The organism is Catenuloplanes japonicus, from assembly GCF_000717135.1.
GTDB lineage: Bacteria > Actinomycetota > Actinomycetes > Mycobacteriales > Micromonosporaceae > Catenuloplanes > Catenuloplanes japonicus.
Genome location: NZ_JNXY01000003.1, coordinates 1 through 115,343, shown reverse-complemented (window position 1 = coordinate 115,343; position 115,343 = coordinate 1). Strand labels below are relative to the sequence as shown.

The window sequence follows — 115,343 nt, the reverse complement described above, 5'->3', positions numbered from 1 at the left end:
GCAGCTGCTCGGCGGCGAGCGTGCGGGCCGCCTTCTTCAGCGCGGTGAACCGGGCGTCGGCGAGCGTCTTGCGAGCCTTGCCGCTCTCGTCGCGCACGAACGGCTGAAGCTTCTCGTCGAAGCCGACCGTGTACCGGTCCAGCCGCATCGTGCCGTCCGCGTCCAGACCCAGGTCCGGGACCAGCCGGTCGGCCAGCCGCTCGGAGTCCAGGCCCATCGCGGCGGCCAGCTCCGCCAGGTCCGAGGCCGCGCGTTCCCGCAGCGCCTTGTACTTCACGGTGGTGGCGATCCGGTGCAGCTCGGCCAGCGCCACGTCGGTGCCGAACTCGGCCAGCACGGTCAGGCCGGTCACCGCGCGCGCGTGCCCGCTGCTGCCGGGCCACACCCGGATCAGCGGTGCCAGGCGGCGCACGGTGTCGCCGTCGCCGCAGATCGGCAGCGTGGTGAGCGGCCAGTCCTCCCGGCCGGGCGCGCCCGCGCCCAGCCACTTCTGGAACAGCGCCCAGGAGAACGCGGCCAGGTCGTCCGGGTCCAGCAGGTCCCGCACGACCGCCACGCGCGGGTGCGGCAGCTGCGCGGGCGTGTTGATGCTGCCGGGCCGCCGTTCCAGCGCCAGAATCGTGAGCAGGTGCCGGACCGAGGCGAGCGGCAGCGCGCCGGACCGGTCCCGGAGCCGGACGCGCGGCAGCGACTCCGGATCCGTCCACCGGGGCAGGCTCGGGACGTGCGCCGGGAGCACCGTGAGCGGGTCCGTGCCGAGCAGCGCGACGATCGCGGCCTCCACGCCGGACTCCCGCGCGGTCTCGATGATCACGTCCCGGTGGTCGGCGCTCTCCAGCGTCGTCAGCGCGCGCCAGGCACCGAGGCTGCCGTACCGGTGCTCGTGCAGCGCCTCCACGATCAGGTCACGGGCCGCGGCTTGCGGGTGCCGGTTCAGCCAGCGCCGGCCCAGCGCACGGAACTCGGGGTCGCGGGCGCTGATCAGGCGTCGCATGACCCGGGTCGTCTCCGGGCCGGTGAACGGGAGCAGCGCCGCGGCCGTCGCCGGGTTGCGGGTGACGAGCGCGGTGGCGGGCCGGATCGCGTCCGTGCCGTACCGGGCCAGCAGCGACCGCAGCCAGACCTCCGCGCCCTCCGCACCCCGCGCGTTCCAGCCCGGCAGCAGCGGCCGGACCAGCTCCTCCGGGCCGAGCACGAAGAACCGGGCGTCCTCGTCCTGGTGGCGGTACCGGCCGCTGGACTCGGTGATCCGCGTGGCCATCGCGGCGAAGTCCAGATCCGCCCCGGGCACCGTGAACGAGGCCGCGAACTCCTCCCGCTCACCGGGCCGCCAGAACACCTCGGCCGGCGCCGTGTTCTCCAGGCCGGGCACGGTCACCGGGCGGGCCGCCCGGTCCGGCGCGCTCCACGGTGGACTGACGAGAATCGGGGGCAGGCGGTGCGCGGGCGCATCCGGGATCGTGTTCAGCAGCGCGTCGACGCGCAGCCGGGCCTCGGCGAGCAGGTCCATGCCGGCCAGCTCCGGATGGCGGGCGAGGTGGCCGCGCAGCAGGTCCGTGGCGATCGGGCTGCCGGACTCCGCGGCCAGGCGCAGCGCGCGGCGCGGGAAGCGTTCGGCCGTGGTGAGCAGCGTGGGGCGCACGGTCTTGCGGAGCCCGGCGTCGAGCAGCGCGGTGAACGTCTCGTCCGCGGGCATCCAGGACATCGCCGCGAGCAGCCGTCGCTCCCGATCGGCCGGGTGCCGCCACCGGTAGGACTCCAGCCAGCCGGCCAGGACCGGCGCGATGGCCACGCCGACCCCTTCGATCATGGTCGGCAGCAGCGGGGACAGGTCGATCGAGGTGCGGTCCAGCGTCGGGGCGATCGCCTCGACCTGCTCCGGCCGGCTCACCGAGGCCAGCACGATCACGGCGCTCCCGATCGGCGCCGCCGCCAGCGCGGCCACGTCCCGCTCCACCCAGTCCGCACGCGCCGGCATCAGGAACGTGGCCACGAGATCCCGCATCACCGGACCGGTCCCGCGGCCGGCCGCGAGCAGCGCCTCCGTCTCCGCATGGTCCGCGTCCGGCGCGACCGCGAGCCGGTTGCGCACCCTGGCCGTGAACGGCATGTCCGGGGCATCGGCCCAGTCCTGGAAGATCGAGCCGTCGTCGCCGGTCAGCGGCCGGATCCCGGCGGCCGCGCTCAGCCCCGCCAGCTCGACCGCCACCTGCGCCGCGAACGGCAGCCCCCGCCGCGCCGCCCAGTGGTCGGCGGCGTCGCCGAGCCGCGGGTCCGCCTGCCAGCCGTGCAGGGCCCGTGCCACGCCCGCGACCAGCGCCGCGACCACGAGCGGGCCGGCGTCGTCCGGTGCGTCGATCGCGACCAGCGCCCGCTCGCCGAGCGCGGTGTCCGCGCCCTCGCCGATCAGGCGTCTCTCCAGCGTGGCCCGGTCGGCCGCGAGCATCCCGGCGAACGTCAGCGCGGCCCGATCCGGGTCCGGTGTGGCCGCGCGGCCCCGGGTGAACCATCCGCCGCGGCGCAGCAGGAGGGTGCGGCGCCAGGACTCCGGCGGGCGCAGGGAGTTCTCGGGCGTACCCTCGATGCCGTTCGTGCTCTTGATCTTTGACACCACGTGCGGTCGCTCCCCGTCAGCCGATCACGATCGGTGCCGACTGTAACGGGCCGAGCCGGTCTTCAGGGCCGGCGGGCGGTGGCGTAGCAGGCGGCGCCGATCAACTCCATCGAGACCTGGAGGCGCTCCAGGCTGATGTTGCGGGCGATCGTGTCCAGCGGGCTGTGGTAGGGCGGTTCCAGGTGCCACGGGCCGTCCTCACCGCGCCAGGAGAAGTTCGCCGCCGCGATTCCCGCCTCCTGGAACGACTGGTGGTCGCTGGAGCCGCGCGCGGTCACCGGCGAGATCCGGGGCGCGTACCCGAGGCGCTGCGCCGCCGCGGCGACCTCGTCCGTGGCCCGGTTCGGCTCACCGTCCAGCGACAGCAGCCAGTACCGGGTGGCCGGCGCGGAGCTGGTCGCGACCATGTCATTCTGAAAAACCGCGACGATCCGTTCCCGCTCCGCCTGCGGCAACTGCTCCACGTAGTGCCGCGAGCCGATCAGGCCCTCCTCCTCCGCACCCCAGAGCGCGAACCGCAGCGTCGCGTCGACCGGCAGGTGCCGCAGCACGCGCGCCAGCTCCAGCGTGAGCACGGTGCCGGAGCCGTCGTCGTTCGCGCCCGGCGCGCCGAGCACGGTGTCGTAGTGCGCGCTGACCATGACCACCGGGCCAAGATTCTCGGCGGGGCGCTCGGCGATCACGTTGTGCGAGGTCAGGCCGCGGTGCCAGGCCGTGCTGACGATCAGCTCAGGCAGCGCACCGGCCGCCAGCAGCTCGCGCAGCGCATACTTCTGCGACTGCCCGGTGCCCACCACCGGAATCGGCAGCGTCTCCTCCAGCCACGGCCCGTACGCCGGGGACTGCGTCCCGTCGAGGTGATCCTTCCCCAGGAACACCACCGCGACCGCACCGCCCGCGATCGCCGCGCGAACCGCAACGGTCGGGTCGTCCAGCCACGACTGATCGATCAGCACGACCCTGCCGGCAACATCCTTGGAGAAGTCCCCCTCGCCGACGTCCACCACCCCACCGCGGGCCGAGACGTCCAGCCCCGCCTGCCAGGACGCCCCGACCTGCCAGCCGACATCTGCAGGGAGGCCGCCCGGCGCGTGCAGAGTGCCGACACGCTGGTCCTGGACCGGGAACGACTGGTGGGTCACCCGGTAGCCGAGGCCGTCCAGCACGCCGGACAGGTAGTCGGCGGCCTGCCGCTCGCCCGGCGTCCCGGCGACGCGGGCACCGATGCCGTCGGCGAGCACGCGCAGGTGCTGGAGGGCGCGGTCGGCCTCGACCTGGCCGGCGATCTCGCGATCGTCCGGGGTCAGCGACGGGAGGCGCACCGAGCCGGGGCGGCGGTCACCGACCGCCCAGGCAGGCGCGGGAAGCGCCACGCCCGCGGCGCCTCCGGCGGCGAGCGTGAACAGCGTGCGGCGGCTGATCGGTGCCATGTCGTCCTCCCTGGCCGATGAAGCTCCACATCGGAGGAGGAAAGACTAGAAGCGAGGTTCGACGCAGGTCTATCGCCGGTGATATGTCGGACAGGCAGGCAACCTAATGCGCGCGAGAGCCCTCTACGGGGTTTCAGCATCCTTCATACGCCGCTCAGGCCCTCATGCCGGCCCCGGGCGCGCAGCAAGTGCCGCCCGGGGCAGCGCGCTCGGAGGGTGAGGTCTGGACCTCAACGGCAAGAACTCAGTGGTCGAGCGCGGTCCGCTTCGTCGCGCCCATGAACGCCGACCAGGCTGCGGTGCCGATTGTCAGCGTGCCGCCCTCGCGATCCTTTGAGTCGCGGACCGGAACGACACCGGGAACGTTCGTGGCCAGTTCGACGCAGTTGCCCTGAGAGTTGCTGCGGCTGGACGTCCGCCAGGCCGCGGCGGTCAAGTCGATCATGGCTGATACTCCTGTCCGAGGGTGGCGACCACGTGCGTGGCACCCTCCCAGTCTTTCCTGAAATCCGCACCCGGGAAAGCGTGGCAGGATGATCGGGTGACCTGGCAGCTGGGTGATCGGACGGTCGGCAGGGTGGGCTTCGGGTCGATGCGGATTACCCGGGATCCGGACACCGAGGCGGCGAAAGCACTGCTCAGGCAAGCCGTCGAGCTCGGGGTGGACCACATCGACACGGCGGCGTTCTACTTCTCGCCGGGCGGGGTGATCGGCGGCGGGAGCGGGCCGGTCCGATATGCCACGGAGCTGATCCGGGACGCGCTCTCGCCGTACCCCCGGAGTCTGCTTGTCGCCACCAAGGTCGGGCCCGGCATCGACGCGGACGGCCGGTGGGTGACGGCGGCGACTCCGCGGCACCTGCGCGCGCAGGTGGAGGAGAACCTGAGGCGGCTCGGCGTGGAGCGGCTGGACCTGGTGAATCTGCGGCTCACCGGGCTCGGGCGAGAGGAGTCGGCCGCGCAGTTCGCGGCGCTGGCGGCCATGCGTGACGAGGGGCTGATCGGTCAGCTCGGCCTGTCGAACGCGCGGATCGCGCACCTCGACGACGCGTCCGCGATCGCGCCGGTCGTCTGCGTGCAGAACAGTTACGCGCTGGATCTGCGGCGCAACGACGACATGCTGCGCGTCTGCGGGGAGCGGGGCATCGCGTTCGTGCCGTTCTTCGCGCTGGCCGGCCCCGGCCGGGAGTCAGGGGCGCAGATCCAGAGCGATCCCACGGTACGGAGGATCGCGCGCGATCATGGGGCCACGCCGCAGCAGATCCGTCTCGCGTGGACGCTGCACCAAGGGCCGCACGTGCTCGCCATCCCCGGCACCGGCAGCGACGTCCACCTGCGGGAGAACATGGCGGCGGCCGGGATCCGGCTCACCGCCGACGACCTCGCACAACTCGGGTAGGAGAGGGTCATGCGCATTCTGATCTCGGCCGACATGGAAGGCGTCTCCGGCGTCGTGCACACCACGGAGACGAATCCGGACAAGTATGACTACGCGCGTGGCCGCGCGCTGATGACCGCCGAGGTCAACGCCGTGATCGACGGCGTCCTGGAAGCACAGCCGGACGCGGACGTACTGGTCGCGGACGCGCACGGGCCGTTCCGGAACATCATTACCGAAGACCTTGACCGGAGGGTACGACTCGTCCGCGGCCGCCCCCGCCCGCTCGGCATGCTGGGCGGCCTCGACGAGAGCACGGACGCGGTGATGTTCGTCGGCTACCACGCGCGGGCGGGGGCCGGACCGGCCGTGCTGGCCCACACGATGAGCGACGGCGTGCTGTCCGCGCGGATGAACGGGCGGACGTTCGGCGAGATCGGCTTCAACGCGGCGATGGCCGGCCACCACGGCGCACCGGTCGCGCTGATCGCCGGCGACGACGCGGCCTGCGCCGAACTGGCCGAACTGTCGCCGGACACGGTCGCGGTGCCGGTCAAGGAGGCGCTCGGCCAGGCCGCGGCCGTCACCCTGCACCCGGCCGTGGCCCGCGAGCGGTTGCGCGCGGGCGCGATCGAGGCGACCCGGCGCGCGGCCGAGATCACGCCGTTCCGGATCTGGGGGCCGGTGACGCTGGAGATGGACGTCTGGGGTGCCACCGTCGATCTGGCGACGCTGGTCCCGGGCGTGGAGCGGCTGCCGGGCGGGCGGACGATCTCGTTCACGGCGCGGGACCTGCCGGAGGCGTACCGTGTGATGCTCCTGATCGTGACCTTGGGTCAGGTGCCGCACCGGTAGGACTTGACCTCAAGCGCTTGAGGGCTGGTGAGCTGGGTGCATGGAACACATGGAAACCCTGGTCACCGGCGGGTCCGGCTATCTCGCGACGCACCTGGTCGCGGCGCTGCTGCGCGAGGGCAAGGCGGTGCGGGCCACGGTCCGGTCGGCGGCCCGTGAGGCGGACGTGCGCGACGCGGTCCGGCGTGGCGGCGCGGACGACGCGCGACTCTCCGTGGTCGTCGCGGACCTGCTGCACGACGACGGGTGGGCCGCCGCGATGGACGGCGTCGCGGAGGTCCACCACGTCGCCTCGCCGATCCCCGCCGCGCAGCCGGACAACCCGGACGACCTGATCGTCCCGGCCCGCGAGGGCACGCTGCGGGTGCTGCGGGCCGCGCGCGACGCCGGCGTCCGCCGGACCGTGCTGACCTCGTCGTTCGCGGCGGTCGGCTACTCGCCCAAGCCGGTCCCGGACTTCACCGAGGACGACTGGACCGATCCGGACACGCCGGGCCTGGCGCCCTACCCGCGGTCGAAGACGATCGCGGAGCGGGCCGCGTGGGAGGTCGACGGCGTGGAGCTGGCCGTGGTCAATCCGACGTTCATGCTCGGGCCGGCGCTGACCACCACGGCCGGCTCGTCCTTGCAGCTCATCAAGGCCCTGCTCGACGGCACGATGCCGGTCGTGCCCCGGGCCCGGTTCGGCATCGTGGACGTGCGCGACGTCGCGGACCTGCATCTGCGCGTGATGGCCGCGCCCGAGGCCGCCGGGCGGCGATTCCTGGCCGTCAGCGACGACCCGGCGACCAGCTACGTGGACGTCGCGGCCGTGCTGGGCCGGCAGGTCACCGAGGCCCCCGGCGACGAGCCGCGGCGGCCGGTCATCCACAACGACCGGGCGAAGGCGCTCGGCTGGCGCCCCCGTGACGCGCGCACCACCATCCTGGACAGCGTGATCACACCGGCAGGTGCGCCCGGATCTCACCCTGCGTGACCGTGACGTCCGCGCCGAGACGCTGGAACATGCGCATCGCCCGCTCGTTGCGCGCGCCCGCATAGGCGACCAGCGTCCCGGCGCCGTCCCGGACCGCGAGCCGCGTCAGGTGGGCCACCAGCGCCGTGCCCACGCCGACCTCCTGCCACAGATCCTCGACCAGCACGGCCACCTCCCGCTCGCCCGGCTCGGCGGTGCGGGACAGCGTGGCGTACCCGATCGGATCGCCCATCGCCCACGGCGCGAACGCCAGCAGGCAGTGACCGCGCGCCGGATCCGTCAGCCGCTGCCACTCCCGCAGCGTCAGCCTGGTGCGGCTGGCCAGGTACCGCGCGCGTCGGGTCGCGGCCGAGCAGCGGGCATGCAACGCGTTCACGCCCTCAAGGTCGTCAAGTCCCGCGTCGCGCACCCTGATCTGGAATCCGGACCGGGTCGGCAGCGGGCCGGCGGTGATGGTCATGGCGATCATGGTGGTACGCGGGTGTTGACAGCCGCTTGAAGCCTGCGCCGCCGGGCAGATTGTCTCCGGAGTTCCCGCAGGGCTCACCGGCAGCGGTAGCGCAGGCCGAGCTGCGGCCCCGGACGCATCCGGGGCCGGAGAACGGTCAGCTCGGGCAGGGTGTGTCGAACGTGGACCGGCGCCAGGACTCGTAGTCGGCGTCGGGGAGGCGGCGGCTCGTGGCGGCGCCGAACGCGTCCTGACCGACGCGGAAGCGCAGCCGGCCCGTGGTGTCGGTGGCCGCCTCGAACACCGCGGCCGCGGCCTGGACCTCGGTGGCGACGTAGCCGGCCGGGATCTCCGCGTCGAACACGGCGATCCGCTGCTGGAGGTAGGACGCGTACTCCGGCGGGGTCTGGACCTTCGCGAAGCGCGTGTAGTTCTGGGCGACGAAGTTGGTGCTGGGTACGAAGCCGGGGACCACGATCTTCACGTCGACGTTGCGGGTGCGCAGCTCGTGGTCGACCGCCTCGGAGAAGCCGTCCAGCGCGCTCTTGGTCGCGGTGTAGACGGCCTGGAGCGACTGCGGGACGGTCGCGCTCGTGGACGTGACGTTGACGATCCGGCCCCCGCCCTGACGGTGGAAGTGGGGCAGCGCGGCGCGGATGACGCGCATCGGGCCGTACACGTTGGTCTCGAAGAGGTCTTCGACCACCGCCTGCGGGGTGCCCTCGAAGACGGCGAACAGGCCCGCGCCCGCGTTGTTGACCACGCAGTCGAGGCGGCCGAAGCGCTCCACGCCCGCGGCCACGGCCGCCTCGACGGACGCCTCGTCGCGCACGTCGAGCGCGTGGATCAGCAGGCGGCCGTCGGGGATGCCGTCCCAGGCGGACGGGTCGCGCAGCGTGGCCACGACGTTCCAGCCCTCGGCGAGGAACCGTTCGGCCGCGCGCCGGCCGATGCCGGACGAGCTTCCGGTGATGAGCACAGTCTGTGCCATGACGCGTACCTCCACAGCGTTAACTGTACGGCGTAAATTTACGCCGTACAGTTCAGCACCATAGACCCGCCCCCTGTACGGTGTAAAGTGTGAGTCCTCGCCCACCCGCCTCCGCGCGGCTCGACCGCGGCCAGATCCTGACCCTCGCGCTCGCGCTGTCCGACCGCGAGGGCCTCGACGCGCTCTCGCTCCGGAAGATCGCCGCGGAGCTGAACGTCACGCCGATGGCGCTCTACTGGCACTTCAAGGACAAGGAAGCGCTGCTCGACGCGCTGGTCGAGCACATGTTCACCGAGATCGACCCGCGCCTGGCGGAGAGCGGCGACCTGCGCTCGATCGTCGCCGCGGTGCTGGCCGTGCTGCGCGCGCACCCGTCGCTCGCCGGGATCACGCCGGTCCGGTTCATGCGCACGGACATCGGCCTCGAGATCGGCGAGCGCATCCTCGGGCTGCTGCGCGCGGCCGGCCACTCCGGCGTCGCCGCGGCGCAGTTCAGCTCCATCATGATCAACGCGGTCACCAGCCTGGTGCTCAACCGTCCCGGCGACGTCGAGGTCCACAACACCGCGATTCGCGAGAAGCTCGTTGCGGCGAAGCGCGCCCGGCTGAAGTCGCTGCCGCCGGAGACGTTTCCGCACCTGACCGAAACCGCGGACTACTTCCTGTACCTGCCGGACGAGGACGAGTACTACGAGCGCGGTCTCGCTTTCGTGCTGGCGTTCGCCTGAACCTAGCGGTTGGACAGTCCGGCCGCGGAGTCGTGCAGCAGGTGCAGGAACGTGTCGGTGAGCGGCGCCAGCCGGGTGTCCGCGAGCGTCACCGCGTACAGCGTGCGCTGCAGATCCGACGCCTCCAGCTCACGGTGCGTGATGCCGGCCGTGTTGGTCAGCGCGAGCCTCGGCACCAGCGTCACACCCGCGCCGGTGGCCACGAAGGCCTGGGCGACGTCGTAGGACGCGGCCTGGAACCGGATGTCCGGACGATAGCCGGCCGCGGCCGTGGCCCGATCGAAGTGCTCGCGCGCGTCCGCACCCGGCGAGATCGCCACCCACGGCTCCGCGTGCAGCTGCTCCAGGCCGATCGCGCTGTCCGTGGCCGCGAGCGGGTGCGACTCCGGCAGCACGACCACCAGCGGGTCCGTGATCAGCGGGTGCAGCGTGATGTGGTCCGACGCCTTCGGCGGCCCGTCCCAGGTGGCGATGACGGCGAGGTCCAGCTCGCCGTCGTCGACCATCGGCACGGCCTGGTCGGTGGTGAGGTCCACGACGGACAGGTCCGCGTCCGGGTGGTGGTGGCGCAGGCCGTGGAGCGCGGGCGGCAGCAGGTGCATGGCCGCGGTCTGGGACGCGCCGAGGCGCAGGCGCATCGACATCCTGCCCAGCAGCTCTTCCAGCCCGGCGGTGGCCTGGGCGGTGTGGCGGTCGATCTCGCTGCCGTGGCGGGCCAGCAAGTGGCCGGCCGCGGTCAGGGACTCACCGCGCGGACCGCGCCTGACCAGGGGAACGCCGCAGTCCCGCTCGGCGCGGGCGAGCTGCTGCGCGACCTCGGTCGGGGTGATCCGCAGTTCGCTCGCGGCGGCCGATGTGGAGCTGTGCCGGCTGATGAGGGACAGCAGGCGCAGTTGTCCGGGCTCCAGATGCATTGAGAAATCTTAGTCCGTCCATCGGATCTTCTTCACACCGCGTCACGGTTTTCCGCCCGCGAGATCCACCCAGCGTGATCAGGCGACGACCGGCAGGTCCGGTGTGGTGAAGGCCTGGCCGTCCTCGGTGACGGCGGCGGACTCGTACCCCTCGGCGGTCAGCTTCTCCAGATAGGACAGTGCCTCGGACTCCATCGCCAGCGCGGTCGTGGCATGGACGTCCGCGAGCGTGAGATCCGGGCCGACCACGGTCACCGAGCGCAGGAACGTCGCGGGCCGCCCGGTCCTCGGGTTGATGACGTGGCCGCCGCGCTCGTACGTGCCGGAGGTGGCCACCGCGCCGTCCGTCACCGCCAGCTTCCAGGCGACCTTGTCCGCCTGCCACGGGTGCCGGACGCCGACGCGCCACACCCGGTCGCCGCGCGCGCGGATGTCGCCGCCCGCGCCGATGTAGTGCGTGTGACAGCCCGCGGCCGCCAGCCTCGCGGAGGCGACCTCCACCGACCACCCCTTGACGTACCCGGAAGGATCGATCGTGCCGCCGGCGTAGGCGTCGAAGTAGCCGTCCGTGGCGCGCCACAGATCGGCGCACGCGCCGAGCACGTGCTGCAGATCCGGGTGGCTGTCGGCATAGGTCAGCTCGCCGCGGCGCAGGCGGCTGACCTCACTGTCCTCTTTGTACGTGCTGAAGCGCGCGTCGACCTCGTGCAGCCACCCGCACACGTCCGCCACCAGAGCGCGCAGCTCCTCGTCCGGACGGTCGTCGGCCAGCTCGATGCTGACCGCGGTGCCCATCACCTGCTCGACGTGGCGCATCCGAACTCAGACCTTCGCCTTGTCCAGCGCGGACTGCAGCGATTCGCGGTAGGAGCCGGTGGTGAACGTGGCGCCGGAGACCGCGTCGACGTCGTCGCCGTTCTCCGCCTTGAGCGCGGACGCGTTGAGCTTCTTGATCGCGGCCGGGTTGATCGTGGCGCTGTTGCCGGCCGTCGGGTAGGTCGCGTCCGCGGCCGTGATCTTGCCGCCCTTGACCGTGATCGTGACCTGGATCGTGCCGTAGGCGTTCTTCGCACCCGTGCCCTTGAACGTGCCGTCGGTCAGGCCGGTGTCCGATGCGGCGCCGCCGCCGTCGCCACCCTCGTCCTCGTCACCGGCCGGGGCGGCGCCGCCCTGGTCGGCCGGCGCGGCGTCGTCATCGGCCGGGGCGTCGGCGGGCGCATCGGCGGGGGCGTCCTCCGCCACCGGCACGATCTGCGTGGGCACGGTCATCCGGACGCCGGCGATCATCGCAACGCCGGTCAGGGTGCCGAGGACTGCTGCGGTACTGCGTCGCACCGGACGATCTCCTTAACGTCAAAAACAAGGTCATCAGGGGGTACGGGCGTGAGCTCCCGGAGGTTCAGAACTCGAACGGGTCGAGGTGAATCTGGCTCTTCGGGACCTCCAGCTGCCGCAGCGTGTCCACGGCCGCGTCGACCAGTCCGGGCGGCCCGCACAGGTAGACGTCACGCCGTGCCACGTCCGGCACCAGCTCCTGCATGCCGTCCGTGGTGAACAGCCGTCGCGGGCCGGGCTCGTTGCGCGAGCCGACCACGTAGAACACCTGCGCGCCGCGCTTGCGGGCCAGGTCCTCCAGCTCGTCGCGGAACACCACCTCGTCCTGGCGCCCGGCCCGGTAGATGACGATCGTCCCGGCCGGCATCTCCTCCAGCAGCGCGCGGATCGGCGCGATGCCGCTGCCGCCCGCGATGAGCAGCCCGCGCTTCTGGGTACGCCGCTCCGCCGTGAACGTGCCGTACGGCCCCTGCAGCCACACCCGTGTGCCGGGCTGCAGCTCCTTCAGGTTCTCCGTGTAGCGCCCGACCGCGGTGACGGTGAGGCGCAGCCACTGCGCGTTCGGCGCGGCGGAGAGCGAGAACGGGTGCGACTGCCACCACGCGCCGCCGGCCAGGAAGCGCCAGCGCATGAACTGGCCGCCCTGCGCGCCGAGCTTCTCCAGGCCGCGCCCGTCGACGTACACGGAGAAGCTGTTGCGGCCCTCGCTGACCACCTCGACGACCTCGAACCGGTGCCGGAGGTTCATCCAGAGCGGCTCGATGATCCGGCCCCAGACCACGGCGGAGATGACCAGCGCGGTCAGTCCGGGCCAGAAGTACGAGGCGAACTTCCCGCTGAGGTCCGCGCCGGTGGCGACCTGGTGGCCGTAGCCGAGCAGCAGGATCAGGTACGCGCTGAGGTGGATGCCGTGCCAGATCTCGTACGGCAGCAGCCGTCGCAGGCCACGGATCGAGATCAGGCTGATGAAGATCATGATGCCGGTGGCGGCCAGCGCCTCGATCATCTTCGGGAACGTGGTGATGATCGTGAGGGTCTGACTGACCACGTCCGTCTCGGCCGTCAGCGCGTAGCCGTAGACGATGAAGACGATGTGCGCGACCACGAACACGCACAGCGACGTGCCGAGCCAGCGGTGCCAGCGCAGCAGGTCGCGGGCGCCGACCCAGTCCTCCAGCCAGGAGGCGCGGCTCATCATCAGCAGCTGGATGAAGAGCAGGTAGCCGCCGATCAGGCCGGTGATCCGCCCGATCGCCAGCATCAGCGTCGGCAGGTCGTTGATCGCGCCCGGCTGCGTGTCGAAGATCCAGAGCGACACGCTGGCGCCCAGCCCGGACAGGAACAGCAGGACGGTGAAGAGCCGGTTGCCACTGAAGGGGTTGGCAGGCTCGTCACCGGGCGCGTCCACGGTCCGGGTGTCGTTGCGGTAGCGGCCGGCGGCGGGCGCGTCGTCGTAGCCGTCCTGCGGCTGACGGCGCCACGACTGGTCACCGCCGGACCGCTGGTCACCGCCGGACCGCTCCCGGCCGCGCACCTGCTGGTAGCCACCGGTCTGGTAGCCGCCGGCCTGCTGGTACGCGCCGGAGCCGGCCTCCCAGGCGGCAGCGGGCTGGTCGTACCGGCGGGCCTCGTACGCGCCGCGCTCGTCGTAGCCGCCACGCTCCTCGTAGCCCGCGCGGTCGTCGTAGCCGCCCCGGCCGCCGCGATCGTCGTTGTCGTTGCCGCGGGAGGATCGGCGTGCGCCGCCCCCGGTGTCGTCGTACCGTACCCATGAGGTCGTCGGCGGTCCCTGCGCCACTGTTCTCTCTACCCCCAACAGTCGTCCGCGCCCGCTTTTCAGGGGCCGTCTGCTGGAGGTACGCAGCCCGGGGCCGCTCCGATCAACAAGATCCAGAAAATCACCGGTGAGTGGTTGACTTAACCACTATTGGGCGATTTTCCCGTCTCACCAGATGATCTCCTCGTCCCGCGCGACAAACCGGCCCGACCGGTGACCCGGACCCTCCGTGGCCAGCGCCACGACCGCGTCCGTGCCCTCGGTGACGGTCTGGTGGCCGCTGTGCCCGTTCAGGTCCGTCGCGGTGTAGCCCGGGTCGGCCGCGTTGATCCGGATGCCGGGCAGCGCCTTCGCGTAGATCGCGGTCAGCATGGTCAGCGCCGCCTTGGACGCGGAGTAGACCGGCGTGATCGCGCCGGACTCCGGCCGGGCCGGGTCGTGCGTGGCCCCGAGATCACCCATCGCGCTGCTGACGTTGATGATCACCGGGTCCGCCGAGCGCTTGAGCAGCGGCAGGAACGCGGTGGAGACGCGCACCGCGCCGGCCACGTTGACGTCCAGCACGGCCAGCACCTGCGCGCCGGTCAGCGTGCTCGGGTCGCCGAACGGCCCGTGGATCCCGGCGTTGTTGATCAAGACGTCGAGCGCGCCCTCGTGCGCCTCGACGTCGGCCGCGGCCGCCCGGACCGACTCCTCGTCCGTGACGTCGATCCGGACGAACCGGGCACCGAGCGCCTCCGCGGCTGCGGTGCCGGCCTCCTGGTCACGGGCGCCGAGCAGCACGGTGTGTCCCGCCTCCACGAGCCGGCGGGCGGTCTCCCGGCCGAGGCCCTTGTTGGCCCCGGTGATGAACGTGATGGTCATGCCCCGAACACTCGCCCCGCCGGCCCGCGACGACCAGGGAAGATCCTTACCACCATGGGTACGCCGCCGCGCGGCACAATCGATCGCATGAGCGCACCAGGGCCGGTACCGGCGTGGGACCTGGACCGCGGCGCGGCCGTGCCGCCGCAGGACCGGCCTCCGCAGGACGGCACGGCGCAGGACCGGCCGCCTCAGGACCGAGCGGCGCAGGACCGAGCGGCGCAGGACCGGCCGGCGCGGTCGTCGGCCGGCGACACGCCCGTGCCGCGCGTCCAGGCGGCACCCGGACTGGACCCGGCTCCGATACCGACGCTTGGTGTGACGCTCCGGTCGTGGCGTGACCGCCTCTCCCCCGCCGCGGCCGGCCTGCCGCGCGGGCTCGCGCGACGTGCGCCCGGTCTGCGCCGCGAGGAGCTGGCCCAGCTGGCCGGCGTCTCGATCGACTACGTGGTGCGGCTGGAGCAGGGGCGGTTCACCACGCCGTCCGCGCAGGTCGTGGGCGCGCTGGCCCGTGCGCTGCAGCTCACCGACGCGGAGCGCGACCACCTGCACCGGCTGGCCGGCCTGGTCCCGCCGTCGCGCGCGGAGGTCTCCGACCGGGTCCCGGCCGGCCTCGCGCGCATGGCCGACCGGCTCGGCGGCGCCGCCGTGGCGATCTTCGCGGCGGACTGGCAGCTGATCCGATGGAACCGGACCTGGGCCGAACTGCTCGGCGACCCGGCCGCCGCGCCACCCGAACTGCGCAACTTCGCCCGCGAGGTGTTCCCGATCGGCGACCCGCTCACCGGCCCGATCCCGGCCGACGCGCTCCCGGCCGACGCCGGTCCGGGCGACACGCCCCCGGCCTGCGCTGGTCCGGGCGACACGCCCCCGGCCTGCGCCGGTCCGGGCGACACGCCCCCGGCCGAGGCGACCCGGGCCCGCACCGTCCCGGACGCCGCTGCCGCGGCCGGCACCGCCGGGCCGTGGCTGTCGCGGCGGCGGGTGACGTCGCTGAGCGGTGGGTCGGTGGAGGCGGCGATCGTGTCGGACCTGCGGCGGGCCACCGGGCGGTTTCCGCGGAGCCGGCGGCTGGCCGTGCTGGTCCGGGCGCTGTCCGAGGGGAATGCCCGGTTCGCGGCGCTGTGGGCCGAGGGGGCGGTCGGCGCGCACCGGGAGGAACACAAGATCATCGATCATCCGGACGGGCCGATCACGGTCGACTGCGACGTGGTCACGGACGGCGACGCGGAGCTGAAGATCGTGATCCTGACCGCAGCGCCCGGCTCGGACGACGAGGCACGCCTGCGGCGGCTGACCGAATCCGCGCGATGGTGAGCCGGGCCGGCGGCTCCGAACCCGGCCGGCGGTGGTGAGCCAGGCCGGCGGTTTGTGAGCCAGGCCACAACACCTCCGGCGAGGGCCGGGCGCACCGATTGACCGGCACTCGTGTTGGTCGGCCGCAGGCGCTCCGCGCCCGGCACTTCGGTGGGAGGGGTTCCGGTGGCATCGCAGACCTGGCTGCTGTCGGACGCCGACCGCACGATCGTGTCCGGCCGGTCCGTGGCCGTGCCGGGCGGGCGGCGTACCCGCCGGGGCTGGCTCGTCGAGGTCTCCCCGCCCGCCGGCAACCGGCTCGGGCGGCACGGCAACCTGCTGACCGCGCGGGTCGTCACCGTGCTCGGCCTCGGGCTGCTCTGCGCCGTGTTCACGGTCGCCGACCTGCTGGTCCCGGCGCGGATCGCCTGCCTGGCGCTGCTGGCCGCGTTCGCCTGGACCGGCGTCGCCTACCACCGGACGAACCGCCTGGCCGCCCTGATCCACGCCGGCTCCGCCCGCGAGCCGGCCGCCGATGACGTGATCGTGCTGACCTCGGCCGAGGAGCGGGACGATCTGGATCGTGGGCTGCGGCTGACGGAGCGGATCTGGGCGGATCGGGCCGCGCTGAACCTGGGGGACGGGACCGGGGTGCTGCTCGGGAACGCGGTGCGGGACCTGGCGGCGGTGCTGGTGCAGCGGCAGCGACTGCGGGAGATCTGGAACGGCATCGACCGGCACGACGACGCCGGACTGCCGCAGGACTCGCCGGCGGTGCTGGCGGCGCGGCAGCAGGGCGAGCGGGCGGACGCGCTCTGGGCGGAGCTGGACCGCGACGTGAAGCGGCACCTCGGGTCGCTGCACGCGGCGGCGGAGACCGGCGCGAGCCTGCTGCGGGAGATCGCGCTGGGCGACGCGGCCCGGCGCACCCGGGTGGCACTGGACGCGCTCGGCGCGCCGGACTCGCCGGCCCCCTCGACCGGCCTGGGCGCGGAGGCCTATGCGACCGCGTACCGGGACCTGGCCACGCGGTACGGCCGCGACCTCTACAGCTGATCGGCGGACCGGACATGGCACGAGCAAGCGGTGGCGGTATCGGCGCGATCGGCGCCGTGGTGGCGGCGCTCTGTCTGGGCATCGTCGTGCTGGGGTGGCCCTACCTGCTGGGCGGCTGGCTCGCGGACTCCTTCGGGGCGGCTACGGGGACCCGTACCCTCGCGGCCTGGGGTCTTGAATTGTCCTACCTGGTGGGTCTGCCGCTGGTGGTGCTGCTGTCGCGCCGCCGTGAGCTGGGCGTCGATCTGGTGACGCGGTTCGTGCTGCCCGTGGTCTACGGCGTGTTCGGCGCCGCGATCCTGGGCGTGGCCGTGGTGCTCTTCACCGCATGAGCACGCGGCACGACGAAATCATGAAACAGGACTAGCTAGATCATCAAAAATGCGAAAACGCCACACGCTCGCTATTTAGATCACGCTCGAATGCCCATTGACAATGGCACGTCAATAATAAATTCCACGCCCCGTAATGCCGGGTTTTCGGATAGTGCAAACGTCTTGAATGGACGACGGGAATGCGTTTAGTGTCCTTCCCGGCGCGCCAAATGATTGACCTGAGCCACTGAAAATCCGGTAATCATCTACGGGGAACGGGGAAAGATCGATCATGAACACGGGAACCCGCAAGGCCGCTGGGCGCGGTGCCGCCCTTCTCGTCGCCGGACTCGCCACCTTCGCCCTGAGCGGCGTCGTGGCCACGCCGGCCCAGGCGGCCATCATCAGCGGCCGCTGTGAGTACACGAGCAGCCAGCCGGAGGTCTACCGCGGCAGCGCCGGCACCGCGGTCCGGCAGGTGCAGTGCGAGCTCAACTACGCGATGCGGAACACGAACCTCGACGAGGACGGCGACTTCGGCGGCCTCACGGACGCCGCGGTGCGCAAGTTCCAGCGCTGCGTCGGAATCGGTGTCGACGGCCGCGTCGGCCCGATCACCTGGAGCCACCTGAACCGCTGGGCGGCGGAGCCGACCGCGTACGCGTGCTGACGCATTAACCTGCAATGACGGAGGGCCCGGCCGACAATTGTCGGCCGGGCTTTTCCCGTTCCTGAAAGCAGCCTGACAATAGAATGTGAATTGTCGCTGAACCTGGAAGCCGTTCCGCTCGTCTCCACTGTGCACGATCGACGGTCGAGAGGATTTTCCATGTTCGCGATCACCCCCGAGTTCAAGGCCGATTCCCCCAATCGGTACGCGGAGCTGCGTAAACACGGCCCGGTGCACCGGGCGCGGCTGACCAGCGGGGTCGAGGCCTGGATCGTGGTCGGCCACGAGGCGGCCCGCACCGCGCTGACCCACCCCGCACTGCGCAAGGACCCGGCGCCGGCGCAGGCGTCGCTGGCCGCGCTCGGGTTCACCGTGCACCAGGCCGGCGTCGGGCTCGGCGGCAACATGCTCGAGTCGGACCCGCCCGCGCACACCCGCCTGCGCCGCCTGGTCGCGGGCGCGTTCAGCCCGCGCCGCAGCCAGGATCTCGCGCCGCGCGTGCAGCAGATCACGGACGAGTTGCTGGACGCGATGGCGCCGCTTCCGACCGTCGACCTGGTCCAGGCGTTCACCGAGCCGCTGCCGGTCACCGTGATCTGCGAGCTGCTGGGCGTGCCCGAGGGCGCGGAGCGCGGCGAGTTCCGCGCGTGGACCAGCCTCGCACTGAGCCCGCCGTCCGAGGAGCAGCGCGCCGCCACCGCCAGCCTGACCGGATATCTGGCGGCGCTCGTCGACCGCAAGCGGGAGACGCCCGGCGACGACCTGCTCTCCGCGCTGGCCCAGCAGTCCAACGAGGAGGACGGCCGGCTGACCCGCGAGGAGCTGATCGGCACGGCCGCACTGCTGGTGGTGGCCGGGCACGACACCACCGTCAACCTGATCGGCAACGCGGTGGTGGCGCTGCTGCGCGCGCCGGAGCAGGCCGCGGTGCTGCGCGAGCACCCGGAGCTGATCCAGAACGCGGTCGAGGAGTTCCTGCGGTACGACCCGTCCGTGGAACAGTCCACGTTCCGCTACGCCCACGAGGACATCGACCTCGACGGTGTCACGATCGCGCGCGGCGACGTGCTGGTGGTCGCGCTCGGCTCGGCCAGCCGGGACACGCCGCAGCAGGACGGCGCGCCCACGGACACGCTCGACGTCGCGCGCGCGACGCCGCGGCACCTCGCGTTCGGCCACGGCATCCACCACTGCCTGGGCGCGCCACTGGCCCGGATCGAGGCCGCGACCGCGATCGGCTCGCTGCTGCGCCGCTTCCCGGACCTGCGCGCGACCGGCCCGCTGGACGAGATCCCGTGGATCCCGGGCGGCATGATGCGCGGCCCGAGCAGCCTGAAGGTCCACCTGTAGCGGTTCGCCTAGGATCGTCCCCGCAGCGATCGGCGATCACGGGTGGGGCGGCATGGCGAGACCAAGAGGACCGCACGGCGGTGACGGTGGTGACGGCGGCGACGGGTCGTCGTCACCACGGCGTCGCGGGTCCGGTGGCGGCCGTGCGGAAAGCATCGCCGGTGGTCAGCGCCTTGCCCGTGCCGAGGCGGACGTCGGCCGCGCACCCGCGGGGAGCAGCGGTCCGGGCGCCGGGCGGAACAGGCCCGGCGGACGGCAGCCGGGCCGGGGCGAGGATGCGAACCCGGCCGGCGAGGCCCGCAACGATCCGGACGGGTACGGGCGGGAGACCGACCGCAACACCACCGCCGGCGACCCGGTGGACGTGGTCACCGGCCGGGTGATCATGACGGAGACCGACGTCGAGCTGCCCGGCGTGCTGCCGCTGGTGCTGCGCCGCACCCACCAGTCCGTCTACGCGGCCGGGCGCGCGTTCGGCCACAGCTGGGCCTCGACGCTGGACGTGCGGCTGGAGATCGACGCGCACGGTGTGCTGTTCGTGGCGCAGGACGGCATGATCCTGATCTACCCGGGCGTACCCGCCGGGGATCTTCCCGTGCATCCGGCGACCGGGCCGCGCTGGCCGCTGACCGCGGAGCCGGGCGCGCTGGTGGTGACGGACCCGCAGAACGGCACCCGGTGGCGTTTCCGGGCCGGTGACGGACGGCTGCCGTTGTCCGAGATCGTGCACGCCGGCGGTGACCGGATCGTCGCGGACGCCGGCAACGACGGGCTGATCCGCGCGCTGACGCACAGCGGCGGCTACCGGGTCGAGGTCGGCTGGGCCGAGGACCGGGTCACCGCGCTGTCCGTGGGCGGGCAGGTCGTCGCGCGGTACCGGTACGACCAGGACCGTCAGGTCAGCGCGCACGTCAACGGCTCCGGCCGCGCGATGCGGTACACCTACGACAACGACGGCCGCCTCGCGCGGTGGACCGACCGGAACGCGCACTCGTACGGCTACCGCTACGACGCGCGCGGCCGGTGTGTCAGCTCCGACGGGTCCGCCGGGTTCCTCGCCACCCGCTTCGCCTACGACGACGAGGCGCGCACCACCACGGTCACGGACGCGCTCGGGCACGACACGGTCTACGCCTACGACGCGCGGTACCGGATCGTGCGGGTGACCGACGCGCGCGGCGGCACCACGCTGCGCGAGTGGGACGACGACGGCCGTCTGGTCGCCGAGTCGTCACCGGCCGGTCGGCGCACCCGCATGGCCTACGACGCGCGCGGCAACCTGGTCGAGGTCGTCTCGCCGGACGGCGCGACCGCGACCGCGGAGTACGGCCCGGACGGCCTGATCACGGCGTTGACCGGCGCGGACGGCGCCACCCGCCGGTTCGGCTACGACGAGCGCGGCCGCCGCAGCACCGTGACCGACGTGCTCGGCGGCACCACCCGGTACGGCTACGACGGCGCCGGCCACCTCGCGTCCGTCACGGATCCGGCGGGCACCACGGTCCGCGTGGTCAGCGACGGCGCGGGCCTGCCGGTGCGGATCGGCGGCGTGACCTACGACCGGGATGCGGCCGGGCGGGTGATCCGGGTGACCGAGGCGGACGGCGCGGTCACCACCACGACCTACACCCGCGACGGGCAGCCGGCGTCCCGGACCAGGCCGGACGGTTCGGTGGAGACCTGGCGGTACGACGCCGAGGGCAACCTGCGCGAGCACACCGGCCCGGCCGGCGCGGTCACCCGGCTGGAGTACACCGGATTCGACCTGCTGGCGGCGCGGACCGATCCGGACGGGGCCAGGATCACGTTCGCCTACGACGCGCAGCTGCGGCTGACCGAGGTGCGCAACCCGCTCGGCCAGACCTGGCGCTACGCCTACGATCCGGGCGGCAACCTGGTCTCCGAGACCGACTTCGACGGCCGGACCGTGACCTACGGCTACGACCTGGACGGGCGGCTCATCGCACGCGACGACCTGCGCGTGGAACGGGACGCCGGCGGGCGCGTGACCAGCAGGATCCGGCCGGACGGGCGCGCCGACTACACGTACGACGCGGCCGGCCGGCTGCTCACCGCGGAGTCGGGCACGGCCCGGCTGGCCCGCTCCTACGACGCGGCCGGGCGGCTGCTGTCCGAGACCGCGGACGGGCGCACGATCACGTTCACCTACGACGCCGCGGGCCGCCGCCTCACCCGGACCACGCCGAGCGGCGTGGTGTCGCAGTGGCGGTACGCGGACGGGCCGCTGCCGGTGGGTCTGACCGTCGACGGCCGCGAGCTGGCGTTCACGCACGACGCGGCCGGGCGGCAGATCGAGAGCGTGCTCGGCGCGAACACGCTGCGCACCGCGCACGACCCGGCCGGGCGGATCATCGCGCGGACCCTGTGGGCCGGCACGGACCTGGTGACGCACGCCGGGTACGCGTACCGCCCGGACGGGCTGGTCACCGCGATAGCGGACGAGACCGGTGCCACCCGCGCGATGAGCCTGGACCGGGCCGGCCGGATCGTCGGAGTGGCCACGGCCGAGACCTGGACCGAGCGGTACGCCTACGACGTCACCGGCAACGTCACCAGCGCGGACTGGGAAGACCCGGAGGACGACGCTCGGGGCGACCGTGAGTATGCCGGGACCCGGGTGCTGCGCGCGGGCCGCTACCGTTACGAGCACGACGCCGCGGGCCGGGTGATCCTGCGCCAGCGGGCCCGCCACTCGGAGAAGCCCGCGACCTGGCACTACACCTGGAACAGCGAGGACCGGCTGGCCGGCGTCCGCACGCCGGACGGCACGATCTGGTCCTACCGGTACGACCCGATGGGCCGGCGGACCGCCAAGTACCGCCTGGCCGAGGACGGTTCGGTCGCGGAACAGACCGACTTCGTGTGGGACGGCAACCGGACGGCCGAGGAGATCCACCACGGCCCGGCCGGGAGTACGGCGACGACCTGGGAGTATCAGCCGGGGACGTACACGCCGATCGTCCAGACCGCACGGCACTGGCTGGCCGGCGCGTCCCAGACGGAGATCGACCGCCGCTTCCACCTCATCGTGGCGAACCTGGCCGGCGCGCCCACCCACCTGGTCACGCCGGACGGCGAGGTCGCCTGGCGCATGACCAGCACCATCTGGGGCACGACCACGTCGGTGAGCACGGACGGCGCGGACTGCCGGCTGCGGCTCGCCGGCCAGTACCACGACCCGGAGACCGGCCACCACTACAACCACCAGCGCTACTACGACCCGGCCACGGCCCGCTACCTGTCCCGGGACCCGCTGGGCCTGGCGCCGTCGCCGAACCCGGTCGCCTACGTCGGCAACCCCACGGTCGAGATCGACCCGCTCGGCCTGGCGAAGGCCGACTGCATCGACAACCGGCCGTTCACCAGCCGGGCCGAGGCCGAGGCCGCGATCTTCGAGCGGGCCGGCATCGACCCGGACACCGAGCCGGACCTGTCTTGGGAGGTGGGCGACGACCGGGACCGGCGGGGCACGGACGGGTACCGGTACTCCGACGACCCCGGCGGGCACGGCTACTACCGCCAGTACGAGACCGACAACGGCTCCCGGGTGATCGTCGAGCACACCAACGACCCGAACGCGGCCAGCCCGCACTTCCACGCGGGCCGGCCGAAGAGCAGCGCGGACGAGACCGGCGTCGACTTCGGCTGGTCCGGGCGCCCGTTCGAACCGGGCGGCGCGCAGCGCTACCGTCAACTCGACGGCAAGCACCACTACTTCTACCCGAGCGGAGACTGAGCATCGTGCCCGTGGACCCGGCCCTGATCAGGGACGCGGCGGCCGACGCCGGCCTCGTCGTCGGTGAGTTCTCCGCACCGGCCGGGCTTCCCGGACCGAGAGAGATGTGGAAGCGCTTCGGCGAACCGTTGATCCGCATTCCCGACGAGCGTTTCGACGAGGTGGGCGAGGCCTGGCTGCGGCTCGCGACCGCGAACGGCACGATCGGCGCGGGCGGCCGCTTCCTGCTCTCGATCGACGGCGGCCTGCCCTGGCTGGAGGTCCGCACCGGCGACGTCCCCTTCCGGATCGACCGGTTGTGCGACGACGGCGCCGGGGATCCCGAGTTCGTGGCGATGGCGGTGGACGGGAGCGCGTGGTGTGCGGTCACCACGGAGGAGTACGACACCTGGCTCTTCGCCGAGCCGGTGGTCCCCGTGGCCGGCTGACCACGGGGATCACGCACGTGCGAGGTCAGGCCGGCTTGCGGCTCACCCGGTAGCTCGCGTCCCGGTCGTCCGGCGCCAGCACCACGGTCGCGGCGCCGGCCGGCAGCGCACAGGACAGCTCGCCGAAGGCGGACGCGGTCTTGGTCTGGCACACCTGCTCGCCGGCCGCGTCGAACACCCGGACGGTCGTGTCGCCCGCGTTGCTCAGCCGCCGCCACTGGATCTTCTCGGTCGCCGCGTGCGCGCCGGCCGGGACGGTCACGCAACCCAGGTTCCGGCTCCTGGTCGCCGCGACCGTCAGGCCCGGATCGCCGGACGGGAGCGGCTCGCAGGCGTTCGCACCGCCGTCCACCCGGATGAACGAGATCGCGTAGGTGTCGGCGGGCTGCTGATACGTCCAGTTGAGCAGGAGGCGGAACGGCGCCGGCCCGTAGGGCAGGCAGGACGAGGTGCGCAGCGTCTCGAGGTCACACTGGACCGCGCCGGACGCGTCGACCAGCAGGCCGTCCAGGTGCGACCGGGCCATGAGCGCGTCGTCCGGCAGCGCGGCCGCGATCGCGGCGCCCTCCGGGGTGGGCAGGCGCAGGCAGTCGTACTCGCCGACCTGGGTGAAGCTACCGCGGTACGTCGACGTGCCCTGGTCCGGGACGTCCACGCAGCCCGCGGCGGACGCCCGCGACAGCAGCACGGTGACCCATTCGTACTCCGTCTCCAGGTAGCGCTCGGGTGTGACGACCGCCGTGTAGGTGCCGGCCGCCGGGTAGTAGCAGTCCAGCTTGCCGAGCGCGCAGACGACGTTGCCGGCCGCGTCGTAGATCGAGCCGGTGGTGTAGACGTTGTACGGGGTGAACATCCTGGTCTTGTAGAAGCCGGTGGCCGGGATCCGCAGCGTGCGGCAGTACCCGTCGGCGGCCTTTCCCGCCGTGCCGTAGGCGCCCGGCACCACCTCGCGGCATCCGGTGGCGCCGTTGACCCGGGACACCCGCACGTCGTACCAGTGACCGGCCGACCAGGTCAGCGGCGTGGCGATCACCCGGTACGGACCGGATCCGGTGAACACGCACGGGTCGGCGGCGGGCACGCACTGCGCGGTCCCGGCGCCGTCGACGATCTCGATCCGGGTCTGGTGGTCGATCCCGGTGTAGCCGGTCCCGGTGGAGGTCGTGAGGACCCGGTCTCCGGGCCTCGCGTCGATCACGTGGCAGTTCACCTGCGGCGCCGAGGCGAGTATGCCGCGGGTCGCGGGCACGTCGAAGCCGGGCGGGACCGGGGCCGCACAGCCCGTGACACCGTCGAGGCTGGTCACCCCGGCCTGATAGGCGGCGGGTGCCGAGCCGAGGTCCGTCACCAGCAGCGTGTAGGTGCCGTCGGCGGGGAGCGTGCAGGTCCGGATCTTCCACTCCCGGCAGATCTCCGTGCCGGCCAGGTCGTGCAGCACCCAGCGGGGGTTACCGGCGCTGAGGACGCGGATCAGGTGGTTGCCGGCCCGCGCGGTGACCGTGTGGCAGTTGGCCAGATCACCGTCCGCGACACCGTCCCGGGTCTGCAGGCCCTGCTCGCCGAATCCGCCGACCGGAAGCTCCGCGCAACCGACCGGGTTCGACAGTCGAGGAAGTCGCAGGGTGTACGCGATCGGCTCGTTGAAGAACTGATCCACGACCGCGAAGTACGGTCCGGGCCCGGCCAGCGTGCAGATTCTGTCGGGATAGTTCTGGCCGGCCCCCACCGAGCAGATCTTGTGGTGATCGGCGGCCCACACGGTCATCGGCACGGCCGGGTTCCCGTTGCCGCCGTCGGCGGACAGCAGACGGCTCCCCTCCGGCTGGGTGATCGTGAAGCAGTCACCGATGGTCCGGTAGTCGAGCACGCCGGTGACGCCGGGCGCGCCGAAGGCGTGGAAGCCCTCGTCAAGGGTTCGGCAGGGCCGCACCGGGTCGAACGCGTAGTCGACCATGATGGAGTACTTCCCGGTGCCGCTTCCCGAGTAGACCTTCACCGTCAGCGTGTACGTCCCGGCGGGACCTGGATCGCAGGTCGTGATCGACGTGTTGCTCGGCCCGCACACGGACTGGCCCGCCGCGTTCGTGATCAACGCGCTCAGCACGGCGTCCCGGACGCCGCGCCCCTCCACGTACCGGTAGGAGATCGGCCCCGGCTTCGTGGTGGTCAGCGTGTAGACGTGCCGTTCGGCGCCGGTGATCGCATCGCAGGAGATCAGCGTCCCGAACTCCACGAGGCCGCCGTTGCAACCGCTCTCGGCGACGACCGAGGACTGCCGTCCGGCCGGGACGGCGTCGGCGACCGGCGCGCCGCCGGGCAGTTCGACCGCGGCGGCGCCGGGTGGAGCGACCGCGGCGGCGCCGGACGAGGTGGCCGGGACGCCCTTGGCCTGCGGGGCCGGCGCCGGAACCGTGGCACGGGAGTCGGTGACCGCGCTCCCTGTCCGTACCGGCGAGGAGGTGGTGGGTTGTTCTTGAGAGGCGGCGGTGGTCAGCAGCACCGTGGCGAGCGCGAACGCGACCGCACCGGTCAAACGAGACATGTCGGGATCCCCCATGATCGACCTTGCGACCGGCCGATTATGGGGGAACGCTCAGAGCGCCGCCAGTTCCTTTGCGAAGCGTGCCCGCAGTGCCGCCTTCTCCGCCGCCGGCAACCAGCACGCGTCCACACCGGACAGTGCCATCGCGTGCAGCCGCTCACGCGGCACGCCCAGCTCCTGGTGCAGGATCCGGTACTCCTCGGTGAGGCTGGTGGGGAACATGCCGGGGTCGTCCGCGCACGGGATCACGTTCAGCCCGGCCTCGATCATCGCCGCGATCGACGCGCGCCGCCACGGCCGCCAGGACCGGCGGGACGTGGTCGATGCGACAAGGAACGGCGTGTTCTCCTGTCGCAACCGGGACACCACCGCGTCGTCCTCCAGCACGAAGTAGCCGTGGTCGATCCGGTCACAGCCGAGCTCGTCGAGACAGGTGATGGTGTTGGCCGCGATCGGCGCGTGCTCGGACGAGTGCGCGGTGCGCCGCAGACCGGCCTCGCCGGCCAGCCGGTAGGCCTCGGCGAAACGCTCCGGCGGACCCGCGGTCTCCAGGTTGTCCAGCCCGACGCCCACCACGTAGTCGTGCGGGTCGTTCACGACCGTCCGCACCCGGGCCAGCGCTTCGTCGCCGGAACGGGACCGGTCGATCGCGGCCAGCAGCCGCCCGGACATGCCGAAGTCACGCTCGGCCATCCGGATGCCCTCGGCATAGGCCTCGACCGAACCGCGGTAGCCCAGGGCCGAGAGGTGTGACGGGACCTCGTCGAAGGACATTTCGAGGTGGCGTACGCCGTTGGCGTGCGCGTCCTCGAACGCCTCGTACACGATCCGGGTCAGGTCGTCCGCGTCCCGCAACGCCTCGATCACCCACGCGGAGACGCGGAACAGCGAGTAGGACACGTCCGGCTCGTCCGCGGACCGGGTCAGCGGCACCGGGATGCGCGTGTTCGCGTAGAGCGCCGGGTCGGGCGGCAGCGAGTTGATGTCCGCGTAGATGCGCTCCGGCGTGTCCGGAAGGTCGAGCTTGGCGCGGCGGGCCAGCTCCGCGAAGGTCGAGGACCGGACCGTGCCGATCAGGTGGCAGTGCAACTCCACCTTGGGAATCGCCCGCAAATAGTCGATGTCAGACATGTCCATCCGAAGTTCAGGAGAAGGCCGGGCCCTTCGAGAAGGAGCCCGGCCGAAAACATCAGGCGCCGGTGACTTCGCGGGCGAAGCGGTCGACCCAGTCCTTGCGCGTCGGCACGAGCTGGGTCGGGTCGAGCGCGGTGTAGCCGGCCGCGACCGGGTCCTTGGCGATGTCGCCGACGACCGCGGTGAGCGTGGCCGGCACGGTCGCGCCCGGGTTGACCGGCAGGTCGCCGACCAGCTCGGCGGACTTCGTCTGCGCCTCGACGGAGAGCAGGTAGTCGATGAACGCGTACGCGTTGTCCGCGTTGCCCGCGTGCGTGGAGACCATCGCGCGGTTCGTGGCCATGTAACGGCCGGTGGCCGGCGGCGTCCAGGCGATCTTCTCGCCGTCCGCGATCAGGTTCGTGGCGAAGCCGTTGAGCGTGTCGGCCGCGACGATCTCGCCCTGGGTGAGCAGGTTCGTGACCTCCGTCGAGGAGCTGTAGAACTGCAGCACGCCGGGCTTCCAGCCGCCGAGCTTCGTGAACGCGGTGTCCACGTCGTACGGCCCGGAGCCGTAGCTGGCGGCCACACCGGAGATCATCAGCTGGCCCGCGGTGACGGAGATGTCCGGCAGCGCGACCTTGCCCTTGTGCGCGCCCGCGAACACGTCCCACGTCGAGGCCGCCTCCGCGTTCATCGCCTCGGTGCTGTAGACGATGCCGTTGAGCTGGTAGCTGTAGGCCGGCCCCCAGTAGGCGCCGTCCTTGGCGAACGCGGCGATCTGGCCGAGGTTCGGCACCCTGTCCGCGGGCACCCGCTGGAACAGGTTGTCCTTCTGGCCCAGCGCCGCGTAGTAGTCGGAGATCAGCACGACGTCCGCGCCGGCCTTGTCGCCGGCGACCTGGAGCTGGGAGAGCCGGTCCGCGTTGGAGCCGGTCTCGACCTCGACCTCGATGCCGGTCTTCGCGGTGAACGGGTCCAGCACGGCCTCGGTGAACTCCTCCACGCCGAACGGGAAGGTGCTCAGGACGAGCTTTCCGGCGTCGCCGGCGGCGGTGCCGGAGTCGCCGCCGGAGCAGCCGGCCGTGGCCGCGACGACCGCGGCGGTGCCGACCGCCAGCAGGGCGTGGCGTATGGAGCGCATGATGTTTCCTTCCAGGGGTTTCACAATGTGTTTCTCAGGGTCAAAAGCAAGATCAAGTGCTATGCCGCGATGGGTACGAGGTGCGCCGCGGCCGCCGAGACCGTGGTGCGCGTGCCCGGCGTCAGGCCGGCGCCGTCACCGGCGCGCACGTCGGCGAGCAGCCGGACCGTCTCCCCCGCGCCGTCGACCGCGTCGAGCGTGACGAGCAGGTCCACGCCCCGGTAGGCGGTGGAGACCACGGTGGCGTCCAGGCGCAGCGCCGCGCTCCCGTCGGAAGCCGCACCGAGAATCAGGTGCTCCGGCCGTACCGTGGAGAAGGTGTGTGTTTGATCGGTCAGGAAGTTCTCGTAGCCGAGGAAGTCGGCGACGAATCGGTTGGCAGGCCGGGAGAAGACCTCGCGCGGCGTGCCGGTCTGCATGATCTTCCCCCCGCGCATCAGCACCATCAGGTCGGACATCTCCAGCGCCTCGTCCTGATCGTGCGTGACCAGCACGACGGTCAGTCCGGTCTCCGCCTGGATGCGGCGCAGCTCCGTGCGCATCTGCACCCGCAGCCGGGCGTCCAGGTTGGACAGTGGCTCGTCGAGCAGCAGCAGGCGTGGGCGGATCGCGATCGCGCGGGCCAGCGCGACGCGTTGCTGCTGCCCGCCGGAGAGCTTCTTCGGCTTGCTCTTGTGCAGGTGCGCCAGTCCGACGAGTTCGAGCGTCTCCTCGACTTTCTGCTGTACGGCGGCCCTGGGGAGCTTGCGCAGCTTGAGGCCGTATCCCACGTTCTCGGCCACGGTCAGGTGCGGGAACAGCGCGTAGGACTGGAAGACCATGCCCAGCCCGCGCTTCTCCGGCGGCAGCGTCGTGCTGTCCACGCCGTGGATCCGGATCGTGCCGGACGTGGGACGGCTGTATCCGGCCAGCATCCGCAGCGACGTGGTCTTGCCGCAGCCGGACGGCCCGAGCAGCGTGGTGAGCTTCCCTTCCGGGATCTCCAGGTCGATCGCGTCCACGGCCGTGAAGTCACCGAACCGCTGGGTGACACCGATGAACTCGGCAGCGGGGCTCATTGAACCTCTTTCAACCTGGCGAGGGCCCGCCACACCGCCGCCGGGCGACGGCCCGGCACTCTCTGGCCCACGGCCAGGTTGAAAATGGTTCACTGGTTGATTCCTCCGAAGATCCGGGCGAAGCCGACGGTGCGCTCCGCGATGACGGCGACCACCACGGTCGCGGCGAGGATGAGCGTGGCCATCGCGGCGATCCGCGGGTTGTAGCTCTGCTGGACGTAGTCGAGCATCGTCACCGGCAGCGTGCGGAACTCCCGGTCCTGCAGCAGCAGTGACAGCGGCACGTTGTTGAAGCTCGTGACGAAGCCGAGCAGCGCGGCGGAGAAGAGGCCGGGGCGCAGCAGCGGCAGCGTCACCGTGAGGAACGCGCGCACCGGGCCCGCGCCGAGCCCGCGCGCTGCCTCCTCCACGGCCGGGTCCGCGAGCGCGAGCGACGCGCCGGTGACACGGACCGCGTAGGGCAGCAGCAGCGCGGTGTGGCCGAGCAGCAGCGTGCTCAGGTTGTCCAGCCCGAGCCCGATCATCAGCTGCTGGTAGAGCGCGAGGCCGACCACCAGCTCCGGCACGATCAGCGGGCTCAGGAACAGCCCCTCGATCAGCCCCTTGCCGGGGATCTTCCCGCGGTGGATCGCGATCGTGGCCGGCACGCCGAGCAGCAGCGCCAGCACGGTCGCGCCGGCCGCCAGGTAGAGGCTGGAGACCAGCGACTCCATGAACGGGTCGTAGGTGACCGCGGCCTCGAACCACGTCAGCGAGAAGCCCTGCGGCGGGAATCGCAGCGTGCGCCCGGCGCTGAACGCGGTCACCACCACGAACAGGATCGGCACGATCATGATGATGTAGCCGAGGACGGCCAGGCTCGCCGCGACCGGACGCGCCCTCACGCGGTCGCTCCCCTGCGGCCGGCCAGCGCGGAGAGCCCGGACACGCCGAAGACCAGGATCGTCATGATCAGCGCGGTGGCGGACGCGGCCGCCCAGTCGACCGACACGGACGCGTAGCTGAACAGCTGGGTGGCGAGCATCCGCTGGCTGGAGCCGCCGAGCAGGTACGGCGTGGTGTACGCGGTGACCGATCCGGCGAAGACCAGCGTGGCCGCGACCACGATGCCGGGCCCGGACAGCGGCACCACCACGCTCCAGAACGCCCGCGTGCGGCCGGCGCCGAGCCCGCGCGCCGCGTCGTCCAGCCCCGGGTCGACCTGGGCCACGGCGGAGTAGCAGGAGATGATCGCCAGCGGCAGGAACAGCTGGGTGAGACCGAGCACGACGGCCAGCGGCGTGTAGAGCATCTGCGGCGGGTCGTCGGTCAGACCGGTCGCGGTGAGCAGCTTGCCGATCGCGCCGTTCGCGCCGAGCAGCACCAGCCAGCCGAACGTGCGGACCACGTTGCTGAGCAGCAGCGGGAAGATCGCGAGCGCGAGCAGGATGCCGCCCCACCTGCCCTGGCTACGTGCCAGCAGATACGCGATCGGGAAGCCGAGGCCGACGCAGAGCGCGGTGACGATCAGGCCGAGCGTGACGGTCCGGCCGATGATGCGCAGCTCGTACGGATCGGTGATCATCTCGCCGAACCGGCTGAGGACCGCCGTGGGCTCCTCGCCGGGCGGCGCGATCAGCATCGCCACCGCGGGCACGAGAAATCCGGCGGCGAGGAACGCGAACCCCGGCAGCAGGAGGAGGGCGGTTTTCCTGGACATTCTTCCGTCTCTGGCGTGATAGTCGGCGGTGCAACCGGTTGCACAACCGGTTGCACGCAGAGTACGACGCCGACGATGATGTAACCGCACCGGATTCGGTTAACTCTGTGTAACGAGCCCTGGAGGACACCCGACGTGGCGACTCTTGCCGACGTAGCGGCACTGGCCGGTTACAACAAGTCGACAGTCTCGCGTGCGCTGACCCGCCCCGAGATGGTCGCGCCGGACACGCTGGCCCGCATCCACGACGCCGCGAAGCAGCTCGGATACGTGCTCAACCGCACCGCCAGCCACCTCGCCCGGGGCCGAACCGGCCTGGTCGCGTTCGTCGTCCCCACGCTGGAGAACGCGTTCTTCGCCCCGATCATCGGCGGTGCCCAGGCCCGCGCCGCCGCCTCCGACCTGCACCTCACCGTCGCGGTCGCGACCCTGGAGACGCCCGCCCAGGTCGCCGCGCTCACCCGGCTCGCGGGACAGGTCGACGGCCTGATCCTGGCCGCACCGCGCGGCGAGGACGCGCACGTCGCCGCGATCGGCGCCACCAAGCCGATCGTGCTGGTCGACCGCGAGATCCCCGGCCTGCCCTCGGTCGTCGCGGACACCGCCACCGCCATCGGCCAGGTCGTCTCCGGCCTCGCCGCCCGCGGCCACCACCGCATCGCCTACCTGGGCGGCCCGTCCGGCTCCTGGCAGGACCCCGGCCGGGCCGCCGCCGCCCGCGCCGCCGCGCTCGACGCCGGCGTCACGCTCTCCGTGCACGGCCCGTTCCCCGCCACGTTCGCCGCCGGCGTCAGCGCCGCCGAGGAGGTGCTCGCGTCCGGCGCCACCGCGGTCGTGCCGTACGCCACCGCGCTCGCGCTCGGCCTGATGCTCGCGCTCCGCGGCCGCGGCCTCCACGTCCCCGACGACATCGTGGTCAGCGCCGAAACCCAGGTCACGGACGCGCTAGGCGCCCCTGGCATCCCCGCCATCGACGTCGACGGCGAGTCCCTCGGCCGCGCCGCCATGGACCTCCTCACCTCCCCGTCGGCCGGCACGCTCCGCCTCCCGGTCCGCGTCTCCTGGTCCTGAGACGCCGCCCGTCCCGGGCAGATGGAAAAATGCCGACGGCGGTGAACTCAGGCGTGTGCGTCGCCGTTGTGGGAACGGACCGAAGCCCTGCTGATGGAGTGCACACGTGCGATTCAGGCTCCCGACCGATCTCGGCTCCCGCGCGCTGCGGGCCACCACGGCGACCCGTGGACGGCGTGTGACCGCGCTCGTCGCGGTGCTGGCACTGGCCGGCGCCGGTGGAGCGCTGGCCGCGTCGAGTTTCGGGCTGGCCACGGCCGACTCGCTGGAGGGTCTGCCGGTCCCTGCCGACCAGGTGCCGGCGATCGCACGGGCCTCGCTCTCCTGCCCGCAGCTGACCGCGCCGCGGCTGGCCGGCCAGCTGATGGCCACGTCCGGGTTCAACCCGAACGCGCGGACCGAGAACGGCGGCGTCGGCGTCGCCGGGCTCGACGACACGCTGTGGGAGACCTGGGCGCCGGGCCCGACCGCGCAGCGGATGGACCCGTCCGCGAACATCACCGCGCTCGCCCACCTCATGTGCGACCTGGTCGGGCAGTTGCGCGACGCGGACCTGGGCGGCGACCTGTGGCAGCTGGCGCTGGCCGCACGGCACGCGGGCGCGCCGGCCGTGCGCGAGTCCGCCGGCGTGCCGCACACGTCCGCCGACTACGTGCGCACCGTCGCCCGCTACGCGGAGTGGTACGCGGACCAGCCTGAGTTCCGGGTCAGCCCGCCGGAGACGGCGCCGGCCCCGACCGGTGCGCCGCCGCCCGCCGGTGGTGCGCCGAAGCCGGTCCCGGACGAGTACGTGCCGCTGGTCGTCTCCGCCGGCAAGGTCTGCCCTGCGGTGACCGCGCCACTGGTCGCCGCGCAGCTGATGGCCGCGTCCGAGTTCAACCCGAACCTGCTGGGCGCGTCCGGCGGACAGGGCATCGCGCAGTTCCTGCCGCAGGTCTGGACCGCGTACGGCGTGCCCGGCCAGTCACCGTGGGACCCGGGCGCCGCGATTCCCGCGCTGGGCAAGGCGATGTGCGCGCTGAGCACGGACCTGCGAGGCCTGGGCAAGGAGCCGTACCCGGTGGCGCTCGCCGCGTTCCAATGGGGACCGACCGCGGTGCAGCAGGCCGGCGGCGTCCCGGACGCGCCGAGCGTGACCGACTTCGCGGACCGGGTGCGCGCCTACGCGGACTACTACGGCAAGGACCCGCGGCTCGGCACGCCTGGCGCCGCGAATCCCGGCACGAGCCGTACCCCCACCGGCACACCCGGCACGTCCACCCCCACGCCGTCCGCGACCAGCGGCCGTCCGGCCACCGCCACGTCCACCGGCGGCACCACCCCGCCCGCGCCGCCGAGGTCCACGACGCCCGCCGCCGTCACCACCTTCGCGATCAAGGGCCTCGGCGGAATGTGCATCGACGCCGGCTCCGGCAAGGACGGCACGCCGCTGACGCTCCGTACCTGCTCCGGCGCCGCAAGCCAGCAGTGGTCCACCACGGGCGACGGCTCGCTGCGCGCACTCGGCCGGTGCATCGACATCGCCTGGGCCTCGTCCGACGACGGCTCCGCCATCCAGATCGCCACCTGCAACAGCGGCTGGGCCCAGAAGTTCTGGATCAACAGCTCCCACGACCTGGTCAACAGCGTGATCGGCAAGTGCGTCGACGTCCGCGACTGGAACGAGTCCGACGGCGCCACCCTCCAGCTCTGGACCTGCGAGGGCACCGACAACCAGAAATGGACCAGCGCCTGACCCGCCGTCCCGGAGAACGGGAAGATCCGAATCTTCCCGCTCTCGGCGTGGTCACGTCCCGCGGCAGGCCCAGATATCGACGCCAGAGGTCGGTAGCGCTCCCGCCCGCCTATTCCCCGCGGGCCTCCGGTGGCTTGCCGCTGACGTTCCCCCCTCGCCGGATCCGCGCGGGGCGGGCACGTCTCAGGAGGTCTTGGGAAGCGGATCGCGGCGGATGCGGGCGATCACCACGGTCGGGCCGTCCTGTTCCTTGACCGCGAAGAACGACAGGTCGCCGACCGGGACCGGAACCTCGCCGGTCATGTCCCGGGCGCCGGACTTCGCGGTCCAGCCGAGGATGTCGTGGGTGTCGCCGGTGGAGGTGACCGCGAACAGCGTGTAGTCCACGCCCACCTGCAGCCCGGAGACGCTGGCGCTGATCGTGGAAGCGTTCTCGGCGCCGGACGCGGCCACGGTGAGCCGGGCCGAGTCCCCGACGCCTTCCGCGGTGACGCCGACGTCCTGCGGGTTGACCACGGTCGGATCCCCGCCGGGCGTGTTCGTCGTCGGATTCAGCCCGAGCACCGCGCCCAGCGACACAGCCGCGATGATCGCCAGCGCCCCCAGCGCGATCGTGGACCGCCGCGGTCTCCGGAACGGCCTGCCCCCGGGCCGCGAGGCCCCGGACGGTCGCGTGGATCCCGACGGCCGCGCGGACTCGGACGGCCGCGCGGACTCGGACGGCCGCGCGGACTCGGACGGCCGCGCGGACTCGGACGGCCGCGCGGAGCCGGGCGAGCGCCCGGACTCGGACGGCCGCGCGGGGTCGGACAGGCCCGCAACCTCCGCGCGCGGCCCGATCCCGGCCGCCTCGGCCTCGTCCTGCTCGCGCAGCACCTCGGCGAACTCGGCCGCCGTCAGGTGCGACATCGCGGTGGCCAGCGGGCCCAGGCGCTCGCACTCGGTCTGGCAGGTGTCGCAGCGGAGCAGGTGGAGCTCGAACTCCTCCTCGGCCTCCGGCGACAGGCCGCCCATCAGGTAGAGCGCACACGACTGCTGCTCGGCGTGCTCCCGGTCCAGATCCGTCATCGCGGCACCACGTTACGCGTGTTCATGGTCACAGCGATTGTGCCCCATTGCCGCATATCAATCACCGTCCACCGGGCCGACGAGCGCACGCAGCGATCGGAGCCCGTAGTGCGCCCTGGACTTCACCGTGCCCTCCGGCACGCCCAGCCGGGCCGCGATCTCCACTGTGGACAGGCCACGGAAGTACAGATCCACCAGTACGGTCCGGTGCTCCGGCGTCAGCCGCGGGAGCGCCTTGCGCAGCGTCTCGGTGGCCACCACGCCCTCGGTCGCGTCGCTGTCGTCCGGCACCCGGGTCAGGTCCAGCGCGCCGACCTCGGTGGGCCGGCTCTGCCGCGCGCGGGCCGCGTCGATCGCGACGCGGCGGGCCACGGTCCACAGCCACCGCCGCTGGCTCTCATGGTCGATGTCCAGGTCGCCGATCCGCCGCCAGGCCTTCAGCAGCGTCTCCTGCAGCAGGTCCTCGGCCAGATGCCGTTCGCCCAGCGTGAGTTTCAGCAGGAAGCGCAGCAACGGCTCCGCGTGCGCGTCGTGCAGCGCGCGCATCCGCGTGTCCGGAGGCGCGGCCCCGTCGCTCCGACCGTCGGAGACCTCCACTACCGCGCGCCTCCCCAGCACCGCCGTCGCCGGCACCGGCCGCCCGGTCGGGACGGTGATGTGTGGCGGCCGCCGGCCCTGCGGCCGGACCGGGGAAGTATACGAAGGCCGCGAACGGCCTCCAATAGGGATGTCGCCGAATTGTCGGGGCGCGCGCACGTCGATCACCACGCGTTCATCCATCGATCACCTGCGCGGGTCCGGCCGTCTGTTCCAGCTGCTGGGTGGCGTCGCCGTCGAAGCGGGAATCGTTGCGGACGCGCCAGGCCAGCAGGCCCGCGGCCGCGACGCCGACCACGATGATGACCGCGATCAGGGCCTGACGGATGGACGACAGTCCGTCGTCCGCCACCGGCGCGACCGCCTCGCTCTCCTCGGACAGGCTGACCAGCACGGCCGCCCGCGGGTTGATCATGCCCCAGCCCTGCGCGTCCGTCGGGTTGCTCTGCGAGCCCGGGTTCGCGGTGCTGCGGACCCGGTTCGTGACCTGCTCCGCGTCCAGGTTCGGCAGGCCGGCGCGGACCAGCGCGACCACGCCGGCCGTGATCGCCACCGCGTACTGGGTGCCGCTGCCGGCGCGCCGCCCGCTGCCGCCGATGCCGAGCGTCGCCACGTCGATCCCGGGCGCGATCACGTCGACCGCGCCGGGCGTGTAGTCCGCTGCCGGCTGGCGGTCCGGGCCGACGCCGGCCACCCGCAGCAGGCCGGGGATGCTCGGCAGGCCGCCGTCGTCCGTGCCGGTGACCGCGCCGGCCACCACCACGACGTCGTGCTCCAGCGCCACCCGCACGGCGCCGGCCACGGCCGGGGAGCGCAGGTCCGCGTACGAGCCGAGCGCGATCACCTTCGCGCCCGCGGAGACGGCCACCTCGATGCCGGTGGCCACGTTCGCCGCGTCCGCGGTCGGGCCGGTGGTCACCACGCGGATCGGCAGTACCTGGGCCGCGGGCGCGATGCCGCCGGTGTCCGGGTCGTCCGCCGTGATCAGGCCGGCCATGCCGGTACCGGTGCCGAGGCAGTCCAGGTTGCCGCGGCCGGTGCCGTTCGTGGTGTCCACGCCGACCGCGATCCGGTCGCCGAACTGCGCCAGCCCGGCGTCCACACCGGAGTCGACCAGGCCGACCAGCACGCCGGCGCCGCGGGTCTTCTCCCAGGCCTGCGCGGGCGCGAGCTCCTGCCGGGCCCAGTCCGACTTCGGCGCGGTGCTGGCCGCGGCGACACAGTTCTCCTGGCCCGGCGCGGATTTCCCACCGGGCGCTGCTCCGTTGCCGGGCGCGAACGGGAGCAGTTCCACCCGGACGCCGTCGCCGTACGCGTCCCACGGCAGCACCAGCAGCCAGCCGGGGTTGAGCCGCTGGCCGGCGTCGGTGAGCGCCTGGCCGTCCGGCTGGGTGCGGCCCGCGTTCAGCGCCAGGATGTCGCCGGCCCGGTCCGCGTCGTCCAGGAACCGGATCGCGATCTCCGGCAGCGACTCGGGGCGGCCCTGATAGGAGCCCGCCACCTCGTAGTACTTCACGTAGTCGGCCTGTTCCGGCGCGGCGCCCGCCGCGGACGGCAGCGCGACCAGCCAGACGGTCAGCAGGCTCGCGATCGTTACCCGGATGCCGTGCCGCACGTGCGTCTCCCCCACTCCGGCGCGTTCACGCCCGGAACCCACAACGAGGCGGTCCGGTCCGGAGTTCACCGGGATTCCGGCGTAATCGACCAGCGGGCCCGCAACGCCCGCCCCAGCACGACCGGAATCCACCGGCCGCCGCTCTCCGCCGCCATCCGTCGCGCCACCGCGAACTCCGCCCCCTGCAGCCCGGCACAGAGAATCACCCCGGACCCCTCCGCGGGTACGGGTGAGGGCAGCGTCTCCGCCCGCTCCCACCCGTCCGGGATCTCGTCGCCCAGCACGTCACGCAGCAACAGCACCCGCCGCCCGGCCGCGTGCAGCTGGCCGGCGATGTCGCGGGCACGGGCCAGCCCCGCCTCCGGCGCCCCGGCCACGGTGAGCACGTCCGGCGTGCCGGACAGGTCCAGCCACAGCCGGCGTGTGTCCACGCTGCCGAGCATGACCGGGATGCGCATGCGTGCCGGCGGCGTCTCCCCGCCGATCGCGATCTGCGCACCCCCGGAGGCCAGCCGCACCTCCAGCGGCCCGTCCGCGGTCTCGACGGTCATCCGCACGTCCCCGGTGATCTCCTCGGCCGGGATCGCCGGCGCCTGAGCCGGGTACCGTGGCGGGGGCGAGGCCGGGGTGCGGGCTTCCGGCGCCGTTCGATGCGAGGCCGTGGCCAGGGGCTTCGTGGCCGGGCCCGGCAGGACACGGCCCGCGGGGAACGAGTCGTCCGGCACCGGACCGGTCTCGGCCGCAACGCCCGCCGCCATGCCGGCCCGCGCCGAGCCCGAAGCAGCCGCCGCGCCAAGCAGCGGACCCGGAGCGGCCGCGTCGTCGAGTGGCGGACCGGAAACGGCCACGCCGTCGAGTAACGGGCTGGAAACCGCCGCATCGCCGAGTTGCCGGCGCGAAACGGACGCGCCGCCCGGATTCGCCCCTGCCGGTGCACGGCCCGGGGCCTCCGCATCTCCCGGCACCTGACCGGCCGGCACCGCGACCCTGTTCGCGGGGGACGGGCGGGAGCGGCGCAGCAGGAAGACGGCCACCACCAGGAAGAGCGCGGTCGCGGCCAGGCCGACGATCAGCATCGGATAGTCGATGCCGGGGCCCTCGTCGGGGCGGGCCGGGGCCGCCTGGGCCGGGGCGGACGGCAGCGGCACCTCGCCGACCTGCACGCGCTCGCCCTCCGCGTCCGGCGGCAGCTCCAGCACCCAGCCGGGGCGCAGTTCCATCGGGTCGGTGAGCCGTCCGCCGTCCGCCTGCACCCGGTCCTTGTTGAGCGCGAAGATCTCCAGGTAGCGGTCGCCGTTGTCGAGCGTCTCGCGGGCGATCTCGTACAGGTATTCCCGCTGCCCGCCGACCGGCTCGCCCACCACGTAGTAGCGCCCCTGATCGCCGGGCGCCGCGAAGGCCGGGGCGGCGGGCGCCAGCAGCGCCACCACCAGCACCGGGAGTGCACGCCACCAGAACCTCATCGTCGTCTCCTCCCGCCGGCTGCGGGACTACTACGGTCGCGGCGCGGATTCGTTCATATTGTTCCCCGCCCGTGGACAGGCGCGCGCGAGACCGGGCGCGGTAGCGTTCGTATCGACTTCCGGAGGTTCCGCTGGCCCGCCCATCCACGCGGAGCACGGCATGGCGACGCCGCAGCATGGTCCTGGCCGTGTTCTGCCTGCTGACGACCGTGTCCGTGCCCGCACCACCTGCCGCCGGCGCGCCACTGCCCGCACCGAGCGGCACCACCGAGGACTTCGTCAAGTACGTCCCGGTCCGCACGGACGCCGGCGGACGCGTGGAATACCTGTGGGAGGTCGCGCTCCGCGTGCTCGGCGACGAGCGGCGATACCTGGAGATCTTCGCGCTGAACCGGGACCGCGTGCAGCCGGACGGCGCGCGCCTGACCGACCCGGCCGCGCTGCACCCGGGCTGGACCATGGTCCTGCCCTGGGACGCGGTCGGCGAGGACGTGCGCTACGGCCCGCCGCCCGCCCAGCCGCCCGCGCCGCCGTCCCCGGCCGGCCGTCCGGTCCTGCCGCCCGCGCCGCCGGCCACCGGCACGGTCTCGTGCGGTGCCGCGCCCGGACGGCTCTCCGCCGGCGTCCCGTGGGCGCAGTTGCGGCTCGGCGCGGAGGCGGCCTGGACGCGCAGCCGTGGCCGGGACGTGACCGTCGCCGTGATCGACTCCGGTGTGGACGCGTCCGCACCGACGCTGGCCGGACGCGTGGGCCCCGGCGCGGACGCCGGTACGCGTGGGCGTGGCGACGCGGACTGTCTCGGGCACGGCACCGCGGTCGCGGGCATCCTGGCCGCGGCGGAGCGGGACGGCAGCGCGTTCGTCGGCGTCGCGCCGGAGGCTTCGATCGTGCCGATCCGGGTCCGTCACGCGGACGGCATCGCCGATCCGGGCCAGGTGGCGACCGCGCTCGACCTGGCGGTGGCGGCCGGGGCCGGGGTCGCCATGCTCGGCGCCACCGTCGACGTCACGGACAGCGGCGTCAGCGCGGCGCTGACCGCGGCCGTGGCCGCGGACGTCGTGGTGGTGCTGGCCGCGCCGCCGCAGTCGGCCGCCGCCGGCACGATCCCGGACGGTGTGCTGCGCGTCGGCGCGATCGGCCCGGACGACCGGCTCACCGAGGCCTACGCGGCCGGTGCGGTCGACGTGGTCGCGCCCGGTGCCGGTGTAACCGGTCTCGGACTGGGCGGCGGCGAGATCGAGGGCAGCGGCACCGGCTTCGCGGTCCCGTTCGTGGCCGGCACGGTCGCGCTGCTCCGCGCGGCCGAGCCGTCCCTGCCCGCGGCCGCCGTGGCCGAGCGCATCCGCACGACGGCGGAGCGCGAGACCACCACCCCCGACGCCTGGTACGGCTGGGGCGTCATCAACCCGGCCGCCGCCGTCAACGCGACCCCGCCCCGCCCGCCGTCCACGTTCACCGCCGCCACCCCTACCGGTCTCCTCGCCGTCCTGGTCACGGTGCTGGCCTTCGGCGGCATGGCCCTCGGCATGCGCCGCCGCCGTCGTCGGTGACGCATGATCAGGGCGACGCCCGCACGGGTGTTGACCGTGTGACGCGGGACCGGCAGGGAGGAGCGCCAGCGACGACCGGTGCCCGCGGGAGCAACGCTGCTGTACCCCGGCGTAAGCGGGAAAATGATCGTGGGGTGTGGCTTTGGCCTGCTCGCAGGTAGCTTGATCACGTTGCCGTCACGAGGAGGGTCCGGGTATGCGCGGAATGTCCGCTGTCACGGTGGTGCTGCTCGCGGCGCTGACCGCCTGCGCCACGGATGACGGCGGCGCGCCGGCGCAGGTCCCCTCCTCAGCAGCCGTTGCCGCGGCGGAGCCCGGTTTCGCGGCCGGGCTCGGCGCCGGCCCGTCGGAGAGCGCCTCCCCCTCGCCCAGCGCGACGCCCTCGACGAGCACCGCGCCGCCGGTCCGGGACGGGAAGACGATCCTGGCCACGGATTTCGAGCGTGCGGCCGCCGGCACCGCCTACGGCAAGGGCCAGTGGACGAGCGACGGCTGGAACGCGCGCTGGGAGCTGGGAATGAGCACGCGTGCGCGGGTGGACGCCGCGACCGCGCACTCCGGCTCGCGCGCGCTGCGGGTGGACTACCCGAAGGGCACGATCGGCCCGGAGGACTCGGGCGCGCAGGCGCCGTTCACGCTGGAGCCGCGGCGCAGCTACTACGTGTCGCAGTGGGTACGGTTCGGGCCGGGCTTCAGCTTCGGGACGACGAACTTCGCGGGCAAGGTCGGTCTCGGGCTGGCCGGCGGCGATTCCTGTTCCGGCGGTCAGGCCTGCGACGGGACGAACGGGTTCAGCTCGCGCCTGATCTGGGGCCGCGACGGCAAGGCCTCGATCTACTACTACTCGATGGATCACGAGAGCCAGTACGGCGACGCCGCCGACATCAGGCTGACCTGGCCGCAGGACCGCTGGGTGAACGTGGTGCAGCGCCTGACCGTGAACACGGTCTCCGGCGGCACGGCGAACCCGGACGGCGCGATCGAGGTGTGGGTCGACGGCGTGCGCACCGCGAACGTGACCGGTCTGCGGTTCGTCAGCAACGGCGATCAGGTGGACAGCGCGTACTTCTCGTCGTTCGCCGGTGGCGGTGACACCACGTTCGCGCCGACGGCGGACAGCCACATCCTCTACGACGATCTTGAGGTCTCCACCGGCTGGCCGGCCACGGCCGCACCACTCACGTAGGGCAGCCGCACGGTGAAGACCGCGCCGCCGCCGGGCCGCGAGCCCGCGTGGATGTCGCCACCGTGCTTCTCGACCACCTCGCGGACCAGTGCGAGCCCGAGTCCGAAGCCTGCGGCGCGGCCGTGGTGGAAGCGGTCGAAGATGTGTGCGGCGCCGGCCGGGCCGAGTCCGGCGCCGGTGTCGGTCACCTCGAGCACGGCAGACCCGTCCGGCCCGGTGCCGGCCGCGACCGTGATCGTGCCGCCGGGCGGCGTGTGGGCGAGCGCGTTGCTGATCAGCTCGCCGGCCACCCGGTGCAGCGCGGACGGCACCCCGCACACGATCACCGGCTCGGCGGCGACGACCGCGCGGAGCAGCACGCCGCGCGCGTCCGCGCGGTCGGTGTCGAGCGCGACCGCGTCGCGGGCCAGCGCGGTCAGGTCGACGTGCGCGGTGGCGGGCAGGTCGTTGCCGAGCTGGGCGGAGCGCAGCAGGTCGTCGACGATCTCGCCGAGCAGCCGGGTGTTGCCGATCAGCCGGTCCAGGTCGGTGCGGTGCTCCGGTGGCAGTGAGGCGCGCCGGGCCAGCAGCTGGGCGCGCGTGTGCACGCGGGCGATCGGCGTGCGCAGCTCGTGGCTGGCGTCCGCGACGAAGCGGCGCTGGCGGCTGAGCGCGTCGGCCAGTGGCGCGACCGCGCGGTCCCCGGCGAACAGGCCGACGAGAAGGGCGACGAGCAGGCCGATCGCCTCGGCCAGGCCGATCGCCTTGAGCAGCAGTTCCCGGTCCGCGCGCTGGTAGCGGGTGTCGAACACGGCCTGGACGGTGGCGGTGCCACGACGTTCGGTGAGCACGGTGTAGACGGTGCCGTTGCGCGCGGTCTCGGTCAGCAGCGTGCCGCCGGACGCGGCGACGGTGTCGAGCTGGTCGCGCAGCGGGAAGCCGGGCGGCGGCGGGATCGCGCCGGTGTCCTGGACGCCGCCGGAGAGCACGATCAGCCAGGTGCAGCCGGGCGGGCCGCCGGGGTCGGCACGCTGCGCGTTCCAGTGCAGCTCGCGGCGGATCTGGGTGTCCTGGCCCTGGACCAGCACGGCGTAGGCGAGGCCGCCGACCATCGCGACCAGGCCGGCGACGATCACGCCGACGATCAGCCCGGTCTGCCGGCGGGCCCGGGTGACGGCGGCACGGTCGGCCGCGGTCCACCCGTCGCGACGCGCGGCCCGTCCCTCGCGGCGCGCGGTCACAGCTCACCGAGCCGGTAGCCGAGGCCGTGCACGGTCCGCACCGCCGCGCGCCCGAGCTTGCGCCGCAGGTAGTAGACGTAGGTGTCCACGATGGAGGCCGCGTGGGCCTCGTCGAAGACGCGTCGTCGCAGCTCGGCGCGGGAGTGCACGGTGGCGGGCCGGGCGGCCAGGATGCGCAGGAGCTCGAACTCGCGGGCGGAGAGCGGCACCCGGTCGCCGGTCGGCAGCACCGCGTCGCGCAGGGACAGGTCGAGCAGGCCGTCGCCGATCCGCAGCGCCTCGGTGGCGTCCGCGGTGCGACGGCAGAGCGCGCGCAGCCGGGCACTGAGCTCGTCCAGGTCGAACGGTTTGACCAGGTAGTCGTCCGCGCCGGCGTCCAGGCCCGCGATCCGGTCGTCGACGGTGCCGAGCGCGGTCAGGATCAGCGCGCGGGCCGGGACCGCGCGTTGTCGCAGCCGGGCGAGCAGGCCGAGGCCGTCGAGCGCGGGCAGGCCGCGGTCGATCACCATCACGTCGTACGGGCGGCTGAGCCCGAGGTGCAGCCCGCGGTGCCCGTCCGGGGCGTGGTCGACGAGGTATCCCTCGCCGGCCAGCGCCTCGGTCAGGGTCTCCGCGAGGTCGGCGTCGTCTTCGACGAGCAGAAGGCGATGCGCGGCAGAAGATCTGGTACTGCGCATTTCCAGAGAATCGCACAGGTTGAATACTCAACGACAGTGGTAAATGTCTCTGATTTCAACGGGAACCGATCACGACCGCCGGGGATACAGGTGCGCGACTGGCGTCCCGCCGGTCCAGCAGGGACAGCAGCGGCGTCGTCATCAGCGTGGTGACCAGCGCGACCAGGACCAGCGCGGTGAACATCGCCGGGCCGACGATACCGGCCTCCAGTCCCACGTTGAGCGCGATGAGCTGCATCAGGCCGCGCGCGTTCATCAGCGCGCCGAGACGCAGCGCCACCGGCTGCGACTCCCCGCGCAACCGGGCCGCGGCCCAGCAGCCGCCGAACTTGCCGGCCACGGCCAGCGCCACGCAGGCCAGCGCGAAGAGCAGCACGGCCGGATCGGAGAGCAGCGCGAATTCGGTACGCAGGCCGGAATACGTGAAGAACAGCGGCAGGAAAACGATCTGGCAGATCGGATTGAGCGTGCCGACGACCGATTCGGTCCGCGCGGTCCGCGGCATGATCACGCCGATCGAGAACGCGCCGAACACCGCGTAGAGGCCGATCTCGTCCGTGTACCAGGCGACCAGGAACAGCAGCGCGACCATGGCGAGCAACCGCACGTTCTCACCGATCCGGTCGGTGGCCATCAGGACGCGGGTGAGCGGGCGGGCGGCGTACCAGATCAGGGCCGCGAACAGCGCCGCACCGCCGACGGTGATCAGCGCGGGCGTCACCGCGCCGGACGCGACCGCGAGCACGCAGGCCAGCAGGATCCAGGCCACCACGTCGTCGATCGCGCCGCTGGCCAGCGCGACCGAGCCGTGCCGGGTGCCGGCGTGCCCGCGCTCGGTGATGATCCGGGCCAGCATCGGGAACGCGGTGATGGCCAGCGCCACGCCCACGAACGTGGCGGAGACGCCGATCGGCACGCCCTCCTTCAGCACGGCCACGTGGTCGCCGGCGACCAGCACGAGCAGCACGCCGAGGATCAGCGGTGCGATCACGCCGGCGGCGGAGACCGCGCCCGCGGTGCCGGCCAGGCCGTCGATGCGGTGCGAGCGGAACGCGTACCCGGCGCCGAACATGAAGATGACCAGCCCGACCTGGCCGACCACGTAGAGCACCGGATACAGCTCGCGCGGGAACAGCGCGGCCTGCACGTCCGGCAGCAGCAGCCCGAGCAGCGACGGGCCGAGCAGCACGCCGGCCAGCATCTCGCTGACCACGGCGGGCTGGCCGGCCTTGCCGAGCAGCCAGGCGACGAGCCTGCAGAAGAGCAGGATCACCGCGACCGCGATGAAGAACCGTGGTGCGAGATCGACGGGACTCACAGGCCTCCCCCTTCGAAGTAGGTGGCGCACAACCGCTGCCGGCGTGCGTCGACGACCATCCAGCTGCCCAGCGTCAGCTGCGTGAGGCTGCGGCCCACGTCCGCCCACCGGTCGCGGAAGCGCATCGCGGTCAGCCGGGCCCGGCCCGGCGGGCGGACGCCGGCCGGCGTCAGGTAGCAGGGGCCGCGCGAGGGCAGCGAGCGGCTGTGCGTGACGGACGACGCGAGCGTGAAGCGCCGCACCACCTCGCGGACGGCCGCGCGGAGCATCACCGGCGCGGAGCCGCGGGCCGGGCAGGCCCGGTTCGCGGTCACGCCGAACGGGATGAAGTGCGCGTCCCGCCGCTTCAGACTGAGCCAGCGATCAGGGTCGAACGTGTCGTCCGCGGCCGGCCCGGTGCGCTGGAACGCCAGGTAGTTGAAGAGCAGCACGGAACCGGCCGGCAGCGTGACCCGCGGCGTGACCTCGATCGGCGCGGACGTGATCCGGTGCGCGACGCCGAAGAGCGGATGCACGCGCAGCGTCTCGTCGATGACCCGGTCCAGCGCGTCGTCCGTCCTCTCCGCGATGGCCGACGGGTGCTGCGCGACGGCCAGCAGCACGTGCGCGGCCGCCTCGGACATCTGCACGACCGCGGTGTTGAAGAACGCCCCCTGCAGGTACCAGGCGGTCTCGCGCGCGGTGAACGGCGGCGGGAGCACGACCGGGCAGCTGCCGTCCTCGATCCTGGCCTGCAGATAGCGGGTGAGCCGGTCGCGGCGGTCCATGTGCCGCAGCCCGCAGCCCTTGAGCGCGGTCACCACGTCGTGCGCGTTCGCCACGATCATCGCGCGCGTCTCCGGCGGGCAGGGCTCGTCGAAGACCAGCTCGTAGTAGACCTCGGCCCAGATCGGCATCATCGCGTCCCGCAACCGGACGTGGCTCGATCTCCCGAGCGGCAACTCGTCGAGCGCGCGTCGTGTCGCGTCCGTCGCCAGCTGCTCCGACCGCGAGTGCGGCACGGCCAGCACGCGGCGGCTGACCTTGGCGACCGCGGCGTACCGCTCCCCCGGCTCCAGGTGCTCCTGGTGCATCTGCGGACCGGGCGCCAGCCAGTACCAGAACAGGTCGGACAGTCCGGCGCCGCGACTGCGCCCGTCCGCGGCCGGATCCTCGTACACCCGGGCGAAATGCTCCGCGTCCACCAGCGGGCCCGGCACCGGAATGCCCTCGGCCCCGTTCACCCGCGTGAAGATCCACTCCCGCAACCGCACCACCAGCGGCGGCAGAAAACCAGGCAGAAACCACACGATCAACAGCAGCGGGGGTACGAGGAGAGCGCTCATGTCGTGAGCAGCTCCGGACCGAGGTCGGCGAGCCGGGCCGCGCCGACGAGCGTCATCACGCTCACCACGTCCTCGTGCAGCAGCTCCAGGACGTGCCGCACCCCCTGCTCCCCGTTGCAGGCCAGGCCCCAGATGACCGGCCGTCCGATCAGGACCGCGCTCGCACCCAGCGCCAGCGCGGTCACCACGTCCGTCCCGCGCCGGACACCGCCGTCCATCAGCACCGGCACCCGGCCCGCCACCGCGTCCACCACGCCGGGCAGCACGTCGAGCGTGGCGACCGCGTTGTCCAGCTGGCGGCCGCCGTGATTCGACACGATGATCCCGTCCACGCCGCGCGCGACCGCCTCGCGTGCGTCCGCCGGGTGCACCACGCCCTTGAGCAGGATCGGCTGCGTGGTGCTGTCGCGCAGCCGGGAGATGTCGTCCCAGCCGAGCGCCGGGTCCATCACGATGCCGCGCACCTCGCCGGTCGCCGGGTCGCGCATGTTCTCGCAGGCGAAGCCGTCCGGCAGGTCGAGGAAGTTGTTGCGCAGGTCGCGGTCGCGGCGCCCGAAGACCGGCGAGTCCACGGTCACCACCAGCGCGGCACAGCCGGCGGCCTTCTTCACCAGGTGGGCGGTGAAGTCCCGGTCCGGCTGCAGGTAGAGCTGGAACCACAGGTGCGCGCCCGCGGTCGCGACCTCCTCCAGCGACTGGGTGGACGCCATGCTGACCGTCATGATCGTGCCGGCGTCCCGGGCCGCGCGTGCGGTGCCCACCTCGCCGTCCGGGTGCGCGAGCAGGTGGAACGCGGTCGGCGCGATCAGGACCGGGTTGCGGGTCCGCACGCCGAGGATCTCCAGGCACGGGTCCGGCACGCCGGTCGCGCGCAGCACGCGGGGCAGCAGCCGCCACCGGTCGAACGCGGCCGTGTTCGCCCTGATCGTGCGCTCGTCACCGGCGCCGCCGGCGAAGAAGTCGTAGCGGGCCGGCTCCAGACGGCGGCGCGCGCTCTCGGCGACGTCGTGCAGCGTCACCGTCGTCATGGCGCGACCATGGCGGCGATGAAGGCCCGCAACGGTTCCCGGTGGACGTCCGGCCGGTCCCAGCGATTCTCCAGGTTCTCCGCGAGGTGGTGCGTGCCGGTGAGCGCGCCGTCCCGGTAGTGGCGGACGACCGGGTGCAGGTAGGCCGCGTCGTGCGCCTGGCCGGGCGTGTCCTGCGAGATCCGGGAGACCTCGATGTCGAACGGGTCCACCGCGTCGTGGTCCGGCCCGTACTCGAGCGTGACCACGAACGCGTCCCGGTGCGCGCCCAGGCCGCCCTCAAGGTGGTAGGCGACCGGGACCTCCTCGTGATAACCGGCCTGCTCTCCGTCCACCGTGACCACGTCGGCCAGCACGCCGAACTGCTGCCACAGGCCGGAGGAGCGGTTGACGCGGGCGATGATCGCGTCGGTGATCGCGTCCTTCTCCACTGGCGTCGCCGGCCACGGCTCGTCCGCGTACCGCTGGCGCAGGATCTTGTGGAGCGCCCGCACCGCGTAACGGAAGCCGTGGATGAAGCCGTTCGTGGACCTCTTGAAGTCGCGCTCCTGCGACAGCGTGCCCGCGACGTACAGCCCCGGCACCGTGGCCGACTCGAACGCCGGGGTCTGCCGCGGGAACCGGTCCCTGATCGTCAGCTCGGGCCGGGCCGCCCCCGCGAAGATGCCCGCGTCGAACGCGAAGCCGGTGCACGCGATCACCCGGTCGTAGCGCAGTTCCTTGACCACCTCGTTCACGCGCGAGAACGCGAACGCGACCCGGAACCCGTCACCGTCCCGCTCGATGCCGCGGACCGTGCCGTCCAGGACCGCGTTCGCGGACTTCAGCTGGTACGTGTCCAGAAAATTGTTGTTCACGGCGCGCAGATGCCCGACGTAGTGCGTGCGCCACGCGAACCGGACCGGACTCGGCCCGGCCACGTGGATCAGCGCGGTCGTCTCCATCAGCGCGTCCGCGGTCTCGAACGCGGAGTTCCCCTTGCCGATGATCAGCACCCGCTGGTCCCAGTAGTCCTTGGGATCGGTGGAGATGTCCGCGTAGTTCTCCGCCAGCTCGATCCCGGGAATCGGGGCGGTATAGGGCTTGGAGACGCCGGTGGCGACGATCAGCCGCCGCCCGCGGTACTCCCTGCCTGACCCGTCGGTCAGCGTGAACCCGTGGTCGGCGCGCTCCACCCGTACCACGTCGGCGTTGTATCGGATCTTGTCCTTGAGCGGCTCGGCGAAGTCGGCCAGGTAGCGGAGCAGGTCGTCCGCGTCCGGGAAATAACGGTCGCTGTACCGGGTGAAGCGCAGCGCCGGATCCGCGGACAGCAGCGAGTTCCAGTCCAGGCGCAGGTTCAGCTCCGGATCCTCCGACCCGGTGCGCGGCTTGTTGATCGAGATCAGCGTCCGGTGGCGCGGATATCGCGCGAAGAACGCGCCGGGTGCGGCCGCCCGCTCCAACACCAGGTAGTCGTCGCCGCCCGCCTCCATGAGCGCGGCCAGCTGAAGCCCGGCCGGCCCCGCACCGAGAACGAGGTAATCCCGCGTCGCATCCGTCACCCGGGCGACGCTAGGCAGCCGGTTTCAGAAAAAACTCAGGGGTACGGCAAGCACCCCAGTGCGGTTACCCAGGGTGAGAACGCGCCGCATCCCACGCTCACCGCACCTCGCACGGCCGCTCAAGGAACGAACGTTTGATGCCCGGTTACGACTCACCCTCACCGGTGTCCGATTCTTATGATCTTCAAAGGCATCGCAACGACAATCCATCGACATCCAACCGCTCGTTCGTGTGCCGCACCCCTTGACAGCCCAAGCAGTTGTTGTATTTATGCTACAGTTTTGCTGCCGCCGACCGAAGGGCCAGACATGACTCAGAGTGATGTTGGCGACGCAGGCGACGTGTTCTGGAACGATCTCGCCGAGGATCTCAAGGACCCCGACTTCCTGCGCGCGTTCATCATCGAAACGTTGCGGATCGCAGCGGTGGACCGGATCGTCAACGAGCTCGACGAGGCACGCACCGCCGCCGGTCTGAGCAAGGCCGCACTGTCACGGGCATCCGGCACCGCTCCCCAGACCGTCCGCCGGCTGCTGACCACCACTCAAGGAAGCAATCCGACCCTGGGCACGGTCGCGGAACTGGCCGCGCCGCTCGGCCTGCGGCTCACCCTGGAGCCGATTCCCGAGGACGAACACGCTCACACCGTCGAGCCACTGCTGAGCGGAATGCACGGCGACATAAAAGCTCTCACCGACTGGCTCCGGGTCAAGCGGCAGGACATCGCCGTCGCCTGATCGGCCGGTTTCGGCAAGCAGATCTCAGCGCTCCAGCAGCGATCGCGGATTACGCGACCGATACTCCTCACCCAGTTCCCGGACATTCTTGTAGTCGCGGTCGGTGAACGTGGTACGAAACGGCTTGGCGAGTCCGGCCACCACGGTCAGCAGAGGCTGACGCCAGCCCTCGGCCTCCATGTCGATCAGGCAGAAAAGCCGATGATGCCGACGCCCCGGCCCGTCGATGCGCATCTCGTACCAGCCGCCCATCTCGCCGTGCATCGCCTCCCAGTAGCCACCACCTGCGAACCGCTTCGGCGGCGCGGTCGCCACGGCGATCAGGGCAGCGCTGAATTTCGCACGCACGGTCGGCTGACATCCGAGGAGAAAATCCCGCCCCGGGGAACAGCGGGTCGGATCGTCGTCGACGTGGCGCTGAAAATAAACGATCACGTGTGAATCGTCCGAGGAGCGCTGGTGCCGGATCTCCCGAGGAATTCCGGATATGGAAGCGCTTCGCGGCGCCCGGCTACGCCGAGCATGACGATCAGGGGTCACGGTCGTCATATTAATGCGGGCTAACGAGGCTCTCGAATTCCTCTGCGCCCCTTTCGGGTGATCCTCATTCGCCGGTGGTCGCCCGAAAGGGCTAAATGGAGCATCAACGGCGTGGCAACAGTGACTCCGTCACTCGGAGGCTCCCGCCTCCACACTCACAGCGCGTTGCGGGACTTCCAGCCGTGCAGGTCTTCCAGGTGCCAGCTGCGGCGGATCCGGCCGTTCTCGATCTGGTGGAACTCGTGGATGGTGATCTCGTCGTAGCGGTTGTTCGGGGGGACGCCGAGGAACTCGGCGCGCAGCGTGCCGGCCAGCGCGCCGCGCACGGCCACCATGCCCGGGACGGCGACGATGTCGTGGATGATGACGCGGGCGTCCGCGAAGGCCCGGTGGAAGTCGGCGATGTGCGGCTTCATGCCCGCGGGGCCGAGCGGCTGCCCGGGGATGCTGGGGATGTCCTCCCAGTCCGGCGCGAGCACGTCGTCGAGCAGGTCGGGTTCGCCGCCGATCGCGCGGTAGAGCGTCTCGACGAGCCGGCGTTCCACGCCGGTGTTCCAGGATTCGAGAAGGGTGGCGAGCCTTTCCGGGGACACGGGACGGCCAGGTGCGGCGAACATGCCGTCCGGGTCGAGGTGGGCGAGCTGCGCGGGCGTGCCGGGCGCGAACCGGCGGCTCTCCGCGAGCGGGCCGGCGTCGTAGGCGTCGTAGCCGAGCGAGTCGATCAGCGCGGTGACGGCCTTCTTCGCGTCCGCGTCGTCGCCGGCGATGGGCAGCGCGCTGCGGTCGGCCGCGCCCGCCGGACGGCCGAGCGTGGCGAGGTGCGCGAAGAACACGGTGCTGAACGCCTTGACCACGTGCGAGCCGGTCAGGTGGCGCTGCAGCAGCAGTTCGGCCGGGGTGCCGGCGGCGTCGATCTCGGCGACGTGCCCCTGCCGGGCCGGGTCGTAGTTGAGCGTGTCGATGACGGTCTTCCCGCGCAGCGCCGCGGCCGGGATCTGCCGGTACGCCCTGATCGGAATGGTCACCACGACGATCTCGCCCGCGGTGGCAGCCTCGTCCGGGGTGGCCGCGCGGGCACGCGGGCCCAGCGCAGCGACCAGGTCCCGCAGGCTGTCCGGGCCGCTGTTGTTGCTGAGGACGACGTCGTGGCCCGCGTCGACCGCGAGTCGGGCGAGCGTGCCGCCGATCCTGCCGCTGCCGATGAAACCGATGGTGGTCATGGTGTTCCTCCGATGCCGGATAAAGTAAGGGGGCCCTTCAGATAAGCGAAGGACCGCCTTGACTTTAGCGCAGGACCCCCTTGACTTGCTCCTGGAGTGATGTGTGATGGCCGCCACCGAGCCCCGCCACGTCGTGCGCCGCCCCGCCCGCGCGGACGCCCGCCGCAACTTCGACGCGCTGCTGGACGCGGCCCGCACTGTCTTCGCGGCCGAGGGCGCCGGCGCGTCGCTGGAGGGCATCGCGCGCCTGGCCGGCGTCAACATCGCCACGCTCTACCGCAACTTCCCCACCCGCGGGCACCTGTTCGAGGCCGTCTACCTGGACGAGGTCGAGGCGCTCGCCACGATGGCGGCCGAGCCGGGCGGTCTGGAGCCGTGGGAGGCGCTGGAGAGCTGGCTGCGGCAGTTCGTCAGCTACGCGACCACGAAGAAGGCGATCTACGACGCCATCGCGCACCGGGAGGAGATGTTCGTGTCCGGCCGCGACATGATCCACGCCGCCGGGCGCCCGCTGCTGGAACGCGCCCAGCAGGCCGGCCTGGCGCGCGGCGACGTCACGTTCGACGACGTGCTCTTCCTGGTCAACGGCGTCAGCGGGGCGAACTTCGTCCAGGAGGCGCAGCGCGACCGCGTGCTCACCATGGCGCTGGACGGCATCCGGCCTCCCTCTAACCATCGGTAGAGACGGAGATCGACCGGCGGGGCGATGGGACCGGACTCCGCGGGCCCTACCGTCAAGGTCGACGCAGGTACGAACGAGGAGACGGCGATGGCGGACGAGGTAGCGGCCGGCGACAGGATCACCGGCACGATCGCGAGGGCGCGCGGCTTCGCGGCCGGCGGCCCGATCGGCACCGGGCACCTGCTCTACGCGGCCGCGCACGACAGGGAGACGTCGCCGCTGCTGGACGCGTTCGAGATCACGCCGATAGTGGTCCGGACCGTACTGGTCACGCCGGGGCGGGCCGCGGCCGAGCCGGGCGCGGACCGGGTCGTCACCGCGGACGGAGAGCCGGCCGAGGGCCCGTTCGACGAGTACCCGGCCGTCCGCGACGCCCTCGACCACGTGTATCCGCTCTCCGAAGCCGCCGCGGCCGCGCTGCGTGCCGTCACGGACGACTCCCGCGAGACGCTGCTGGCCGCGCTGCTCGCGGACCCGGCCTCCGAGGCGTGCGCGGTCGTCCGGGACGCGGGCGCGGACCCGGAGGCGGTCCTCGCCGGAGCCGCACCGTCCACTGCGGATCGTCTGGAGCCGGAGCTGCGGCCGGCCCGCGACGCGCTGCTGTGCCGCAGCCGCTACCGGGGTCGCGGCCTGAAGGACCGGGTGCTGTTCTCCGTGCTCGCCCGCGAGGTCAACCACGCGCAGCGCCCGGTGATGTGGACCCGCCTCGAGGCCGACCGCATCGCCAGGGAGCAGCACCGCGCCACCCGGACCGACGACGTGCTGCTGGCGCTCCTGATCACGCATGCGGTCGCGGAGGCGTACCCCCACATGTCCCGGATCTTCTGGGAGAACTACGGCGGCGGCGACGCGCTCCGCGCGCACAATCTGGACCACCAGGGGGTACGCGCGGCGGCGCTCGCCCTCGACGGCAAGGACGACGTGCCCCCGTCGAAGATCCTGGTCCCCGGCCCGGACTGGACCGAGGACACCCGCGTGCTCCTGGACCGGCTCGCCGCGCACCCGGGAAACCGCTCCTCCCGGCTGCTGGCCTGACCCTTCGCTCAGCGGTCCCCGGCCAGGATCAGGTCCCGCAGCGTCGCATCGGCGGCGGCCGGCCGCGCCGGCCCGGCCGCTCCTCGTTCGGGCATCACGTCACCCTGTGGCCGCTCACGCCGGCCCGTCGCGCCTGTGCGACGTGTTCCGGGCCACCGGCTCAGGTCGTGGCGGCCACCAGGTCGGCGGCGACGCGCACGTCGGCGTCGAGCGGACGGTCGGGATCGATGGGCGGGACGGCCGCTTCCAGGCGGTCGAGGAGGGCGGCGCAGGCCGGGGCGGTCGGGTTGCGGGCGCCCACGTAGGCGGCCTGGCGCAGGCCCAGCGCGAGCGAACCGCACAGCAGGTGCAACAGCTCCGCCTGGTCGTAGGCGCGCAGCGCGGCCTGCGTCCCGAACGGCACCACGTCCTGGTTGTGCAGGTTCGTCGGCAGGCTCTGCATCCCGGCCGGCGTCGCGTCGCGGCGGATGTGGGCGGCGAACGCGGTCGTCGCGAGCTGCACGCCCTGCAGGCCGTGCTGCTGCCCCGGTCCGGCTGCCAGCATCGGCGGCAGGCCGGTGTTGCGGGCCGGGTCGACCAGCAGATCGAGCTGCCGCTCCGCGAGGTTGGCGAGCTGCGCGATCACCAGCGCCAGATGGTCCGCGGCGAACGCGGCCGGCTGCCCGAAGAAGTTGCCGCCGTGCAGCACCGCCCCGTCCGTACCGGGGAACAGCAGTGGGTTGTCGCTCACCGACACCAGGTCCGCGGCCAGCACGCCGTCGATGTAGGACAGTGCGTCGGACGCGGCGCCGAGCAGCTGCGGCGCGCACCGGATGCTGTAGGGCTCCTGCAGCGGCCGGTCCCCCGACGGCACCGCGCCGGCCAGGCGGGCGCGCATGAACGACGCCACGCGCGCCGCGCCCGGATGTGAGTAGGCCGCGATCAGCCGCGCGTCCAGGAACTGCGGGTCGCAGCCCAGCGTGTCCGCCAGCAGCGCGGTGAGCAGCTGCAACGACCGGTGGGAGCGATGCACCGCGCGCTGCGCCAGGCCGAGCGCGGCCGTGGTCACGGACACGCCGTTGACCAGCGCGAGCGCGTCCCGCCCGTCCAGCGTCAGCGGCGCGAGCCCGGCCTTCTCCAGCGCGTCCGCGGCGGGCAGGCGCGCGCCGTCGAGGTAGGCGTGCCCGCGCCCGCGCAACGCCTGCGCCGCGTAGGCCAGCGGGATCAGGTCGCCGGACGCGCCGACCGAGCCGTACCGCGGCACCGCGGGCGTGAACGTGGTGCCGAGCGCCGCGGTCAGCGCGTCGATGACGTGCGGGGAGACGCCGGACAGCCCGCGCGCCAGCGACCCCGCCCTGACCAGCAGCGCCGCGCGCACGATCGGCAGCGGCAGGTCCGGGCCCTGGCCGGCGCCGAGGTGCGCGAGCGTGTTGTCGGCCTGGTCCGCGCCGGTGGCCCGCCCGGCATAGCCGACCAGCGCACCGAAGCCGGTGGTGGAGCCGTAGATCGGGCCGCGCGCGCCGGCGAGGAACGCGCGGCCCTCGGTCACGGCCGCGCGGGCCGGCGCGGGCAGGCCGACGGCGATGGGGGACGCGGCCGCGTGCAGGTCGTCCAGGTGCAGCGGGCCGGGCAGGTCGAGCGCCATGTCCGGCGAGGCTAGGCGCCGAATCTCAGAGCCGCTCTGAAAAGGCGCGAATAGCCTCGCCGGGCATGACGCGCGACTATCTGATCATCGGTGCCGGGCCCGCCGGATTGCAGCTCGCCGCGCTGCTGGAGCGCGACGGCCGTGACTTCGCGGTGCTGGAGGCCGGACCGGCGCCGGGCACGTTCTTCCGCACCTATCCGCGGCACCGGCAGCTCATCTCCATCAACAAGGTCTACACCGGACAGCCGGATCCGGAACGGGCCCTGCGCATGGACTGGAACTCGCTGCTCACCGAGGATCCGGCGCTGCGCTTCGCCCACTACAGCCGCCGCTACTTCCCGGGCGCGGACGATCTGCTGCGCTACCTGGCCGGCTTCGCCGCGCCGCTCAAAGACAAGATCCAATACCACACCGAGGTGGTACGCGTCGCGCGCGCGGACGACGTCTTCACGCTGACCGACGGATCGGGCGTGGAGCATCGCGCGCGGCGGGTGATCGTGGCCACCGGCGTCTCGCGGCTGTACGTGCCGCCGATCCCGGGCGTGGAGCTGGCCGAGCGCTACGACACGGTGAGCGTCGACCCGGAGGACTTCGTCGACCAGCGCGTGCTCATCATCGGCAAGGGCAACTCCGCGTTCGAGACCGCGGACGCGCTGGTGGAGACCACCGCGGCCGTGCACGTGGCCGGGCCGCACTCGATCCGGTTCGCCTGGCAGACGCACTACGTCGGGCACCTGCGCGCCGTCAACAACAACTTCCTGGACACGTACCAGCTGAAGTCCGGCAACGCGGTCCTGGACGGCACGGTCGAGCTGATCGCACGGCGGCCGGACGGCGGATTCCGGGTCGAGTTCCGCTACGCGCGCACCACCGAGGCGATCCGGGTGCTGCACTACGACCGCGTCATCCTGTGCACCGGCTTCCGTTTCGACGCCTCGATCTTCGACGGCACGGCCCGCCCCGAGCTGGCGATCAACGACCGGTTCCCGGCGCAGACCCCGGCGTTCGAGTCGGTGAACGTGCCCGGCCTCTACGTCGCGGGCACGCTCAGCCAGCAGCGCGACTTCAAGCGCTCCACGAACGGCTTCATCCACGGCTTCCGGTACGCGGTGCGGGCGCTCCACCGGATCCTGATGCAGCGGTACGAGGACGCGCCCTGGCCCGCCACGCCGCTCGGCCCGGCCGGGGTGGCGGACGCGATCATCGACCGGGTCAACCGCTCCTCCGGCCTGTGGCAGCAGTTCGGCGTGCTCGGCGACATCGTCACGGTGGACGGCGCGCAGGCGCGGTACCACGAGGAGGTGCCGGTCGCGTACCACCGGGAGGGCGGGCTGGGCGCGCACCGGCACGCGTTCGTGGTGACGCTGGAGTACGGGCCGGACCACGACACCGTCGACCCGTTCGACGTCACCGTGCCCCGGATCGCGGAGAACGACCCGCTGGCCGCGCACGACGCCAGCTACCTGCACCCGGTGGTCCGCCACTACCGCGACGGCGCGCCGGCCGGAGAGCACCACCTGGCCGAGAACCTGGAGAACCACTGGGATCTGCCCACGGTGCACCGCATGCCGCTGGAGGTCTTCGTGAAGCAGGCGCTGGCCGATGGCTGACCGCCCGTACCCCCAGGTGGTCCTTGATCTGCTCCGTGCCGCCGGCGATCGGGTGGTGTTCGAGGACGGCGAGCGGCACACCACCGGCGCGGAGATGCTGGCGCTCGTCGGCCGGATCGGCGGCGGCCTGACCAGGGCCGGGATCGGTCCGGGTGACGGGCTCGCGCTCGCGGTCGGCGTCACGGCCGAGGCGTTCGCGGCGATCGTCGCGGCGCACGTGGCCGGCACGCGTGTGACCGGCATCCGGCCCGGCCTGCCCGCGTCCCACCTCGCGCACCTGCTGAAGAACGGCGACGCGGCCGTGATCGCGGATCCCGCCCGCGCCGCCGAACTGTCCGACGCGGACCGGCTGCTGCTCCTGCCGGACCTCCTGGGCGGCCCGCCGGAGACGCCGGTGCCGGTCGCGCGGCCCGGCGACATCGCGCGGGTCATCCACACCAGCGGCAGCACCGGACTGCCGAAGGGCTGCCTCCAGACCTACGCCGCACTCGGCGCCGGCTGGGCACCGCACCCGGAACGGTGGCCGCACGCGATCCGCAGCCTCGCACCCCGCCTGCAACGCCACCTGCTCTTCGGCACGCTGTCCAGCCAGGTCATGATCGAGTACGGCGTCATGGCGCTCGCCGCCGGCGGCACGCTCGTCGCCGCCCGCCCCGACCTGCCCGGCGCGATCATCCGCCACCGCGCCACCTCCACCGTGATCACCGTCGCGAAGCTGCGCGCGCTGGTGGCCGCCGCCCGCGCGGACGGCTCCGGCCCGGAGTCGCTGCGCGCGCTGATGGTCTCCGGCTCGCCGCTCGACCCCGCGCTGCTCTCGGCCGCGATCGACGTGCTCGGCCCGGTGGTCTTCCACGGGTACGGCCAGACCGAGACCGGCATGATCACGATGACCGCGCCGGAGGAGATGACCACCCCGGGGGTACGGGCGTCGGTCGGCCGCCCGCCGTCCGTCACCACGATCTCGATCCGGGGTGCGGACGGGGCGGAGTGCCCGGCCGGCGCGATCGGCGAGGTGTTCGTGCGGACGCCCGCGCAGGCGTGCGGCTACCTCGACGATCCGGAGGAGAGCGCGGCCGTCTTCACCGACGGCTGGGTCCGCACCCGCGACCTGGGCTTCCTCGACCCCGACGGCTACCTGCACCTGGCCGGCCGCACCCGCGACGTGATCATCGTGAACGCGAACGTGCAGTACGCGGTGCCGATCGCCCGGGTGCTGTCCGCGCATCCGTCCGTGGCCGAGGCGCAGGTCGTGGGCGTGCCGTCGGTGGAGACGGGCGAGGCGGTGCACGCGTTCGTCGTACCCGCCGATGGGCCTCCGGATCTTGATCTTCTGCGCGCCCTGGTCCGCGCCGAGCTGGGCGAGGCCGCGGTCCCGGCCCGCATCACGGTGATCGGCGAGATGCCGCTGACCGCCGCCGGCAAACCGGACAGGGCCGCGCTCCTCAGCGCACTCTGACGCCACCGACCAGCACCACCGGGGGCGTCGTTGTCCCTGGGCAGCAGACGACCCGCCGGGGTTCTCCGCGCCGTCCCGGAGGTCTCCACATCGGAGCCGGGCCAGGCACGACCCGGGCGCACGACCCGGGCGCACGACCCGGGCGCACGACCCGGGCGCACCGCGCCCGAAATTTCATGAAATAGCTACCCGGGCCCTTCCGCAGCCTCGCCGCGTGCTTTGGAGCTCTGATCTCGACCGGAACCCGAGACCCGATCCTGGTGACAGATACGTGAGGCACCTTATGGGTGACCCATAAGGTGCCTCACGTATCTGTCACGGATGGCCATTCGATCTCCGCCTTGATCGCCAGCGTGGCGACGCATCCGCAGCAGCGATAAATGGCGAAATTTCGGGCGCGGAGCGCCCGGCGGCGCCTGCCGGAACCGGACCTGCGAGTCAACTCGCACAGAGGAGAAGCCGCACGAATCAGAAGCCATGCGAGTCGGAAGCTGCACAAATCAAAAGCCGCGCAGATCAAAAACCACGCGGACCGGAAACCGCACGAATCAGAAACCGCACGGGCCGGAGTCCCCACGCATTGAAAGCCGCACGAATCAGAAGCCGCACAGACCGAACACCGCACGCACCGAAAACCGGACGAATCAGAAGCCGCACAGACCGGAAACCGCACGCACCGAAAACCGGGCGAATCGGAAGCCGCACGGATCGTGGCTACGCGTGGAGCCGGTGACTTGCGGATCGGGCCATGCGGTGGCCTTGATCTCTGTGGGGCGCCGCCGGGACACCCGGACCGCCGTTCAGAGAAATCCTCCGCTTCGATGCTGATCTTGCCATTGTCGTGACTACACGCAATGCCACCGGTGCGGCGACCGAGTGAGGCATGCCTGATCGGGGGCGCGGCGGTGGCGGGCGGGACGAGACGGCGGGACTTAGCATCGGGGGATGTTGACGGCCAAGAAGGCGAGTTTCTGGCGGGACCGATACGAGATCAGCGCGGACGGCGGGGTCGTCGCCACCTGGAGCGGTTCGTTCTGGCGGCAGGGCGGGGACTTCGCGCTGGGCGGGCGGGGCTACCGGGTGCGGAGCAGCGTGTGGGGACGGTCGTTCCACATGACGGACGCGGACGGGCGGACCGTGGCGGAGGCGAGCAAGGTCGGGCGGAAGCGGTGGACCGTGGAGGCGGACGGGCGGGTGTACCAGTTCCGGCGCACCTCGTTCTGGAGCGGTGACCAGGAGCTGCACGACGACGCGGGGCGGCGTGGCGTGATCCGGCGGACCGGGTTCTGGCGCACCGGCGTGGAGGCGGATCTTCCGGGGCTGGAGCCGGCACTGCAGGTGTTCGTGCTCGGCGTCGTCATCACGATGTGGAACGCGGAGCAGGCGGCGGCCGCGGGCGCGAGCGGCGGCGCCGGCGGCTGACGGGCCGGCGACACGGCGGCCCATCCGGGGGCTTTTAAGCAAATTTGCCCTATTTTGTCGAGAGTGATCCTTCGTTTCGGTGCCGCGCTCGCGCTCGTCCTGACCACCTCCCCGCTCAGCCCGTCGCCCGCCGGCACCGTAACGACCGCCGTGCCGGATCCGCCGGTGGACGTGGTGGCGGTGGCGGGCGTGTCGTCGATCCGGGTGAGCTGGGGAAACCCGCCGATGGAGCTGGGGGTGGCGAACTACGTCGCCTACGCGGAGCCGGGCGGCGCGACCTGCGACACGCTGGACTGGCGGACGTTCGGGTGCGTGCTGGGTGCGACGGCGGGGGTGTCGTACCGGGTCTTCGTGCGCAGCAACGGCACGAGCGTGCCCGCCTACGCGCCGGGCAGCGTCACGCCGCGCGCGCCGAAGGCCCCTCACGACGTACCCACGGATGCTCTTGATCTTGGTGTTGAGGTGGCGGACAGCCGGGCCGCGGTGCGCGGGGACGGGTTCCTGCCGCGATCGACGGTGGCGCTGGCGGCCTATCGGGCGGATGGGCACGCGACCGTGACGCTGCCGGTGGCCGGAGTGGACGGCCGGGTGTCGGCCTCCATCACGCTGCCACCGGGCACGCGGACGCTGCTCGCGCAGGGCGTCGGCCCGGACGGGGAGGTGCGGGCGCTGGTGGCGGCGGTCGGGTCCGGGAGCGGTGGCGGGCTGCCGGTGACGGGGGTTCGGGTGCTGATCCCGCTCGCGGTGGGCGTCCTGCTGCTCGTGCTGGGCGCGGCGACGCTGCTGGCCGGGCGCGGGAATCTCAGCCGGCGCCGGCAACCGGCCCCGACGGCACGGCCCGGCGGCCGGGAACGGTAGAAGTCCCGGTGCACGGCGCGTTCACCGACGCGGGGGTCGGCGGCGCATCGTCCCTTCGGCCAGTTCTTCGGCGTTTCCGGCGCACGTGGGGCGCGGCCGGGCTGGGCTGTGAGGGGCCGGGATCGCCCGGCACCAGCAGAAACGCATGGGGGGACGAGATGACAGCCGTAACCGGGATCGCGGTGGCCACGATGGCGGCGGCGCTGGGGGCAGGGGATCCGGCGAGCGCGGGCACGATCAAGGCGCAGTTCCTGCCGGTGCCGACGGCCACGATCACCACGCCCGCGTCGCCGTTGACGCTGCAGTCGCTGCACGGGAAACCGGTCAAGATCTCCTTCGCCGGCAAGGGTGTCGAGGCGAAGAAAGCCGTGCCGGGCACGCGTTTCCGGTGGACGGCCTACGGCACCGGCGGCGCGAAGAAGACGCTGTGCACGGGCAGTTCCGTGCCGCATCCGGGGCCGGTCGACGACCTCACGATCTACCGCGACTGCCGGTCGTTCACGGCCGAGCTGGGCATGTTGCCGCAGGATGTGGCCTCGACGACGTGGTGGGTGGTGCTGGAGGTGTTCAACGGCGCGGGCGCGGCCGGCACGGACGGGCAATCGGTCAAACTGGACTACGTGGCCCTTTAGGCACGCGGGGCTGACATCGACGAAGATCATCACTTAGGGTAGGAACCGGCGGTCCAGAGTGGCACCTGCCACACCGCCGCACGGGGGTGATTGACGTGCGACGTCATGTCCTTTTCCGCCTTCTGACTCTGGTCGCGGCCGTGCTGCCGCTGATCGTGGTGACCGCGGGGCCGGCGAGTGCCGGCACGCACCAGCGGGACGGCGACTGGCCGACCTGGCAGGGCGATTCGCTCGGTTCGCGGCACAACGCGGCCGAGCGGCGCATCAACCCGGCCACCGCCGGCCGTCTGACGCTCAAGTGGGCGTTCGGCTATGCGAAGTCCGACGCGCCGGTGCGCAGCCAGCCGGCCGTGGTCGACGGTGTCGTCTATTTCGGCGGCCCGGACGGCAACTTCTACGCACGCGACGCGAGGACCGGCGCCGCCCGCTGGGCCTTCGCGCTCTCCTCCGTGGACCCCGGCGCCGGCGCCGGCCTGGTGTGGGACGGTCCCACGGTCGCGGCCGGAAAGGTCTTCTTCGGAGATTCCCGGGGGTACGTGTACGCCCTCGACCAGCGCACCGGCCGCCTGATCTGGGCGCGCGACACGGAGTCGCACCCGGCCGGCGGGCACACCAGCTCGCCGCTCTACCACGACGGCCGCATCTACATCGGTGCCTCCAGCGGGGAGAACACCGGTGGCGCGGACTATCCGTGTTGCACGTTCCGCGGCCACATCGACGCGCTCGACGCACGCACCGGCGCGCAGGTCTGGCGCTACTACACGGTGCCGGAGCCGGTGCAGGTCGGCACGTGGCCGAGCGGCGCCGCCCGGTTCGAGCCGTCCGGCGCGGGCGTGTGGAGCTCCCCGGTGATCGACCCCGCGACCGGCACGCTCTACGTCGGCACCGGCCAGAACTACACCGGCAGCGCCGGCGACTTCGACTCGCTGCTGGCGCTGGACGCGCGCAGCGGCGCCGTCCGGTGGAAGAACCAGGTGACCGACTCGGACACGTGGCGCAGCCTGTGCAACGACCCCAATCCGGAGGGCTACTGCCCCGGGCTGGAGGACGGCAGCGCGCTCGACTACGACATCGGCGCCACGCCGAACATCATCAGGCTCGGCAACCGCACGCTGGTCGGCGTCGGTCAGAAGAGCGGTGTCTACCACGCGTTCGACGCGCGGACCGGCACGGTGCAGTGGCGGCGGCAGCTGGGCGTGCCGCTGCCGAGCGGCGGCATCTCCGGCATCCAGTGGGGCACCAGCTTCGACGGCCGGCGGCTGTACGTGGCGTCGTACTTCGCCGGCCCCGGCACGGTCTTCGCCGTGAACCCGTCCGACGGCCAGGTGCTGTGGCAGACGCCGCACCCGGCGAACGGCTGCACCACCGGCGGCGCGGCCGCGTTCCCGGACGTGTGCCAGCTCGCGCACACGCCAGCCGTGACCACCAGTCCCGGCCTGGTCTACGAGGGCAGCACGGACGGCAAGATGCGGATCTACTCCGCGCGCACCGGCGCGGTGGTCTGGGAGTTCGACACGATCCGCGAGTTCCGGGGCGTCAACGGCGTGACCGGCTTCGGCAGCTCGATCTCCGGCGGCGGTGGCGCGGTCGTGTCGGACGGCATGCTCTACATCCAGGCCGGCTACTGGCCGTTCTACCCGAGCGAGCACGGCAACGTGCTGCTGGCGTTCGGGCTGTAGCTCGACGTGGCGTGACCTCCTGCCCGCGGCCGGTACGCGGGCAGGTCGTCCCGGCCGCCGGCCGGCTCCAGCAGCAGGCCGGCGGCGTCGCCGATCCAGGCCGGTCCTCGCGTGTGGTCTCCTGGTGGAGCTCGTCGGTCGCGGCCGACGTGCGCGGGACGCGGGCCCGGAGCGGCCGGCGCCGGCGATCTACGCGTCGTTGCGGGGCGGGCTGCCCGTCATGCGGTCCAGGAACGACATCAGGTCGCCGGCGGACGGTTTGCACCCACGCCCGATGATCGGGCGTCACGAGCGGGTGAGGAAGATCTGGGTGTCGCCCCAGTACGTCTCGAGTTCGTCGGGCTCGCAGTAGTAGTCGGCGTCCACGCCGACGTCCGAGGCGGCGAACGGCCTGGTCTCCGCGGTCTTGCCGCCGCGCCGCACGGTCAGCTCGGCCTGCGTCGTCGCACCGGAGACGTAGAGTTCGCCCAGGCGGGTCTCGTACCGGCCGGAGATCTCGCCGGTGATCTGGTACTCCTGGACCACACCACCGACGATCGCGCCCAGCACCTGGCTGCCCTCGTAGCTGTCCGTGTAGGTGCCGTCCTCCCGGAAGACCATCGTGCCGCCGCCCTGGTTGGCGACCTCCACGGTCTCGCCGTCGATCTCCACGTCCATCTCCTGGCGGACCTTCGTCCAGGTGCCGACCAGGCAGGGATCGGCCCGGTCCGTACCCGCCGGCGGCGTCGGCAGCGGGCCGGCCGTGCGCGACGGCGCGCGGGACGGGGTGGCGGAGGGTGACGCGGATGCGGAGTCCGAGGGCGACGGCGCGACGAGCCAGCCGGGGAGGCCGCTGTTCAGGAGCAGCGGGATCGCGGCCGCGACCACGATGACCGCGACGCCGGCCGCGAGATAGACGGCGAACCGCCGCGCCGGGGACGGGCCAATCGAGGTGGTGGGCGGCACCCCGGACGCCGCGGATGGGAATCCCGGGGCGGAATACCGAAAACCATGCGTCGGTACGACCGGCGGCAGCGACCCGGCCGGCACCCCGGACGAGACCGGGCCTCCGGGCACCGCGCCCGGCCCCGGCGGACGGGAGGATCCAGAAGCTCCCGGCGGGAGCGGGAACCCGGGAGCGCCCGGCGGGAGCGGGGATCCAGGCGCGGGGGGCCATCCGGCCGACACGGGAGATACGGGCGCGGCCATCGGCCCGCGCGGCACCGGCGACACCGGTGCGGCCCGCACCGCCGCCGGTGGCTGCGTCGCGTAGATCGCCCCCTCCGCCACCACCAGCTCCGGCTGGTCGAGCAGCGACGGCGGCACGCCGAGCGCCCGGTGCAGCAGCGACGCGGCCAGCGGCATCCGGCTGGCACCACCGACCAGCAGCACGCCGCCCGGAAGCCCGCCGCCGGGAACCGAGCCGCCCGGGATCGAGCCACCAGCAATCCCGCCGCCCGGGACCGAGCCGCCCCGAAGGCCTCCGCCGGCCTGCCGGCCCGCGGCCGTGGCGACCCGGACCGCGGTGTCCACTGTGCGCGCCAGGATCGGCAGCGCCAGCGCGTCCAGCTGCTCGCGGCCGAGCGGGGCCTCGCTGTCCCCGGCCGGCAGCGCGATCATGGTGAACGGCGAACGGCTCAAGAGCTCCTTGGCGGTACGCGCCGCGTCCCACAACGCACGTCGCGCGCGACGGTCCGCACGGGTGGCCGGGGAGGCGAGACGGGCCCGCGCGTCCGGGTCGAGCAGCGGCTCCAGGTGGGCAACGATGGCCGCGTCCACGTCCAGGCCACCGGTGTCGTCCAGGCCCTCGGTCGCGGCCACGGTCAGGCCGCCGTGCGCGTCCGCGCGGACCACGGACGCGTCGAACGTGCCGGCGCCGAAATCGTAGACCAGCACGGCGCCGCCCGGCGGAATCGTGGTGCCGGCCCGGCGCACCACCACGTAACTGGCGGCCGCGATCGGCTCGCTGACCAGCGTGACGTCCGGGAAGACGCGGCGTGCGGCCGTCTCCAGGCGGGTGCGGCGCGGTGCGGCCCAGGCGGCCGGGTAGGTCACGGCCGCGCTGGTGACCGTCCCGCCCGCCACCTGCCGCGCCTCCGCGGCGACCCGGGCGAACACGGCCGCGATCACGTCCTCCACCGGCGGCTGCGCGGTGCCGAGCAGCAGCGTGTCCTCGTCGATGCGCCGTTTCGGCGACGGCTCGAACGCGGACGGATCGGACTGCGCGGCGTGCCACGCGTCCCGCCCGACGACGATCCGGCCGGTCGGGTCGGCCCAGGCCGCGGACGGCAGCAGCGGCGATCCGTCGAAGAGCAGCGGCACCGGCGCGCGCCCCTCGATCGAGATGAACGCGACCGTGTGCGAGGTGCCGAAATCGATGCCGAGCCGGGCGAGGGTCACCCACCACAGGATACGGACGCGGCACCACCGCGTATGCCCCCGAACGGCCCGGAGCAAAGGAAAGCCGCCACGCCGGCCGGAGCGCGACGGCGGAACGGCAGCCGCCGATCAGCGGCGGCGACCGTGGAAGATCGGCCGGGTGATCGGCCCGCCCCACCGCGGAACGTCGGCCGCGCGATCGACGCGACCCGCCGCGGGGCTCGCGGCTCTTCCGGGACCACGGCGGAACCGGCTCCGATGCGGCGTGCGGAGCGCAGGCGGAGCCCGCCGCGAGGTTTGCCCGCGGGAGCAACGCTGCCGGGCCACGCCGGAAGCGGGAATATCCGCTTTTAAAAGGTTTTCTGGGTTTGAACCGCCGCCGACGCCTCGGACTCGGGCGATGCGTCGAGCAGCGAGTCGAGCGTGTCCAGCAGGTTGCGGATGATGATCGGCTTGGTGAGGTAGGCGGCGACGCCGGACGCGTGCAGCTGGTCGATGTGGTGCTGGGTGGCGTCCGCGCTGAGCACGACGACCGGGATGTCGTGTGTGGACGGTTCCGCGCGGAGCAGGCCGAGCAGCGCCTCCCCGGGCATGTCGGGCAGGTGCAGGTCGAGCAGGATGAGGTCGGGGCGGTGTTCGCGGGCCAGTTCCAGCCCGGTGGCCGCGAGCATGGCGCCGAGCAGCCGGACGGAGGGGCGCAGCACCATGATCTGCTCGACGAGGCGCAGGTTGGCCTCGATGTCCTCGACGTAGAGGACCGTGCAGGTGCGCGCATAGGTGCGCGGGGCGAGGTCGGTGCGGCTCTCATGCGCGGAGGCGGACATGGTCGTCAGCGGCAGGTCGATCCAGAACGTGCTGCCGCGGCCGAGGATGCTGGCCACGTCCAGCGTGCCGCCCATGCTCAGCGCCAGGTTGCGGGAGAGCGCGAGCCCGAGCCCGGTCCCCTCGAAGCCGGCCTGCGCCGCGTCCAGGCGTTCGAACGGGGTGAAGAGCCGGCCGAGCGCGTCCGGCGCGATGCCGCGGCCGGTGTCGACCACGCGGAGGCGGAGCGTGTCGCCGGGCCGGTGACCGACCGTGACGCCGGCGGTGCCGGTGGGGTGGTTGTACTTGACCGCGTTCGACAGCAGGTTGATCAGGATCTGGCGCAGGCGGTGGCGGTCCGCGAGCACGGCCAGGTCGTCGGGGAGCGCGGGCGCGACGGTGAGATGCACCGCGGCCGCGTCGGCTATCGGGCGGATGATGTCCAGCACCTCGCGGATCAGCGCGCCGACCGGGACCGGCTCCGCGTGCAGCGTGAGGTGACCGCCTTCGATGCGCGAGATGTCGAGCACGTCGTCGAGCAGCACCAGCAGATGCCGGCCGGCTTTCAGGATCATCTCGGACCAGTCGTGGTGCTCCGGCTCGAGCGCGCTCATGCTGAGCAGTTCGCTGAAACCCAGGATCGCGTTCAGGGGGGTACGGAGTTCGTGGCTCACCCGGGACAGGAAGTCGTTCTTGGCGGCGTCCGCGGCCCGGAGGCGCAGGTTCGCGTCGCGCAGTTCGTGGGACCGGCGCAGGATCTCGGCCTGCATCTGCTCGGTGTGCGCCTGGAGCTCCGCCGTCTGGCTCTCCGCATGCTCCCGCTGCATCCGGACGAACTCGGTGACGTCCTCGACCTGGTTGATGAGGTACGCCAGCTTCCCGTCCGGCCCGGTCAGCGGCGTGTTGCACGGACTCCAGTACCGTTCCTCGAAGCCGCTGCCGTCCGGGCGGGCCACGTCGTACTTCAGCACGGCCATGGCGTCCGGCGTCAGCGTGCGTGCGGCCCGGTCCAGCGAGGCGCGCAGGTCGGCGACGCCGGTCGCCTCGGGATCGTCCGGGTTGTCCGGGAAGACCTCGAGCAGGTTCCGGCCGATGATCTTCTCGCGCACCGCCATGCTCGCCTGGAGGTAGGCATCGTTGACCGCGATGATCCGTAACTGCGGGTCGAGCACGGCGAAACGTGCGGGAAGAGACCGGAAAAGCGCCTCGAAGTCGATTCCCGGCAACTCGTCACCGGATAAATCCGACATGCGAGAAATTTTAGCAAGTGAGGCGATCCAGGTGGACGAAAAGGCGGCTCAGCCGGCCAGCACCTCCCGCAGCCGCGCGGCGAACTCGGCCGGCTTGCCGGCGTAGCCGAACCCGCCGCCGAGGAAGCCGCCGTGGTGGCTCGGGAAGACGGTCGCGGTCTGGCCGAGCAGCTGCGCGGTCGCCTCGGCGGTGCGCGCGGTGTAGGTCCCGGCCGACTCCTCCCCCACCGCGATCACGACCCGGGACTTCCCGAGCGCGTCCGGGTCCGGCCGGTAGTCGGTGATCGCCCACGACTGCTTCGACAGCAGCGGGTCGTCGCGCAGCCCGTCGTCCTCGGCCGGCATGCCGAACATCGCCGGGTCCGCCGCGGGCTGGGCGAAGTACTCCTCGGTGAACTCGCCCTGCCACGCCGTCATGGCGATGAACTGGGCCATGCCCGCGCCCCGGCCGCCCTTCTCGTAGGCCTCGTTGAACCCGTTCCGGGCCCGCGTCGCGTTCGCCGCGTCCGGCAGCACCCCGTTGATCGGCGGCTCGTGCGCGACCAGCGTGACCACGTCGTCCGGGTGCCGGGCCGCCAGCGCCAGCCCCGTCACCGCGCCGCCGCTGCTGCCGAAGACCTCGACCGGCCCCGCGCCCAGGTGCGCGATCAGCAGGTGCAGGTCGTCGGCCTGCCGCTCCGGCGTGTTGTCCGTCCGGCCGTCCGTGCGCACGCTGCGCCCGAGCCCGCGCGGGTCGTAGGTGACCACGGTCCGGTCCGTGAAGTGCCCCGCGAGATCCTCGAAGCCCTCCGCCGTCATCGGCTGCCCGATCATGAAGAGCAGCGGCTGCCCGTCCGCCGCGGGAACCGGCCCGCGCACGTCGTACACCAGCTCGGCCCCGTCCACGCCCAGAGTCTGTGTCGTCATGCCCGAGAGGGTACGTCCGTGTTCGCCGCCGATGTGCCCGTTACGCTCTCCTGGTGCCGAACTCGTCCCCGCTGCTGCTCGTGCTGGACGGGAACAGTCTTATCCACCGGACGTACCACGCGGGCGACGCGGACCAGGATGCGTGGGCGCTGCGCGGTTTCGCCCGTTATGCGGCGCGGGCCGTCTCCCGGCTACGCCCCGACGCGCTCGTGGTCGGCTTCGACTGCCCGCAGACCTCCACCCGCCGCGCCGACTTCGCCGGCTACAAGGCCCACCGCCCGCCGAAGCCGGAGGACCTGGTCGCGCAGCTCGCCGCCGCCCCGGAGCTGCTGCAGGCCGCCGGCCTCTGCACCGTGGTCCCGACCGGCTGGGAGGCCGACGACGTGCTGGCCAGCTCCGCCGCGCACGCACGTCGCTCCGGCTGGCGCTCGATCCTGATGACCAGCGACCGCGACGCGTTCGCGCTGATCGACGCGCACACATCGGTACTGCGCATCCGCAACGGCGGTTTCGACGAGGCCGTCCTGATCGACCCCGCCGGCCTGCACGAGCTCTGCGGCGTGCACCCGGAGCAGTACCTGGACTACGCCGCACTCCGCGGCGACCCCTCGGACAACCTCCCGGGGGTACGCGGCTTCGGCGCCGCCACGTCCGCCCGGCTCCTCGCCGCGGTCGGCACGATCGACGCCGCCTGGGCCGACCTCTCCGCGGGCGGCCGGGCCGTCCGGGACGCGGTCGGCGGCCAGTGCGCCGACCGGCTCGCCGACCCGGCCGCGCGCGAGATCGTCGACCGCAACCGCCGCCTGATGCGCATGCGCGCCGACCTGCCCATCCCGTCACTGGACGGCGCGCGCCTGCCGCTCTCCTCCTCCACCGTCCGTGCCGCACTCGCCGCCGCCGCCGGCGGGTCACTCACGCTCGGGCCGGCGCTGTGGGCACTCACGGCCGGCCGCGCGATCCCCCGCCCGGCCGAACCGCACCCGCCCGTCTTCCGCCGCCCGCAACGCCACCGCCGCGAGCCCACGCCGGGCCAGATGTCCCTGTTCTAGGCTTGGTCCACTGCTCCGACGGCGGACGGCCCGGCAACGGCCGCGCGGGACGGGGAAGCAGGTCACCGGCAGTCTCATCACCGAGATCACCATCCGGGCCCCACCGTTGGATCCGGTGTCAGACGTCCCAGGAGATCGTCAGCTGGTCGAGGCCGCGGAAGTTCAGGCTGGGACGCCACGCGAGGCCGGGCTGGCTGAGGCGGAGGGCCGGGAGCCGGGTCAGGAGCGCCCCGAGGACGATCTCGCCCTCCAACCGGGCCAGGCTGGAGCCGAGGCAGAAGTGCGGGCCGTGGCCGAAGGCGACGTGCCGGGCCGGGCCGTTACGGGCCAGGTCGAGCGTGTGCGGGGACGGGAACGCGGCCGGGTCGCGGTTCGCCGCGCCGGTGACCAGCAGGATCGTCTGACCGGCCGCGATGTCCTTGCCGCCGAACGTCAGGTCCGTGGTCGCGCGGCGCAGGATGACCTGGAGCGGGCTGTCCCAGCGGAGCAGTTCCTCGACCGCGGTCGGCATCACCGACGGCGAGGTGGCGAGGAGTTTCGCCTGGTCGGGGTGCTGCAGCAGCGCGAGCACCGCGTTGCCGAGATAGTGCGTGGTGGTCTCGTGGCCCGCCAGCAGGAGCAGCACCGTGTTCGCGATCGTCTCGTCCCGGCTCAGCGCACCGGGTTGCAGCAGCGCCTCGGGCCGGTCGATCAGCGAGTCGAAATATCCCACCATGCCGGACATGCCGCGGTCGGCCGCGGCCTTCTCGTCCGGGGTGAGACGCGCGTTGCCGAACGCGACCGCCACATCGTTCGACCAGCTCAGCATCTGCGCACGGTCCGCCTCCGGCACGTGGATGAGCGCGCAGATCGCGTTGAACGGCAGCGGCACCGCCAGGTCGGCGACCACGTCCATGGTCCCGGACGGCAGCACCCGGTCGATGATCTCGTCCACCGCCGCGGTGATCGGCGCACGCAGCGCCTCCACGGAGCGGGCCGTGAACGTGCGGCCGGCGGCCTTGCGCAGGCGGGTGTGCTCGAGCGCGTCCCGGTAGAGCATGGTGCTGCTGAGCACGGACGCGACCTGGCGCAGATCGTCCTCGACACCGTCCGGGTCGGACCAGCGCACGGATGACAGGCGCGGGTCGCCGGCGGCCGCGCTGACCAGCTCGTGGCTGGTGACCACCCAGGCGTTGAGCGCGCGGTCCCAGACGCACGGATCCGCGTCCCGCAGCTGGTCGTAGAACTCGTAGAGGTGACGCTGCGTCTCCGGCCGGACCGCCGTGAGCAGCGTCCGGGGGCGGGCGATCACCACATGTTCCTCCAGCATCGGACGGGCGCCGAATCCTATCAACGGGATCGCCTTCAGCCCGGATTCAGCCTGCGAGCGGAACAATGGTGACCGTGCGTGTGCTGGTGGTCGATGACGAAAAGCGATTTGCGGGTACGCTGCGCGCCGGCCTGACCGCGGAGGGGTTCACCGTGGACGTGGCCGCCGACGGCGTCGACGGACTGTGGCTGGCCAGGGAGAACACGTACGACGCGATCGTGCTCGACCTGATGCTGCCACGCCTCAACGGCTACCAGGTCTGCGCCACGCTCCGCGAGGAACGGAACTGGACGCCGATCATCATGCTCACCGCCAAGGACGGCGAGTGGGACCAGGTCGAGGGCCTGGACACCGGCGCGGACGACTACCTGACCAAGCCGTTCTCGTTCCCGGTGCTGGTGGCCCGGCTGCGCGCGATCGCCCGGCGCGGCGCCCGCGAACGCCCGGTCGACATCACCGCCGGCGACCTGCGCCTGGACCCGGCCGCCCGGCGCGTATGGCGCGGCGACGTGGAGGTGGAGCTGACCGCGCGCGAGTTCGCGCTGCTCAGCCACCTGGCCCGGCACCGCGGCGACGTGGTCTCCAAACGCGACATCCTGGACACCGTGTGGGGCTTCGACTTCGACGGCGACCCGAACATCGTGGAGGTCTACATCCGCCACCTCAGAATCAAGATCGACCGGCCTTTCGGCCGAGAAGCCATCGCGACGGTACGGGGTGCCGGTTACCGACTGGCGAGCGACGGTGGATAGCGGGCGGCATGACCCGGTCGCCGACGACGGTCGACCCGCACCGGGCGCGACCGGCGACCGATCCGCACCGGACGGCGCGAGCCGGCTGACCGCACCGAGCGCGACCGTTAACCGATCCGTGCCGGACGGCACGAACCGGCGGCCCGCACCGGGCGCGGCGGGCGGGCGGCCGGGCCGGGCTTCGGTGAAGATGCGGGCGACCACCGGGGCGGTGCTGGTGGTCGCGGTAGCGCTGGCGGCCGGGGCCGCCGGGCTGGTGCTCATGGTCCGGGAGTCGCTGCGCGACGGGCTGGAGACACAGGCGGAGCAGCGGGTGTCCGCGCTGGTGGCGCAGGGCCTGGCGACGATCGCCGCCGCACCGGCGAACGACGAGACGACAGGCGGGAGCCCGGCAAGCGAGAGCCCGGCAAGCGGCAGCCCGACGGGGCCGGCCGGCCCCGTCGAGGACGCGGCCGAACCGGAGGACGACGATGACGACGAACCCGAGGACGTCGTCTGGCAGGTGATCGACGCCGACGGTGCCGTGGTGCGCGCCTCCCAGCCGCTCGACCGGTCACTACCGACCGAGGACTCGGGCGACGTGGCGCTCCCCGGCGCCGATCATCACTACCTCGTGGCGACCGGCCGCGACGCCGGCTTCACGGTCGCGGTCGGCGTCTCGCTGGAGGACGTGGACAACTCGACGTCCGCGCTGGTCAGGCCGCTGCTGGTCGGGTTGCCGCTGCTCCTGCTGCTGGTCGGCGGCGTCACCTGGACCGTGGTGGCCCGCGCGCTCGCGCCGATCGAGCGGATCCGGCGCGAGGCCGAGGAGATCACCGGCGACCGGCTCGACCGCCGCGTGCCAGTGCCGGCGTCGCGCGACGAGGTGCACCGGATGGCCCGCACGATGAACCGGATGCTGGCCCGCCTGCAGACCTCGCGCGACCGGCAGCAGCAGTTCGTCGCGGACGCCTCGCACGAGCTGCGGTCGCCGCTGACCAGCATCCGGCAGGCCGCGGAGGTGTCCCGGGCGCATCCGGGCGCACTGCCGGACGGTGAGCTGGCGGAGACGGTCCTGGAGGAGTCCGCCCGCATGTCCCGGCTCGTCGACCAGTTGCTGCTGCTGACCCGGGCCGGGGAGGGGGCGGTCACGCGTACCCGGCAGGACGTGGATTGTGATGATCTTGTTCTTGCCGAGGCCGCGCGCGTGCGACGCGGCGGGCTCACGGTGGACACCACCGGCGTCGGGGCCGGGCGCGTCCGCGCCGATCCGGCCGCGCTCGCCCAGGTGGTCCGGAATCTGGCGGACAACGCCGCGCGCCACGCCACCTCCCGGCTGGCCGTCGCCGTGCGCGAGAGCGGCGGCGCCGTGGAGCTGATCATCGAGGACGACGGCGACGGCATCCCGGCCGAGCAGCGCGAACGCGTCTTCGAACGGTTCGTGCGCCTGGACGAGGCGCGGGCCCGCGACGACGGCGGCAGCGGCCTCGGCCTGGCGATCGTGGCGGAGCTGGTCCGCGCACACGACGGCACGGTCACGATCACGGACTCGCCGCTGGGCGGCGCCCGGTTCACGGTCCGGCTGCCGGTCGAATGAGCAGGCGGTCCGTTCAGCCGGGATTCAGGTGGCTTCGCGCAGTCTGTCCTCCGACAGCGAAAACGACCGGAAGGGCATCGTGCTCATGAACATCGCCAGGCTCCGCAGCAAGCGGGTCATCGTCAGCACCGTCGCGATCGTGGCCGCGCTCGGCGTCGGGGGCGGCGTCTGGGCCTCCGTGGCCAGCGCCGACGTCGGCACCGGCGACCGTGACCGGGCCGGCGCCGCCGCGATCCAGGCCGTGGGCGGCAACGGCACCGTCCTCGACGTCGAGAGCAGCGACGACGCCGGTGAGGCCTACGAGGTCGAGGTCCGCAAGGCCGACGGCACCGAGGTCGACGTCGCACTGGACAAGAACTTCGCGGTAGTGAACCAGGAGACCGACGCCGACGACCAGGACGGCGCTGGCGACCAGGGCCAGAACGACGCCGACGACCGCGTCCTCACCGACGCCGAGCGCACCTCCGTCACGGAGGCCGCCCTCGCGGCCGTCCCCGGCGGCACCGTCTCCGACGTCGAGGCGAGCGACAAGCCCGGCGTCGCCTTCGAGGCCGAGGTCCGCGACCCGGCCGGCGCCGACTGGGACCTCGAGTTCGACACCGCGCTCACGGTCCTGACCAAGACCGCGGACAGCTAGAAAATCAGTGAGCAGTTTTCCACCTGGCGATCGGGTCGATGCCACGAAGGAGTCATCGGGACGGGCGCGCACGGGCGGGGACCAGGTTGAAAAAGGCTCAGTGGCGGGGGCCGTGGATCTGCTGGTGGAGGCGTTCCATCCGGACGTCCAGGCGGGCCGCGTCCTCCGCCGTCGCCATTAGCTCCGCGCGCAGCGGCGCCGGGATGTCCTGCCCGTGCTTGTAATAGATCTTGTGTTCGAGGCTCGCCCAGAAGTCCATCGCGACGGTGCGCAGCTGCACCTCGACCGGCACGGAGATCACCCGCTCGGACATGAAGACCGGGATCTCGACGATCAGGTGCAGACTGCGGTAACCGTTCGGTTTCGGCTCCGCGATGTAGTCCTTCGTCTGCACCAGCGTGACGTCCGGCTGGCGGGTCAGCATGCCCGCGACCGTGTAGACGTCCGACGCGAAGCTGCAGACGATCCGGATGCCGGCGATGTCGCGGATGCGTTCCCGCAGGTCGTCGAAGGTGAGCGGGCAGTCGATGCGCTGGGCCTTCGCGGTGAGGCTGGCCGGCGTCTTCAACCGCGTGCTGACGTGCTCGATCGGGTTCCCGGCCGTACGGTGCGAGAGCTCCTCGGCCAGGATGCTGACCTTGGTGCTCATCTCCGCGAGACCGAACCGGTAGACCATCATGAACCGGTTGAACTCGGCCATCAGCTCGTGCAGCGTCTCGGGCTGCGTGTCCGGCAGCGCAAGCGCCGCGCCCGCGTACCGGTCAAAGCTGACCTTCTGGCCGTCTGCGTCCGTCACGATTGCTGCTTCTCCAGGGTCGGCGATCCACTCCAGTGTCCTCGTCCGCCCGCGGAGGACACACGGCAGGTAACACTCTAGGTAACGCACGCCACGGGTTTCTCATCGCGTTCACATGAGCCCGTGATCTGATGCGGGACATCATGAGCGCCCGCATCCTCGTCGTCGACGACCAGCCGAATCTGGTGGATCTGCTGCGCACGGTGCTGGAGTTCCACGGGTTCGCCGTGAGCGCGGCCGGGACCGCGGCCGCGGCGGTGGAGACCGCGGCCCGGGAGCGGCCGGACCTGATCCTGCTGGACGTGATGCTGCCGGACGGCGACGGCATGGACGTGTGCCGCCGGCTACGGACGGCCGGGTCGGAGGCGGCGGTCGTGTTCCTCACGGCGCGGGACGCGCGGGCGGACGAGATCGCCGGGCTGGCGTACGGCGGCGACGACTGGATCACCAAGCCGTTCGACATGGACGTGCTGCTCGCGAGGGTACGGGCGGTGCTGCGCCGGACCCGGACCACCACAACGAACCTGCTCCGCTACGACGACGTGGAGCTGGATCCGGACACGCTGGAGGTGCGCCGGGCCGGCACGGTCGTGCCGCTGTCCCCCACCGAGCTGCGGCTGCTGCGGTACTTCCTGGAGAACCCGCACCGCGTGCTGTCCCGCGCGCAGATCTACCGCGCGGTCTGGGAGTTCGAGCTGGGCGCGAGCTCCAACGTCGTGGACACCTACGTCGGCTACCTGCGCCGGAAGCTGGACCCGCTCGGCCCGCCACTGCTGGTCACGCACCGCGGCTTCGGCTACGCGCTGAGGCGTACCCCGTCATGACCTTGCGCCGTTCGCTGCTGCTCGCGATCGCCGGTCTGACCGCGCTCGGCCTGCTCGTCGTGACCGGCACGGCCGCGCTGATGCTGCGTGCCTACCTGATCGACCGCACGGACGACCAGTTGCAGGCCGCGGCCGAGCTGGCCCGCCACCGCTACACGCTGCAGGTGATCAATCCGGAGGACCGGCCGCGGACCATCCGCGACGTCGTGTCCGTCACCGAGATGCTGATCGAGGTCCGCGGTCCCGAGGCCGGCACGCTGCGCATGATGGGCACCGTGCCGCTGCCGGCCACGCCGCTGCTCGACCGCGCGGACCTCGGCGATCCGGATCCGCAGGACGTGGACGGCTTCCGCGTGGTGGTGGTGCGGGACGCGGAGATGACCGTGCTGGTCGCGCTGTCACTGGAACCGGTCGACGCGACCGTGCGGCAGCTCGCCACGGTCGCGTCCGTGACGTCGCTGCTCGCGCTCGCGGTCCTCACGCTCTTCGCCCGGTGGCTGGTCGCCCGCCGGCTGCGCCCGCTCAACGCGATCGCCGAGGCCGCGACCGAACTGGCCGACGGGCACCTGGATCGTCGCGTGCCGGATCCGCCGCACGGTCCACACACGGAGGTCGGGCGGCTGACGTCCGCGGTCAACGGCATGCTGTCGCGCATTCAGGCCGCGCTGGCGGCCCGGGAGCGCTCGGAGCGGCGGATGCGGGACTTCGTGGCGGACGCGTCGCACGAGCTGCGCACGCCGGTGACCACGGTCCGGGGCTATCTGCAGCTGGTCCGTACCGGCGTGGTGGATCTTGCGGAACGCCCGGACGTGCTGCGCCGGCTGGAGCAGGAGGCGAACCGGATGGCCGCGATGGTCACCTCGCTGCTCTACCTGGCGCGCCTGGACGCGGAGCCGCCCACCCGGCACGGTCCGGTGGATCTGGCCGCGCTGGTCCGGGACGCGGTCGCGGATGCCGTGGCGGTCGCGCCGGACCGGCCGCTGACCGCGCACGCGCCGGAGACGTGCGTGATCACCGGCGACGAGGACACGCTGCGGCAGGTCATGGCCAATCTTCTGGCCAACGTGCGCGCCCACACGCCACCGGGGACGGGAGCCCGGGTGACGGTCGCCGATCAGCCGGAAAGCCGAGTCACGGTCGAGGTCAGCGACGACGGCCCCGGCATGGACGCGGAGGCGGCCGCGCACGCGTTCGACCGGTTCTGGCGGGCCGGTCCGGCCCGGTCCGCCGGGGACGGCGCCGGTCTGGGGCTGGCGATCGTGGCCGAGGTCGTCCGCGCGCACGGCGGCGACGTGGGCATCTCCGGCGCGACCGTCTGGTTCACGCTGCCCGCCTGAGTTCACGACGAACTCTCATCTTCCTCGCATCGGCCCGGCACCCGCGGCTGCTGACATGGTGCCGTGCCCAGAAAACCTGTGCGGCGGACCGTCATCGCAGCCGTCTCGGCCGGCGCGGTCCTGCTGGCGGCGACCCTGGTGGATCGTGCCGCCGCCGCGATCGCCGAGCATCGGCTCGCCACCCGCCTGAGCTGCGTCGTCGACGTCGACGTCACCATCGCCGGCTTCCCGTTCCTGACCCAGCTCGCGTCCGGCACGTTCGGCGAGGTCCGGGTGCACGCGGACACGGCCGGGATCCGCGACACGACGCTGAAGAACCTGAACATCACGGCCACCGGGGTACGCGACGGCAGCGCGGAATCCGTCGCCGCCAGCGCGGTGATCGACTACGCGAGTCTGTCGTCGCGGCTCGGCGACAGCGCTCTCGCGTCCGCGCAGCTCAGCGGCGACGACGCGGGCCGGCTCGTGATCACGGCATCCGTACCGGTCCGCGGCCTGACCATGACCGCCACCGCCTACGCCGACCTCACCGTCACCGGCGACCGGCTCACCATCGCCCCCAGCGAGGTCGAGCTGGCCGGCCTGGGCATCCGCGTCCCCGCCTCCCGCCTCCCCGGCGACCTGGCCGGGCCGCGCACGGTCACGCTGCCCGCGCTCCCGTCCGGCGTCACCTACCAGCAGGTCTCCGCAACCCCCGACGGCCTGTCCGTGGCCGTCACCGTCGTGAAAGGCAACACCATGACCACGATCAACCCCTGCGAGGGTACGGAGTGAGCGCGATCGAGTCCGGCGCGATGCACCGCCTGATGTCCCGCTGCGGCCGCCTCACCACCCGCCACCCGTGGCCGGTGATCGCCGCCTGGCTGCTGCTCACCGCCGTCGTCGCCGCGCTCGTGCTGGTCGGCGGCCGGCCGATCGACGAGGACGCCACCCTCCCCGGCAGCGCCGGCCAGCACGGCCGCGACCTGCTGGAGACGCACTTCCCGGCCTCGGACGACGCGGTCGGCCAGGTGATCTTCAAGACCTCCGGCGCCGCGCTCGACGACGCGGCCGTCGCGGACACCGCCGCGCGCCTGTCCACGACCGCGCACGTCAGCGAGGTCGGCACGCTGGTGCTCAGCCCGGACCGTACCACCGGATATCTGGACGTCACGCTGGACGTCAGCCCGCTGGAGCTGACCCGGGAGATGACCGTCGAGGTGATGGACGCGGCCGTCACGCCCGGCCTGGAGGTGCTGCCCGGCGGCGCGCTGACCCGCGCGCAAGGCGGTACCGGCCACAGCGAGCTGATCGGCATCGTGGTGGCGCTGGCGGTGCTCGTGATCGCGTTCGGCGGCCTGGTCGCGGCCGCACTGCCGCTGGTCACGGCCGCGATCGTGCTGGTCATCGGCGTCGGCGGGATCGGCCTGGCCGGCCACCTCACCGGCATCCCGTCCGTGGCGACCACGCTGGCCACCATGATCGGGCTCGGCGTCGGCATCGACTACGCGCTGTTCCTGATCACCCGCTACCGCGCACTGCTGGACCGCGGCCGCGACACCCGCGACGCGATCACCGAGACCGTGGCATCGTCCGGCAGCGCGATCGTGTTCGCCGGCGCCACCGTGGTGGTGGCGCTGGCCGGCCTCGGCGTCGCCGGCGTGCCGATCCTGGCCACGCTCGGCTGGACGTCCGGCCTGGTCGTGGTGGTCGCGGTCGCGGCCGCCACCACGCTGCTCCCCGCACTGCTCACCGTGCTCGGCCCGCGCATCGCCGCGCTCCCGGTCCGCCGCTCCCGCCCCGGCCGTGCCTCGTTCTGGGGCCGCCTCGCCGACCGGGTGATCCGGCGCCCGTGGCGATACGTCCTGGCCAGCAGCCTGCTGCTCCTGGTCCTGGCCGCGCCGCTGACCGCGATGACGCTCGGCCAGACCGACGCCGGCGACCGCCCCGCCTCCTCCGCCGAACGCGCCGGCTACGACGCGATGGCCACCGCGTTCGGCCCCGGCGCGAACGGGCCGCTGACGGTGGTCGCCGAACTCTCGCCCGCCGCGTCCCCGGGCACACCCGCCGGCAGTGTCCTTCCCGGCGCCACGCCTCCCGGCAACGCACCCGCCGGCGCCACGCCTCCCGGCAACGCACCCGCCGGAAGTGTGCCGTCCGATGCCACGGCTCCCGGCAGCACATCTGACGGCGCCACACCTCCCGGTGCCACGGCCTCCGGTAACCCGGCCTCGAGCGGCGCGGACACCGGTGCCTCGGCTGCCGATGCCACCCCTGCCCCGGGCCCGACCGGCGGCGGGCCGGTCGGCGATCCGCGGCTGGCCGCTCTGGCCGAGGCGGTCGCGGCCGTGCCCGGTGTCGTGAAGACCGGGCCGGTCCGGCTCTCCGAGGACGGCCTGGTCGCGTCAATGCGGGTCACGCCGGACACCGCGCCCAGCGACCCGGCCACGCTCGACACCGCTGACCGGCTGGACGCGCTGGACCTGGACGGCGTCGACGTCTACGTGACCGGCCAGACCGCCGTGCGCGGCGAGCTGGCGACCCGCGTCGCGGACCGGATGCCGCTGGTGATCGTCATCGTGGTGCTGCTCAGCGGCATCCTGGTGCTGGTCGCGTTCCGGGCGCCGGTCGTGGCCGCGAAGGCCGCCGTGATGAACCTGCTGTCCGTGGCCGCGGCCTACGGTGCGCTCACCGCCGTGTTCCAGTGGGGCTGGGGCGTCGCGCTGATCGGCCTGGACGGGCCGGTGCCCATCGAGGCGTACGTCCCGATGATGCTGTTCGCCCTGCTCTTCGGCCTGTCCATGGACTACGAGGTCTTCCTGCTGACCGCGGTCCGCGAGTCCTGGGACCGTACCCGCGACAATCGCCTGTCGGTTCGTGACGGCCTGGCCGAGACCGGCGTGGTGATCACGTCGGCCGCCCTGATCATGGTGTGCGTCTTCGCCAGCTTCGTCCTCAGCCCCGAGCCGGTGATCAAGATGATGGGCCTGGGCCTGGCCGTCGCGATCGCGGTCGACGCCACGGTCATCCGCGGCCTGCTGGTCCCCGCGCTGATGACCGTGCTCGGCGACGCCAACTGGTGGACACCCCGCCGACCACGCGCCACCTCGGAGCCGGTCAGCACGCCCACGCCCGACGACACCTCCGAGCCGGGCGACACTTCCGAGCCCGACGGCACTTCCGAGCCGGGCGGCACGGAGTCACGGCCGCACGCACACGTGCGGTGACCTCGCGGGGTGCGGCCGGCAACGCGGTCGCACCCCGCACCCCGCAGGCAGACAGCAGGCAGCAGGCAGCGGGCAGCGGGCAGCGGGCAGCGGCGACAACGGTCGCCAACGAGGACCGCGGCCCCAACGGGGGAAGCGCGGACGGTAGCGGCAGCGGTACTCTGCGACATGCCTTCGCCACAGACCGCCCGGGTGTGGAACTACTGGCTCGGCGGCACCGACAACTTCCCGGCCGACCGCGCGCTCGGCGACGAGATAGCCCGTGTCTTCCCGATCATCGTCGACATCGCGCGTGCGGACCGGGCCGCGTTGATCCGCGCCGTGCGGCACCTGACCGCCGAGGCCGGCATCCGCCAGTTCCTCGACGTCGGCGCCGGCCTTCCCACCGCCGACAACACGCACGAGGTCGCGCAGGCGGTCGCACCCGAGTCCCGGATCGTCTACGTCGACTACGACCAGCACGTCCAGGCGCACGCGCGTGAGCTGCTGACCAGCCGCCGCGAGGGCGCGACCGCGTTCATCCTGGCCGACGTCCGCGACACCGCCGCGCTGCTGCGCGCCGCCGCCCGCACGCTCGACCTCACCCGCCCGGTCGCGGTCATCCTCTCCGGCGTGCTGGCCCACCTGCCGACCGCCGCCGGCGCCCGCGACGCCGCCCAGCACCTGATGGCCGCGCTCCCGTCCGGCAGCCACCTGGTCGTCATCGACGGCGTCGACACCAACCCCGCGCTCAACGACGTGATGCGCATCTGGAACGAGTCCGCCGACCCGCCCTACGCCATGCGCTCCCCCGCCGAGTTCCGCTCCTACTTCGACGGCCTCGACCTGATCGCCCCCGGCCTGGTCGACGTCACGCTCTGGCACCCGGAGACCCCGGCCGCCCCGCTCGACAACCTGATCGGCGTGGCCCGCAAGCCCCACTGACCTCTCGGCGTCAGAGTGAGACGGCGGGCGGCCCGTACGGAATGCTTGCACACACCACCAGCCGCCTTATCCCGATATTTCCGGCGTGGAGTGCCCGGTCGACCGCGGCGGGCCGGACGTCGACATCAAAATTCAGAAGATCATTTTCCCGCTTCCGGCGTGGTCCGGCCCGTATGCTCCCGCGGGCAAACCTCGGGACGGGCAAGACTTCGCCGGCGCTTCGCTTTGCCCGTCCCGTCGGAGCCGGTTCGCGCGGGCCGGCCCACGGCCGCGATTCCCGTCGTTGCTTCCTTGAGGCGGCGCGGCTCACGATCAGATCACCGCGGCCTGCCCGAAGAATGCACAGGTCTCCGGCCCTGAGCCGGAGACGACGCCCGCCGAGGGCGGCGGAGATCGTTGTTGCGCTCACTGCTCTTCCCGGTGTCCTGAAACAGCAGTGAGCGCAACAACGACCTCCCCGATCCGGACCTCGACGCCGAAAGGTCGGTAACGCGCTCAGTAAGCCCGCTCGGTGGCGGCCAGGGAGGCGAGCAGGCGGAGCGAGCCGGCCTCGCGGGAGCCGGGCTCCGCGTGGTAGACGACCAGCTCCTGGCCGGGCGCCGAACGGACGTCGAACGAGTACATCCGCAGCGTCAGCGCGCCCACCTCAGGATGGTGGAAGGACTTGGACGACAGCGTCTTGCCGCGGGCCTCGTGCCGGGTCCACAACTCACGGAAATCGTCGCTGAGATCCAGCAGCTCGGTCAGCACGGCACGGATGCGCGGGTGGTGCGGTGCCGCGCCGAACGCCAGGCGGAAGCCGGCCACCGCGTTGGCGGCCGCGGCCGGCCACTCCGGGTAGAACGTGCGCGCGGCCGGGTCGAGGAACATCACCCGCATCAGGTTGCGGGAGAAGGCGAAGCCGCCGAAGAGCGCGTCCGCGAGCGGGTTCGCCGCGAGCACGTCGTAGGCGCGGCCGAGCAGCAGTGCGGGCGAGTCCGGCCAGGTGGTCATCATCTGGAGCAGCGCGGGATCGGCACGTTCGACGGCGGCGGCAACAGAACGCGGCGCCAGCCCGGCCAGGCGGAACAGGTGCAGGCGGCCGTCCTCGTCGAGCTGCAGCGCGCCGCTGAGCGCGTCGAGCATCTGCGCGGACGGCGTGCGTTCGCGTCCCTGTTCCAGGCGCACGTAGTAGTCGACGCTGACACCGGCCAGCATCGCGACCTCCTCGCGGCGCAGCCCGGCCACGCGGCGGCGGCCGATGCTGCAGATCCCGGCGTTCTCCGGCTGGAGCAGCGCGCGGCTGCGCCGCAGGAAGTCACCGAGCGGGGTGGGTGCCATGAGCCCCACTGTAATTCCGGGCGTGGCACGTCCGCCTGGGTGCGATACACCCACTCAGCTGCGATGATGACCCGCATGGACGAGGACCAGAAGATCGGCCGTCGCGCGCTCTTCGGCCGCACCACGATGCTGGCGGCCGGCGCCGCCGTCGTCCTGCTCGGCCTGACCGGTTGCCCGGGTGGCGAGCAGGACGACGATGACGATGACGACGATGGTGACGACGACTGAACCCGTCTCAACCTGGCCTCGGGCCAGAGGGTGCCGGGCCGTCGCCAGGCGGCGGTTCGGCGGGCCCTCGCCAGGTTGAGAAGTTCACTGAGTTACCCGCAGTTCGTCCACCTGGCGGCCTTGCCGCCGGACGAGCCGTAGGCCACGCCGGTGTCGCTGAGCTCGGAGACGTAGGGATATCCGGCCGGCGACTGGAGGCGGATCGTGCTGCCGTCGCGCCGCAGGACGACCTCGGCCTGCCCGGCGACGCTGCCCTGCTTGTTGACGGCGGCCGGGGCGTCGATGCGGGTGATCTCCCGGTCCGGGCCGCGGAGGTTCCACAGCATCCGCTTCTGACCGCCGGCCGCGTCGTTCCGATAGCCGATCACGTAGCCGCCGCTGATCGCGTGCGCGAGGGTTCCCTCGCCCAGCGACTCCACGCTGTCCGCGGCCGGGTCCCAGATCAGGGCGGGGCCGGGCAGGCCGATCACGCCCTGCTGCACCAGCACGAGGCCGTCCTCGTCGATGCCCATCGCGGTCTGCGGCACGTCGCCCGGCAGCATCTCGACCGTGCCGGGCGCATCGGCCGGCCACCGCACCGCGTGCGGTGAGTCGAACTCGGCCGGGTCGTTGACCGCGCCGACGATGTCGCCGTGCGAGTTGATGCCGGTCGCGCGCCCGACCCAGCCCTCGTGCGGCACCGGCAGCACCTCGAGGCCGTGCTGCGCCGACCAGGACACCGGCGAGGACCGGTATTGCATGTCGAGCCCGTAGCCGACCGCGACGCCGGACGCGTTGATGTCCTCCAGCCCGCCCGACCCGAACGGCAGCGGCGGCACGCTGACCCGGCCGTTCTGCCAGATCACCTGCTCGGTCCAGCCGTTGATCTCGGTGCTGCCGACCGCCCATCGCCCGGTGACGTCCGCGCCCGCGACCCACGTCGTGTACTCGGCCGCGTTCGCGGGCAGCGGCAGGTAGGTCACGCCGCAGCGGGCCGGCGCGGCGGCCGAGGCCGGATCCGAGGCGACGGCAAGGGCGCCGAGAACAGTGGCGGCCGCAAATATCCTAAGTGGACGATGCATCGCTGTTCCTCCTGCTGGAGCGGCGACTGATCCCCGTGTGTCAGCCGCCCGCATGGAGGACACGCCACAACCCCGGATCCGGTTGCACCCCAAAATTCAAGATCATCACATGGTACGGCCGGAACTCAGACGATCCGGAGGATGCGGACATCCCAGGCACCGAGCGCCAGCACCTCCCCCTCGGCGTACCGCTCCCCGGAGGACACGTCCACCACTGCGCCTGGCAGCGTGAACGTGCTGGACTCGAACGACCAGTTGTGCACGAACCGCAGCCGCGACCCGTCCCGCGCGGTCGCCCCGGTCACGGTCTGCGTCCCGGCCTGTGGACGCCACGCCGACGACGACTCCGAAGCCACCCAGCCGAACAGCGCCGCCGCCAGCGCCTCGTCCGGCACCGTCCCGACATAGGTCACCCGGCCGTCGCCCTCCGCCCGCGTGGTGATCGCCGGCCAGCGCCCGAAGTGCGGGTGCACGTACCGGGCCAGCACGTCCGCGTCCTCCACCGTGAGGCCGTCGATCCACCGCGTGCCGCACGCCCCCGCGGGCACACGCAGCGGCGACCCGGGCTCCGCGGCCACCGGCACCGCGCCGACCGTGCTGAACTCGTCGTACCAGACGCCGGCGTCGAGGAACGCCGGTTTGCGCTCGACCCGGGCTCGGGCCAGCGAGTCCTCGTACCCGGTGCGGATCCCGGCGATCAGGTGCCCACCCGCGGAGGCGTACCCCCGGAGCCATTGCAGTTGATCGTCGGAGGCGATGAGGAAACCGGCCGCGACCAGGATCGGGTGCGCCGCGACCGCCTCCGCCGGGGACATGGTGAACAGCTGGGCCGGGTGCACGAAACGCGCCTGGAGTCCGGCGTCGAACGCACCGCGGTAGAACGCGTCCACGATGGACTGGTAGGAGCGGCGGTCCGGGTTGCCGGCGCCGTCGTCGAGTGCGGGTGTCTCCTCCAGCGACCACTTGGTGTCCTGCGACCAGAGCACGGTCACGTCCGCGTCCGGCGTCAGCCCGGCGACCGCGGCACCGGCCCGGTCGAGCTCCGCGCCGAGCGCGGCCAGCTCGCGGTAGACGCGGCCGGGCTCGCCGCTGTGCGGGAGCACGCCGCCCCAGTACGTCTCGGTGCCGTAGTGCAGCGTGTGCCAGTGCCAGTATTCGATCATGGAGGCGCCGCGGGAGACGAGCGCCCAGGCGGCCTGGCGCCACTGCCCGTCGTAGGCCGGCTCGTTGATCCACTGGTGGCTGATCGCCTGCGCGTTCGTCTCCGTGACCAGGAACGGCTCCTGCCGGGAGGAGAACATCCGGTCCGCGGACTGGTAGAGCGCCCAGACGCCGGACGTGGTCCAGTCCTGATCGTCCACGCGGGTGCGCGGCAGCGTCAGCGCGTCCTGCATGCGGTAGTACGGGTTGCCGGCCGTCACGTCGAGCCGGGCCGCGAGCGCGTGGTCCTCGATGCCGGGGCGCTCGTAGGCGATGCAGGTGGTGACGAACTGGCCGGGCCGCGCGTACTCGCGCGCGATCTCCGCCTGCCAGCCGATGAAGTCCGTGGTCAGCTGCGCCTGGAACTGCCGCCAGGCCAGCGTGTACTGCGGCTGCGCGTTGCCGTCCGGCGTCCACAGGTCCGACCAGCGCGACAGCCGGTGCGACCAGTACGTCAGCCCCCATTCCTGGTTGAGCCGCTCGACCGAGCCGTAGCGGGCGCGCAGGTGACCGACGAACCGCTGGAAGACCGCGTGGTTGTGCAGCAGCACGTTGCCGGGCTCGTTGTCGACCTGGAAGCCGATCACGGCCGGGTGCGCGGCGTACCGCGAAATGATCTTGCGAATGACGCGCTCCGCGTGGAACAGGAACGCCGGGTGCGTGTAGTCGATCTCCTGCCGCGCGCCCCAGCCCACCCGGCGGCCGGTCGCGGCCTCCGCGTTGATCTCCGGGTAGAGCCGGGCCAGCCACGGCGGCGCCGCGTAGGTCGGCGTGCCCAGGACGACGGCGATGCCGCGCGCGTGCGCGCCGTCCAGCACCGGTTGCAGCCAGTCCAGGTCGAAGACGCCGTCCTCCGGCTCCCAGGTCGACCAGACGGACTCGCCGACGCGGATGACGCTGAAGCGGGCCGCCTGCATGAGGTCGAGGTCGGCCTCGAGGCGCGGCGCGGGCTGGTACTCGTGGTAGTAGGCGGCGCCGAACAGCACCCGCTCGTGGTTCATCTCTGCGTACTCTCCCGGACGATCAACTCGGTCCGTGTCAGATGTGGCGGGCTGCCGGCCCCGCGCGCGATCGCCTGGATCAGGCGGCGCACGCCGTGCCGCGCGACCTCGGCCGGGTCGTAGCGGACCGTGGTCAGCGAGACGGACAGGAACTCCGCCTCGGGGAGGTCGTCAAAACCGACCACGGAGACATCAGCGGGTACGCCGAGGCCCGCTTCGGTGATCGCCCGGAGCGCGCCGATCGCCATGTGGTCGTTGGCGGCGAAGACGGCGGTGGGCTTCCGGCGTTCCAGCAGCTCACGCATGGCGGCGAAGCCGGAGGCAGGGCTCCAGTCACCCTCGACCGGGTCGTGGACGGGGGCGCCGGCGTCGAGGAGCGCTGCCCGCCAGCCGTGGAGGCGCTGGCGTGCGGGAGCCCAGGCCTGCGGGCCGGCGATGTGGGCGACCGTGGCGTGGCCGAGGGCGAGCAGGTGGGCGGTGGCCTGGCGGGCGCCGCCGCTCTGGTCGACGCCGACCTGGATGGCGGCGGGGTCGTCGTGATCGCCCGGGGCGACGGTGAGCAGCGGGATGCCGGGCGGGGCAGCGACAGCGCCCTCGCCGTGGTCCTCGGTGTCACCTTCCGGTCCGGCGGCGGTGATCGTGGCGTTGTCGACCGGCTCGGAGAGGATGATCCCGTCGACGCCCTCGGCCGCCAGTGCGTCCATCGCGGCCTGGATCTCGGCCGGCGTCGAGGCCGCGGTGCGGATCAGCGCGACCGCGTACCCCGCCTCGCGGATCTCCCGCTCCAGCGCGGCCAGCATCGCCGCCGGCCCGTGGAGCAGCCCGCCGATGCTGATCACCCCGATCCGCCGCGACCTGCGCGTCACCAGCGCCCGCGCCGCCGCGTTCGGCCGGAACCCGAGCTCCTCGACGGCCGCCCGCACCCGCGCCACCACGTCCGCCCGCACGTGCGGCTCGCCGTTCACCACGCGCGAGACGGTCTTCTGCGAGACGCCGGCCGCGCGGGCCACATCGTTCATCGAGACCATCGGGAAACCGCCCTCTGACTACGTAGTCAGCGGACCGTAACCACCCCTGACTACGTAGTCAAGGAGGTCCCGAAAACCCGCCCGTTGACGAGACGGTGACGCATCTGAAACATTGAATGCCCTCGCCGCAAGAAGTTGGCAAAGTCACGCAATTTCCGTGGCGCTGAGCGTAATTATGCGACTCACAGGATGCAGGGATGCCATGAAACGACTGTTCAGCGGACTTATCGCGACAGGTCTGGTCGCTGCCGCGGCCCTCGTCTCCTCCCCCGCGCACGCGGCCGGCGGACCCAACCTCGCGCTCGGCAAGTCCGCCTCCGCGAGCGCGGCCAACGGCCAGTACACCGCGGCCAACCTCAACGACGGCAACACCGGCACCTACTGGGAGTCGCCGAACAACGCGTTCCCGCAGTGGGCGCAGATCGACCTGGGCAGCGCGGTCGCGATCGACCAGGTCATCCTGCGGCTGCCGTCCGGCTGGGAGTCGCGCACCCAGACGCTCACCGTGCAGGGCAGCACGAACGGCTCCAGCTTCAGCACGCTCGCGGCCTCGTCCGGCCGCGTCTTCAGCCCGGCCGCCACGATCGACTTCACGGCCGCCACCGTGCGTTACGTCCGGGTGACCATCACGGCCAACACTGGCTGGCCCGCGGCACAGCTCGCCGAGCTGGAGGTCTACGGCGTCGCGGGTGGTGAAGAAAACCCGCCCACCGGCGCCAACCTCGCCGCGGGCAAGCCGATCGAGGCGTCCTCGAGCGTCTTCAGCTTCGTCGCGGGGAACGCGAACGACGCCAGCGCCACCAGCTACTGGGAGTCCAACGGCTTCCCGGCCACGCTGACCGTGAAGCTCGGCGCGGACGCGGACCTCAGCGGCGTCGTCGTCAAGCTCAACCCGGATCCGGTGTGGGGCACCCGTACCCAGAGCATCCAGGTCCTGGGCAAGGCGCAGACCGCGACCGGCTTCACCTCGCTGAAGGCGCGCGCGGACTACACGTTCAACCCGGCGACGAATCAGAACACGGTGACGATCCCGGTGACCGGCCGGGTCGCGGACGTGCAGCTGCAGATCTTCAGCAACACCGGCGCCCCGGGCGCGCAGATCGCGGACCTGCAGGTCTTCGGCACCGCCGCGCCGAACCCGGACCTGGTCGTCACCGCGGCCACCTGGACGCCGTCCGCGCCGACCGAGGGCACGGCGATCACGCTCTCCGCGACCGTCCGCAACCAGGGCACCGTGGCCGCGGCCGCGAACCGGGTCGACTTCGCGCTCAACGGCGTCGTGGCCGGCACCGCCACGGTCGGCGCGCTCGCGGCCGGCGCCTCCACCACCGTCACCGCCACCGCCGCGGCGCAGGTGCAGGGCTCATACACGGTCACGGCCACGGCCGACCCGGCCGGCGTGGTCGCGGAGACGAACGACGCGAACAACACGTTCACCGCCGCGTCCCCGCTGGTCGTCGGCCAGGCGCCAGGCCCGGACCTGCAGGTCACCGGCATCACCACGAACCCGTCGAACCCGGCGGTCGGCGCGGCCGTCTCGTTCACGGTCGCGGTGAACAACCGGGGCACCAGCGCGGCCGGCGCGTCCACCACGCGCGTCACGGTCGGCAGCACCACGCTCAACGGCAGCACGCCGTCGATCGCGGCCGGCGCGACCGCCACCGTGGCGATCTCCGGCACCTGGACCGCGACCAGCGGCGGGGCGACCGTGACCGCCACCGCGGACGCGACCGGCGCCGTGGCCGAGACCAACGAGACGAACAACGTCCTGACCAGGGCGATCGTCGTCGGCCGGGGTGCGGCGACGCCGTACACCGAGTACGAGGCCGAGGCCGCGCGCTACTCCGGCGTGCTGCTGGAGGCGGACGCGCTGCGCACGTTCGGGCACACGAACTTCGGCACCGAGTCGTCCGGGCGCAAGTCCGTGCGGCTGAACACGAGCGGGCAGTTCGTGGAGTTCACGTCCACGAACGAGGCGAACTCGATCGTCGTGCGCAACTCCGTGCCGGACGCGTCGAACGGCGGCGGGCAGGACTACACGATCAGCCTCTACGTGAACGACCAGTTCGTGCGGAAGCTGACGCTGTCCTCGCGCAACAGCTGGCTCTACGGCACCTCCGACGACACGGAGAGCCTGCAGAACACGCCGTCCGCGGACGCCCGGCGGCTCTTCGACGAGTCGCACGCGCTGCTGGCATCGTCGTACCCGCCCGGCACCCGCTTCAAGCTGCAGCGCGACGCCGGGGACAGCGCGTCGTTCTACATCATCGACCTCATCGACCTGGAGCAGGTGGCCCCGGCGGCCTCCCAGCCGGCCGGCTGCACCTCGATCACGTCCTACGGCGCGGTGCCGAACGACGGGCTCGACGACACCGCCGCGATCCAGCGGGCGGTCACCGACGACGAGAACGGCGTGATCAGCTGCGTCTGGATCCCGGCCGGCCGGTGGCGCCAGGAGGCGAAGATCCTGTCCCCGGACCCGAACCGCGGCCAGTACAACCAGCGCGGCCTGCGCAACGTCGTGATCCGCGGCGCCGGCATGTGGCACACCGAGCTGTACTCCGACACGCAGCCGCAGAACGCGACCGGCGGCATCAACCACCCGCACGAGGGCAACGTCGGCTTCGAGATCGAGGACAACACGCAGATCTCCGACCTGGCGATCTTCGGCAACACACAGAACCGGGCCAACCGCGGGCACGGGCTCAACGGCCGGTTCGGCGCGAACACCAAGGTCAGCAACGTGTGGATCGAGCACGTCAACGTCGGCGCCTGGGTCGGCCGCGACTACTCGGACACGCCCGCCTACTGGAACCCGGCGAACAACCTGCAGTTCGAGAACATGCGGATCCGGAACACGTTCGCGGACGGCATCAACTTCAGCAACGGCACGAAGAACTCGCGCGTGTTCAACTCGACGTTCCGGACCACCGGTGACGACGCGCTGGCGGTCTGGGCCAACCCGTACGTCAAGGACCAGGCCGTGGACATCGCGTCGAACAATCGCTTCGTCAACAACACGGTGCAGCTGCCGTGGCGGGCGAACGGCATCGCGATCTACGGCGGCTCGAACAACTCGATCGAGAACAACCTGGTCTCGGACACCGCGAACTACCCGGGCATCATGCTGGCCACCGACCACAGCCCGCTGCCGTTCGGCGGGACCACGCTGATCGCCAACAACGGGCTCTACCGGACCGGCGGCGCGTTCTGGAACGAGGACCAGGAGTTCGGCGCGATCACGCTGTTCCCGTCCACGAAGGACATCACCGGCGTCACCATCCGGGACACCGACATCATCGACTCCACCTACGACGGCATCCAGTTCAAGAACGGCGGCGGCAACATGCCGAACGTCGCGATCACCAACGTCCGCATCGACCGCTCCGTCAACGGCGCCGGCATCCTGGCCATGTCCGGCGCCCGCGGCAACGCGGTCCTCTCCAACGTCACGATCACCAACTCGGCCGACGGCAACATCGTCATCCAGCCGGGGTCACAGTTCACCATCACGGGCAGCTGACCCCCAGATCAACAACCGCCGCCACGGTACGCCGTGCGCGCTCGCGGACGGCGCGGAGTCAATCCGTGCCGTCCGCGAGGCCGCGGGTGGCCGATTCCCCCGCCTCGGTCGCCTTGCGGAGGAAGTCGGCCAGCACGGCGAGCTGCGCGTCGTCGTACCCGGCGAAGATCTCGTCCAGCGCGGTACCCATGCCGCCGTACAGGCCCAGCACCTCGCGCCCGCGGTCCGGCAGCGCCCGCACCCGCACCGCCCGCCGGTCCTGCGGGTCACGCTCACGGGCGATCCACCCGGCCCGCTCCAGCCGATCGAGCACGCCGGTGACGGTGGCCGGATGCAGGCCGGCCCGCCGGGCGAGCGCGCTGGGGCTCAGCGGCCCGTGCCGGCCGATCACGTCGAGGCAGTCCAGGTCGCCGTCCTTGAGCGCGAGCCGCGCGCCGACCTGCCGGTTCAACGCGGACAGTTCACCGCGCAGCGTGCGCAGCCCGTCCTTGATCTCGGTCGCCAGCCGCCGCCGGGCACGCGGATCCCCAGGTGTTACGGAACTCATATCATCTGACTCTCGAATTAATTTACTATGACTTCCGTATCATATGACTACGGAAGGACGTGTGCGATGTTCCTGATCACCGGAGCGACCGGCGGCGTCGGCCGGGAGGCGGTCCACCTGCTTGCCAGGGCCGGCGCGGAGGTCACCGCCGTCACCCGCGACCCGTCCGCCGCGGCACCGGTCGACGGCGTGCGGTTCGTCCGCCCGGCCGAGGCCCTGTCGCTCGACGGCATCGAGGGTGCGCTGATCAGCCCGCGCGCGGCCGGCCCCGATCTCGGCGCGCTGCTCGCGCGGGCCCGGGACCGGGTGGTGCTGCTCTCCGCACTCACCGTCGCGTCCCCGGCCGGCGAGCCGCGGTTCCGGGCGGGCTTCGAGGCGGCCGAGCACGCGGTCACCGCCGCCGCCCGGACGTGGACGATCCTGCGCGGCGCCGACTACGCCGCGAACACGCTGGCCTGGGCCGGGCAACTCACCGCGACCGGGACCGTGCGCGGCGCATACGCCCTGGCCAGGACCTCGACCGTCGACGAGCGCGACATCGCGGCCGTGGCCGTCCTGGCGCTGACCACGCCGGGCCACGCCGGCCGGCATTACACGCTCACCGGCCCGGAATCGCTGAGCCAGCCGGAGAAGGTGGCGGTGATCGGCGCCGCGACCGGCCGCGATCTGACGTTCACCGAGGTCGGCCCGGAGGCGGTGCGGCGCGGGATGCGCGCGGCCGGGCTGCCGGACGAGATCCCCGACCGTCTCCTCGGCTCGCTCGCCGACTACGCCCGCGCGGCCGGCCCGACCACCGGCACGGTCCGGGACCTGCTCGGCCGGCCCGCCCGCACCTACGCCGAGTGGGCGATCGCGCACCGGGCCGCGTTCGCCGGGAACTCATGACGAAGGGCCCCCGGCTGGCGTCCGCCGAGAGCCCTTCGCCGCAGTGTTACGCCGTGGGGGTCGGGAACGCGCCCTCGCGGACGACCCGCTCGCAGCCGACCGTGACGACCTCGTCCCGGCCGGTCTCGCAGAGGTCGCCGGCCTCGGTGCGGTTGTCGCCGCCGTCGAGCAGATCCTCGCCCTGGTAGGCGAACAGCGTGTCGTCGCCGCCCAGGCCGTGGATCAGGTCCCGGCCGCGGTTGCCGAGCAGCAGGTTGTCCTCCGCGTTGCCGATCAGGACGTCGTCGCCCTCGCCACCGAGCACGTCCTCGATGTCGATCAGCGTGTCGTTCTCACCCGCCTCGCCGCCGACGCCGGCGGTCAGGTCGACGCGGACCGGCACGATGCGGCTGCCGCCATAGGAGACGTAGTCGCGGCCCGGCCCGCCGTCCAGCGTGTCCGTGCCGGGCGTCAGGTCGGGCAGCCACAGCTCGTTGCCGATGGTGTCGTCGCCGGCGCCGCCGCGCACGATGTTGTTGCCCTCGTTGCCGTAGAGGCCGTCGTTGCCGTCGCCGCCGTCGAGCAGGTCGTCGCCGAGGTCGCCCTGCAGGTGGTCGTCGCCGCCCCGGCCGGACAGGCGGTCGTCGCCGTCGTCGCCGACCAGCGTGTCCCGGTCCGCGCCGCCGATGACGGTGTCGTCGCCGGCGCCGCCGTGGGCGAGCATGCGGAACGCGGCGTCGTTGGTGACCGCGTCGTCGCCGTCGTGCAGGCGCACGACGACCGGCTCCGTGGCCGGGACGGCGCCGAGGTCGCAGAACGCGACGGTGTCGTCGGCCGCGTCCGCCACACAGCCCTCACCGGCGGTGACCGGGAGCACGTCGTCGAAGCGCACGACCGTACCCGCGGAGGTGATCGTCAGGTTGTTGATCTGGCCTGCGGCGGCGGTGAAGCTCGCCTCGCCGGGCGCGGTGATCGCCGCTCCTGGCGCGGACGGGCCCGGGTGGATCGGACGGCGTGCCCGGATCGGACGGCGTGCCCGGATCGGACGGCGTGCCCGGATCGGACGGCGTGCCCGGATCGGACGGTGAGTCCGAGGGGCCCGGGGTGGACGTGGCCGTCGTGGCCGGGCCGGGTGTGGCGTAGGCGGGCATCGACGCGAGGCCCGCCACGGTCAGCGCGGCAACGGTGAACACTCCGGCCGCGCGCAGCCTTCGATTGATCGTGCGCATCTTCTTCGTACCCCCGTGATCGTGGTCTTGACCTGCGGGAGTCTATTGAAGACAGTCGTGCCAGCCCCGGAACGAATTCCGGGACTGGCACGAACTGGGGAGTGGCGGCGTCAGCTCACCGACGCGACCGTCACGACCGCGGCGCCGACGATGGCGCCCTGGTCGCTGACCACATTGAGCTCACCGGTCAGCGAGCGGCCGGCCGGCGGCACCGTGGCCGCGGTGATCGCGCCGGTGACCGTGAGCGAGGCGCCGTTGGCCAGCGTGGTGAACTTCTCCGGCACGGTCAGCGCGCCGAGCGACGGCGCGTAGTACGCGTCCCGGTAGTCCAGCTGCGTGGTGCCGGCCGGCACGCTGTAGCCCTCGACGACCACGCGGTAGGTGCCCGCGACCGGGTTGGCGATCGAGACCGCCTCCTCGGAGTCGCCGTCCGCCTTGTAGGCGACCGGCGTGGTGCCGGCCCCGAGGTAGACGTAGAGGTCGAGGTCGGCGCCGACGTCGCTGGTGTTGCCGATCGCCACGTCCAGGCGGGTGGTGCCGGCCGGGACCGCGATCGTGTACTCCAGGTTCTGCCCGTCCGCGATGGCCGGGCGGCTCTTGGCGATGCTGCCCAGCGCGCCGCCCTGCCCGGTCACCTTCACCGGCCCGAACGCGTTCTTGCCGGTCCAGGTGATCGGCGTGGCCACGCCGGCCTTGACCGAGGCCAGCTCGGTGAGCGCCGGGGTGACGGTGACGCCCTGCGCGACCGCGGTGATCGTGTACGGGTTGGCGAGCATCGGCGACGTGCGCCGCGACTCGACCTCGATCTCCCAGATGCCCGGCAGCGGGTTCCGGTAGTCGCGCTCGATGCCCTTGCAGGTCGAGACCGGCACGTAGTTGGTGTAGCACTCCGTGGTCGCGGTCGGGTCGGCCGGCACGCCGTTCGGGTCGATCGCGATGAACCGGGTCTGCGAGCCCGCCGCGATGCCGGACAGGTTGACCTGCAGCGCCGCCGCGCCGGCCGGCACGGTGACGAAGTAGGACCGGGTGTCGTTGCGGTCGATCTTGTCGGAGGTGCTGAACGTGTAGCTCGGCTTCGGCAGCTCGGTCGCGGCGACGACCGTGGTCATCACCTCGAAGTCGATGACCGGGGTCGCCGGGTCGTCGATCTTCAGGATGGCGGAGTGCGCGCCGGCCGTCGGCTTGGCCGTGACCGACACCGTGATCGTCTTGTTCAGCGGCACGGAGACCGAGCCGAGCGTGTTGAACGTGCCGTCGTTGCCGGCCCAGCTCAGCTTGTGGGTGACCGCCTTGGCCGGCCCGCTGGTCCGGGTGATCTTGATCTGGTACGTCTTGGCCTGGCCCGGCTTCTGGCCGCCGTCCGTGGCCGCGCACCGGTTGTAGAGGCCGGGGCCCTGGTGCGGGGTCGGCTCGTCGTTGACGCCGAGGTACGCCGAGAGCGGCGTGCAGACCGGCGCGACCGACGTGTAGGTACGCGTCTCCACGTCCTTCTTCAGCAGGTCCCAGGCGGCCGGCACGTCGAAGAGGCCGTAGCCCTGCTCGTACGCGGTGACGTCCTTGATCCACGTGGTGGTGCTGTAGATGCCGCGGCGCAGCTGGGCCGAGGTGAGCCCGGCGTCGTTGGCGCGGGCCGCGGAGAGCAGCAGCGCTGCCGCGCCGGTGGCCTGCGGGGACGCCATCGACGTGCCCTGGAACATGCCGTAGCCCGGCGGCAGCGCGTAGCCGGCCTGCGCGTTCGGCTGTCCGGGCTGCCAGGTCGGGACCGTGGAGACCGCGGAGCCCGGCGCGACGATGTTCGGCTTGAAGCCGCCGTCCTCACGCGGGCCGCGCGAGGAGAACGGGTGCATCTGGTAGGCCGTGTTGACCACGGAGCCGTAGTTTGCGGCCCAGCTCTCCTTGCTGATGCTGGAGCCGACCGAGACGACGTCGGCCGCGACCGACGGGTCGCCCAGCGTGTTCAGGCCGGGGCCGGAGTTGCCCGCGGAGATGAACATCTGCACGCCGTAGTCGTTGATCAGGCGGTTGTAGAGCACGGCGCGCGCGTTGCGGCCGTCGTTCAGGCCGGTCAGGCCGCCGATCGACATGTTGATCACGTCGACGCGCCGGTTGATGACCATCTCGGCCATGCCGTCGAACAGCGCCGCCGCGGTGCAGCCGCCACCCCAGCTGCAGGCGCGGCCGGAGACTATCTTCGCGCCCGGCGCCTGGCCGTCGTAGGCCTCGTTGCCGAACAGGTTGCTGCCCGCCGCGATGCCGGCCACGTGCGTGCCGTGCGCGCCCTCGACGATGCCGATGTTGACGAAGTCGAACGGCGTGCCGCCGTAGTCGACGTCCTCGCGGTACTCCACGACGAACGGCATCCGCTCGGCGATCGCGGTCGCCGGGTTGTCCACGCCGAAGTGCCCGACCTGGAACTTCTCCTTGTACGGCCGCAGCGCGGCCTCGTCGGTGAAGTTACGGTCCAGGTTCGAGTCCACCCAGACGTCGTGCGTGACCGGGTTGTAGAGCACGCCGAACGCGTCGGTGGTGTCGCCGTCCCGGTTCACGTCGCCGCCCGGCTCGCTGGCCGCGGTGATCGACTCGTAGAAGTAGTTGAAGTAGTACGTCCCGGCGGGCGCGGTGAACGTGGCGCCGCTGACCGTGAAGCTCGGGCCGGTGACGGAGAGGTACATTCGCCGCCAGGTCGCGTCCTCCAGCGGGTCGGTCGCGGTGAACCAGTCGGCGATCTTGCGCTCGCCGGTCGACGTGGTCTGCAGCGCCGGGTGGTCCAGGTCGACGCCGGAGTCCATGATGCCGATCGTGATACCGCGGCCGTCGTACGCCGGATTCTTCTTCTTGAAGTCGACCGACCCGGTGTCCACGGTCGGCATGTAGGGGTTCTTCGCCGCCGTCGTCGCGCCCGGGGCCGGGTACGGCACCGCCTGCTTCGACGCGGCGCCGGACGCCAGGCCCTCGGCCGGGTCGGGCTGGGCGATGGTCCGGTCCAGGTCCAGCGCGGTGACGCCGGAGACCTGGGCCGCGCGCACCACCGCGGACGTCGGGACCTTGGCCAGCACGTACCCGAGCTTGTCGACGCTGCGCGACACGGAGGCGCCCAGCTTCTCCAGCTCGCCCGCGACCGCGCCGGCCTTGCCGGTGTCGGTGGCGACCATGACCGTCACGGTCGGCTTGCCGCTGGCCTCGGCCTCGGCGAGCAGCTTCGCGTCCTCGGCGCCGAGCGTGTCGGCCGGCGCGACCTTGGGGGTGTCCGTCTCTATCGGATCCGCGCTCGCCGGGCTCGCACCCGGGAGCAGAACCGTGCCGACCGCGAGGCCGGAGGCCAGGAGTGTGGCAAGACTCCGGCGTAAGAGGTGACTCATGAGAGGGTCCTCTGGTGGACGGGGCCCTGGGATACAGGGCACATCATGAATCTTGTATCCGCTAATTGATCTATATGTCAATGGCGTACGGACTATCTTCCGAAGTGGACATCCGCGCTGATTCACGTCTGTTTACCGACGAATTTCCGCGCTGTTGCGACTTCGTCACACAATTTGCACGCGGTGCAACGGTGCACTTAGTGTAAAAATCGTGAGCACCACCGACCGGCGTACCGCGATCAAGACCCGCCACCGGCAGGCGATCATCGACGCGGCCACCGCGCTGATCTCCGAGGGCGGCACGGCCCGGTTCAGCGTCGACGAGCTGGCCGCGCGCGCGGACGTCTCCCGGCGCACGATCTTCAACCACTTCGCCTCGATCGACGACGTGGTGACCACCGCGTGCACGCACGTGCTCGGCATCGTGATCGAGGACTTCCGGGCCGCGTTCAGCGCCAGCCCGGTCGAGCCCGGCAGCCGCGCCTCGATGTTCGACGCGGTCACCACCGCGCTGCGCGCCACCGACATCCCGAGCGTGATCGCGTTCCTCTGGCAGGCGCTGGGCGGCTTCGACGCCGCCGATCAGCGCCCGCAGCAGATCTTCCAGGCCACGTTCTCCCGCACCACCGACGAGATAGCCCGCGAGCTGGCCCAGCGGCATGCGGACGAGGACTCCCTCGACGCCGAACTGCTGGTCAGCTCGCTGATGCACGGCATCGAGGTGATCGCGCACCGGTGGATCGCCGAGACCGGAGCGACCACCGGCGCCGACGCCCGCGCGCTGTGGGGCCGGCTGCTCGAACGACTCATCACCACCATCCGCACCGGCTACTAGAAAGTTAAGGATCCATGGCCGAATTGCTGTATCGCCTGGGACGCTTCAGCGCCCGGCGAGCCTGGGCAGTCCTGATCACCTGGCTGGTGATCCTGGGCCTGTCCGTCACCGCGTACTTCGTCGCCGGCGGCGCGCTGTCCTCGCAGGTGACGATCCCGGGCACCGAGACCGCGAAGGTCACCGACCAGCTGGCCGCCAAGTTCCCGGCCGCGAGCGGCGGCACCGGCACGATCGTCTTCCACACCACGGACGGCTCCGCGTTCACCGCGGAGCAGCAGGCCACGGTCGGCGCGCTGCTCACCAGCACAGCCGAGCTTCCCGGCGTCTCCGCCACCAACGACCCGTTCGCCACCACCGCGCAGATCGCGGCGCAGGCCGGGCAACTCGCGGCCGGCCAGCAGCAGATCGAGGGCGAGCGCGCCAAGCTCGACGCCGGTCAGGCGCAGCTCGACGCGGCCCAGCAGCAGCTCGACGCGGCCAAGACGCAGGCGCCGGCCGGCTCGCTCGACGCCCAGCAGGCCCAGCTCGACACGCAGAAGGCACAGCTCGACGCCGGACGCGCGCAGCTGGAAGCCGGGGCCGCCCAGGCCGACACCGGCCGGCAGCTGCTCGACATGGCCTCGAAGATCCGCCAGGTCTCCGAGGACAACAGCACCGCGGTCGGCGCGGTCATCTTCGAGGAGGCGCAGCTCGACGTCACCCCGGAGATCAAGACCAGCGTCGTCGACCACGTCACGGACGGCGTACCGGCCGGCGTCGAAGCCGACTTCTCCAACGAGATCACCCAGACCGTGCCGCAGGTCTTCGGCGTCGGCGAGGCGATCGGCCTGATCGTCGCCGCGCTCACGCTGATCGTCATGCTCGGCACGCTCATCGCGGCCGCGCTGCCGCTGGTCAGCGCGCTCGTCGGCGTCGGCGTCGGCGTCACCGCGTCGCTGGCCATGTCCGGCGTCGTGGACATGCTGTCGATCACGCCGGTGCTGGGCGTGATGCTCGGCCTCGCGGTCGGCATCGACTACTGCCTGTTCATCCTCAACCGGCACCGCCGCCAGCTGCTCACCGGCATGGACGTCCACGAGTCGATCGGCCTGGCCAACGGCACCTCCGGCAACGCGGTCGTGTTCGCCGGCTCCACCGTGCTGGTCGCGCTGCTCGCGCTGAACATCACCGGCATCGGCTTCCTCGGCCTGATGGGCACGGTCGGCGCGATCTGCGTCGCGGTCGCGGTCGTCATCGCGGTCACCATGACGCCGGCCCTGCTCGCGCTGCTCGGCCCGCGCGTGCTCGGCCGCAAGGCCCGCGCCAGCATCGGCCAGCCACACCACGACACCACGCCCACCACGCCGATGGGCACCGGGCGCGCGATCCTCACGCTGATCGGCGGGCTCGCGGCGCTGCTCGTGCTCGCGATTCCGGCGCTGTCGATGCGCCTCGGGCTGCCGGACGGGTCGTCGGAGTCGAAGGAGTCGACGCAGTACCAGGCGTACCAGCTGATCGAGGAGAAGTTCGGCGCCGGCGTCAACGGGCCGCTGCTCGTGGTCGCCTCACTGCCCGCCGCCGTCACGGACGAGAACGCCCAGCGCGCCGAGCAGGTGCGCATCGGGCAGCTGATCCTGGGCCAGAAGGACGTCACCGCGGTCGCGCCGATCGGCATGTCCGACGACGACACGCTCATCGCGTTCCAGGTCGTGCCCGCGGAGGGGCCGAACAGCGTCTCCACCGGCCAGCTGGTCCGCGACCTGCGCGCGATGTCCCCGGTCGCGGGCGACGTCACGCTCGGCGTGGCCGGCAGCGCCAGCGGCAACATCGACGTGTCCGCGCAGCTCTCCGACGCGCTGCCGCTCTACCTGGGCGTCGTGGTCGGCCTCTCGCTGATCATCCTGATCTTCGTGTTCCGCTCGATCCTGGTGCCGGTCACGGCCACACTGGGCTTCGTGCTGTCGCTGTTCGCCACGTTCGGCGGCATCACGGCGATCTTCCAGTGGGGCTGGCTCGGCGCGATCTTCGACGTACACGACCCCGGCCCGATCCTGAGCTTCCTGCCCACGATCCTGATCGGCATCCTGTTCGGCCTCGCCATGGACTACCAGCTGTTCCTGGTCTCCGGCATGCGTGAGGCGTACGCCCATGGCGCGCCGGCCCGGCTCGCGGTCCGGCAGGGCGTGCACGCGGGCCGCACCGTGGTCACGGCGGCCGCGATCATCATGATCTCGGTCTTCGGCGGCTTCATCTTCAGCCACACGACGATGATCCGGTCGATCGGCTTCGGGCTCGCGTTCGGCGTGCTGGCGGACGCGTTCCTGGTCCGCATGCTGCTGATCCCCGCGATCATGCACCTGCTGGGCCGCTCCGCCTGGTGGATCCCCCGCTGGCTGGACCGCATCCTGCCCAACGTCGACGTCGAGGGCGCCGCCCTCGAACGCCGCCACCCCTCCACCCCGCACGAGACCCCCGAAACCTCGGCGACCGAGGCGAAAGCCGCGACGTCCTGAGATCCGCCGGGTTCTGACCGTTCGCTCCCGCGGGCGCCACCGGTGCCGGCGGCCTGGCCCTCGCCTCGTGGGGGCGGGCGCCAGTCCTCCGCCGCGAACGTCACCAAGGACCCGGCGACCGACCGGCCCCGGCCGGACTCCCACCCATGATCCCCGCCGCCTCCAGCGGCGGGGATCTCTCTTTCCCCACCCGACGCCATTCGCCTTCGACATCGGGCCCGATCGACCCGCCGCCTGCGGTCACGCGGGCGCTCCGCGCCCGCCACACGCCGCGACTCAATGGCAGCCGGACGCTCCGCGCCCGAAATATCGCGATAAGGCGGCTGCCTGCCATTGCAACCAACGCGGCCCCAGAAGCTCGCTCTCGCGTGTGGATCATTGACGTCGGCAAAAGTGCGGCCGAAGTCGCCCGCCGACCGCACTTTCGCCAGCGTCAATGATCCACAGGTGTTGATGCGCCCGTCCATCATGAGCAAATGGCCCTGACTCCCCGGCACCTGCGTTCCGTGCCCTTCCGGCGCCGGGACGCGCTCAGCGCCGGCCTCATCACGCTCGCCGAACTCAGAGGTCCGCACTGGCAACGCCTCTACCGGGGCATCTACATCGAGCGAGCGTCGTACGCCCCGGAGCATCACCGGATGTGGTGCGCTGCCGCACAGCTGATGATGCCCGCCCGCGCCGCGATCGGCGAGCGGAGCGCGGCGTACCTCTGGGGCATTGATCTCCTCGACGCGTCCGAACCGGTTTCGATCATCGTGCCGGGAACACAGTCGACCCGGGGCCAGCCGATGCTCCGGGTCGTGCACGGTGAGCTGCCACGCGGGGATGTGGAGGTGTTCACCGGGCTAAGGGTGACCACACCCACGCGGACGGCGTTCGACCTGGGACGCGGCGCCGATCGAATCCAGGCGGCGATCGCGGTGGATGCGATGCTGCATCGGCGGTTGGTGTCGCCGGCGGAGCTGCACCGGGCCGCGGACGCGCACCCCGGATGGCGCGGTGTCATGAAATTTCGTGACATTCTGCGCCTCGCCGAGCCGGGAGCGGCATCACCGATGGAGACCCGGCTGCGGCTGGTCATCATCGACGGCGGGCTGCCGCGGCCGGTAGCGCAGCATCGGATCCACGACGACGCCGGATCGTTCATCGGCCAGGTGGATCTGGCGTATCCCGCATGGAGAATCGCCATCGAGTACGAGGGCGATCATCACCGCGACCGGGCGACGTTCCGGAAGGACATTGTGCGGTTCAACCGGCTACAGGCGGCAGGCTGGGCAACGCTCCGTTTCACCGCCGACGACGTCTTCAAAAGACCCCAAAAGATCATCGAGGGGGTACGGCACGCCGTAGCCGCGGCCGAGGCACGCCGGGTGGCTGATGGAGATGGACCCTGACGCCGAAGACCGCAGCCTGGGTGCGCCGGCTCGGCCTGCCGCGGGCGTGCATGGTGGCGAAGCATGGGGGCATGACAACGGAAGCAGCCGCACTGCCCGCCGAGGATGTCGTCGCCGGGTGGGTCGCGCGGTATGAGCACACCTGGCGCACCAACGATCCCGCCGACATCACGGCCCTGTTCACCGGGGACGCGGAGTGCCGCGGCACTCGGTGATCCGGCGTCCGCGGTCGCGACCGTGAGCTGCTGGCCGGGGGCGCTGCGGACGTCGAACGTCTGATAGTTCAGCTGCATCAGGCCCGCACGCGGGTGCCGGATGGTCTTGCGGGTCAGCGCGAGCCCGGAGACGGTCCGGTCGTCCCACAGGCGGCGGAAGTCGGCGCTGTCGTCGTAGAGGCGGGCGATCAGCGGGGACACCTCGGGATGGACAGGCGTGAAGCCGGCCGAGTGCCGCAGCGCGCTGACCGCGGCGCGGGCGACGTCGTCCCAGTTGACGAAGTATTCCCGGGCTGTCCCGTCGAGGAAGATGCCGGCCAGGATGCCGTCCGGCCGTTGGAGCGGGGCCATCAGCGCGGTCGCGGCCGGGTTCGCGGTGAGCACCCGGAATGCCGGGTTGGTGACGTAGGCGGCCATGTGCGGGAACGCCTCCATGATCTGGAGCAGTTCCGCGCTGATGCGTTCCTCCGCGCCGGGCCCGCTCGGTGACAGCCGCGCCAGCCGGAACGCGTGCTCGCGCATCCGCCCCGAGTCGCAACGCCGTGCACAGCGCGTCCATCACCTGGGCCGACGGGTTCCGCTCGCGCCCCTGCTCAAGGCGCGTGTAGTAGTCCGCGCTCACTCCGGCCGGCACCGCGACCTCCTCGCGCCGCAGCCCGGCCACCCGCCGCCCGATCGCCGCGGGCAGCCCGGCCTCGGCCGGTGTCACGCGTGCCCGCTGCGCCCGCAGGAACTCCCCCAACCCGTCCACGGCCGCCCGGCTACTCCACGCGAATACCGTCACGCATTATCAGCATAAAAGCGATATACAACCCCGATTGGGTACGCGCTGCCCGGCGGCGGCCGGCGCGGAGCGGGATGCGACCGGCCTGCGCCGGTTGTTCCCGGCCACGGCGGAACCGGCTCCGACGCGGCGTGCGGAACGGAGCGCAGCGGAGGTGGAGCTCGCCGCGAGGTTTGCCCGCGGGAGCAACGCTGCCGGACCACGCTGGAAGCGGGAATATCTGGATCTGTGCTTGTGGGCTTTCGCCGTCCGCACGATCCACTGCGACCACCAGGGGGCACTATCTCGCGAAATTTCGGGCGCGCAGCGCCCGCTCGATCACCCGGCGGACCGGCGCCGAGACCGTGCCGGCGCCGAATGCCTGCAAGCAGCGCAAAAGGGTGCCCGGCCGATCGAGACCGGCCGGGCACCCCGCGCGTCAGAGAACCGTGTCAGGCGCGTGCCGTGAACAGCGCGGTCACCTCGGCGTCGGTCAGCGCGCGGTTGTACGCGTGGGCCGCGTCGACCGCACCCGACCACCAGTCGGTCTTGTTGCCCGCGTACTTCGCGCGGCCGAGCGCCAACGGCCCGGTGCTGACCACGACCGGCCCGGCCGTGGTCGTCGCCGCCAGCGCACCGTCGACATACAGCCGGACCGTGTTGCCGTCGCGGACGCCGACCAGGTGGTACCAGCGGTTGAGCTCCGGCGTGATCGCCAGCCGCGCCCGGTTGCCGCCCGGCGTGCTGAACGCGAACGCGCCCTGCCCGTATTGCAGGTAGAACGGGCTCTCGGTGCGCCGCCCGTCCTGGCTGAGCGCGGACGCGTAGTTGCCGGGCAGCTTGTCCAGCGTGACCCAGGCCGCGACCGAGTAGGCACCGGCCGTGTCCAGCACCGGCCCGGCGGTCTCGGCGGAGTCGCCGTCACCGTCGAACGCGAGCGCGGACCCGGTCACACCGGGCACCCAGCGGGTGTTGCCGGTCAGCGTCAGGTCGGCCTTGCCGCCACTGGAGTCGCGCGCGGTCGTCCCGGTGTTCTCGTCCAGCGCCCAGTCACCGCGACCCGGGAATCCGGCCCCGGCTGCGGGTGAGGCACCGGCCGCGATCACGCGACGGTTGATCGCCGTGACCGGGGCCGGGTCGACCTTGATCTGGCGGCGGTCGTAGGTCCAGAGGCCGTTGAGCTCGTTCTCCAGGTCGGTGATCTGGGTGTAGACGGAGCCGGAGAGTTCCGCGCCGGCCGCCTCCAGGTAGAACGTCTCGGTGTTCTGGACGTATTTGGCGGTGAGCGCGGCCTTGTCCGCGACGCCGGAGTAGATCACGGCCGGCGTGCCGGGCCACATGTGACCGGGCGTGCGGAGCGTGAAGCCGCCGTGCTCGCCGTCCATGGCGATGCGGGTGGAGTCCGGCCAGGCCGGGTCCGTGTTGTTGTAGTCGTGGTGGTCGATGACGTCGCCCTTGCCGGAGTCGCCCTTCGAGTCACAGCAGTTGACGCCGCTGTGCGCGTTGACGATCCGGGACGGGTCGGCGGCCTTGACCTGCTCCGCGATCTGGCCGGTGACGGTCCGGTCCCACTCGCCCCAGCCCTCGTTGAAGACCACCCAGCCGATCACCGAGGGGTACGAGTGCAGCTGGTTCATCATCTCGCGGCCCTGGCTGAGGAACGCGTCCTGGCCGGCCGTGGTGCGGATGGTGGCGGAGACGAAGTCCTGCCAGACCAGCAGGCCGAGTTCGTCGGCGTGCCGGTACCAGCGGGCGGGTTCGACCTTGATGTGCTTGCGGACCGCGTTGAAGCCGAGCTTCTTGGTCTCCTCCAGGTCGAAGCGCAGCGCCTTGTCGCTGGGCGCGGTGTAGAGGCCGTCCGGGAAGAAGCCCTGGTCGAGCGTTGCCAGCGAGAAGACCGGCTTGCCGTTGAGGACCAGCTTCGGGAAGCCGCCGACGGTCTGCACCTCGACCTTGCGCAGGCCGAAGTAGCTGCGCGCGGTGTCGGACGTGCGGCCCTGGACGAGCGTGACGTCCAGGTCGTAGAGGTACGGGTCGTCCGGGCTCCACAGGTGCGGGTTGGCGATCTTCAGCGTGAGCGGCGTGTTGGCTGCGCCGGTGACGGTGCCTACCCGCCGGCCCTTCTTGTCCAGCGCGGTGGCGGTGACCTTCGCGCTGGTAGCGGACTTGACCGTCACCGTGAGCGCGGAGTTGTCCACGTCCGGCGTGGAGACGACCTCGTCGATGGCCGCGGTCGCGACCGGCTCGAGCCAGACCGTCTGCCAGATGCCGGACGACGGCGTGTAGACGATGCCACCCGGGCTGGTGGACTGCTTGCCCTTGGGCTGGTCGAAGCCGGTGGTGTCGCTGACCCCGACGATGATCTCCTGCTGGCCCTTACCGCGCAGCGCATCCGTGATGTCCGCCGTGAACGCGGTGTATCCGCCGGTGTGCTCCGTGACCAGCGTGCCGTTGACCCAGACCGAGGTCTTGTAGTCGACCGCGCCGAAGTTGAGCTTGATCCGCTTGCCGGACCAGTCGCGCGGCACCGTGATCAGCTTGCGGTAGAACATGTGCTCTTCGCGGCGCTCGATGCCGGACAGCAGCGACTCCACCGGGTAGGGCACGGTGATCCGCTCGTCGAGCTTCTTGCCGAAGACCGGCTGCGCCCCGGCCTCGACGCCGGCGAACTCCCACGGGCCGTTCAGGTTGACCCAGTCCTTGCGGACCAGCTGCGGGCGCGGGTATTCCGGCAGCGGGTGGTTCTTGTCGACCTTGTCGCCCCACGGCGTGGTGAGGCGCTGGGTGGAGGCGTTGGTCGCGGACCGGAAGATCTGCGGGACCGTCTCGCCGCCGACGGCCAGGCCGCCGTTGCCGTCGTAGGACACGCGCACGCGCTGGTCCTTCAGCACCGGCTCGGTGAGCGTGATCGTCAGCCGCTTGCCCCGGGCGCTGACCGACTTCACCGGGATCGGCGTGGTGTCGACCTCAACCTTGAGACTGGAGAGCTGCGGCAGGGTGCCGACAGCCTTCTCGAAGTCGGCCGTGACGACCTTGCCGCTCTTGTCCACCGCGAACGTGACCGGGTAGACCTGGAAGCCGTCCGGCGGCGTGAACGCGGACTCGGGCACGATCTGCTTGTCCAGCCCGGCGCCGGCCCAGCGCAGGAACAGGTTGGCCCCGCCGATGTCCTGGAACATCTCGACGCGCACGTCGTGTGCCTCGCCGGCGGTCAGGTGCACGGCGGCGCTGGTCTGCTCCACGTCCCAGTCGCCGACCCAGTGGTCGATCACCGGGGCGCCGTCCAGGTAGAACCGGAAGCCGTTGTCGCCGATCATGTAGAACGTGTAGTCGCCGGTGGCCGGCGCGGTGAGCTTGCCGGTCCAGCGGGCGGTGGTGTGCTCGGTGCGCCCGCCCAGCGACTCGAACGTGCCGGCCAGGCCGGGCAGGTCGATGTTCGGGTCGAGGAGCACGCCGGTGGGCTCGGCGAAGTCGCGGGCGCCCGGCGCGGACATCCGGAAGTACTCACCCTTCAGGCCGTGCACGAGAGCGCTCTCAGCCGCTGACGCGGGGCTCGGTGGCACGGCAAACGTGGACAGGACCAAGGCGGCTGCGAGCAGAAGCGGTCGCAGGGGGGATCGCGGCATCGAGCTTCCCTTCCGGGGACGACGTTGCCGGTCCACATTGACTGATCTTTATCCACGATGTCAACAGAAGGAAACACAACCGTGCACAGACGGACACATATGCGCTAGCGTCTGCGGTTCAACCGGCGCGTCAGCAGGTGTGCCGCGGGCGGGATCAACAGCACCGCACAGGCGAGCACGGCCGCGGTCCAACCGAGACGGAACACGGCGATGAGCAGCAGCGTCCACGCCACGATGAGCACAAAGGACACCAGAGCGAAGACCCTCAGGGGGTACGGGCGGGGAGCGCTTCTCAAGCCGGCCACGATCTCGTCGAAGTCCGACGGTGTGCCATCCGGCGGGCGGATCAGGTTGCACACGTCCCGCACGCCCTCGCTGCCCCGGGCGACCGCGCCGGCCGCGTCCCGCACGTGCGCGCCCGCGACGCCGGTCAGGATCACCACGCGGTTCTGTACCGCGATGCGGATCGGTTCGTCGCGTATCCGCGCGTCCGCCAGCAGCTCCCGCGCGACCCGGGCCGCGAGCCGCAGGTCCCCCGGGTCCGGCGTGCGCCGGTCGCGTGGATTCGGCGTGCGCCGGTCGTCCGGGTCCGGCGTTCCTGGCAGGGTCACCGGACCCAGACTGCGCGGGGCGGTTGACGGAACCTGCCCGGGTTCATGACATAACCGTGACGGCTACTTCGCCGCGGCCCGGCGCGTGCTGGCCGCGTTCGCCCTCTGGATCGCGTCGACCAGCTCCGCCTTGGTCATCCGCGAGCGGCCGGTGATGTCCAGACGCTTCGCCACGTCCATCAGGTGCTGCTTGCTCGCGTTCGCGTCGACGCCGCCCGCGGTCTTCGCACGCGAGTTCTTCCCGCCCGCGGCCTTGTCGTCGCTCGGGCCCTTCTCCGCCTTCGCCTCCCAGTGGTCGCCGACCTTCTCGAACGAGTGCTTGACCGCGGCGAACGCGGTGCGGTGCGCGCGCTCGCCCTCGCCGTACTGGTCCACGGCCGAGTCGTGGGTCTTGGCGTAGGTGTCCTGCGCCTTCTTCGACGACCGCCTCAGCGTGCTGGGGATGTCCTCACGGGCCGGCATGGCGTACCTCCTCTGGCTCTCGATCCGTGTTTTCCCCGCCCGGCCGGAAAATCACACGCGACGCCGTCGGCGCTGCTCAGGGCGGCATACTGAGGCGGTGCGGGTGCTGGTGGCGGAGGACGAGCCGCGGCTGGCGCAGCTGTTGCAGCGCGGCCTGACCGAGGAGGGGCACGTCGTGGACGTGACCGGCCACGGCGACGAGGCGGCCTGGATGGCGGCGGAGGCGCCGTACGACGTGATCGTCCTGGACGTGATGCTCCCCGGCCGCGACGGCCTGCGGATCACCCGTGACCTGCGCACCTCCGGCCGGACCACGCCGGTGCTGCTGCTGACCGCGCGCGACGCCGTGCCGGACCGGGTCGCGGGCCTGGACGCGGGCGCGGACGACTACCTGACGAAGCCGTTCAGCTTCGCGGAGCTGGCGGCCCGGGTCCGCGCGCTCGGCCGCCGCGGCACCGGCGCGCCCGACCCGGAGCTGCGCGTCGCCGACCTGCGGCTCGATCCGGTCCGCCGCCGGGCCTGGCGCGGCGGCACCGAGCTGGACCTGTCCGCCCGGGAGCTCGCGCTGCTGGAGATCTTCATGCAGCATCCGGACCAGGTGCTGTCCCGCACCGTGATCCGCGAGCGGCTGTGGAACCTGGAGAGCGACCCGGTCTCCAACGTCATCGACCAGCACGTGGCCGCGCTCCGCCGCAAGATCGACCATCCGTTCGGCCGGGCCAATCTGCGCACCGTCCGCGGGGCCGGCTACCGGCTGCACCCGGACGGCTGAGCCCGTGCCCATCCGGCTGCGGATCGCGGCGCTGATCGCGGGCGTCTCCGCGCTGATCGTGACCGTGGCCGCGCTGGCCGGGCTCGCGCTGGTGCACGCGAGCGTGCTGCAGACCGTGGACGACGCGCTGGCCGCACAGGCCGGGCCGGTGTCGTCGCAGGTGCTCGCGGACGGGCTGGCCGCGCCGGCCCGGACCGCGCGGCTGCTGCAGGGGTCACTGGAGACGTTCGGGCAGGTCATCGCGCCGGACGGGACCGTGGCGGTGGCGTCACACACGGCTGGGTCCGCGTCGATCCTCCCTTCTCACGTACGCCGGGCCTTGGAGGAGCACGGTCAGGTCGGGTTCGACGGGGCGGGGCCGCCGCCGCATGAAGGGCTGCTGGTCCGGCTGCTGGCCGTGCGCGTGGACCGGGCGGACGGGCGCTACGTCATCGTGGTCGGCAGCTCGATCCACACGCTGGACACGGCCGAGCGGCGGCTGATGGTGACGGTGGTGGCGGGCGGGGCGATCGCGGTGGCGCTGTGCGCGATCGGCGGGTGGCTGGTGACCGGGGCGGCACTGCGGCCGGTCGAGCGGCTGCGGCGGGCGGTGGCGGCACTGTCCGACCAGGGGCTGTCCGCCGCGGAGTCCGTGCCGATCCCCGGCACCCGGGACGAGATCGCCGCGCTCGCGCGCACCCTCAACACACTGCTGGAACGCGTCAGCCTCGCCCGTGCCCGCGAACGCCGGCTGGTCGCCGACGCCAGCCACGAGCTGCGCACGCCGCTGACCGTGCTGCGGATGGAGCTGGAGCTGGCCGACCGCCCCGGCCGTACCCGCGAGGAACTGGCCGACGCGGTCACCCGGGCCTCCGCGGAGGCGGCCCGGATCGCCCGCCTCGCCGATGACCTGCTGTTACTCGCGCGCGCGGACGGCGACCAGGCCTTCTGCCGCCCGGTCCGCCAGCCGGTCGCGCCGATCCTGGCCGCGGCCGCGCGCCGCCCCACCACGCACGGCATCACGCTCACGCTGGACGTCACGCCGCCTGACGTGACCGCGGCCGTGGACGCGGACCGGATCCGGCAGGCGCTGGACAACCTGCTGGACAACGCGCTGCGCGTCTCCCCCGAGCAGGGCCGGGTCGCGATCCGCGCGGTGGCGGACGACCACAACCTGATCGTCACGGTACGGGACGAGGGCCCCGGATTCCCGGACGTGCTGCCGCCGGAGGCCGCGTTCGACCGGTTCCGGCGCGCGGACACCGCCCGCGCCCGGGACACCGGCGGGACCGGGCTCGGCCTGGCGATCGTCCGGTCCATCGCGGTCGCGCACGGCGGCGCCGCGGACGCGGTCAACAATCCGACCGGCGGCGCCACGGTCCGGCTCGTGCTGCCGATCATGTAGACGGCTACATGATCGGCACATGATCCGCTCATCCTCGCGGCCTAACGTCCCGGGCCATGACGGTGACGGCAGATCCTACGGCGTACGGACAGGTGTGGGCCGGACGCTACGACGAGTGGTTCGACGACCGGGACTCCCCCGCGGACCTGGTCGCGTTCGTGGACCGGTTCGCCCGGGACCGCAGCGTGCTGGAGCTCGGCGTCGGCACGGGCAGGGTCGCGCTCCCGCTGGCCCGCGCCGGGTACCGCGTGCACGGCGTGGACGCGTCCGGCGAGATGCTCGCCCGGCTGGCGCGCAAACCCGGCGGTGACCGCGTCGCGCGTACCGAGGCGGACATGAGCGACTTCGCGCTCGGCGAGCGGTTCGGCGTGGTGACCTGCCTGTTCAGCTCGCTGTTCCTGCTGCCGGACCAGGAGGCGCAGATCCGCTGCCTGGCCACCGCGGCCCGGCATACGCTCCCCGGCGGCGTGGTGATCATCGAGGGTTTCGTGCTGAACCCGCAGCGCTGGAACAACGGCCGTTCCGTCGACACCACGGACGCCGGCGTCAGCACCGGTGTGCTGCACCGGGCCGCGCAGACGATCGAGACCATGCGCCTGGACCTGGACGGCGACACGGTCGCGGTCCGCCGCAACCGGCTGCGCTGGGTGCTCCCGGCCGAGCTGGACCTGATGGCGCGGCTGGCCGGCCTGGAGCTGGTCCACCGCGCGCAGAGCCTGTCCGGCGAGCCGTACACGGACGACTCGGACAATCAGGTCAGCGTGTACGTCAGACCGGCGACGGATTGAGCCGGGCGAACCCCTCCTGCCGCTGGTACGGGAAGTAGGGATAGGGCGCGGCCCGGTGACTGGCCGCGTCCAGCCGCGCGCGCTGCTCGCCGGTGAGGCTCCAGCCGACCGCGCCGAGGTTCTGCCGCAGCTGCGCCTCCGTGCGCGCGCCGATGATCACGGTGGCGACCGTGGGCCGGTGCAGCAGCCAGTTCACCGCGATCTGCGGCACCGCCCGGCCGGTCTCCGCGGACAGCGCGTCCAGCACGTCGACCACGGTGAACAGATCCTCGTCCCGGACCGGCGGCCCGAACTCCGCGGTCGTGTGCAGCCGGCTGCCGGACGGCAGTGGCGCGCCCCGCCGCACGCGCCCGGTGAGCCGCCCCCAGCCGAGCGGGCTCCACACCACCGCGCCGACGCCCTGGTCCAGGCCGAGCGGCAGCAGCTCCCACTCGTAGTCGCGGCCGATCAGCGAGTAGTAGACCTGGTGCGCGACGTATCGGGTCCGATGGTCGCGGTCCGCCACGGCCAGCGACTTCATCAGCTGCCAGCCGGAGAAGTTCGACGCGCCCGGATAGCGGATCTTGCCGGCCCGGACCAGGTCGTCCAGCGTGGAGACGACCTCCTCGACCGGCGTGGCCGCGTCGTAGGCGTGCAGCTGGAACAGGTCGAGGTAGTCGGTGCCGAGCCTGCGCAGCGCGGCCTCGACGGACCGGATCAGCCGTGCGCGGGAGGTGCCCGCGTCGGACGGCCCGTCGCCGGTCGGCAGCCCGCTCTTCGTGGAGATCAGCACGCGGTCCCGCCGCCCCTTGACCGCCTGCCCGAGCACCTCCTCGGAGGCGCCGTCGGAGTAGACGTCGGCGGTGTCGAACATGGTGACGCCCGCGTCGAGGCAGAGGTCCACCAGGCGCCGGGCCTCGCGTGCGTCGGTGCTGCCCCAGGCCCCGAAGAGCGGCCCGGCACCGCCGAACGTGCCGGCGCCGAAGCTGAGCGCGGACACGGCCTGCCCGGAGGCGCCGAGCTGTCGGTACTCCATGCGTTCCCACCCCTTAATGGTACGAATATCCCGTTAGCGGTGTCCGTTACGCTAGCAGGAGCTCACCGCTAATGGAACGGGAGTCCCGTTATGCCCGCCGTCACTCCCGAGCCCGCCGCCGTCGTCGCCCGGCCCGGTGGCCGGACCGCCCGGATCCGCGCCGCCGTGCTGCAGGCCGCCGGGGACGCACTGGTCGCGGACGGTTTCGACCGGCTCGACCTCGCGGACGTGGCACGGCGCGCCGAGGTCGGCCGGACCACCGTCTACCGCCGCTGGGGCACCCCGGCCGCGATCGTCGCGGACCTGCTCGACGACATGGCCGCCCAGTCCCTCCCGCGCGCCGACACCGGCACGCTCCGCGGCGACCTGCGCGCCAACGCGAGACTGGTCCGGCGCACGCTCACCGACCCCCGCCAGGGCCCGCTGTTCCGCGCCGTGATCGTGGCCGCCACCGCCGACCCGCGCGCCGCCGAGGCGCTGCGCCGCTTCTACGCGATCCGGATCGCCGAATGGGCCCCGTGCGTCACGCAGGCCGTCACCCGCGGCGAGCTGCCCGCCGGCACCGACGCGGACGAGGTGATCCGCGCGGTCTCCGCGCCGCTGTACTACCGCTTCCTGATGAGCGGCGACCCCCTCGACGAGCCCGCCGCCGACCGGGCCGCCGACGCCGCAGCGGCCGCCGCCGAGGCCGGCGTCTACCGGTGATCACCGAGGATCGACGTCCAGAACTGCCTCAGCGCCCGACAGCGGCCACGTCGGAAGCGCGGTAATCCGTGGCGACGCCGGCCACCGCCCCGCGATGATGACCGGCATGGACAACGTCGAGGTCGTCGTCGCGCATGACGAGCGGGCCACCCTCCGCGTCGGCGACGTGTTCCTGAAGATCGACCCGGATCACGCGCGGATCGACGCCGAGGTCGAGATCATGGCGCTGGCACCGGTCCCGACACCGCGGATCCTGTGGCGGAAGCCGCCGGTACTCGCGCTCGCCGCGGTCCCCGGCACCGCACTCGGCCTGCTCGGCGAGCCGTCCACCGCGTCCGCGAAGGCCTGGGCCGCCGCGGGCGCCGCCGTCCGGACGCTGCACGAGGCACCGCTGCCGCCACGGGCCACGAAAAGCAACGACGTCCTCGCGGCCGAACTGGACCGCGAGTGCGAATGGCTCGTCAGCAGCGGCGCGCTCCCCGCCGGCCTCGTCGCGCGCAACCGGGAGATCGCGGTGGCGGCACTCCGGCCGTACCCGCCGGTCTTCATCCACGGCGACCTGCAGATCACCCACGTCTTCGTCGAGGGCGACGCACTGACCGGCATCATCGACTGGTCCGAGGGCGCCCGCGGCGACGCCCTCTTCGACCTGGCCACGCTGACGCTCGGGCACGAGGAACGCCTCGACGACCTCCTCACCGGGTACGGCAGGCCGGTCGACGTCGGCATCATCCGCGCCTGGTGGTCCCTGCGCAGCCTGTCGATCGCCCGCTGGCTCATCACCCACGGCTTCGACCCGGACTCCCCCGGCTGCGAGTTCGACGTGCTGCGCGCCGCGGTCCGCCGAGGCTAGAGAAAGCGTTCGACCAGCCAGTCGGCCTCGTGCTGCTGCTGGAACGCCGCATCGCCGGCCAGCGCGGTCGACATCAGGACCACCGCGCTGCGAGCCCCGTCCGACGACACGCCGGTCACGATGATGAAGCCGGCATCGCCGCCGTCGTGGCCCCACCGCACACCACCGCCGGGCAGCGGCCGGCGCATCAGGCCGAGGCCGTACCGCAGGCCGGGCAGCACCGCCTCGAGATCCGGGCTGACCGGGACCGTGCGCTGCATCTCGGCCAGCCAGCGCGCGGGCAGCAGCTCACCGCCGAGCAACGCGCGGAAGAAACGGGACAGATCGTCGGCGGTGGAGACGATCGAGTCCGGGTCGGTCGGCGCCTGCACGGTCACGTCGGTCATCACGCCGCCGAGATCCTGGAAGGCCCGGGGATGGGGCGACGGCAGATACGGCGACCGGCCGGGGAACGTGGTGCCGCGCAGGTCGAGCGGCCGCAGGATCCGATCCGTGATCTCGCGCCGCAGCGAACGACCGGTGGCCCGCTCGACCGCCTGCGCGGCCAGCAGATAGCCCGCGTTCGAGTAGAGCCAGCCGTCCCCGGGCGCGAAGGCCGGCGGGCGTGCCTGCGCACGGGCGATCCACTCCTCCCGGGTGTGCACGTCGAAGCGGTGCGCCAGATACTCCTCCGGCGTACTCCAATCCGGCATGTCATCCTGCAAGCCGGTGGTGTGCTGCAACAGCTGCCGGATCGTGAACCGCGCGTCCGGTGCGGGACCGTCCAGCGCCAGCCGGCCCTCCGCGGCCAGCTGCAGCACCACCGTGGCGAGAAAGGCCTTGCGCGCGCTGGCGATGCGGAAACGCGCGTCCGGTCGTACCCCATGAAAAGCTTTGAATCTCCGGGGGTACGCCGTGGCGAGCGCACCGGTCACGCCGAGCGCGACGAGCGGCGACAGCGGGCCGGGGGCGGGCATGCCGACGGTGGCGAGCACGGCGGCGCCTTGCAGGAGTTCACGTCGGGACATCGTCATGCCCGGAACGCTAGGACGGTCATCGAGCAAAGCCGATACCGCAGGCGGCAGCACGATCGGTACCCCTGGGGGTAGTGCGCGCCGATCATGCACGCTCCAGACTGGACCGCGTGTGGCGTTATCTGCTCGGTGTCTGCGGCTCCGGCCTGACCGCGCTCCCGGTCGCGTGCCTGCCGTCGCTGGCGGTCCCGTGGGCCGCCCGGCAGCGCGAGCGGGCCGGGCGACTGCTCGGGCTGCCGCCGTCCGAGGGCACGGCGCCGGCCGCGTGGCGTGCCGTGCTGTGGTCCGCGGCCGGGCTGGTGCTCGGCCCGGCGTACACGCTGATCCTCGTGCTCCTGATCGGCAACGCGGTGGCCGGCGGCGTGGCGATCGCGGTCTGGCCGCACGTCGAGACGCGGCTGTTCTTCGAGATCCTGGTGGACGACTGGCCGGCCGCGCTGACCCTCGGTCCGTTGCAGATCGCGGTCTTCTCGGTCGCGGCGCTGCTGGCCGCCCGCCCGCTCGCGCGCGGGCATGCGCGGCTCTGCCGGTGGGCGCTCGGGCCGACCGCGGCGCAGCGGGTCACCCGGGCACGGCTGGACCTGCTCGACGCACACGGCGCGGAGCTGCGGCGGATCGAGCGCGACCTGCACGACGGCGCGCAGGCACGGCTGGTCGCGATCGCGATGCGGCTGGCGATCTCCGAACGCGTGCTGGACGGCGTCGGCGAGGGCGACCTCACGCTGGTCCGGCGGCTGGTCGGCGAGGCACACGAGGCGGCGGAGAGCGCGATGACGGAGCTGCGCACGGTGATCCACGGCGTCTACCCACCGATCCTCGCGGACCACGGCTTGGCGGGCGCGCTGACGGACGCGGCAGCACGCTGCCCACTGGACGTCACACTCGACGTCCCCGGACTCGACGTGACGAGAGGCGGCATGCCCGGACTTACCGCGACGAGCGGTGACACGCCCGGACTCGCCGTGACGAGCGGCGACGCGCCCGGACCGACCGCGACGAGCGGCGGCGAGCCGGGTCCTGGTCCGGATGCGGCAGGTGCCGGCCGGCCGGTGACCGGCCCGGGAAGCGCGCACGCGCCGGGCGTGGTGCATCTGCCGGCCGCGGTCGAGGCGGTCGCCTACTTCGCCGTGGTGGAGGCGCTGACGAACGCGGCCCGGCACGGCAACGCCCGCCACGCCTCCGTCCGGGTCCGGCACGACGGGCGGACGCTCACCACCACCATCAGCGACGACGGTACCGGCGGGGCCGATCCGGCGCGCGGCACCGGGCTGGCCGGGCTCGCGCGCCGGGCGGCCGCGCTGGACGGAACGCTGCGCGTGCACTCGCCCGCGGGCGGGCCGACGATCGTGACCGTGGAGGTGCCGTGCGCGTCGTGATCGCGGAGGACGACGCGCTGCTGCGGGAAGGGCTGGCGCTGCTGCTGCGGCACGCGGGCTGCGTGGTGCCGGCCGCGACCGGGGACGGCGAGGCGTTCCTGGACGCGGTCCGCGCCCACCGGCCGGACGTGACCGTGGTCGACGTGCGGCTGCCGCCGTCGTACCGGGACGAGGGTTTGCGGGCCGCGCTGCGTGCCCGGCAGGAGTTCCCCGGGCTGCCGGTGCTGGTGCTGTCCCAGTACGTCGCGCGGGACTACGCGGCCGAGCTGCTCTCGTCCGGGGGCGCGGTCGGATACCTGCTCAAGGACCGGGTCAGCCGGGTGGAGGAGTTCGTCGCGGCGCTGCGCCGGGTCGCGGCCGGTGGCACCGCACTCGACCCGGACGTGGTGGCGCAACTGCTGGTCCGCGGCCTGCGGGATCCGCTGTCCGGGCTGACGCCGCGGGAGCGGGAGGTGCTGGCGCTGATGGCGGAGGGGCACGACAACCAGGAGATCGCGGTGCGGCTGCGGATCACCGGGAACGCCGTGCACAAGCACATCAGCAACATCTTCGCGAAATTACAGCTCGGCCCGGACGTCGGCGGTCATCGCCGGGTCCGGGCCGTTCTCGCGTATCTGCGGTGACCGGGCCGGCTCAGCCGGACTTCGCGATGTACTGCGGGTGCTCGATCAGGAACGTGCCGAGCGTGCCGTTCTTGGCCGCGTCCAGCATCTCCAGCGACTCCTCGTCGATGGACTCGAACTCCTGGCCGCCGACGTTGACCGAGTGGAAGTTGCCCGCGTTCGTCTTGATCAGCATCAGGTCGTTCGCGGCGACGCCCTTGAGCGTGAAGATGAAGTCCGCGACCGTGATGCCGCCGGTGTCCAGGATGAACGCGTCGCCGGCCGCGTCCATCAGCGCGCTGAGCTTGCCGAGGTCGGTCATCACGCCGGACGAGGTGGCCTGCTTCGCGATCGCCTTCATCAGCTGCTGCTGGTGGCGCTGGCGGCCGTAGTCGCCGTCGCTCAGGCTCTTGCGGATGCGGGCGTAGTCGAGGGCCAGCGTGGCGGACATCTTCCGGCAGCCGAGCTCGTGCACGTACGGCTCGTAGCCGGCGGGGAGGCCCCGCACCGCGTCGTAGGCCTCGTCGTACCACCCCTGGTAGAGGTGGCCCTCCTTGTTGATGCCGAGGTGGATCGAGGTGGCCTTCTCGTCGACGCACAGGTCGACGCCGCCCATCGCGTGGATGATGCTCTCGAACCCGCCGAAGTCGACCAGCGCGGCACCGTTGAATTTGATGCCGGTCAGGTCGTTGAGCGTCTTGGACAGCAGGTCCATGCCCCGGGCGCGCTTCTCCAGCTCGGTGCCGTCGCCCTGGTAGCCGTACGAGAAGGAGGAGTTGATCTTCTCGGTCGAGCCCTGGAAGCCGGTCTTCGGGTACGCCGGGATCTTCACGCGCGAGTCGCGCGGGATCGAGATCAGGTAGGCCTGATCGTGCGACTCCGGGATGTGCAGGATGATGATCGTGTCGGAGAGCACCGACGTGACGGACGAGCCCTTCTCGCGGGCGTCGATGCCGACGAGCAGCAGGTTGACCGCGCCGTCGATGTTGTTGCCGCCGTCACCGCCCGCGTCGCCGTTCAGCAGCGACGTCTGGGTGATCGAGTCGTTCGCCTTCGCGATCAGCGTCTGCGCGGCGACCAGCGTGCCACCACTCGCTACCACCAATACGGCGCCGAAGACGAGAACGATGCGCGCCCACAGCGGATCCTTGCGACGCTTGGACGCCACCCGCCAACCCTCCCGTTGCCTGCCCGTTACCCTGAACGGGCCCGAGGCTAACAACCGTCGGCAACGCATTCAAGGTCGCTTTTCGGTGCGACCCGGTGGCTCTCCGTTCATTTCGCCTGCTCTTTATCGGCCCTTCCCTCGAAATCCGGTGCTCCGCAGGCGGCCTACAAGGCCACAAAACCCGATCAACCCCGCATTGGTACGCACGCCGCGCCCGCCCTCACGGCCTACCGCGCCGGTCCCGCCGCGCCGTTCCGTGCCGAATCCGCCCGCGCCGCATGCGCCCGCGTTGTGCCGTGGCCGCCCGCCCGCCTGCACCATCTCGCCCCGGCCACACCGCCTAGGGCTTCCTAGGAGGCTAGCCTCATCGCGCTCGCCTGCGGCCACCGGCCGGCGCAACGCGCTGACGGCGTGGCGAGTGGCGGCGGACATCGCGCGGGGTTGGGCCGAGCCGCGCGGAACCGGCTCCGATCGGCGGGCCGAAGCGGAGCGATGCTCCTATGTTTGTCCAGGGGTGTTTTCAAGATCTTTTGGTGGCATGAGGAGGTGGTAGA

The 115,343-nt window shown here is 72.3% G+C and carries 95 protein-coding genes and 2 pseudogenes (1 of these 97 running past the window's edge); 48 read left to right on the top strand and 49 right to left on the bottom strand.

Translation table 11 applies throughout. The features are described 5' to 3' along the window. The 3 genes from OP04_RS06205 to OP04_RS06195 form a co-directional block, all read right to left on the bottom strand. On the bottom strand, window positions 1–2,614 hold the 5' portion of the coding sequence (locus OP04_RS06205) for a DUF4132 domain-containing protein (protein WP_051797179.1). Its footprint begins 644 nt before the window's first position; 2,614 of the gene's 3,258 nt are visible here — the first part of the coding sequence; it begins with the start codon at window positions 2,612–2,614; its stop codon lies beyond the left edge, outside the window. Window positions 2,615–2,676: 62 nt separating this feature from the next. Next, window positions 2,677–4,044, bottom strand: coding sequence for a M20/M25/M40 family metallo-hydrolase (locus tag OP04_RS06200; RefSeq protein ID WP_033338543.1), 1,368 nt, complete (start codon window positions 4,042–4,044; stop codon window positions 2,677–2,679). Window positions 4,045–4,288: 244 nt separating this feature from the next. Beyond that, window positions 4,289–4,489: a DUF397 domain-containing protein gene (locus OP04_RS06195; RefSeq protein WP_408606705.1), complete on the bottom strand. Its 201-nt coding sequence runs from the start codon at window positions 4,487–4,489 to the stop codon at window positions 4,289–4,291. Between the two features lie 96 nt (window positions 4,490–4,585). On the opposite strand from OP04_RS06195, the gene OP04_RS06190 reads away from it, so the two are divergent. Genes OP04_RS06190 through OP04_RS06180 form a run of 3 tightly spaced genes read left to right on the top strand, consistent with a single transcriptional unit; the run spans window position 4,586 to window position 7,253 of the window. Then, the gene (locus OP04_RS06190; RefSeq protein WP_033338542.1) at window positions 4,586–5,443 is read left to right on the top strand and encodes an aldo/keto reductase; all 858 of its coding nucleotides are present in this window, start codon (window positions 4,586–4,588) and stop codon (window positions 5,441–5,443) included. A gap of 9 nt (window positions 5,444–5,452) precedes the next feature. After that, a complete protein-coding gene (locus tag OP04_RS06185; protein ID WP_033338541.1) occupies window positions 5,453–6,277 on the top strand; it encodes a M55 family metallopeptidase in 825 nt (274 codons plus the stop codon). Window positions 6,278–6,317: 40 nt separating this feature from the next. Next, window positions 6,318–7,253 carry an NAD-dependent epimerase/dehydratase family protein gene (locus OP04_RS06180; RefSeq protein ID WP_033338540.1) on the top strand — a complete coding sequence of 312 codons (936 nt, stop codon included), beginning with the start codon at window positions 6,318–6,320 and terminating at the stop codon, window positions 7,251–7,253. Here the strand turns inward: OP04_RS06180 and OP04_RS06175 are convergent. Both OP04_RS06175 and OP04_RS06170 read right to left on the bottom strand, forming a co-directional pair. Beyond that, window positions 7,216–7,713, bottom strand: coding sequence for a GNAT family N-acetyltransferase (locus tag OP04_RS06175; RefSeq protein ID WP_051797178.1), 498 nt, complete (start codon window positions 7,711–7,713; stop codon window positions 7,216–7,218). The two genes, OP04_RS06180 and OP04_RS06175, sit on opposite strands and share 38 nt — an antisense overlap. A 145-nt stretch (window positions 7,714–7,858) precedes the next feature. Continuing rightward, a complete protein-coding gene (locus OP04_RS06170) occupies window positions 7,859–8,692 on the bottom strand; it encodes an SDR family NAD(P)-dependent oxidoreductase (protein ID WP_033338539.1) in 834 nt (277 codons plus the stop codon). 89 nt (window positions 8,693–8,781) lie between these two features. Here OP04_RS06170 and OP04_RS06165 point away from each other — a divergent pair, with 89 nt between their 5' ends. After that, a complete protein-coding gene (locus tag OP04_RS06165) occupies window positions 8,782–9,420 on the top strand; it encodes a TetR/AcrR family transcriptional regulator (RefSeq protein ID WP_033338538.1) in 639 nt (212 codons plus the stop codon). Between the two features lie 2 nt (window positions 9,421–9,422). Here the strand turns inward: OP04_RS06165 and OP04_RS06155 are convergent, their stop codons facing one another. The 5 genes from OP04_RS06155 to OP04_RS06135 all read right to left on the bottom strand — a co-directional run bounded on the left by OP04_RS06155 (window position 9,423) and on the right by OP04_RS06135 (window position 14,310). Beyond that, the gene (locus tag OP04_RS06155; protein WP_051797177.1) at window positions 9,423–10,334 is read right to left on the bottom strand and encodes a LysR family transcriptional regulator; all 912 of its coding nucleotides are present in this window, start codon (window positions 10,332–10,334) and stop codon (window positions 9,423–9,425) included. A gap of 78 nt (window positions 10,335–10,412) precedes the next feature. Then, window positions 10,413–11,150 (bottom strand): FAD:protein FMN transferase, encoded by a 738-nt coding sequence (locus OP04_RS06150; protein WP_232323496.1) that lies wholly within the window; start codon window positions 11,148–11,150, stop codon window positions 10,413–10,415. 6 nt (window positions 11,151–11,156) lie between these two features. Beyond that, on the bottom strand, window positions 11,157–11,669 hold the full coding sequence (locus OP04_RS06145) for an FMN-binding protein (protein WP_033338537.1): 513 nt from the start codon (window positions 11,667–11,669) through the stop codon (window positions 11,157–11,159). A 64-nt stretch (window positions 11,670–11,733) separates the two neighbouring features. Then, a complete protein-coding gene (locus OP04_RS06140) occupies window positions 11,734–13,467 on the bottom strand; it encodes a ferredoxin reductase family protein (protein WP_232323495.1) in 1,734 nt (577 codons plus the stop codon). Window positions 13,468–13,614: 147 nt separating this feature from the next. Beyond that, on the bottom strand, window positions 13,615–14,310 hold the full coding sequence (locus OP04_RS06135; protein ID WP_033338536.1) for an SDR family NAD(P)-dependent oxidoreductase: 696 nt from the start codon (window positions 14,308–14,310) through the stop codon (window positions 13,615–13,617). An 87-nt stretch (window positions 14,311–14,397) separates the two neighbouring features. Here OP04_RS06135 and OP04_RS55465 point away from each other — a divergent pair, with 87 nt between their 5' ends. The 7 genes from OP04_RS55465 to OP04_RS06100 all read left to right on the top strand — a co-directional run bounded on the left by OP04_RS55465 (window position 14,398) and on the right by OP04_RS06100 (window position 23,181). Next, the gene (locus tag OP04_RS55465) at window positions 14,398–15,627 is read left to right on the top strand and encodes a helix-turn-helix transcriptional regulator (protein WP_232323494.1); all 1,230 of its coding nucleotides are present in this window, start codon (window positions 14,398–14,400) and stop codon (window positions 15,625–15,627) included. A gap of 165 nt (window positions 15,628–15,792) precedes the next feature. Then, window positions 15,793–16,662, top strand: coding sequence for a hypothetical protein (locus tag OP04_RS06125; RefSeq protein WP_033338535.1), 870 nt, complete (start codon window positions 15,793–15,795; stop codon window positions 16,660–16,662). Between the two features lie 14 nt (window positions 16,663–16,676). Then, the gene (locus OP04_RS06120) at window positions 16,677–16,994 is read left to right on the top strand and encodes a hypothetical protein (RefSeq protein ID WP_033338534.1); all 318 of its coding nucleotides are present in this window, start codon (window positions 16,677–16,679) and stop codon (window positions 16,992–16,994) included. Window positions 16,995–17,268: 274 nt separating this feature from the next. Next, window positions 17,269–17,646 (top strand): peptidoglycan-binding domain-containing protein, encoded by a 378-nt coding sequence (locus OP04_RS06115; RefSeq protein ID WP_051797176.1) that lies wholly within the window; start codon window positions 17,269–17,271, stop codon window positions 17,644–17,646. A 159-nt stretch (window positions 17,647–17,805) separates the two neighbouring features. Then, window positions 17,806–18,996: a cytochrome P450 family protein gene (locus OP04_RS06110; RefSeq protein WP_051797175.1), complete on the top strand. Its 1,191-nt coding sequence runs from the start codon at window positions 17,806–17,808 to the stop codon at window positions 18,994–18,996. 52 nt (window positions 18,997–19,048) lie between these two features. Further along, window positions 19,049–22,753: a DUF6531 domain-containing protein gene (locus tag OP04_RS06105; protein ID WP_051797174.1), complete on the top strand. Its 3,705-nt coding sequence runs from the start codon at window positions 19,049–19,051 to the stop codon at window positions 22,751–22,753. A 5-nt stretch (window positions 22,754–22,758) separates the two neighbouring features. Then, window positions 22,759–23,181: a hypothetical protein gene (locus OP04_RS06100; RefSeq protein WP_157239351.1), complete on the top strand. Its 423-nt coding sequence runs from the start codon at window positions 22,759–22,761 to the stop codon at window positions 23,179–23,181. Between the two features lie 25 nt (window positions 23,182–23,206). Here OP04_RS06100 and OP04_RS06095 read toward each other — a convergent pair whose 3' ends face one another. The 6 genes from OP04_RS06095 to OP04_RS06070 all read right to left on the bottom strand — a co-directional run bounded on the left by OP04_RS06095 (window position 23,207) and on the right by OP04_RS06070 (window position 30,737). After that, complete coding sequence (locus OP04_RS06095; RefSeq protein WP_157239349.1) at window positions 23,207–25,723, bottom strand: hypothetical protein; 2,517 nt, start codon at window positions 25,721–25,723, stop codon at window positions 23,207–23,209. 51 nt (window positions 25,724–25,774) lie between these two features. Continuing rightward, a complete protein-coding gene (locus OP04_RS06090) occupies window positions 25,775–26,854 on the bottom strand; it encodes an adenosine deaminase family protein (protein WP_063746559.1) in 1,080 nt (359 codons plus the stop codon). A 58-nt stretch (window positions 26,855–26,912) separates the two neighbouring features. After that, window positions 26,913–27,980, bottom strand: coding sequence for an extracellular solute-binding protein (locus OP04_RS06085; protein WP_051797173.1), 1,068 nt, complete (start codon window positions 27,978–27,980; stop codon window positions 26,913–26,915). A 59-nt stretch (window positions 27,981–28,039) separates the two neighbouring features. After that, complete coding sequence (locus tag OP04_RS06080; protein WP_033338531.1) at window positions 28,040–29,038, bottom strand: ABC transporter ATP-binding protein; 999 nt, start codon at window positions 29,036–29,038, stop codon at window positions 28,040–28,042. An 89-nt stretch (window positions 29,039–29,127) separates the two neighbouring features. Then, complete coding sequence (locus OP04_RS06075; RefSeq protein WP_198153741.1) at window positions 29,128–29,922, bottom strand: ABC transporter permease; 795 nt, start codon at window positions 29,920–29,922, stop codon at window positions 29,128–29,130. Then, window positions 29,919–30,737 (bottom strand): ABC transporter permease, encoded by an 819-nt coding sequence (locus tag OP04_RS06070; RefSeq protein ID WP_033338530.1) that lies wholly within the window; start codon window positions 30,735–30,737, stop codon window positions 29,919–29,921. Before OP04_RS06070 ends, OP04_RS06075 begins: the two co-directional genes overlap by 4 nt. 135 nt (window positions 30,738–30,872) lie before the next feature. Between OP04_RS06070 and OP04_RS06065 the strand changes: the two genes are divergently transcribed. Both OP04_RS06065 and OP04_RS51020 read left to right on the top strand, forming a co-directional pair. Beyond that, window positions 30,873–31,808, top strand: coding sequence for a LacI family DNA-binding transcriptional regulator (locus OP04_RS06065; RefSeq protein ID WP_033338529.1), 936 nt, complete (start codon window positions 30,873–30,875; stop codon window positions 31,806–31,808). A gap of 106 nt (window positions 31,809–31,914) precedes the next feature. Then, a complete protein-coding gene (locus OP04_RS51020; RefSeq protein WP_085066260.1) occupies window positions 31,915–33,543 on the top strand; it encodes a ricin-type beta-trefoil lectin domain protein in 1,629 nt (542 codons plus the stop codon). Between the two features lie 183 nt (window positions 33,544–33,726). Here the strand turns inward: OP04_RS51020 and OP04_RS06055 are convergent, their stop codons facing one another. The 4 genes from OP04_RS06055 to OP04_RS54530 all read right to left on the bottom strand — a co-directional run bounded on the left by OP04_RS06055 (window position 33,727) and on the right by OP04_RS54530 (window position 38,286). Next, complete coding sequence (locus OP04_RS06055) at window positions 33,727–34,611, bottom strand: zf-HC2 domain-containing protein (RefSeq protein WP_033338528.1); 885 nt, start codon at window positions 34,609–34,611, stop codon at window positions 33,727–33,729. A 57-nt stretch (window positions 34,612–34,668) separates the two neighbouring features. After that, complete coding sequence (locus OP04_RS06050) at window positions 34,669–35,157, bottom strand: sigma-70 family RNA polymerase sigma factor (protein ID WP_085066272.1); 489 nt, start codon at window positions 35,155–35,157, stop codon at window positions 34,669–34,671. A gap of 226 nt (window positions 35,158–35,383) precedes the next feature. Further along, window positions 35,384–36,823: a S8 family serine peptidase gene (locus OP04_RS06045; RefSeq protein ID WP_085066271.1), complete on the bottom strand. Its 1,440-nt coding sequence runs from the start codon at window positions 36,821–36,823 to the stop codon at window positions 35,384–35,386. A 65-nt stretch (window positions 36,824–36,888) separates the two neighbouring features. After that, complete coding sequence (locus OP04_RS54530; RefSeq protein WP_198153740.1) at window positions 36,889–38,286, bottom strand: hypothetical protein; 1,398 nt, start codon at window positions 38,284–38,286, stop codon at window positions 36,889–36,891. A gap of 188 nt (window positions 38,287–38,474) precedes the next feature. Between OP04_RS54530 and OP04_RS06035 the strand changes: the two genes are divergently transcribed. After that, window positions 38,475–39,836 (top strand): S8 family serine peptidase, encoded by a 1,362-nt coding sequence (locus OP04_RS06035; RefSeq protein ID WP_198153739.1) that lies wholly within the window; start codon window positions 38,475–38,477, stop codon window positions 39,834–39,836. Between the two features lie 205 nt (window positions 39,837–40,041). Next, complete coding sequence (locus OP04_RS06030) at window positions 40,042–41,022, top strand: polysaccharide lyase (RefSeq protein ID WP_051797170.1); 981 nt, start codon at window positions 40,042–40,044, stop codon at window positions 41,020–41,022. Here OP04_RS06030 and OP04_RS06025 read toward each other — a convergent pair. From OP04_RS06025 to OP04_RS06000, 6 genes are read right to left on the bottom strand one after another with little or no spacing between them, the layout of a single operon-like run. Further along, window positions 40,965–42,242 (bottom strand): sensor histidine kinase, encoded by a 1,278-nt coding sequence (locus tag OP04_RS06025; RefSeq protein ID WP_051797169.1) that lies wholly within the window; start codon window positions 42,240–42,242, stop codon window positions 40,965–40,967. The two genes, OP04_RS06030 and OP04_RS06025, sit on opposite strands and share 58 nt — an antisense overlap. Next, the gene (locus tag OP04_RS06020) at window positions 42,239–42,919 is read right to left on the bottom strand and encodes a response regulator transcription factor (RefSeq protein WP_033338525.1); all 681 of its coding nucleotides are present in this window, start codon (window positions 42,917–42,919) and stop codon (window positions 42,239–42,241) included. Before OP04_RS06020 ends, OP04_RS06025 begins: the two co-directional genes overlap by 4 nt. Before the next feature lie 55 nt (window positions 42,920–42,974). After that, entirely contained in the window at window positions 42,975–44,237 is a 1,263-nt protein-coding gene (locus OP04_RS06015) for a cation:proton antiporter (protein ID WP_033338524.1), read from the bottom strand. Further along, the gene (locus OP04_RS06010) at window positions 44,234–45,562 is read right to left on the bottom strand and encodes a cytochrome P450 (protein WP_033338523.1); all 1,329 of its coding nucleotides are present in this window, start codon (window positions 45,560–45,562) and stop codon (window positions 44,234–44,236) included. The genes OP04_RS06015 and OP04_RS06010 overlap by 4 nt, the downstream gene beginning before the upstream one ends. Then, window positions 45,559–46,590, bottom strand: a complete 1,032-nt coding sequence (locus OP04_RS06005) for an alpha-hydroxy acid oxidase (protein ID WP_033338522.1) — start codon at window positions 46,588–46,590, stop codon at window positions 45,559–45,561. Before OP04_RS06005 ends, OP04_RS06010 begins: the two co-directional genes overlap by 4 nt. Beyond that, the gene (locus OP04_RS06000; RefSeq protein ID WP_033338521.1) at window positions 46,587–48,134 is read right to left on the bottom strand and encodes an NAD(P)-binding domain-containing protein; all 1,548 of its coding nucleotides are present in this window, start codon (window positions 48,132–48,134) and stop codon (window positions 46,587–46,589) included. Before OP04_RS06000 ends, OP04_RS06005 begins: the two co-directional genes overlap by 4 nt. 282 nt (window positions 48,135–48,416) lie before the next feature. On the opposite strand from OP04_RS06000, the gene OP04_RS05995 reads away from it, so the two are divergent. Continuing rightward, the gene (locus tag OP04_RS05995) at window positions 48,417–48,872 is read left to right on the top strand and encodes a helix-turn-helix domain-containing protein (RefSeq protein WP_198153738.1); all 456 of its coding nucleotides are present in this window, start codon (window positions 48,417–48,419) and stop codon (window positions 48,870–48,872) included. 24 nt (window positions 48,873–48,896) lie between these two features. Here OP04_RS05995 and OP04_RS05990 read toward each other — a convergent pair whose 3' ends face one another. Together OP04_RS05990 and OP04_RS51415 are read right to left on the bottom strand one after the other, a co-directional pair. Further along, window positions 48,897–49,307 carry a hypothetical protein gene (locus OP04_RS05990; RefSeq protein ID WP_033338520.1) on the bottom strand — a complete coding sequence of 137 codons (411 nt, stop codon included), beginning with the start codon at window positions 49,305–49,307 and terminating at the stop codon, window positions 48,897–48,899. A gap of 260 nt (window positions 49,308–49,567) precedes the next feature. Beyond that, entirely contained in the window at window positions 49,568–50,632 is a 1,065-nt protein-coding gene (locus OP04_RS51415; protein WP_085066259.1) for an ester cyclase, read from the bottom strand. Window positions 50,633–50,738: 106 nt separating this feature from the next. Here OP04_RS51415 and OP04_RS05980 point away from each other — a divergent pair, with 106 nt between their 5' ends. Next, on the top strand, window positions 50,739–51,314 hold the full coding sequence (locus OP04_RS05980; protein WP_033338519.1) for a TetR/AcrR family transcriptional regulator: 576 nt from the start codon (window positions 50,739–50,741) through the stop codon (window positions 51,312–51,314). Window positions 51,315–51,401: 87 nt separating this feature from the next. Next, window positions 51,402–52,349, top strand: a complete 948-nt coding sequence (locus tag OP04_RS05975) for a Clp protease N-terminal domain-containing protein (protein ID WP_198153737.1) — start codon at window positions 51,402–51,404, stop codon at window positions 52,347–52,349. A gap of 160 nt (window positions 52,350–52,509) precedes the next feature. On the opposite strand, the gene OP04_RS05970 is transcribed toward OP04_RS05975, so the two are convergent. Further along, entirely contained in the window at window positions 52,510–53,973 is a 1,464-nt protein-coding gene (locus tag OP04_RS05970; protein WP_033338517.1) for an HAL/PAL/TAL family ammonia-lyase, read from the bottom strand. A 65-nt stretch (window positions 53,974–54,038) separates the two neighbouring features. Here OP04_RS05970 and OP04_RS05965 point away from each other — a divergent pair, with 65 nt between their 5' ends. From OP04_RS05965 to OP04_RS05940, 6 genes are all read left to right on the top strand, one after another. Then, window positions 54,039–55,583, top strand: coding sequence for an NAD(P)-binding domain-containing protein (locus OP04_RS05965; protein ID WP_033338516.1), 1,545 nt, complete (start codon window positions 54,039–54,041; stop codon window positions 55,581–55,583). Further along, a complete protein-coding gene (locus OP04_RS05960; protein WP_033338515.1) occupies window positions 55,576–57,039 on the top strand; it encodes a class I adenylate-forming enzyme family protein in 1,464 nt (487 codons plus the stop codon). Before OP04_RS05965 ends, OP04_RS05960 begins: the two co-directional genes overlap by 8 nt. 945 nt (window positions 57,040–57,984) lie before the next feature. Beyond that, window positions 57,985–58,461 (top strand): LURP-one-related/scramblase family protein, encoded by a 477-nt coding sequence (locus OP04_RS05955; protein ID WP_033338514.1) that lies wholly within the window; start codon window positions 57,985–57,987, stop codon window positions 58,459–58,461. 63 nt (window positions 58,462–58,524) lie between these two features. Further along, on the top strand, window positions 58,525–59,319 hold the full coding sequence (locus OP04_RS05950; RefSeq protein ID WP_033338513.1) for a hypothetical protein: 795 nt from the start codon (window positions 58,525–58,527) through the stop codon (window positions 59,317–59,319). 8 nt (window positions 59,320–59,327) lie between these two features. Then, window positions 59,328–59,951 carry a hypothetical protein gene (locus OP04_RS05945; protein WP_157239343.1) on the top strand — a complete coding sequence of 208 codons (624 nt, stop codon included), beginning with the start codon at window positions 59,328–59,330 and terminating at the stop codon, window positions 59,949–59,951. Between the two features lie 95 nt (window positions 59,952–60,046). Beyond that, window positions 60,047–61,630 (top strand): outer membrane protein assembly factor BamB family protein, encoded by a 1,584-nt coding sequence (locus tag OP04_RS05940; RefSeq protein WP_051797168.1) that lies wholly within the window; start codon window positions 60,047–60,049, stop codon window positions 61,628–61,630. 285 nt (window positions 61,631–61,915) lie between these two features. On the opposite strand, the gene OP04_RS49225 is transcribed toward OP04_RS05940, so the two are convergent. The 3 genes from OP04_RS49225 to OP04_RS05925 form a co-directional block, all read right to left on the bottom strand. After that, window positions 61,916–64,009, bottom strand: coding sequence for an Hsp70 family protein (locus OP04_RS49225; RefSeq protein WP_051797167.1), 2,094 nt, complete (start codon window positions 64,007–64,009; stop codon window positions 61,916–61,918). Window positions 64,010–64,338: 329 nt separating this feature from the next. Continuing rightward, window positions 64,339–66,039, bottom strand: coding sequence for a PAS domain-containing sensor histidine kinase (locus OP04_RS05930; protein ID WP_085066257.1), 1,701 nt, complete (start codon window positions 66,037–66,039; stop codon window positions 64,339–64,341). A 48-nt stretch (window positions 66,040–66,087) separates the two neighbouring features. Then, window positions 66,088–66,945 carry an alpha/beta fold hydrolase gene (locus tag OP04_RS05925; protein ID WP_033338511.1) on the bottom strand — a complete coding sequence of 286 codons (858 nt, stop codon included), beginning with the start codon at window positions 66,943–66,945 and terminating at the stop codon, window positions 66,088–66,090. A gap of 53 nt (window positions 66,946–66,998) precedes the next feature. On the opposite strand from OP04_RS05925, the gene OP04_RS05920 reads away from it, so the two are divergent. Next, entirely contained in the window at window positions 66,999–67,994 is a 996-nt protein-coding gene (locus OP04_RS05920; RefSeq protein WP_033338510.1) for a 5'-3' exonuclease, read from the top strand. Between the two features lie 118 nt (window positions 67,995–68,112). Here OP04_RS05920 and OP04_RS05915 read toward each other — a convergent pair whose 3' ends face one another. Beyond that, on the bottom strand, window positions 68,113–69,303 hold the full coding sequence (locus OP04_RS05915) for a cytochrome P450 (protein WP_051797165.1): 1,191 nt from the start codon (window positions 69,301–69,303) through the stop codon (window positions 68,113–68,115). Between the two features lie 74 nt (window positions 69,304–69,377). Between OP04_RS05915 and OP04_RS05910 the strand changes: the two genes are divergently transcribed. Genes OP04_RS05910 through OP04_RS49220 form a run of 3 tightly spaced genes read left to right on the top strand, consistent with a single transcriptional unit; the run spans window position 69,378 to window position 72,268 of the window. After that, a complete protein-coding gene (locus OP04_RS05910) occupies window positions 69,378–70,055 on the top strand; it encodes a response regulator transcription factor (protein ID WP_033338614.1) in 678 nt (225 codons plus the stop codon). Next, window positions 70,048–71,631 carry a sensor histidine kinase gene (locus OP04_RS05905; RefSeq protein ID WP_198153736.1) on the top strand — a complete coding sequence of 528 codons (1,584 nt, stop codon included), beginning with the start codon at window positions 70,048–70,050 and terminating at the stop codon, window positions 71,629–71,631. The genes OP04_RS05910 and OP04_RS05905 overlap by 8 nt, the downstream gene beginning before the upstream one ends. A 28-nt stretch (window positions 71,632–71,659) precedes the next feature. Then, entirely contained in the window at window positions 71,660–72,268 is a 609-nt protein-coding gene (locus OP04_RS49220; RefSeq protein WP_051797164.1) for a PepSY domain-containing protein, read from the top strand. 97 nt (window positions 72,269–72,365) lie between these two features. On the opposite strand, the gene OP04_RS05895 is transcribed toward OP04_RS49220, so the two are convergent. Beyond that, window positions 72,366–73,064, bottom strand: a complete 699-nt coding sequence (locus OP04_RS05895; protein ID WP_232323493.1) for a GTP pyrophosphokinase — start codon at window positions 73,062–73,064, stop codon at window positions 72,366–72,368. Window positions 73,065–73,207: 143 nt separating this feature from the next. Here OP04_RS05895 and OP04_RS05890 point away from each other — a divergent pair, with 143 nt between their 5' ends. From OP04_RS05890 to OP04_RS05870, 5 genes are all read left to right on the top strand, one after another. Next, on the top strand, window positions 73,208–73,888 hold the full coding sequence (locus OP04_RS05890) for a response regulator transcription factor (RefSeq protein ID WP_033338610.1): 681 nt from the start codon (window positions 73,208–73,210) through the stop codon (window positions 73,886–73,888). Continuing rightward, the gene (locus OP04_RS05885; protein ID WP_033338509.1) at window positions 73,885–75,225 is read left to right on the top strand and encodes a sensor histidine kinase; all 1,341 of its coding nucleotides are present in this window, start codon (window positions 73,885–73,887) and stop codon (window positions 75,223–75,225) included. The genes OP04_RS05890 and OP04_RS05885 overlap by 4 nt, the downstream gene beginning before the upstream one ends. Window positions 75,226–75,288: 63 nt before the next feature. Further along, complete coding sequence (locus OP04_RS05880; protein ID WP_085066256.1) at window positions 75,289–75,999, top strand: LmeA family phospholipid-binding protein; 711 nt, start codon at window positions 75,289–75,291, stop codon at window positions 75,997–75,999. Continuing rightward, window positions 75,996–78,431, top strand: a complete 2,436-nt coding sequence (locus tag OP04_RS05875; RefSeq protein ID WP_051797163.1) for an MMPL family transporter — start codon at window positions 75,996–75,998, stop codon at window positions 78,429–78,431. Before OP04_RS05880 ends, OP04_RS05875 begins: the two co-directional genes overlap by 4 nt. A 168-nt stretch (window positions 78,432–78,599) precedes the next feature. Beyond that, window positions 78,600–79,355 (top strand): SAM-dependent methyltransferase, encoded by a 756-nt coding sequence (locus OP04_RS05870; RefSeq protein ID WP_033338507.1) that lies wholly within the window; start codon window positions 78,600–78,602, stop codon window positions 79,353–79,355. Between the two features lie 495 nt (window positions 79,356–79,850). On the opposite strand, the gene OP04_RS05865 is transcribed toward OP04_RS05870, so the two are convergent. Continuing rightward, a complete protein-coding gene (locus OP04_RS05865) occupies window positions 79,851–80,675 on the bottom strand; it encodes a helix-turn-helix domain-containing protein (protein WP_157239337.1) in 825 nt (274 codons plus the stop codon). Window positions 80,676–80,750: 75 nt separating this feature from the next. On the opposite strand from OP04_RS05865, the gene OP04_RS52990 reads away from it, so the two are divergent. Beyond that, window positions 80,751–80,903: a hypothetical protein gene (locus OP04_RS52990; protein ID WP_157239335.1), complete on the top strand. Its 153-nt coding sequence runs from the start codon at window positions 80,751–80,753 to the stop codon at window positions 80,901–80,903. A gap of 92 nt (window positions 80,904–80,995) precedes the next feature. Here OP04_RS52990 and OP04_RS05860 read toward each other — a convergent pair whose 3' ends face one another. The 3 genes from OP04_RS05860 to OP04_RS05850 form a co-directional block, all read right to left on the bottom strand. Further along, window positions 80,996–81,964, bottom strand: a complete 969-nt coding sequence (locus tag OP04_RS05860; protein ID WP_157239333.1) for a hypothetical protein — start codon at window positions 81,962–81,964, stop codon at window positions 80,996–80,998. 125 nt (window positions 81,965–82,089) lie between these two features. Continuing rightward, window positions 82,090–84,165 carry a beta-galactosidase gene (locus tag OP04_RS05855; RefSeq protein ID WP_033338504.1) on the bottom strand — a complete coding sequence of 692 codons (2,076 nt, stop codon included), beginning with the start codon at window positions 84,163–84,165 and terminating at the stop codon, window positions 82,090–82,092. Further along, on the bottom strand, window positions 84,162–85,184 hold the full coding sequence (locus OP04_RS05850; protein ID WP_033338608.1) for a LacI family DNA-binding transcriptional regulator: 1,023 nt from the start codon (window positions 85,182–85,184) through the stop codon (window positions 84,162–84,164). The genes OP04_RS05855 and OP04_RS05850 overlap by 4 nt, the downstream gene beginning before the upstream one ends. Window positions 85,185–85,395: 211 nt before the next feature. Here OP04_RS05850 and OP04_RS05845 point away from each other — a divergent pair, with 211 nt between their 5' ends. Continuing rightward, window positions 85,396–88,716: a CARDB domain-containing protein gene (locus OP04_RS05845; RefSeq protein ID WP_232323492.1), complete on the top strand. Its 3,321-nt coding sequence runs from the start codon at window positions 85,396–85,398 to the stop codon at window positions 88,714–88,716. Between the two features lie 58 nt (window positions 88,717–88,774). Here OP04_RS05845 and OP04_RS05840 read toward each other — a convergent pair whose 3' ends face one another. Next, window positions 88,775–89,263, bottom strand: coding sequence for a MarR family transcriptional regulator (locus tag OP04_RS05840; RefSeq protein WP_033338502.1), 489 nt, complete (start codon window positions 89,261–89,263; stop codon window positions 88,775–88,777). 66 nt (window positions 89,264–89,329) lie between these two features. Here OP04_RS05840 and OP04_RS05835 point away from each other — a divergent pair, with 66 nt between their 5' ends. Further along, window positions 89,330–90,148, top strand: a complete 819-nt coding sequence (locus OP04_RS05835) for an NAD-dependent epimerase/dehydratase family protein (RefSeq protein WP_033338501.1) — start codon at window positions 89,330–89,332, stop codon at window positions 90,146–90,148. Between the two features lie 46 nt (window positions 90,149–90,194). Here OP04_RS05835 and OP04_RS52985 read toward each other — a convergent pair whose 3' ends face one another. After that, a complete protein-coding gene (locus OP04_RS52985) occupies window positions 90,195–91,019 on the bottom strand; it encodes a calcium-binding protein (RefSeq protein WP_051797162.1) in 825 nt (274 codons plus the stop codon). Window positions 91,020–91,141: 122 nt separating this feature from the next. Here OP04_RS52985 and OP04_RS56385 point away from each other — a divergent pair, with 122 nt between their 5' ends. Next, window positions 91,142–91,270 carry a hypothetical protein gene (locus OP04_RS56385; RefSeq protein WP_269746661.1) on the top strand — a complete coding sequence of 43 codons (129 nt, stop codon included), beginning with the start codon at window positions 91,142–91,144 and terminating at the stop codon, window positions 91,268–91,270. Between the two features lie 196 nt (window positions 91,271–91,466). Here the strand turns inward: OP04_RS56385 and OP04_RS05825 are convergent, their stop codons facing one another. Beyond that, on the bottom strand, window positions 91,467–94,715 hold the full coding sequence (locus OP04_RS05825; RefSeq protein ID WP_033338500.1) for a S8 family serine peptidase: 3,249 nt from the start codon (window positions 94,713–94,715) through the stop codon (window positions 91,467–91,469). A 211-nt stretch (window positions 94,716–94,926) separates the two neighbouring features. Between OP04_RS05825 and OP04_RS05820 the strand changes: the two genes are divergently transcribed. The 4 genes from OP04_RS05820 (at window position 94,927) to OP04_RS54525 (ending at window position 99,651) form a co-directional block, all read left to right on the top strand. Beyond that, window positions 94,927–95,550 (top strand): TetR/AcrR family transcriptional regulator, encoded by a 624-nt coding sequence (locus OP04_RS05820; RefSeq protein WP_051797161.1) that lies wholly within the window; start codon window positions 94,927–94,929, stop codon window positions 95,548–95,550. Window positions 95,551–95,564: 14 nt separating this feature from the next. Beyond that, window positions 95,565–98,042 (top strand): MMPL family transporter, encoded by a 2,478-nt coding sequence (locus OP04_RS05815; RefSeq protein WP_051797160.1) that lies wholly within the window; start codon window positions 95,565–95,567, stop codon window positions 98,040–98,042. A gap of 665 nt (window positions 98,043–98,707) precedes the next feature. Continuing rightward, window positions 98,708–99,436 (top strand): endonuclease domain-containing protein, encoded by a 729-nt coding sequence (locus OP04_RS05810; protein ID WP_232323491.1) that lies wholly within the window; start codon window positions 98,708–98,710, stop codon window positions 99,434–99,436. A gap of 71 nt (window positions 99,437–99,507) precedes the next feature. Beyond that, window positions 99,508–99,651 (top strand): hypothetical protein, encoded by a 144-nt coding sequence (locus tag OP04_RS54525; RefSeq protein WP_198153749.1) that lies wholly within the window; start codon window positions 99,508–99,510, stop codon window positions 99,649–99,651. A gap of 36 nt (window positions 99,652–99,687) precedes the next feature. Here OP04_RS54525 and OP04_RS56760 read toward each other — a convergent pair. The 5 genes and pseudogenes from OP04_RS56760 to OP04_RS05785 form a co-directional block, all read right to left on the bottom strand. Next, window positions 99,688–100,068, bottom strand: a pseudogene (locus OP04_RS56760) (MmyB family transcriptional regulator); the annotation flags it as partial. 151 nt (window positions 100,069–100,219) lie between these two features. After that, a pseudogene (locus tag OP04_RS56755) lies at window positions 100,220–100,360 on the bottom strand (helix-turn-helix domain-containing protein); the annotation flags it as partial. 506 nt (window positions 100,361–100,866) lie between these two features. After that, window positions 100,867–103,938: a LamG-like jellyroll fold domain-containing protein gene (locus tag OP04_RS05795; RefSeq protein WP_232323490.1), complete on the bottom strand. Its 3,072-nt coding sequence runs from the start codon at window positions 103,936–103,938 to the stop codon at window positions 100,867–100,869. Window positions 103,939–104,144: 206 nt separating this feature from the next. Next, entirely contained in the window at window positions 104,145–104,651 is a 507-nt protein-coding gene (locus OP04_RS49210) for a BON domain-containing protein (protein ID WP_051797158.1), read from the bottom strand. 63 nt (window positions 104,652–104,714) lie between these two features. Beyond that, complete coding sequence (locus OP04_RS05785; RefSeq protein ID WP_033338495.1) at window positions 104,715–105,113, bottom strand: ChaB family protein; 399 nt, start codon at window positions 105,111–105,113, stop codon at window positions 104,715–104,717. A 97-nt stretch (window positions 105,114–105,210) separates the two neighbouring features. Here OP04_RS05785 and OP04_RS05780 point away from each other — a divergent pair, with 97 nt between their 5' ends. Genes OP04_RS05780 through OP04_RS05770 form a run of 3 tightly spaced genes read left to right on the top strand, consistent with a single transcriptional unit; the run spans window position 105,211 to window position 108,057 of the window. Continuing rightward, complete coding sequence (locus OP04_RS05780; protein WP_033338494.1) at window positions 105,211–105,885, top strand: response regulator; 675 nt, start codon at window positions 105,211–105,213, stop codon at window positions 105,883–105,885. 4 nt (window positions 105,886–105,889) lie between these two features. Next, window positions 105,890–107,269: a sensor histidine kinase gene (locus OP04_RS05775; RefSeq protein ID WP_033338493.1), complete on the top strand. Its 1,380-nt coding sequence runs from the start codon at window positions 105,890–105,892 to the stop codon at window positions 107,267–107,269. Window positions 107,270–107,325: 56 nt separating this feature from the next. Further along, window positions 107,326–108,057 carry a class I SAM-dependent DNA methyltransferase gene (locus OP04_RS05770; RefSeq protein WP_051797157.1) on the top strand — a complete coding sequence of 244 codons (732 nt, stop codon included), beginning with the start codon at window positions 107,326–107,328 and terminating at the stop codon, window positions 108,055–108,057. On the opposite strand, the gene OP04_RS05765 is transcribed toward OP04_RS05770, so the two are convergent. Further along, window positions 108,038–109,072 (bottom strand): aldo/keto reductase, encoded by a 1,035-nt coding sequence (locus OP04_RS05765; protein ID WP_033338492.1) that lies wholly within the window; start codon window positions 109,070–109,072, stop codon window positions 108,038–108,040. The genes OP04_RS05770 and OP04_RS05765 overlap by 20 nt on opposite strands. Before the next feature lie 90 nt (window positions 109,073–109,162). Here OP04_RS05765 and OP04_RS05760 point away from each other — a divergent pair, with 90 nt between their 5' ends. Both OP04_RS05760 and OP04_RS05755 read left to right on the top strand, forming a co-directional pair. Then, the gene (locus OP04_RS05760; RefSeq protein ID WP_033338491.1) at window positions 109,163–109,777 is read left to right on the top strand and encodes a TetR/AcrR family transcriptional regulator; all 615 of its coding nucleotides are present in this window, start codon (window positions 109,163–109,165) and stop codon (window positions 109,775–109,777) included. 106 nt (window positions 109,778–109,883) lie between these two features. Then, complete coding sequence (locus OP04_RS05755; RefSeq protein ID WP_033338490.1) at window positions 109,884–110,630, top strand: phosphotransferase family protein; 747 nt, start codon at window positions 109,884–109,886, stop codon at window positions 110,628–110,630. On the opposite strand, the gene OP04_RS05750 is transcribed toward OP04_RS05755, so the two are convergent. Next, on the bottom strand, window positions 110,627–111,643 hold the full coding sequence (locus tag OP04_RS05750; protein ID WP_051797156.1) for a serine hydrolase domain-containing protein: 1,017 nt from the start codon (window positions 111,641–111,643) through the stop codon (window positions 110,627–110,629). The genes OP04_RS05755 and OP04_RS05750 overlap by 4 nt on opposite strands. Before the next feature lie 110 nt (window positions 111,644–111,753). Between OP04_RS05750 and OP04_RS05745 the strand changes: the two genes are divergently transcribed. Together OP04_RS05745 and OP04_RS05740 are read left to right on the top strand one after the other, a co-directional pair. Further along, entirely contained in the window at window positions 111,754–113,019 is a 1,266-nt protein-coding gene (locus tag OP04_RS05745; RefSeq protein ID WP_051797155.1) for a sensor histidine kinase, read from the top strand. Further along, the gene (locus OP04_RS05740) at window positions 113,007–113,642 is read left to right on the top strand and encodes a response regulator (protein WP_033338488.1); all 636 of its coding nucleotides are present in this window, start codon (window positions 113,007–113,009) and stop codon (window positions 113,640–113,642) included. Before OP04_RS05745 ends, OP04_RS05740 begins: the two co-directional genes overlap by 13 nt. A gap of 10 nt (window positions 113,643–113,652) precedes the next feature. Here OP04_RS05740 and OP04_RS48360 read toward each other — a convergent pair whose 3' ends face one another. Continuing rightward, window positions 113,653–114,789: an LCP family protein gene (locus tag OP04_RS48360; RefSeq protein ID WP_051797154.1), complete on the bottom strand. Its 1,137-nt coding sequence runs from the start codon at window positions 114,787–114,789 to the stop codon at window positions 113,653–113,655. Between the last annotated feature and the right edge of the window lie 554 nt (window positions 114,790–115,343).

What these genes read in the sequence shown, in the direction of transcription:
- OP04_RS05840 (WP_033338502.1), bottom strand. Translation starts at nt 89,263, where the DNA reads ATGAGTTCCGTAACACCTGGGGATCCGCGTGCCCGGCGGCGGCTGGCG.
- OP04_RS06095 (WP_157239349.1), bottom strand. Translation starts at nt 25,723, where the DNA reads ATGTCTCGTTTGACCGGTGCGGTCGCGTTCGCGCTCGCCACGGTGCTG.
- OP04_RS06115 (WP_051797176.1), top strand. Translation starts at nt 17,269, where the DNA reads ATGAACACGGGAACCCGCAAGGCCGCTGGGCGCGGTGCCGCCCTTCTC.
- OP04_RS05850 (WP_033338608.1), bottom strand. Translation starts at nt 85,184, where the DNA reads ATGAACGATGTGGCCCGCGCGGCCGGCGTCTCGCAGAAGACCGTCTCG.
- OP04_RS05890 (WP_033338610.1), top strand. Translation starts at nt 73,208, where the DNA reads ATGAGCGCCCGCATCCTCGTCGTCGACGACCAGCCGAATCTGGTGGAT.
- OP04_RS05825 (WP_033338500.1), bottom strand. Translation starts at nt 94,715, where the DNA reads ATGAGTCACCTCTTACGCCGGAGTCTTGCCACACTCCTGGCCTCCGGC.
- OP04_RS06090 (WP_063746559.1), bottom strand. Translation starts at nt 26,854, where the DNA reads ATGTCTGACATCGACTATTTGCGGGCGATTCCCAAGGTGGAGTTGCAC.
- OP04_RS06105 (WP_051797174.1), top strand. Translation starts at nt 19,049, where the DNA reads ATGGCGAGACCAAGAGGACCGCACGGCGGTGACGGTGGTGACGGCGGC.
- OP04_RS05845 (WP_232323492.1), top strand. Translation starts at nt 85,396, where the DNA reads ATGAAACGACTGTTCAGCGGACTTATCGCGACAGGTCTGGTCGCTGCC.
- OP04_RS05975 (WP_198153737.1), top strand. Translation starts at nt 51,402, where the DNA reads ATGGCGGACGAGGTAGCGGCCGGCGACAGGATCACCGGCACGATCGCG.
- OP04_RS06175 (WP_051797178.1), bottom strand. Translation starts at nt 7,713, where the DNA reads ATGACCATCACCGCCGGCCCGCTGCCGACCCGGTCCGGATTCCAGATC.
- OP04_RS06195 (WP_408606705.1), bottom strand. Translation starts at nt 4,489, where the DNA reads ATGATCGACTTGACCGCCGCGGCCTGGCGGACGTCCAGCCGCAGCAAC.
- OP04_RS05765 (WP_033338492.1), bottom strand. Translation starts at nt 109,072, where the DNA reads ATGGAGTACCGACAGCTCGGCGCCTCCGGGCAGGCCGTGTCCGCGCTC.
- OP04_RS05785 (WP_033338495.1), bottom strand. Translation starts at nt 105,113, where the DNA reads ATGCCGGCCCGTGAGGACATCCCCAGCACGCTGAGGCGGTCGTCGAAG.
- OP04_RS06110 (WP_051797175.1), top strand. Translation starts at nt 17,806, where the DNA reads ATGTTCGCGATCACCCCCGAGTTCAAGGCCGATTCCCCCAATCGGTAC.
- OP04_RS06055 (WP_033338528.1), bottom strand. Translation starts at nt 34,611, where the DNA reads ATGACGGATCTGGACCGGGAGCACGCCGAGCAGCAGTCGTGTGCGCTC.
- OP04_RS05770 (WP_051797157.1), top strand. Translation starts at nt 107,326, where the DNA reads ATGACGGTGACGGCAGATCCTACGGCGTACGGACAGGTGTGGGCCGGA.
- OP04_RS06120 (WP_033338534.1), top strand. Translation starts at nt 16,677, where the DNA reads ATGGCACGAGCAAGCGGTGGCGGTATCGGCGCGATCGGCGCCGTGGTG.
- OP04_RS05815 (WP_051797160.1), top strand. Translation starts at nt 95,565, where the DNA reads ATGGCCGAATTGCTGTATCGCCTGGGACGCTTCAGCGCCCGGCGAGCC.
- OP04_RS06010 (WP_033338523.1), bottom strand. Translation starts at nt 45,562, where the DNA reads ATGAGCGCTCTCCTCGTACCCCCGCTGCTGTTGATCGTGTGGTTTCTG.
- OP04_RS06135 (WP_033338536.1), bottom strand. Translation starts at nt 14,310, where the DNA reads ATGACCATCACGTTCATCACCGGGGCCAACAAGGGCCTCGGCCGGGAG.
- OP04_RS06085 (WP_051797173.1), bottom strand. Translation starts at nt 27,980, where the DNA reads ATGCGCTCCATACGCCACGCCCTGCTGGCGGTCGGCACCGCCGCGGTC.
- OP04_RS06155 (WP_051797177.1), bottom strand. Translation starts at nt 10,334, where the DNA reads ATGCATCTGGAGCCCGGACAACTGCGCCTGCTGTCCCTCATCAGCCGG.
- OP04_RS05860 (WP_157239333.1), bottom strand. Translation starts at nt 81,964, where the DNA reads ATGCATCGTCCACTTAGGATATTTGCGGCCGCCACTGTTCTCGGCGCC.
- OP04_RS06030 (WP_051797170.1), top strand. Translation starts at nt 40,042, where the DNA reads ATGTCCGCTGTCACGGTGGTGCTGCTCGCGGCGCTGACCGCCTGCGCC.
- OP04_RS05955 (WP_033338514.1), top strand. Translation starts at nt 57,985, where the DNA reads ATGTTGACGGCCAAGAAGGCGAGTTTCTGGCGGGACCGATACGAGATC.
- OP04_RS06200 (WP_033338543.1), bottom strand. Translation starts at nt 4,044, where the DNA reads ATGGCACCGATCAGCCGCCGCACGCTGTTCACGCTCGCCGCCGGAGGC.
- OP04_RS06050 (WP_085066272.1), bottom strand. Translation starts at nt 35,157, where the DNA reads ATGCGCGCGCTGCACGACGCGCACGCGGAGCCGTTGCTGCGCTTCCTG.
- OP04_RS06150 (WP_232323496.1), bottom strand. Translation starts at nt 11,150, where the DNA reads ATGCGCCACGTCGAGCAGGTGATGGGCACCGCGGTCAGCATCGAGCTG.
- OP04_RS05965 (WP_033338516.1), top strand. Translation starts at nt 54,039, where the DNA reads ATGACGCGCGACTATCTGATCATCGGTGCCGGGCCCGCCGGATTGCAG.
- OP04_RS05870 (WP_033338507.1), top strand. Translation starts at nt 78,600, where the DNA reads ATGCCTTCGCCACAGACCGCCCGGGTGTGGAACTACTGGCTCGGCGGC.
- OP04_RS55465 (WP_232323494.1), top strand. Translation starts at nt 14,398, where the DNA reads ATGAGCGCACCAGGGCCGGTACCGGCGTGGGACCTGGACCGCGGCGCG.
- OP04_RS05750 (WP_051797156.1), bottom strand. Translation starts at nt 111,643, where the DNA reads ATGACGATGTCCCGACGTGAACTCCTGCAAGGCGCCGCCGTGCTCGCC.
- OP04_RS05960 (WP_033338515.1), top strand. Translation starts at nt 55,576, where the DNA reads ATGGCTGACCGCCCGTACCCCCAGGTGGTCCTTGATCTGCTCCGTGCC.
- OP04_RS51415 (WP_085066259.1), bottom strand. Translation starts at nt 50,632, where the DNA reads ATGACCACCATCGGTTTCATCGGCAGCGGCAGGATCGGCGGCACGCTC.
- OP04_RS52990 (WP_157239335.1), top strand. Translation starts at nt 80,751, where the DNA reads ATGGACGAGGACCAGAAGATCGGCCGTCGCGCGCTCTTCGGCCGCACC.
- OP04_RS54525 (WP_198153749.1), top strand. Translation starts at nt 99,508, where the DNA reads ATGACAACGGAAGCAGCCGCACTGCCCGCCGAGGATGTCGTCGCCGGG.
- OP04_RS06020 (WP_033338525.1), bottom strand. Translation starts at nt 42,919, where the DNA reads ATGCGCAGTACCAGATCTTCTGCCGCGCATCGCCTTCTGCTCGTCGAA.
- OP04_RS05885 (WP_033338509.1), top strand. Translation starts at nt 73,885, where the DNA reads ATGACCTTGCGCCGTTCGCTGCTGCTCGCGATCGCCGGTCTGACCGCG.
- OP04_RS05835 (WP_033338501.1), top strand. Translation starts at nt 89,330, where the DNA reads ATGTTCCTGATCACCGGAGCGACCGGCGGCGTCGGCCGGGAGGCGGTC.
- OP04_RS06005 (WP_033338522.1), bottom strand. Translation starts at nt 46,590, where the DNA reads ATGACGACGGTGACGCTGCACGACGTCGCCGAGAGCGCGCGCCGCCGT.
- OP04_RS54530 (WP_198153740.1), bottom strand. Translation starts at nt 38,286, where the DNA reads ATGAGGTTCTGGTGGCGTGCACTCCCGGTGCTGGTGGTGGCGCTGCTG.
- OP04_RS05980 (WP_033338519.1), top strand. Translation starts at nt 50,739, where the DNA reads ATGGCCGCCACCGAGCCCCGCCACGTCGTGCGCCGCCCCGCCCGCGCG.
- OP04_RS05760 (WP_033338491.1), top strand. Translation starts at nt 109,163, where the DNA reads ATGCCCGCCGTCACTCCCGAGCCCGCCGCCGTCGTCGCCCGGCCCGGT.
- OP04_RS05855 (WP_033338504.1), bottom strand. Translation starts at nt 84,165, where the DNA reads ATGAACCACGAGCGGGTGCTGTTCGGCGCCGCCTACTACCACGAGTAC.
- OP04_RS06080 (WP_033338531.1), bottom strand. Translation starts at nt 29,038, where the DNA reads ATGAGCCCCGCTGCCGAGTTCATCGGTGTCACCCAGCGGTTCGGTGAC.
- OP04_RS06070 (WP_033338530.1), bottom strand. Translation starts at nt 30,737, where the DNA reads ATGTCCAGGAAAACCGCCCTCCTCCTGCTGCCGGGGTTCGCGTTCCTC.
- OP04_RS05970 (WP_033338517.1), bottom strand. Translation starts at nt 53,973, where the DNA reads ATGGCGCTCGACCTGCCCGGCCCGCTGCACCTGGACGACCTGCACGCG.
- OP04_RS06170 (WP_033338539.1), bottom strand. Translation starts at nt 8,692, where the DNA reads ATGGCACAGACTGTGCTCATCACCGGAAGCTCGTCCGGCATCGGCCGG.
- OP04_RS06180 (WP_033338540.1), top strand. Translation starts at nt 6,318, where the DNA reads ATGGAACACATGGAAACCCTGGTCACCGGCGGGTCCGGCTATCTCGCG.
- OP04_RS05925 (WP_033338511.1), bottom strand. Translation starts at nt 66,945, where the DNA reads ATGACGACACAGACTCTGGGCGTGGACGGGGCCGAGCTGGTGTACGAC.
- OP04_RS06185 (WP_033338541.1), top strand. Translation starts at nt 5,453, where the DNA reads ATGCGCATTCTGATCTCGGCCGACATGGAAGGCGTCTCCGGCGTCGTG.
- OP04_RS05915 (WP_051797165.1), bottom strand. Translation starts at nt 69,303, where the DNA reads ATGCTGGAGGAACATGTGGTGATCGCCCGCCCCCGGACGCTGCTCACG.
- OP04_RS05930 (WP_085066257.1), bottom strand. Translation starts at nt 66,039, where the DNA reads ATGTCGGATTTATCCGGTGACGAGTTGCCGGGAATCGACTTCGAGGCG.
- OP04_RS05865 (WP_157239337.1), bottom strand. Translation starts at nt 80,675, where the DNA reads ATGGCACCCACCCCGCTCGGTGACTTCCTGCGGCGCAGCCGCGCGCTG.
- OP04_RS05755 (WP_033338490.1), top strand. Translation starts at nt 109,884, where the DNA reads ATGGACAACGTCGAGGTCGTCGTCGCGCATGACGAGCGGGCCACCCTC.
- OP04_RS05810 (WP_232323491.1), top strand. Translation starts at nt 98,708, where the DNA reads ATGCCCGCCCGCGCCGCGATCGGCGAGCGGAGCGCGGCGTACCTCTGG.